Genomic DNA, 114350 nt, shown 5'->3' with positions numbered 1-114350 from the left:
GGTCACCGCGTCGACGTCCTCGAGGCGGGCAGCTCTCACACCCATTCGGCGGGCTCCTTTCTTAGCGTGTAACACCGTACTGGTCAGGAGGGCCTCGCCGTGCCGTCCGCCTGGCGTCGTGCCCGATATGCCCGGGTTTTTGTGCGGTTTCCGCAGACGCGCATGGAGCACCAGGAGCGAGACCGGTTTTTCGAGGAGTCGATGAACGCCCACTGGCACGTGCTCTCGGCGCAGACCTTGAGCCGTGACCAGGTGCCGTCGGCGTGGGCCGCCGGGATCTGCGCGGCGAGCCGCGCCAGGCCGCCCGCGACTCCGGACGCCACCGGCTCCAGCGTGGGTGCGCCCCCCGAGAGCGTCACGCGCACCGGAAGACCGGCCAGCGCCGCCTCCAGGCCCTCCGGCCCGTCGTACGGACCTCCGTCGTGGTTGCGGCGCAACGCGGCGCGCAGTCCTTCGCGCAGGTGGGCGGCGACCGCGAGATCCTCGTCGGAGGCCCGGTCGCCGTCGCCGGTCAGCCCGCGTTCGCGCAGCCAGACGGACAGGTCGGCCGGCGATGCCAGCTCGTCGGCGTCTCCCTCGACGTCGTAGGTGTTAACGAAGTCGCGGAGCAGCTCCGCCGGGCCCGTCATGATCGATCACCCCTCGTGACCACTGTACGACAGTCGGAGGTCGCGAAATACCAACACCCCCATAAGCGTTACACTGGTGTCTTCATTCCGGTCGAGGAGGATCCCATGCGCATCAGCTACCTGGCCTACCTGGCGCTGCGGAACAAGGAGCGCCGCGAGCGCCTGTCGCGTGACGCCCGCGAGCCCCGGCCGGACCGCCGGGGCCGGTGACGTCGGTGTCGCCCGTGTCACCGTGTCGCCCGTGTCACTGCGGGAGGACGGCGGCGAGGCGGCGCACGCCCTCGTCGAGTTCGGCCGGGCTGGCGGGGGCGGTGTGGGTCAGCCGCAGCCGCGGGCCGGGAGGCTCGGCGGGGTAGTAGATCCGTCCCGGGCTCACCAGCACGCCGTTCGCCTGCGCCGCCTCGGTCGTCGCGGCCTCGTCCGTGCCGGGCGGGAGCCGTACCCACACGTGCAGGCCGCCGGGGGGCACCAGATGCACCTCGGCGGCGGGCGCGTGCCGGGCGAGCCCGGCGAGCAGCGCGGCCTGCCGTACGCCGATCTCCTGGTGGACCGTGCCGAGGTGGCGGCGCCAGGCGGGGGAGGCGAGGAACTCCAGCGCCGTCTCCTGCAGCGGCCGGGCGACGAAGAACGACTCCACCACCTGCGAGGCCCGCAGCCGGTGCGCGGCGGGTCCCCGCGCGACCAGCGCCGCCACCCGCAGGCTCGGTGAGGTGATCTTGCTCAGCGACAGGACGTGCACCACCGTCCCGTGCGCGTCCATGGCCGCCATGGGCGGCGGGACGGGACCGGTCGCCAGATAACGCGCGTAGTCGTCCTCGACGACGAAGGCGCCCGCGGCCCGGGCCACGGCCAAGACCTGTTCCCTGCGCTCGTGGCCGAGGGTCGCGCCGGTGGGGTTGTGCAGCGACGGCTGGCAGTAGAACACTCGCGCCCCGGTCATGGCGAAGGCCTCCGCCAGCAGGTCGGGCCGTACTCCCTCGCCGTCGAGCGGCACGGCCGTGGCCCGCAGCCCGGCCGCCCGCGCCGCCGCGAGCGCGCCCGGGTAGGTGGGGGTCTCCACCAGGACCGGCGAGCCCGGCGCGGCGAGCGCCCGGAACGCGTGCGTGAGCGCCGACTGGCCGCCGCTGACGACGAGCACGTCGTTCGGGGTGACCGTGCCGCCGACCTCCGCGGCGAACCATCGCCGCAGCTCCGGCAGGCCGTTCACGGGCGGCATCGCCCACGTCTCCGGACGGCGTACGGCTCTCGCCGCGGCGGCGGCCAGGGCCCGCGCCGGGCGCAGCCCGGGGTTCAGGTAGCCGCCGGTGAGCGGCACGACGCCCTCGGCCGGCTGGGCCAGCAGGCCGGCCACCGCCGAATCGTCGACGACCCGGTCGCCGAGCGCCACCGTCTGCCAGGACGAGTCGGGCGCCTCCGCGACGGGGTGCCGGGCCGGGGCGACGAACACCCCCGCACCGGGCCGGGTGACCACCCGTCCCTCCGCCGCGAGCTGGGCGATGGCCCGGGAGACGGTCACCGGGCCGACGCCGTGGCGGCGCATGATCTCCCTGCTCGGCGGCAGCCGCTCGCCCGGCCGCGACCGTTCCGTCTCCGTACGGAGAATCGCGGCGAGACGGACGATACTGCTATCGTCATTCATGAAATATAACGATAGCGCTATCGTTGTCCGGCCGATAGCGGCCAGCCGGCAGGGAGCTCGGCAGGGGGACTGGCGGGGCAGTCTGCTCGCGGGGTTGGGTGTCCTGTCGTTCTCGGGGTCGTTGCCGGCGACCGTGTTCGCGATGCGGGGGTTCGACCCGTACCTCGTCGCGGTCGGGCGGGCCGTGGTCGCGGCGGTCGCCGCGGTGATCTGCCTCAAGGCGGCCGGTGCGCCTCTTCTGCCGCCCCGCGCGCACCTTCGGCCGTACGCGCTGATCGTGCTGGGCGTCGTGCTGGGCTTCCCGCTGTTCAGCGGCCTGGCGCTGAACAGCGGGGCGAGCACGGCCCACTCGGCGGTGGTCATCGGCCTGCTCCCGGCGGCCACGGCCGTGTTCGCGGTGCTGCGGGCCGGGGAGCGGCCGAGGCCGCTCTTCTGGGCCGCCTGCGCGGCCGGCGCGCTGTCGATCACCGTGTTCACCCTGACGCGGGGGACCGGCCGCCTCGCCGGGGCCGACGTGCTGCTCGTGCTCGCCCTGCTGTCGGCCGCCGTCGGCTACACCGAGGGCGGCAGGCTGGCGCGGGAGACGCCCGGCTGGCGGGTCATCTCGTACGCCCTCGTGCTCGCGGCCCCGGTCACCGTCCCCGTGACGGTCGTGCTGGCGGTGACCACGCCGGCGGCGCCCTCGGCCGAGTCGCTGGCCGGGTTCGCGTACGTCGCGCTGGTGTCGATGTTCCTCGGGTTCATCCCCTGGTACGCCGGGCTCGCGAGGGGAGGGATCGCCCGCGCCGGGCAGATCCAGCTCGCGCAGCCGCTGCTCAACCTGGTGTGGGCCTGGCTGCTGCTGAACGAGGAGATCGGTCCCGCGACCGTCGCGGCGGCCCTGGCCGTGCTCGTGTGCGTCGCCGCCACACAGGCCGGCCGCCGCGCCTCGTGAGCCGGGCCCACGGCGCTGTGTTCACGGCGCTGTGTTCACGGCGCTGTGTTCACGGCGCGCTGTTCACGGCGCTGTTTTTCACGGTGCTGTGTTCACGGCACGAGGACGACCTTGCCCACGGCGGTCCTCGCCTCGATGCGCCGGTGGGCCTCGGCGGCGTCGGCCAGCGGCAGCACCGAGTCGACCTGGGGGCGCAGCCCGCCCCGAGCCGCCAGGTCCAGCACCTCCGCGCGGGCGGCCAGCACGCGGGGGAGCCACGCCTCCGGTCCGCCGCAGCCGACGAGGGTCAGGCCGCGCTGCAGCAGGTCCATCGGTGTGAAGGCCGGCGGGCCGCCGAGTAGGCCGTAGAGCAGCATGCGCCCGGTGCCCGGGGTCATCGCGTCGAGTACCCGCCCGGCGGACGCGCCGCCGAGCGACTCGAAGACGACGTCGACCGTGCCGCCCGCCTCCCGCAGCCGCTCGGTCCAGCCGGAGTCGGTGTGGTCGAAGACGTCGTCGGCGCCGAGCTCCCTGGCACGCTCACCTTTGGCCGGGCCGCCCGCGGTGGCCAGGACGCGGGCGGCGCCCATGGGCCGGGCAAGCTGCGCGAGGTAGCCGCCGACGCCCCCGCCCGCCACCTCAGCCAGGACCGTTTCCGTTCCGGTGAGGCCGGCCGTACGCAGGAGGGTCGTCGCCAGGGCGCCCTGGACGGCGACCGCCACCGCGTCCGCCGAGGTCAGGGAGTCCGGCACGGGAACGAGGGCGTCGGCGGCGGCAGTGACGTACTCCGCGTACGTGCCTTCGCCGGCCGCATTCATGATCGCGACCCGGCGGCCGACGAGGCCGCCGTCCACCCCTGCGCCGGACTCGACGACGACGCCCGCCGCTTCGAAGCCGAAGGTCGAGGGGAGCGGCCGGGGCATGGGGAAGAGCCCCGAACGCATGGCGGTCTCGTAGTAGGTCACGCCCACGGCCTCCGTGCGGACGAGCACCTGTCCCGGACCCGGCGCCGGAGTGGGCACCTCCTCCAGCGTGAGGACCTCGGGGCCCCCGGTCTTGTGCATCACGATCGCGCGCATGAGCGCTCCTAACTGGACCAGCGGTCAAGTTCTGTCGCCGCTACTATACGGACCACAGGTCCAGTTGTCACCAGGGGGTCCCGGATGGGCGAGCAGCGCGCGGAACGCGCCGACGCGGCGCGGAACCGGCGTGCGATCCTCAGGGCCGCGGAGGAACTGCTGCGCCGTCATGCTCCGGACGAGGTGTCGATCGAGCGGATCGCCGCCGCGGCGGGCGTCGGCAAGGGCACCGTCTTCCACCGCTTCGGCAGCAGGGTCGGCCTTATGCGCGCGTTGATGGAGGAGCGGGTGCGAACCTTCGGGGAGGCTGTCGCCGGAGGTCCTCCTCCACTGGGTCCGGGTGCGCCGTCCCGCGACCGTCTGGTCGCCTTCCTCGACGCGGTGGTCGTGCTCGCCGCCCGCAACGGGAGGCTGATCACGGCCCACGACCACGCGCTGGCGACCCGGCGGCACGCCGAGGGGCGCCTCACGGAGAACCCCGTCTACCTGTCCTGGCACGCGCACGTCATGTCGCTGGTCGCCGAGGCCCGGCCCGATCTCGACGCCGATCTCGTCGCCCACGTCCTCGTCGGCTCGCTGCACAACGAGGGGGTCGCGCGACTGCTCCTGGCCGGGGAGACCGAGCGGGTCGCCGCCGGGATGCGGGCGATGGCGGAGTCCCTCCTGCGGTGACGCCGCCCTCCTGGATCGCTTGGAGATAATCCCGAACCGGACGAATTGGTAGCCTGGGTGCATGACCGCACTGGCGCCCTCCCGCACCGAACCCGATCTGTCCTTCCTGCTCGACCACACGGGCCACGTGCTGAGGACGCGGATGGCGGCGGCGCTGGCGGAGATCGGGCTGACCGCGCGCATGCACTGCGTGCTCGTCCACGCGTTGCAGGAGGAGCGCACGCAGATCCAGCTCGCCGAGATCGGCGACATGGACAAGACCACGATGGTGGTCACCATCGACGCCCTGGAGAAGGCCGGCCTCGCCGAACGCCGCCCTTCGAGCGCGGACCGGCGGGCCAGAATCGTCGCGGTCACGGACAAGGGCGCGCAGGTGGCGAAGCGGAGTCAGGAGATCGTCGACGAAGTGCACCGGGCCGCCATCGAGTCGTTGCCGAAGGAGGAGGCGGAGGTGCTCGTCCGGGCGTTGAACCACCTGGCCACGGGGCACCTGGCCACTCCGGCGGAGGCGCCCCAGGCCGTGCGCCGGGCGCGCCAGCGAGGATGATCGGTCGTCGGTAGATAGTCTGCAACAAAACTATCTGCTACGGTCCTTCCTGTTCCCTCATGAACAGGAGGCGACCGATGTCGCGCATATCCCCCTCCCGCCGGCTGGCGCTCGGTGTGCTGTCCACCGCGATGCTGATGACGATCCTCGACGGCAGCATCGTCACCGTGGCCCTGCCCGCGATCCAGCGCGATCTCGGTTTCGCGCCCGCCGAGCTGAGCTGGACGGTCAACGCCTACCTCATCGCGTACGGCGGGCTGCTCCTGCTGGCCGGACGCCTGGGCGACCTCCTCGGCCGCAGGGCCGTGTTCCTGGCCGGCAACGTGGTCTTCACCGTCGCGTCCCTGCTCGCCGGAGTGGCGGGAAGCCCGGCGACGCTTATCGGCGCCCGGTTCCTGCAGGGCGTCGGCAGCGCCATGGCCACCGCGGTCGTGCTCGGCATTCTGGTGACGACCTTCACGGACCCGGGGGAGCGGGCCAAGGCCTTCGGGGTGTTCGGCTTCACCGGCGCCGTCGGAGCGTCACTGGGCGCGGTGCTCGGCGGCGTCCTCACGGACGCCCTCGGCTGGCATTACATCTTCTTGATCAATATTCCGATCGGCGTGGTCACCGTCGTGCTGGCCGTCCGGGCGCTGCCGGCGGAACGGGGGTCCGGCCTGTCGGGCGGAGCCGACGCCCTCGGCGCCCTGCTGGTCACGGCCGGGCTCATGCTGGGCATCTACGCCGTGGTCCAGATCGAGCGGTACGGCGTGCGCGTCCTGTGGTTCGGCGTGGCGTCCCTCGTGTCGCTGGCCGCCTTCCTCGTCCGTCAGGCGACCGCCCGCACTCCGCTCATGCCGCTGCGGGTCCTCCGCTCTCGTGCCGTCGCCGGGGCGAACCTGGTGCAGGTCCTGGCACTGGGCGCCATGTTCGCCTTCCAGGTCGTGGTCGCGCTGTTCATGCAGCAGGTGCTGCGGTACGGCGCGCTCGGCACCGGCCTGGCCATGCTTCCCGCGGCGGTGTCCATCGCGGTGGTGTCCCTGTTCGTCTACCCCCGGCTGACCATGCGCTTCGGCGCGCGTAGCGTCTTGCTGGCCGGTCTGGCGCTGCTGATCGGCGCGATGGGCTGGCTCACCCGCGTCCCTCTCGACGCCCACTACGTGACGGACCTGCTCCCGGTGATGGTGCTCATCATGGGCGGCGGCCTCGTGCTCCCGGCGCTGACCGCGCTCGGCATGTCCGGGGCCCGCGCCGACGACGCGGGTCTGGTCTCGGGACTGTTCAACACGACTCAGCAGATCGGGATGGCGACCGGCGTCGCGGTGCTTTCCACGCTGGCCGCGTCGCGGACGGAGAGCCTGCTCGCCGACGGGGCGAGCGGGGCGGTGGCGCTGACCGGGGGTTACCGGCTGGCCTTCACCGTGTCCTTCGGCCTGCTGATCGCCGCCTTCGCGGTCGGGCTCCTCGTCCTGCGGCGGCCTCGGGCGGACGTCGGGCACGAGGCGGCGCTCCAGCCCGAGCGGGCGTAAACGCCGTTTCGACCGGCTGATCCAGGAACGTCTTGTCAGGCGACTCCTGACGGCATAGTCTCACGATCACTCGTCAGGGACTGCCTGACAACGAATGCTGGGAGGACGACGTGCCGGCACCTTCTCCGTCGGAACAGGACATTCGCTGCTCGTTCTGCTCGAAGTCGAAGACCGAGGTGAACAAGATGGTCGCCGGTCCCGGCGTGTACATCTGCGACGAGTGCGTGGGGCTCTGCGGCGAGATCATCGCGGCCGAGTTCGCCAAGTCAGCCCAGTCCGCCGAGGCGGCCCAGTCGGCCGAGGGGGCTCAGTCGGCTGAGGCGGCCCCGGAGATCCCGTACGCCGAGAGCATGACCGACGAGCAGATCCTGGAGTTCCTCCCGCGCATCGCGGCCGTGGGCGCGCAGGTGGAGGACAACCTGCGGGTCTGGGTCCAGCGACTGCGCGACCGGGGCGTCACCTGGGCCAGGATCGGCGCCGCCCTCGGCATCACCCGCCAGTCCGCCTGGGAGAGGTTCTCCGGGGAGGAGTGACACGCCGCCGGACCGAATGTCGCCCTCGTGCCGGTTGTCTTCACAAGGAATCGCGCCAAATAATGCGCTTTGCTTCGTAAAGGGGCCTGACCCGCAATTGTCGCGTTTCGTCATGTCGAACCCTGGTTTGATCGCATTCTCGGCAGTCGAGGCATTCGCCGGATTTCAGGGGCACGCCCGGCATGCCGCAGTTGGTCCATGACAGTCGGTAGGTGCGCGGCAGGGGAAATCGCAGCGGTGGTCCCGCCAGAACGGCAGGGCCGCCGCCAGAACGGCAGGGCCGCAGTTCCTCGGCCGAGAGGCATGCGGGTCGCGCCCCCTTTGGGGGGCGGTATTTCTGCGTGCCTGTGACTCCAGCAAATCGCTGTGCGGAGGTGCTCACGGTGTAGTGATGTGAAACGATTCATACAGGCTTTCGAATCGGCGGGGGAGGTGTCATGGACTTGTTTGATGATGATCCTGCACACCTCCCTCGTTCGAACGATACTGGCGATGGCGACTGGTGGGAGCGGCTCATTTCCGGCTCGTCCCTCTGGTCCGCCGAGGATTCACTGGCCCGCGAATATGTGCCGATTGTCGATCTCGATGCGCGAAAGCACGATGCTCCTCCGGGTGGTGCGTCGGACAGTGCCTCTGGCGCTGACCAGGGTGATGCGGACCGCGATCGGGATGCCGACGGTGCGCCTGGTGGCGCGTCGGACGATGCCTTCGGCGGTGTCTTTGGTGGTGCTTGTGGCGGTGGGTCGTCGTCGTGGGTGGCGGTGGCGGCGGTTGGTGAGGCGGCCCGGGCAGTCGCGCTGGTGGCGGTGCCTGAGTCGGTGGAGGTGTGTCTGGCCGAGGCGGAGGAGTTGCTGGCGGCACGGGACCGGATCACTTCGGCGCTTGCCGCCCGGGTGGGCCGGGTGCATCGGTCCGGGGAGGCGAAGAACCATGGGCATGCCTCCACCCGGTTGTGGCTGCGATCCGCTGGCGGAATGACCATCCCCGGTGCGGGCCGGTTGGTGACGATGGGCGTGGAGCTGGGTCGTCTGTCGCGGGTGCGTGAGCGGTTCGCCGAGGGCAGCCTGGCGGAGGGGATCGTGGAGGCGATCTGTACCGCCACTGCGGGGTTGACCGATGAGCAGGCGATCACCGCTGAGGGGATTTTGCTGGAGTTGGCAGGTTCGGCGGGGGCGGCGGAGGTGGCCAAGGCGGGGCGGTATCTGCGGGCGGTGCTGGACCCCGACGGCCACGAGCAGGACGAGCAGGCCGACTTCGACCGCCGGTTCTTCCGGGTGCGCCGGCGCAGGAACGGCGGGCTGGAGGGAGAGTTCTACCTCCCGGTCGAGGCCGCCGCGAGGTTGCAGCACCTGCTGGACGTCTACGCCAAGCCCAAAGCCGAGGGCGACGACCGCACCCCGAGCGTGCGGAACGCCGATGCGTTCATCGCGTTCCTGGAGAACAAGATCGCGACCGAGCTCCTGGTGCTGGTCAACGCCGAATCCCTCCCCGACGACCCCCCAGCCGACAACCCCGGAGCCGACAACCCCGGAGCCGACAACCCCGGAGCCGACAACCCCGGAGCCGACAACCCCTCAGCTGACCACCCCACCAACGGCCCTTCAGGCACCGGCCCCTCAGCTGGCCACCCCACCACCGACTCGGTAGACACCGACCCAGGCCCTGGTCCCGACCCTGGTCCCGACCCTTCGGGCACCGGCCCCTCAGACCCAGACCTCTCAGACCCAGACCCGAGCGATGACCCTGGCCCCGGGCCTGACGCCTGGACCGCTGAGGACTTCGACATCGACTCCTGCGCGACCTGCGCCGACGCCACCGACGCCGACGCAACGGACGCCGACGCAGCGGACGCCGACGCAACGGACGCCGACAGTAAGCGCTCCGCTGCCGACCCTGATGAGCAGTGGAGTGATTGCCCGGCCCGTGACTGCCCGGCGGAGGGCTACCGGCATGCCTCCTGGACAGGCGAGGCGCAGCGTGGGATGCCGAGGGCGGCTTGCAGCGGCGCGTCGGAGGCGGAGGCCGATGCCCCGCCGTGGGCGGAAGGCAGCGCCCGGCTGGGAGGCAGCGCCCGGCCGGGAGGAGGCGCCCGGGCGGGACGCGAGTCCTGGCCAGGGGGCGCGGCCTGGGCGGGGGTGGGGGTCAATAGTCCGCCGCCGGGGGTGTGGTTGCGGGGGTTGCCGGGGCTGATCCTGGCGACCGGGTATCTGCTGCCTGTCGCCGGTGTGCATCGGCTGGCCCGTACCAGCACTTTGGTGCGGATCGTGATGGACGCCGGTGGGCAGGTGCTGGACATGGGCCGCAAGGTCCGTCTGGCGACTCCGGCCCAGCGGCGGGCGGTCTTCGCCCGGTATGCGACCTGCTGGGTGGACGGCTGCCCGCTGCCCGCGACGATGTGCCAGATCGACCACGCCGAGGACTGGTGCAGCGGCGGGCTGACCGACCTCAAGCTGCTGGGGCCGGCGTGCCAGTTCCACAACCGCGACCGCTACCGCCACCCGAGTCGCTACACCCGCCGCAAGATCGGAGACGACCGCTGGGCCTTCACCTACCGCAACCCCCGCACCACCCGGAGACGCCTATGACGTCGGACCTCATCAACGCTGACATGCGGCAACGGGAGAGCCGCTCGCCGACCGCGATCGCGCGCAGTTCCGGGTGCGTGAACCTCCAGACCGTCGGCGGCATCAAATAACCGAGGGATGGGGGATGCGCGTATGGCGTTGGCGGCGCCTCTGCTGCCGGAGGATCCGGAGCGGCTGGGCGGATACTGGCTGGCGGGCCGGCTCGGGGCGGGCGGCCAGGGGGTGGTGTACGAGGCGTACGACTCCGGGGGAAGCCGCGTCGCGGTGAAGGTGCTGCACGGCGAGGCGGCTCGCGACCAGGAGTTACGCGGCCGGTTCGGGCGGGAGGCGACGGCGGCCCGGAGGGTGGCGTCCTTCTGCACCGCCCGGGTGCTCGACGCACAGCTGGACGGTGGTCAGCCGTACATCGTGAGCGAGTACGTGGAGGGGCCGAGCCTGCGCCGGGCCGTGCGTCAGGAGGGCCGCCGGTTCGCCGGGGACGACCTGCACCGGCTGGCCACCGGAGTGGCCACCGCCCTGGCCGCGATCCACGACGCGGGTGTGATCCACCGCGATCTGAAACCCGACAACGTGCTCCTAGGGCCGGACGGGCCGCGAGTGATCGACTTCGGCGTGGCCCGGACGCTGGAGATGTCGCTGACAGCGAGCGGCCTGGTGGCCGGAACGCCTACTTACATGGCGCCGGAGGTGTTCACGGGACGGCGGGCCGGCACTCCCGCCGACGTGTTCGCCTGGGGCGGCGTCGTCGTGTTCGCCGCCACCGGGGCCGACCCGTTCGAGGCGGAGAGCCTCGGTGGTGTCATGCACCGCGTCCTGTCCGTCGACCCCGATCTGACCCTGCTCCCCGAGCCGCTGCGCCCGCTGGTGGCCGCCGCGCTGCGCAAGGACCCGGCAGAGCGGCCGACGGCCCGCGACCTGCTGATCGCCCTGGTCAGCGGGTTCCGCGGCTTCCAGGGTGACCTGCTGGCCCTGGGCAGCGCCGAGGCGGGGCTGCTGGGCCGGGACGGCGATCGCGAGCCCGGCCTGGGCGTGCTCGCCGAGGAGGTGTACGCCGGGCTTGGGCCGGCCGCACAGGCCATCGTCCCGGACATGCTGCTGCGGATGATCGCCGTGGACGAGCACGGAGACGAGAGCACGCGCCGGGTGAACCGTGCGGAACTGCTGGAGGGCCATCCGGCGGAGGAGAGGGCCGCCGTCGAACAGGTGCTCGCGGCCCTGGCCCAGGCCGGGCTGCTGGCCGGGGCGGGCGGCTTGGTCACGCTGGCCAGCCCGGCACTGCCGAAGGCCTGGCCCCGCCTGCGCGCGTGGGTCGACGAGGAACGCGACGGCCTGCGCGGCCACGTGGAACTCGCCGCGGCGGCCCATCGCTGGCGCGGGGACGGCCGGAAGGACGCCGACCTGCTCCAGGGCGCCCGGCTCGACGCGGCCCTCGCCTGGGCGGCGGGCGGGCGCCGCCTCCTCGTCCTGAACGCTCTGGAGCGCGAGTATCTCGCCGCCGGGTCGGCCCTGGTCAGGAGGCGTGCCAACCAGCGCAGGCTGCTCACGCTGGTCCTGGCCGTGCTGCTCGTGCTGTCGGTCGCGGGCGGCGGGCTGTCGGTGTACCAGGGCCGCCGGATCGCCGGGCAGCGCGATCAGGCGACCGGTCGGCAGGTCGCCTCCCTGGCGGGGACGCTGCGCACGACCGATCCGGGCATCGCGATGCTGCTGACGGTCGCCGGCTGGCGCCTGGCCCCCGGCGCCGACACCCGCTCGGCCCTGACGACGTCCCTCTACCAGCCCGAGACCGCCGTCTTCCAGGACCCTCAGGCGACCGGCACCACGCTCCGCGCACTCAGCGGCGACGGCCGCGTCCTGGCGAGCGTCAGCGCCGACGGCGTGCGCCTCTACGACGTACGCACTGGCCGGAGGACCGGCGGCTTGGCTGCCACCGGCATAGGCGCCGGTGAGCTGTTGCAGAGTGTCGCGCTGAGCCCGACCGGCCGTTATCTCGCAGCGGCGCTCGGCGCGAAGGTGGTCGTGTGGGACGCCCGCACCGGAAAGCGGATACGCGAGTACGACCCGCAGGCCGGCGACCCCGCCAAGCCTGAGGACCGCCGGTCGATCGTGGACTTCCTTCTGGAGTTCGGCGACGACGACGCGACCCTCGTCGTGCATGAGGGCCAGGGCCTGTTCCTCTGGAACATCGGCAGCGGCCGCGTCCTTCCCCACTGGGAACTCGGCCACGCGGCCGTCGCGTCCTCGGGGCGGCTCGCGGCGTACGCCGTGGAGGGGGGCGAGCCCGGCATCCACCTCCGGCGGCTGCCCGCAGGGACCGAGGACGCCCGGTTCCGCGCGGCCTGCCCCGGCGCCCCGGTTTCCCTGGCCTTCAGCCCGGACGGCCGCATGCTGGCCTGCCAGAGCGGCAGGTCGATCACCCTCGTCGACACGGCGACGGCGCGGCGCCTGCCCGGGGAGCTGACGGCGGCAGGACCGGTGAACCTGGACCTCGTGAGCATGCCCGTGCTGCGGTACGGCCCCGACGGCCGGCTGCTGGCCTCGTTCGCCGACAACCGGATCCAGGTGTGGCGGGTCGCCGACCGCCACCTGCTGCTGGACTACCGGCTCGACGGAGCGGCCTTGGACGTCCGGTTCGACTCCGACGGGCGTTCGCTCAGGTATCTGGTCGACCAGTCGGTCGTCACCGTGGACCTCGGGCAGCGCTTGGCGGGCGGCGGGCTTCCCGAACAGCCGGACGCCGCGACGCTCAGCCCGGACGGGCGCCTGCTGGCCGTCCGGATGAGCGAGACCGGTCCGGTGCGACTGTGGGACGTCCGCGGGCGGCGTTTTCTCGGGGAACCCTTCCGGGAGCCGGAGCCCGGCCTCGACCCCGCCGGCTCCGATCCGCCGCGGTTCAGCCGCGACGCCCGTCTCCTACTCACTGGCGACGGCACGCGGGCGTACACGGTGTGGGACGTCGCCGCCCGTAGGGTGCTGCGCACCATCACGGCGACGAAGGACCTGCGACTGGAGTCGGCGGCGCTGAGCCCGGACGGCCGCACGCTCGTGGCCGAGATGACCCCCCGGGTGATCCGGTCGGCGAGTCAGGAGGACGAGCGCTGGATGCGGTTGTGGGACGTTCTCACCGGCGCGGTGCGCACTACCGTGCGCCTCGCAGCGCCCGCCGGGCCGTACGTCTTCTCCCCGGACGGGCGCTACATGGCGCCTACGGGCGCCGGGCTCGGCCGGTTCGTCGACGCCGCCTCGGCCAGGCCGTTCGGCGGGAACTACGATCTGTCCTCCCAGGGCGGCTCCACCTTCGGCGAGCTCGCGTTCGCGCCCGATGGGCGGCTGATGGCGCTGGGCGACGGTATGGGCAGGATCGCGCTGTGGAGCACCCGGGGCCCGGCGCCGCGGCCGCCGGTGCTGCACGGCGTTCTGGAGCCGGTCGGCGCGATGGCCTTCGCGCCGGACGGGCGGGTCCTCGCCACCGGCGGCGAGGAGGGCACCGTGCAGCTCTGGGATGTCGCCGCCGGGCGCCGTCTCGGCCCCGCGGTCGACCTGTACGGGAGCGAGATTCTGAGCCTCGCGTTCAGCCCCGACGGCACCACCCTGTACGCCGCCGACCGATCCGGGGGCGTGCACGACTATCCGGTGGCCCCGGAGCGGATCGCTGCTCGGGTGTGCGCCCGGGTGGGGCACACCCTCCCGGAGCGGGACTGGCGGACGTATCTTCCCGACGTGCCCTACCGCGACGTCTGCCGAGCAGCCTCACAGTTCGAGGACGAGGCGGGGTGAGCGGGCCCGCGACACGCAGATGAACATGACGTCGCCGGCCGCGCGCTCCTCCTCGGTGAGGAGGCTGTCGCGGTGGTCGGGCACGCCGTCCAGCACCACCGTCTCGCAGGTGCCGCAGGTCCCCTCGCGGCAGGAGGACAGCACGGCGACGCCCGCCTCCTCGACCACCTCCAGGACCGAGCGGTCCTCCGGCACGGTCAGCGTCGTGCCGGACAGGGCCAGTTCGACCTCGAACGCCGTGGCTTCGCCGCCGTCCGTGGTCGCGGGAGTGAACCGCTCGACGCGCAACGCGCCCTTCGGCCAGGACGCGCAGCGCTCCTCGGCCGCCCTCAGCAGTGGTTCCGGCCCGCAGCAGTAGACCAGGGCACCGGGAAGGGGGACGCCGAGCAGCCCGTCCAGGTCGAGCAGGCCCGTCTCGTCCTGCGGGCACAGTTCGACCCGGTCCGGATGGTCCCGTACGAGCCGGTCGGCGAAGGCCATCGAGGCCCGGGTGCGCCCGCCGTACACCAGCCGCCAGTCCGTACGGCGACGCGTGGCCTCGGCGATCATCGGGAGGAGCGGGGTGATGCCGATCCCGCCGGCCACGAACAGGTAGCGGGGTGACTCGGCGAGGCCGAAGTGGTTGCGCGGGCCGCGCACCCGGACCGTGTCGCCTTCGGCGAGCCGGTCGTGCACATGGGCGGAGCCGCCGCGCCCGACCGGCTCCCGCAGCACCGCCACCTCGAAGGCGCGGTCGTCGCCGGGGTCGCCGCACAGCGAGTACTGCCTGACCAGGCCCGGAGCGAGCAGCAGGTCGACGTGCGCGCCCGGCGTCCAGGAGGGCAGCGGGCCGCCGTCGGGCCGGGCGAGGCGCAGGAGGACGACCCCCTCGGCGACGGGCGTCTTGCCCGTCACCTTCAGGTCGAGCTCCGGTTCCGTCAGGGGCATGGCGCGCGGGTCCTCCTGTGGGTGAACGCGATGTGTGAATGAACGCGGTGTGTGAATGAACGCGGTGTGTGAATGAACGCGGGGGGTGAGTGGGCGTGAGGTGGACGCACGCGGAGGGCGGCCCCCGAAGGCGCCCTCCGCCGTTAGCCCGACACGCGCTCAGACGAGCGCGGCGGCCGGGGCGGGGGAGTTCTCCGCTCCGGCCGGCCGGGCCCGGTGTCCTTCCGGATGGCCGAGCAGCCAGTCCCACAGGACCACGGGATCGTCGAACTCCCGTTCCGCGCCGCAGAAGCAGGTGGCCTGCAGCCGGTCGGTCCCCGGCACCCAGCGGATGCGGTGGACGGTGCGGCCGGTACTGCCGGTGCGGCCCGTCCGCGCGCCGGGTTCGCCCGGGCTCATCGGGCGGCGGTCCGCGAGGAGGCGGAGCCGGCCATCCGGGCGAGCAGGCGCCGGGCGGCCAGGCCGCCGGTGTCGATGTTCACCGACAGCTCCTGGTAGCGGTCCGGCTCGGCGGCGATGACCTGCTCCAGCGTGTTCAGCGCGGTCACGTCCTGCAGGACCACCGTCCGGTTGCTCTCCCGGAGGAAGTCCGAGACCTTCTCGTCGTCGAGGGCGAAGTCCCGCGCGACGGCCCAGAAGTCGTAGGTGCTGCCGTCCGTCGACGGGGTGATCGCGTAGACGACCTCGACGTGGAAGGCGTGCGGGTCCGTGCCGTCGGCGGCGGGCGGCGGCGACCCGACGGGGGCGACCCGGCTGTGCAGGAGGTAGAGGCACGGCGGGTGATACTCGATGTCCTGCCACCGGGTGATCCGGCCCTTGATGCCGGTCGACTCGGCGTAGAACGGCGGGCAGGCCGCGTCGTCCATGTGCCGGCTGACGTAGACGACGCCCTCGTCCTCGTCGACCTCGGTCGTGATCGGGGTCTCGGCCACCTCGGGCGTGCCGATGTACCCGCCGTGCAGGTAGGTCTCGTGGGACAGGTCCAGGAGGTTGTCCACGAGCAGGCCGTACCGCGCGTTCAGCGGCTCCATGCCGCACACCGTGGCGTACTCGGGCGAGACCAGCCAGGGCGCCCGCGGCGGCAGGGTGTCGCCCGGCTCGCGGTCGCCGATCCATACCCAGACGAACGAGTCCTGCTCCACCACGGGGTAGGTGCGAAGCCGGGCCGTACGCGGGATGCGCTGCTGCGCGGGCACGGCGACGCAGACGCCGTCAGGGCCGTAGGTGAATCCGTGGTAGCCGCAGACCACCCGGTCGCCGACGAGGTGACTGGGCGCCTCGGACAGCGGGAACCTGCGGTGCACGCAGCGGTCGGCCATCGCCACCGCCCGCCCGTCCTCGGTGCGCCAGAGCAGGATCGGCTCGTTCAGGATGGTACGGCCGAGCTGCCGCCTGCCCACCTCGTGGCCGTAGGCGGCGACGTACCACTGGTCGCGCGCGAATTCCGTGACGATCACTGGTCACTCCTCTGTGCCTGCCTCGGTGCCGGCGGCGAGGGGCCGCCCGCGCAGGTCGGGTTTGCGGATCTTTCCGGAGCCGGTCTTCGGCAGGGCGCCGACGATGTCGAAGTAGACGGGGATCTTGTACTTGGCGAGCCGGGAGAGGAGGAACTCCCGCAGGTCGCCGGGGGTGACGGCGGCCCCGGCGCGGGGGACGACGAAGGCCCGGCCGACCTCCCCCCACCGCTGGTCGGGCACGCCGACCACGGCGGCCTCCGCCACGGCGGGATGCTCGAACAGCACGTTCTCGACCTCGGCCGGGTAGACGTTCTCCCCGCCGGAGATGTACATGTCCTTCACGCGGTCGACGATGTGGAGGTGGCCCTCGTCGTCCAGGACGCCGATGTCGCCCGAGTGGAACCACCCGCCCTCGGTGAGCGCGGCGGCGGTCGCCTCCGGGTTCCGCCAGTAGCCCGGGGTGACGTTCGGCCCCTGGACGAGCACCTCGCCGGGCTCGCCCACCGCCGCGGGCGTCAGGTCGGGCCGCACCACCCGCACGTTGGCGAAGAACACCGGCACTCCGGCGGAGCCCACCTTGCGCTCGCTCTCGCCCGCCTCCAGGAAGGTCGCGCCCGGTGAGGTCTCGGTCAGCCCGTAGCCCTGGCAGAAGGTCAGGCCCCGCTCCTGGTAGGCGCGGATCAGCGCGACCGGGATCGCCGCTCCGCCCGACATCAGCGTACGCAGCGAGGACAGGTCGGCGTGGGCCCACCGTGGCGACCTGGCGAACGCGGCGAACATCGCGGTGACGCCGAACATCCAGGTGACGCGGTGCTTCTCGATGAGGTCGTAGCACTGGTCGACGTCCCACGACGGCATGATCACGGAGGTGCCGCCCTTGAGGAAGGTCGGCAGCAGCGTCTGGTTCAGCGCCGCCACGTGGAAGAGCGGCGCGCTGACCAGGGTCACCTCGGTGCTCGCCACGTCGACGCCGATCAGCATGTGGAAGCAGTTCCACACGAGGTTGGCGTGGCTGAGCATGGCGCCCTTGGGCCGTCCCGTGGTGCCGGAGGTGTAGAGGATCAGGGCGACGTCGTCCAGCGCCACCGGGATGTCGATCGGGGTGGGGTCGCCCTGCGACAGCCAGCTTTCGAACTCCGTCTCGCCGGGTGCGGGCGACCCCAGCGCCACGACCGTACGGAGGCCCGGCAGGGCGGGCAGGGCGCGGACGACCGCCGAGCACTCCGGGGCGTAGACGAGGAGGGAGGCGCCCGAGTCGGTCAGCATGTAGGCGATCTCGGGCGCCGTCAGGCGGAAGTTCAGCGGGACGAAGATCCCGCCGAGCAGGTGCGTCGCGAACAGGGTCTCGGCGAAGGCGACGTGGTTGTGGCCGAGGTAGGCGACCCGGTCCCCGGCCCGCACCCCGGCGTCGCGCAGCCGGGACGCGAGCCGCGTCGTCCGTTCGTGCACCTCCGAGTAGCTGACCGACCGGTCCGCGAAGACGAACGCGGTGCGGTTCGGGCTCATCTGGGCCCGGCGGGCGGGCCAGCCTCCCAGTCCGGCGTTCCGCATCGGTGACAACCCCTTCGCGTCTCGGGGACGGTGTAGGAGGGACGGCGTCAGGCCGAGGACGGCTTGGCCGCGCCGGGCACGTCGCCGGAGGCGGGCGCGACCACCGCGACCGAGGTCAGGTCCTGACCTCTGGTCTCGCGCAGGGCCAGTACGCAGAGCACGGTCAGGAGGCAGGACGCGGCGATGATCATGGAGGTCGTCGTGGTCCCGCCGCCACCGGACGACGCGTCGAGCTGGGCGAACAGCAACGGAGCCAGACCGGCGCCGAGCCCGGCGATCTGGTAGCCGAGGGAGGCTCCGGTGTAGCGGCTCCTGGTGGCGAACAGCTCCGTGTACAGGGCCGCGAGCGGGCCGAACATCAGCGGGTGCAGGATCGACTGGCCCAGCACGAGCGCGAGGGTGAGCACGGCCGTGCTGCCGCTGTTCACCATCGGGAAGAGGACGAAGCCGAACACCGCCATCAGCAGCGCTCCCGTCAGCACGACCGGACGGCGCCCGACGCGGTCCGACAACGCCGCGCATCCCACGATACCCACGACGGCCAGCGCGGACGAGAGCGTGAGCCCGTTGAGCACCGCCTGCCGGGGGAAGCCGGCCCGCACGCCGTACGCGATGAGATAGGTGGTGAGCGTGCCCTGGGCCACGAAGGCGGACAGCCCGACGCCCACCGCGAGCAGCAGCGTCTTCGGATGGTTGCGGAGCACGTCGAACAGTGGTGCCTTCCGGCGCCGTGCGGCCGGGGTCCAGGCGGCCTCGTTCCTGGCGGCCGCGTCTCTTGCGGCCTCGAAGACCGGGGTCTCGGTGACCCGCAGCCGGACGAACAGGCCGACCGCCAGCAGGACGATGCTGAGCAGGAACGGCACCCGCCAGCCCCAGCTCAGGAACGCCTGCTCGCTCATGACCGCGCCGGTGCCGGTGAGCACGGCGGTGGACAGCACCATGCCGGACGGGGCGCCGGCGTTGGTGAAACTCGCCCACAGGCCGCGGCGGCTGGTCGCGTGCTCGGCGGACATGAGCACCGCGCCACCCCATTCGCCGCCGACGGCGATGCCCTGCAGGATCCGCAGCAGGACGAGCGTGATGGGCGCGAGGGAGCCGATCTGGTCGTAGGTCGGCAGCAGGCCGATCAGGAAGCTGGCGACACCCATGAGCGTCATGGTCAGCACCAGCATGCGCTTGCGGCCGAGGCGGTCGCCGAAGTGGCCGAAGAGCACGCCGCCGAGCGGCCTGGCGAGGTAGCCGGTGGCGAACGTGCCGAAGCTGGCGACCGTCGCGGCGAGCGGGTCGAGGGAGGAGAAGAAGACCTTGTTGAAGATCACTGCCGAGGCCGTGGCGTACAGCAGGAAGTCGTAGTACTCGATGACGCTCCCGATGAAGCTGGAGCTCACCGCGCGTCGGAGTTGGGTCTGGCTGGGCTGGGTCTGGCTGGGGGGTGTCTCTGGCATGACCGAGCTCCTCGTCCGGGGAGCGAGCTGTGTCGCTTTCTTGTCCGGAGGTTAGGCAGATCGATAACGGAGGTCAATACTTTGCCAAATATTGGCCAGGGGGCCGGGGAGGGGTGTCTCTCCGGCCTGCCGGAACGCTCGCGGCGCCCTCCCGCGGCTGTCTTTCGGCACGCCGAAACACGCCGTACGGGTATCAAGGGCCGCGGGCAGCGTGATCAGGCGTAGTGCCGGTAGACGGCGCGGGCGACGCAGGCGGGCTTGGCCGATCCCTCCACCTCCACGGTGAAGTCGAGCAGCATCTGGACGCCGTTGCCGGGAACCTCATCCACCGACACCACGGTGGCGGCGAGGCGGATCCTGGCGCCCACCCTGACCGGGCTGGGGAATCGGACCTTCTCCAGGCCGTAGTTGACGCTCATCGTCACGCCACGGATGTCGAGCAGTTCGTTGAACAGCGGGATGACCAGCGACAGGGTCAGATACCCGTGCGCGATCGGGGCGCCGAACGGGCCCTTCGCCGCCCGCTCGGGATCGACGTGGATCCACTGGTGGTCGCCCGTGGCGTCGGCGAAGGTGTTCACCCGGTCCTGGGTGATCTCCATCCACCCGCTGTGGCCGAGATCCTTGCCGGCGAGCGCGGTGATCTCGTCGAGCCCGTGGGCCGTTGTCGTCATGGCTGTCGCGTCCCTTTCTGCCCGCCGAGCCCGAGCAGGCGTGCGGCGTTGTCCTTGAGGATCTTCGGGCGGACCTCCGGCTTGATCTCCAGCTTGTCGAAGTCGGCGAGCCAGCGGTCCGGGGTGATCACCGGGTAGTCGGACCCGAACAGCACCTTGTCCTTCAGCAGCGTGTTCGCGTACCGCACGAGCTGTGGCGGGAAGTACTTGGGCGACCATCCGGACAGGTCGATGTGGACGTACGGCTTGTGCGTGGCGACCGCGAGCGCCTCGTCCTGCCACGGGAACGACGGGTGGGCGAGGATGATCCGCAGCTCGGGGAAGTCCACGGCGACGTCGTCCACCAGCATGGGGTTGGAGTGCTTCAGCCGGATGCCGCCCCCGCCCGGGACGCCCGCGCCGATGCCGGTCTGCCCGGTGTGGAACAGCGCGATCGCGCCGAGCTCCTCGATCACCTCGTAGAGGGGATAGGCCATGCGGTCGTCGGGGGAGAAGCCCTGGATGCTGGGATGGAACTTGAACCCGCGCACGCCGTACTCCTCCACGAGGCGGCGCGCCTCGCGGACGCCGGCCCGGCCCTTCCACGGATCCACGCTGGCGAAGGGGATCAGCACGTCGGGGTGCGCGGCGCAGCTCTCGGCGACCTCCTCGTTGGAGATGCGGGGGTGCCCGGTCGCGTGCTCGGCGTCGACGGTGAACACCACCGCCGCCATCTTCCGCTCGCGGTAGTAGGCGGCCATCTCCGGGATCGTCGGCCGCGGATGTTCCTTGAAGTATTTCTGGGACGCGCCGAACAGCTCCGCGCTCAGCGAGGCGTGCCCGCCGGCCGACACCTCGGCGTGCGTGTGCACGTCGATCGCGACCAGCTCCTCGACGTTCACGAGCCTCCCTTCGGCGCGGGCGGCGCGTCCGGCACGTTCGGCGCGGGAATGCCGTACGTCTCGGGTTCGGCGCCGACGCCCTCCGGCCACGCGGCGGCGATGGCGTCGGCCGACCAGCCGCCGTAGGTGTACGCCACGGACTTCTCGCCCGGGTGCGACCAGAGCGCGAGCCGGTCGCCGCCGATGCCGATGGCCTGGCCCGTCACGTCCGCGGAGGCGTCCGAGGCGAGGAAGACGACCAGCGGGGCGACGTCCTCGACCGTGCCCATGCCCTCGCCCTGGCGCAGCCATGCGGGGAACGGCCGGCCGGTCCGCTCCGCCTCCTCGATGATCGGGGCGAACGCCGGGATCGTCCGGGTCATCTCGGTGGCCGCGACCGGCACGATCGCGTTGACGGTGATGTTCGCCCTGGCCAGCTCCATCGCCCAGGTGCGGGCCATGGCGACGATGCCGGCCTTGGCCGCGGCGTAGTTCGTCTGGCCGAAGTTGCCCCGCTGGCCCGCGGGGGAGGAGACGAGGATGAGGCGGCCGCCGGTCCCCTGCTCCCGCATCCGGACCGCCGCCGCACGGGCGCAGGTGAATGTGCCGCGCAGGTGCACGCCGATCACCGCGTCGAAGTCGTCGTCCGACATCTTCCACAGCACCCGGTCGCGCAGGATGCCGGCGTTGGTGACCATCACGTCGAGCCGGCCGAACTCCTTGACGGCCGTGTCGACCAGCCGGTCGGCGACCTCCGCGGAGCCGACCGGGGCGGCGACCAGGGCCGCCCTGCCTCCCTTCGCGGTGATCCCGTCCACGACGCGTGCCGCGGAGTCGCCGTCCACGTCGTTCACGACGACCGCCGCGCCGGCCGCCGCCAGCGCCTCGGCGTACGCGCGCCCGAGGCCCCGGCCCGCGCCGGTGACGACGGCCACCTTGCCCGACAGATCCATGTGCTCCACCTCTCGATTGGGGGCAGCGTGACGCCGTCTCGAATCTATGGCAGTTATGTGACCATCGTCAAAGATTTGCCTTCTATGGGGAACCGTCTACGCTTTCTGCTGTGAGCACCGGCGACCACGACCAGACGGCGGGTTCCATGCGCCCCCAGTCGTTGATGTTCAGCTTTCTCGGGATCTACGCGCTCGACCGCCGCACCGCCATCTACTCGGGCAGCGTCATCGACGTGTTCGCCCGTCTCGGCGTCTCCGAGGAGGCCGTACGGTCGACACTCGCGCGCATGGTGAAGCGGAACCTGCTGGAACGGCACCGGCGGGGACGCAAGATGTACTTCGCGCTCACCCCGCACGCCGCGGAGGTGCTGGAGGACGGGCGCAGGCGGGTGTGGGAGACCGGGGCGGTGAACCGCGACTGGGACGGCACCTGGACCGTGGTCGGGTTCTCGCTGCCGGACAGCCGGCGCAGCACCCGGCACGACCTGCGGTCCCGGCTCGTCTGGGGTGGGTTCGGCCTGCTGCAGAGCGGGCTGTGGATCGCGCCGGGCACCAAGGACGTCACCGAGCTCCTCGCCTCCCTGGACCACGCCTCCCCTGACAACGCCTCCCTCGACCTGGCCGACCACGTCACCGTGCTGACCGCCCGGGCCTTCAAGCCGACCGAGGCGGCCGACCTCGTCCGGAAGGCCTTCGACATCGAGCAGATCGCCGCCCGCTACCGGGCGTTCCTCACCCGGTGGGACGCCTCCCCGCCCCTGCCGGAGGAGCCGGACGACCTCGCCCGGCAGTTGCTGCTGCACACCGACTGGCTGCAGCTCGTCCGGCAGGATCCGCACCTGCCGGCCGAGCACCTGCCCGGGGACTGGCCCGCGATCCGGGCCGAGCAGGTCTTCCAGACGCTCGCCCGCGACTACCAGCAGCGGGCCGCCGAGACGGCCGCCGCCGTGCTGGACACCCTCGCCCTCTGACGTACGGGTGGTGCGTGCCCGGGACGGGCACGCACCAGGAGTCCGATCGTCATCCGTTGGCGCAGGCCGTGCCGTTGAGCGTGAAGCGGGCCGGCGCGGTGTTGGTCCCGCTGTAGGTGCCCTGGAAGCCGAAGCTGGTGCTGCCTCCGGCGGGGATCGCGGCGTTGTAGGAGACGTTGCGCGCGGTCACCTGCGTGCCGGACTGGGTCACCGTGGCGTTCCAGGCGTTGGTGACCTGCTGGTTGCCCGGCCAGCTCCAGGTGACCGTCCAGCCGTTGATCGCGGCGCCCGTGTTGGTGACCGTGACGTCCGCGGTGAACCCGTTGTTCCAGGTGTTGGGCCGGTAGCTGACCCGGCACGCGCCGGTCTGCGGGTCCGACGGAGTCACGGAGGGGGTGACAGACGGCGTCACGGACGGGGTCGAGCTCGGGGTCGAGCTGGGCGTCCTGCTGGGGCTCTGGCTGGGACTCTGGCTCGGGCTCTGACTGGGGCTCTGGCTGGTGCCCGTGAGGCCGAAGAACTGGATGGCGACGGCGGCCATCCCGCCCGCAGGAAGGCTGTGACCCGCGCCCTGGATGGTGTAGGCCTCGACCCGCACCGTGCCGGAGGAGTCGGCGTAGCGGCGGCGGCTCCAGCCCGACTGCGGGGTGTCCGTGCTGGTCGGCGTCTGGCTAAGGCCGTTGACGTTGGTCCACTGCTTGATCTCCTCCTCCAGCTCCGAGTAGGCGACCACGGTGTCGTTGGTGCCATGCCAGAGCTGCATCCGCGGCCACGGCCCCCGGTAGGTCGGGTTCGCGTTGCGCACGGCGTCGCCCCACTGCTGCGCGGTCTTGCCGACGCACGGTGCGGAGTTGCCGCCCGGGCTGTACGCCGCCTCGTTCGGGAAGCAGGTGAACGGCACGCCCATGAACGCCGCGCCCGCCTTGAAGACCTCCGGGTAGAGGCCGAGCATGGCGTTGGTCATCATGGCGCCCGAGGAGCTGCCGGTCGCGAACACCCGGTTCGGGTCGCCGTGGTACTGCTGCTCGACGTAGGTGATCATCGACATGAGCGACACCGGGTCGGTCTGGCCGCCGCGCACCTTCGACGCGTCGGACCAGTTGTCGAAGCAGTTGCTCTTCTTCGAGGCCGACGGGTAGATGACGATGTAGCCGTACCGGTCGGCCAGTGACGCGAACTCGCTCGACGAGTAGAAGCCCGGCCCGGAGCCCCCGCATGGATGCATGGCCAGCACGATCGCCGGGTTCGACTGCACCGTGTTCGGCACGTACACGTGCATCCGCAGGTTGCCGGGGTTGGCGCCGAAGTTGGTCACCTCGGTCAGCGTGGCCGCGGCGGCCGACTGCGCGGACACCAGGGTCACGGCGGCGTACAGCACCGCGGCACAGACACCGGCGAGTACCGCGAGTAATCGCTTCATTCGCTCCTCCTCTGCTGGACGTGCGGAGGTCCCGCTTTCCGGCGCGCCTTTTCCGGAAGCGCCGTGCGTCGGCAAGAACATGACGTCAGCCGGTATATGAGGAGGTCCGGCCGATGGTCAAGACGTGGCCGGAACGGCCATGATCGCCCTTTCCCGGGGAAAGCCGGTTTGCGCTGCATGTCAAGCACTTTGCTATCAAGTCACTTGATATGGGGACGCGAAACTTACATCCGCAAGGCCGCGAGGTATCGTCGTCCGGTGATCGCCTCCCGCATCCCTCCGGCCGCCCCGCAGAGCGCTCCGGCGCCCCGTCTGAGCTACCTGGTGTTCCGACTGGAGCGTCGCATCCGGGCCCACCTGGACGACTCGCTCGCCCGGCACGGCGTCACCACGACGGAGTACATGGCGCTCAGCGAGCTTCGTACGCGTGACGGACTGTCGTCGGCGGAGCTGGCCCGCATCGCCTTCGTCACACCGCAGGCGATGAACCTGGTCATCCGCGACCTCGAACGGCGCGGGCTGATCCGCCGCGACCCGCACCCGGCCGGCGGACGGGTGCTGTGCGCCCGCCTCACCTCCGAGGGCGTGTCGGTGCTGCAGCGGTGCGACGGATCGCTCGACGAGATCGAGACGGTCATGCTCGCCAAGGTCGACGCCGCGATGCGCGGCACTCTCAGGGAGGGCCTGACCCTGTGCGCCCGGGCGCTGCGCCCCGACGCCCACCTGGACGCCCACCTGGACGCCCACCTGGACGCTCACCTTGACAATCACTGAGGCCTACCGGCTTCCGCCCGGTGCCGGGAGCGGGTCGGCCCGATGGCGTAATGTGCAATATCCGTGTCGTTGACGCCATGACGCCCTGCCCGGAAGCATCGAGGGCATGCAGCGACAAGCGGTCCGACGTGTGGTCACAGTGGTCTTCGACGGCTTCCAGATGTTCGATCTGGCCGGGCCGGCGGACGTCTTCGCGACCGCGAACCTGCTCGCCCGCGAGGGGGGTTACCGCGTCGAGGTGACGGCCGTGCGCGCCGGGGCCGTACCGGCCCAGAACGGGATCGCGACGCTCGCGGAGACCGCGATCAGCGAGGTCGCGGGCCCGATCGACACGCTGCTCGTCGTCGGCGGGCTGTCGGTGCCGGAGCACCTGGACGACCGGGAGCTGATCGGCGGCGTCGCCCGGCTGGCCGCCGGGGCACGCCGGGTCGCCTCCGTCTGCAACGGGAGCTTCCTCCTCGCGGAGGCCGGGCTGCTGGGCGGCAGGCGCGCGACCACCCACTGGCTGGTGGCCGGCGAGCTGGCCGACCGCTATCCGGACGTCGAGGTGGACGCCGACCCGATCTACATCCGCGACGGGCACGTGTGGACCTCGGCCGGGGTCAGCTCGGGCGTCGACCTCGCCCTCGCGCTCGTCGCCGACGACCACGGCCACAGGCTCGCCCGGAACGTGGCCCGGGGGCTCGTCGTCTACCTGCACCGGCCGGGCGGGCAGAGCCAGTTCAGCGCCCCCATGCGGGCCGCCGTCCCACGCGCCGAGCCGCTGCGCGAGATCCAGGCGTTCATCGACGCCCACCCCGCCGAGGACCTCAGTGTGCCCGCGCTCGCCCGGCGGGCGGGGATGAGCGAACGTCACTTCTCCCGCGTCTTCACCGAGCAGACCGGGGTCTCACCCGGCAGATACGTCGAACGCAGCAGGGCCGACGCGGCCCGGCGGCTGCTGGAGACGACCGCCCACCCCCTGGACAGGGTCGCCAGGGAGACGGGACTCGGCGCTCCGGAGACCCTCTACCGCGTCTTCCGCCGCCACTGGCGCGTCTCACCCGGCGACTACCGCCGCCGGTTCCGATCGAAGGAGACCAGCAGATCATGAACATCGCGATCCCCCTCTACCCGAGGTTCACCGCGCTCGACGCCGTCGGGCCGTACACGGTGCTGGCCTTCGCGCCCGGCTGCACGGTCACGTTCGTCGCGGCCGAGCCGGGGCCGGTGCTCGACGACCGGGGGAGCCTGAGCCTCGCGGCCACCGCATCGTACGCCGACCTTCCCGCGCCGGACGTTATCGTCGTGCCCGGAGGGCCCGGGACGATCGAGGCGCTGTCCGACTCCGCGCTGCTGGGCTGGATCGCGCGGGCGCACGAGCGGACGCGGTGGACCACCTCGGTGTGCAGCGGCTCGTTCCTGCTGGGCGCGGCCGGACTGCTGACGGGCCGGAAGGCCACCTCCCACTGGGGGTGGCTCGACCAGCTCGCCGGGTTCGGCGCCGAGCCGGTAAGCGAGCGCGTGGTGATCGACGGGAAGATCGTGACGGCGGCCGGCGTCTCGTCGGGCATCGACATGGCCCTCACCCTGCTGGCCGCGATGAGCGACGAGGAGACGGCGCAGTCCGTGCAGCTCGCCATCGAGTACGACCCGCGGCCCCCGTTCGCCGCGGGCAGCCCGAAGACCGCCCCGGCCGGCCTGGCCGAGAAGGCCATGGCTCTCATCTGACGTCATCCGCCGGTTCGACGGGGAAGTTGGCGCGGAACACGTTGTCCGGGTCGTAGGCGCGTTTGACCTGCCGCAGCCGGGCGAGGCCGGCCTCGCCGAACGCGTCGAGCAGCCGTTCGGGCCGGGTGTCGGTGTCGAAGGACAGGTAGAGGCCGTCGGTGTACGGCGCGACCTCGGCGTCCCACGCCGCGTCAAGGGCCGGCTGCGCGGCGCCCATGGCGGTGAGCAGGAAGTTCTGGTGCCGGTGCGGGTAGGCGGTCGCGTCGGGGGCCAGGTCGTGCGCGGCCCCACCGGTGGCGCGTATCTGCAGGAAGTAGGACGACAGGGAGCTCGCGACCCGCTCGAAGGCGCGGCTCACGCCACCGTCGAGGTGGGTGACCAGGCCGGAGCGTACGGCGGGGTCCCCGCCGCCCGTGTGGTGCCTGCCGGCCGGCCGCACCACCCCGGAGTAGGGCAGCAGGTAACCCTGGTGCCCCAGCAGCGGGCCGGCCTCGGCGAGCCGCTCGAGTTCGCTCACCGCGGCCGTGGTGTCCGCGCCGGCGTAGACGGTCATGAGCTGGGCGACGGCGTTCTGGCCACGGCGCGCCGGTGAGAGGACGAGGAAGCTCGTCAGCTCACGCGGCGCCTTCTCCATGGCCGCGCCCCAGCGCTCGAGGAGCCCAACCGTGTCGCGGGCGTCCAGGGTCATCTGGGAGAAGACGACGTCGCCGAGCTCCATCGCCTCGATCTCGACCCAGGTGACCACGCCGAGGTTGCCCCCGGCGCCGCGCAGGCCCCAGAACAGGTCGGGGTTCTCCTCCCGCGAGGCGTGCAGCACCCGCCCGTCGGCGGTCACGACCTCCGCGGCGACGACGTGGTCGATCGTCAGGCCGAAGCGGCGCCCCAGTAGGCCGATGCCGCCCGTGGTGGCGAGGCCGCCCACGCCGACGCCGCCGAAGTCGCCCGAGCTGATCGCCCATCCGTGCGGCACCAGGGCCTCGGCCACCTCGCCCCAGGTGGCGCCCGCGCCCAGCCGCACCCGGCGCGTGGCCGGGTCGACGACCTCGACGGTGTCGAGCGCGCCGAGGTCGAGGACGATGCCGCCGTCGTTCGTGGAACGGCCGCTGATCCCGTGTCCGCCCGAGCGTACGCCGAGCGGCACGTCCTGGGACCTGGCGTACGCGAGCCCTTCGACGACCTGGCCGGCCGTCCGGGGACGCAGCACCAGGCCGGGTGACCCCGTGCGCAGGTAGTTGTGCCGCACCGACTCGTAGGCGCGGTCGCCGGGCTCCACGGCGTCGGCCGCGAGGCTCGACGGGACCTTGTCGTAGTCGATCCCGTCGCGGCGCAGCGCGATCGCGGCGGCTCCGCGGCGGGCGGCCGCGGGGACCGTGCCGGTGGCGGCTCGCTCGCGAGCCACCGCGTCCCGTACGGCGGGGGCGATCTCCTGGCCGTAGACCTGGATGAGCCGAGGGTCGTCGGAGCCGAGGACGAACGTGCCGATGCCGTCCTCAAGCGCCAGAGCGGTCAGCTCCTCCACCCACTGCTCGACCGGCCCCTGCAGGAAGCCCTGCCGGGTCTCGGTGACCTCGCCGCCGATGTTCAGCAGGCGGCGCACCCGCGCCGGGTCGCGCCCGGCCTCTTCGGCGGCCGCGTCGATGATCTCGTTGCCGCGCCGCAGGTCGCCGTCCTTGAGGTAGGCGAGCGAGGGCAGCCATCCGTCGGCCTTCCGCGCCACCAGGCGCAGCATCCGCGGCTTGTAGGCGCCGACCCAGATCGGGATGTCGTGTGCGGGCGCCGGGCCGCGCTTGGCCCCCGCGATACGGTGGTGTTCGCCGTCGACGCGCAGGATGCGGCGCTCGCGTACGTCCCAGATGCCGCGAATGATCTCGATGCCCTCCTCCAGCGCGGTCACGGACTCGGCCGGCGTCAGGCGGGTGCCGCCCATCGACTCGATCGCGTCCCAGAAGCCGCCCGCGCCGATGCCGAGTGCGAACCGGCCGCCGGAGAGCAGGTCGAGCGACGCCGCGGCGCGGGCCAGCACCGCCGGCGGTCGCAGCGGCAGGTTGAGCACGTTGCCCGAGACCTTGATCCGCTCGGTCCGCGCGGCCACCCAGGACAGCAACGTCCAGGTGTCCAGGAACCCCGGCTGGTACGGGTGGTCCTGGAACGTCACGAGATCCAGCCCGGCGGCCTCGGAGATCTGTGCCAGCCGGACCGGCCCCTGCGGGTCGTGGTTCTGCGGGGTGAGAAACGTGCCGAAGGCCGGCTCGTGGCCGTAGTCCGTCATCGCCGGGACCTCTCTGTGTCGCAAATAATCTGTAGAACAGACGATATGCGACGCAACTTGTCGAGGTGGCGGCGTATTCCAGGTCGGGGTGGACCTCACCGTGCTACAGGATCCAGGCGGGCTTCGGGTTCGCGAGTACGTCGCCTGATGACGGCTTCGACCACGACGAGGTTGACGATCCAGCCCAGCGTCTGCCCGATCGGAATCATCGAGGTCGCGAGTTCTCCCACCGCCCCGGCCCCGCGGAAGGGGATCTGGGTCACCAGGAGCAGGGGAACGAGGACGCGCGACGTCACCGCGAGGAACGTCAGCGCGTAGTTGCGCATCATCCAGTTCCGATGGCTCACGAAGTCGCGCCGGCGGGCCGCCCGGTACGCGAGGCCGCCGGTGACCAGCCACAGGACGGCCGCGGTGGTGAGGCCGATCTGCGTCACGACGCGGCCCGACCACAGCGCGACCGGGATCGTGGCCACCGCGGACGGCAGCACCCCGGCGAGGAGATAGGCCCGGCCGATCGTCCGGTGGATCCGCCGGCGGGCCCGCACCTGCGGCATGAACTGCAGGGGGCCGAGCACCAGCGCGACGGCGGCGGTCGCGATGTGCCCCACCAGGACGTGGTAGTGCAGGCTGTCGCCCACGTCGAGGCGGCTGTCGTCGATGTCGAGACCCAGGTACGGGTAGACGAGCACCGAGGCGGCGACAACCGCGACGATCAACATCAGCCATGCCGTTCGTCTCCGCATGGCCGCAGCCTCGCAGGCGCGTCCCTGCCCCGGCATCCGCCCGCGGATGGTCTCGCGCGTACGCAAATCGGCGTACGGGAACTGGGGTCAGGCGGCTTTCCATGCCCGAGGAAGCGCGGAGGGGTTCGGAGAGCCGCCCGACGTTCGCGGTTACGCTTCCACGCCCTCGCTCTTGGCGATCACACGAGCGAGCTTGTCGGAGAACTCCTCCCGCCACGCCTTCTGGAGCCGGATCTCGTCCATGACGAAGGCGAACAGGCCGCGGAAATCCTCCAGCGTCTCGCGGATCGCGGCGGTGTCGCCGCGCAGTTCCTCCTGTCCTTTGCGGAGCTCGTCCTGACCGGCGCGGAGCTGGTCCTGGCCGGTTCGGAGGTCGTCCGTGATGGCACGCAACTCCTCCTGCCCGACGCGTAGCTCGGCCGTGGTGGCACGGAGCTCTTCCTGCCCCTTCTGTAGCTCATGCTGACCCATGCGCAGGTCGCTCAACTGCTCACCGCACTTGGTCAGCATGGCGTTCTGCAGCCGGACGTGGTTCTTGAAATCGGCGACGTCGCGTTCTATGACGTCGATGCGCTCCTCAACTTGTGGCATGCGCGACAGGATAGGGATGCCAGGGCGATCACGCACCGTGAAATCGCGATCTCGTAGCGTCGTGTCCTCGTCGCCCGGCCCTGCATCTCGGCGCGGCGCGCCGGAAGTGAAGCGGTGCGCGTGACGCGCGGTCAGTCCTGCGGCCAGTCCTCCTGTGGAGACACGTACGTCCCGCGATGCGGGACGGTGAACACCCATCCCTGCTTCCGGAGGTGGTTCACGGCGTTGCGGGCGGTGGCCTTGGCGACGCCGTACTGCTTCATCAGTGCCTTCTCGGTCGGGATGCGCCGGTTGGGGAGGAGATCTCCGCTGCGGATCTGCTCGACGACGTCCATGGCCATACGCTGATAGACCGGCGTCCGTTCGGCCGACCTCGGAGTGCCCGGCCGGCCGACGAAGGACCCCTCGCCCTGCACCGTGTAGACGAGCCCCTGCTCGCGGAGCTCCCGTGTGACGCGCCGTGCCGTGAGGCGGGCGATGCCGTATTCGGCTTCCATCTCCGTCTCGCTCGGGACGGCGTCACCGGGCTCAAGCGCGCCCTGATCGATCTGCTCCCGGATGATCTCGGCGATCTGTTTGTAGATCGGCACCGGTCCATCGCGATCAATCATGAAGCGATGATAGACGAAATCGGACGTCTACCTACAATCTACACAGATGCTATTCCACTGTATATGAGTAGTAGACCGCTGTGGTTAATATGAACTACGGATGGTGGTCGTACGGGATCCGGCGCCAGGCGGTGTCGGTGACGATCACGTGGTCGAGGAAGCGGAGGCCGACGGTGTCGGCGGCCTCGTGGAGGCGGGCGGTGACCTCGACGTCGGCAGGACTGGGATCGAGCGATCCGCTCGGGTGGTTGTGGGCGAGGCCGAAGGCGGCCCCGCCGGAGAGGAGGACGGTGGTGACGATGTCCCGGACCGGTGCCGGTGTGTGGTCGCTGCCGCCCTCGCTGAGCACCGCGCGCCGCAGCACCGCGCCGCGGCCGTCGCAGACGATCACGACCAGCCGCTCGCGCGGGTGCCCCTGCAGCAGGGGAGCGGCGGCCGAGGCGATGTCGGCCGAGCAGGTGATCCTGCTCCGCTCCGGCTCCGCCTGGGCCCGCCGTACGAGGTGGAATGCGGCGGCCACCCGGGCCGCCTTGGCCGGGCCCACTCCCGGCACGGCGAGCAGCCGGTGTGCCTCGGAGCGGGCCAGCTCGCCGAGGTCGCCACAGTGGGCGATGACCTGGGAGGCGAGTTCCACGGCGCTCACGCCCCTGCTGCCCGAGCCGAGCAGCAGGGCGAGCAGCTCCCTGTCGGCGAGCGCCGCCGCTCCGGACGCCAGCAACCTCTCACGGGGCTGGTCGGCCAGGGGCAGGTCCTTGACACGCATCGGCACCTCCGGACGGGGGATCCGGATCGGTTGTACCAGCGGGCACCGACAGTCAGAGGGGGCTGGGAATGCCGTAGACCAGGCGGAAGCGATCACCGGGCACCACGGCGTCGCTGGTCTCGACCGGCCGGTCTCCCGACCAGTACGTGCGCTCGATCTGGAGCACCTGCACGCCGGCGGGCAGCTCCAGCAGATCGCTCTCGGTCGGCTGGGGCACGCGGACGTGCACGGCCTCGCTGATCTCGGTGATCGGCGTGCCGCTCGCCGCGAGGCGGAAGGCCGCACTCCTGCGTTCGTAGGTGCCCTCCTCCGCGCCCTGGCCCTGCCCCGGCTCGATCGGCTCGTACGTGGTGAGCAGCTGGAGGGGCCTGCCGTCGCCGCGGAAGATGTGGCGGGTCCGCATCACCGGGCCGGATTCGCCCAGGCGCAGCCGGTGGACGATGTCGGGCGGGGCGTCCGCGAGCTCGCTGCGCCAGCTCCAGCTCGGATGCCGCCCGCCCGCGTGCATGTCGCTGGCGAAGGCGGCGTGGGGTTCGGGGGAACGGCCGCGGTGCAGCGGGAGCAGGATCGGTTTCTCCCGCACCCGGTGCCCGGAGCCCACCCGGCTGATGATGAGGCCCTCCTGGGCGAGCACGCGCAGCGCGTGGCGCGCGGCCGTCTCTCCAACGCTGTACTTCCGGGTTATCTGGTGCCGCGACGGGATCGGTGCGCCCGGAGGGAGCGTGCCGTCGATGATCTGGCGGCGGATGTCTTCGACTACTCGCAGGTAGACCGGATCAGAGTTTGCCATCAATCCATCCCTGAGGGGGTGACGGGTCCTCCAAATCTTGACGTATCCGCCGGGCGACACAGAGTGACGGAAGTGTCCTGTGACCCCAACTTTGCCTGGTGAAAGGTCCGCCAATGGGCGATTGTGCCGCTAAGGGGTCGGGTGTTGATATTCCGCTCCCGCCCCCTTATCACGGCATCCATGTGGGTCCCGCCTGGGACGGGCACGAGTGCATCACATGGCTGGTACCGACTCCCCGCAGCGACCGTGTCCGGGTGCGGCGTCACACCTGCGAGTGCAGGCCCACGATCTACGAGCTTTGCCAGGCGGGCGGGCTGCTGTTCGTCCGCCGCACCGAACGGGAGGGCGAGGTGAAGGTCCACGAGACCGAGCGTCTCGTCTCCGCCAGGATCGAGCCCCTGTGGACCAAGCTGCTGACGGGGGAGGCCCGCTGAGCACGCTCGGAGCCTGAACTCCCTGAACCACGACGTTCCTGGTCGTAGGGGGTATGGCACGCCGTTCGCGGCCTCCGGGAAAAAATTCGCGCGATGGTGTGTAACGTCCGCGTAAGGAACGCCGATTCTCCGGTAGAGGTCGCCGATGTGTGTACCCCCGAGCACATATCGGCGGCCTCTTTCTCTGTCCCCGGCTCTGTCCCCGGCAGGCGTCACGGGACGGGACATATCGGGGTGGCGACGTCCATGACCCGCGCGGATCCGGGTACCGTTCGGTCTATGGCATCGCCAACTGGAACCTCCGACGCCCCCTTCGGCCGCGCTTTGACCGCGATGGTGACACCGTTCACCTCTGACGGCGCCGTCGACTACGAGGGCGTCCAGCGGATCGCCGCCTATCTCGTCGACGATCAGCGCAACGACGGCCTGATCGTGAGCGGCACCACCGGTGAGTCCCCCACCACCTCGGACGAGGAGAAAGACCGGATCCTGCGGGCGGTGGTCGAGGCCGTGGGCGACCGGGCCACGATCGTCGCGGGCGCGGGCACCAACGACACCCGGCACAGCGTCGAACTGGCCCGGGCCGCCGAGCGCGCGGGGGCGCACGGACTGCTGGTGGTGACTCCGTACTACAGCAGGCCGCCGCAGGAGGGCCTCGTCCGCCACTTCACCGCCGTCGCCGACGCGACCGGCCTTCCAGTGATGCTCTACGACATTCCCGGGCGTGCGGCCACGCCCATCACGACGGAGAGCCTGTTCCGGCTCGCCGAGCACCCCCGCATCACGGCGGTGAAGGACGCCAAGGGCGACCTGTTCGCCGGCTCGCAGGTGATGGCGGGCACCGACCTCGTCTTCTACTCCGGTGACGACCTGCTGAACCTGCCCTGGCTGTCGGTGGGGGCGGTCGGCTACGTCAGCGTGGTGGGCCACGTCGCGGGCCCCGACCTCGCCGCCATGTGCGACATGTACCGCACCGGTGACGTGGCGGGTGCCCTGGAGACCCATCGGCGGCTCCTGCCGGTGGTCTCGGCGATCATGACGCGGACCCAGGGCGCGATCATGGTGAAGGCGGCGCTGACGCTGCTGGGCCAGGACGGCGGTCACGTCCGGCCTCCGCTGGTGGACGCCACCCGGGAGCAGATCGCGGCGCTGCGGGAGGACCTCATCACGGGAGGTCTCAAGCTTGTGGATTAGATCAACAGATGGAGCCGAATGAGCGACTTGACCAGGAAAAGAGAGAACGGAAGAACCGGGGGTGGCGGCGTGACCGAACGGCGCCGTGCTGAGGGGGTGTCATGAGTCATCCGCATCCCGAACTCGGGCCGCCGCCCCCGCCGCCGGAGAACGGCCTGCGCATCGTCGCGCTGGGCGGTCTCGGCGAGATCGGCCGGAACATGGCGGTGTTCGAGTACGACGGCCGTCTGCTCGTGGTGGACTGCGGGGTGCTGTTCCCCGAGCCGGACCAGCCGGGCGTCGACCTCATCCTTCCGGACTTCGACTACATCAGGGGGCGTCTCGACGACATCGAGGCGCTCGTGCTGACGCACGCCCACGAGGACCACATCGGGGCGGTGCCGTACCTGCTGAGGGAGCGGCGCGACATCCCGCTCGTCGGCTCGCGGCTGACGCTCGGGCTCATCGAGAGCAAGCTGGCCGAGCACCGCATACAGCCGGTGAAGGTCGAGGTGATCGAGGGCGAGCGGCGCTCGTTCGGGCCGTTCGAGTGCGAGTTCGTCGCGGTCAACCACTCGATCCCCGACGCGCTCGCGGTGGCGGTCAGGACCCCCGCGGGTCTCGTCCTGCACACGGGCGACTTCAAGATGGACCAGCTTCCGCTGGACGGACGGCTGACCGACCTCGGGGCGTTCGCGCGGCTCGGGGCCGAGGGCGTCGACCTGCTGATGTCCGACTCCACCAACTCGGAGGTGCCGGGCTTCGTCACCAGCGAGCGGGACATCGCGCCGGTCATCGACGACGTCTTCCGCACCGCCGCGAAGCGGATCATCGTGGCCAGCTTCGCCTCGCACATCCACCGCGTGCAGCAGATCATGGACGCGGCCGAGAAGCACGGCCGCAAGGTCGCGCTCATCGGCAGGTCGATGGTCCGCAACATGGGCGTGGCGCGCGAGCTCGGCTACCTGAAGGTGCCGGCGGGCCTGCTCGTCGACTCACGGGAGATCGAGGAGTGGCCGCCGGAGGACGTGGTGCTGATCTGCACCGGCTCCCAGGGCGAGCCGATGGCGGCGCTGTCGCGCATGGCCAACCGCGACCACCCGATCAGGATCGCCGAGGGCGACACGGTCCTGCTGGCCTCGTCGCTGGTGCCCGGCAACGAGACGGCGGTCAGCAAGGTCATCAACGGCCTCAACCGCTGGGGCGCCCGGGTGGTCCACAAGGGCAACGCGCGGGTGCACGTCTCGGGTCACGCGGCGGCGGGTGAGCTGCTGTACGTGCTCAACCTCACCAAGCCGTCGAACTTCATGCCGGTGCACGGGGAGTGGCGGCACCTGCGGGCGCACGCCCGGCTGGCCGAGCTGACCGGCGTGCCCCGCGAGAACATCGTGATCGCCGAGGACGGCGTGGTCGTGGACCTGGTCGACGGCCGGGCGAGGATCGCCGGCGCGGTCCCCTGCGGGTACGTGTTCGTGGACGGCACCTCCGTGGGCGACATCACCGACGTGGCGCTCAAGGACCGGCGCATCCTCGGCGACGAGGGGTTCATCTCCATCGTCGTCGTCGTGGACTCCACCACCGGCAAGCTCACCGGCGGGCCGGAGATCACCGCCCGCGGCTCGGGCATCGACCCCGACGCCTTCGACGCGGTCGTGCCGCAGATCGAGTCCGCGCTGCAGGAGGTCGCCGCGGCGGGCGTCGCCGACGAGATGCAGATCCGGCGCACGATCCGCCGTACGGTGGGGCGCTGGGTGAGCGACACCTACCGCCGCCGGCCGATGATCATCCCGGTGGTCGTCGAGGTGTAATCCCGTTGAACTCGGAGACGGGCGTGGCGTAACGTCCCGCCCGTGTCCGAGGTGAGGATCGTCTACCGCAAGTACGGCGGAGCGCTGCACTGGCACCACTTCGCCCGGCTGCTCGGCGAGGACGAGCACGGCGTCTGGGCGGGCTTCCCCGCCAGGACCGTCGCCCAGCGGGGGCACGAGCCCGAGACGGTCTTCGAGATCCCGTCCGTCATGCTGTTCCCGCGCGACTCGTGGTGGACGGCGTCGTTCAACGCCCCGCCGCACAAGGCGGAGATCTACTGCGACATCACCACGGTGCCGGTGCGGCGTGACGGCCGGATCACCATGGCCGACCTCGACCTCGACGTCCTGCGGGTGCGCGACGGCCGGGTGCTGCTGGACGACGAGGACGAGTTCGCCGAGCACCAGGTGCGGTACGCGTACCCGCAGGAGATCATCAGCCAGGCGGAGCGGTCGGCCGCCTGGCTGATGGAGGCGGTGACCGAACGGACCGGTCCGTTCGACGGCGCCCACGACCGCTGGCTGTCCCTCGTGACGTGAGCGAACCTCGGCGGGCCAGTCTTCGCCGGCCTGCGGGATCGCCTTGGGCACTCGTCAGGACACTAGTCGCCGAACTCGTTCGGTACGTCGGACGGGGTCACGGCGGAGATGTAGTGCTGCGGCAGGTGGTCCTCGAAGGAGTACACCATCGGCAGCGAGCGGGTCAGCGTGAACTTGTTCCCCAAGAAGGCCAAGTTGGCGAGTACAAGCCCCAGGAGGCCGGGCATCTGCGTCGTAGGCAGCGGCGCATACTTCGGGTCGCCGCTGCGCGGACGGTAGGCGCAGCCGTCGCGGTCGAGTAGCCCGAACAGGCTGCTCGAAACGCGCTGCACCGTAGAGCGGTACTCCTTCCCGAAATGCTGGTAACGACCGGAAGAAGCCGGGGGGAGATGGGGCACCGGATCTTTGTCGTAGACGTACCGGATCACCTTCTCGCGCAGGAAGTCGTCCCGCTCCGCGGCGGCGGCGAACTGCGGTGTGCCGACCATGGGCTGGCCGAAGGTGTAGATCGCCTTCAGCCGGCCGGTCAACTCCCGGAACTTGTCCTCGTGCCGGAGCATGACGCCCATCAACGCGGCCATCGCCCCGCCGAGGCTGTGGCCGGTGATGTACAGCGCATCGAGTCCGCCGTCCATCACGCGGTCACCGCCGTCGGCCTCCGAGCCGTCGTGCGGCGACACGCGGACCGGGCCGGGGCGGCAGGCTCGCATCAGCGCCCCCAGCACCTCGTATCGGGTGGCCCGCACGTTCCGGTAGAAGCCGGCGTGGACGGCGGAGCAGGGTTCGCCGTACCTGTAGATGATCTGTTCCGGCTCCACTTCGAGGTTCAGCAGCCAGTCGATGCCGTTCAACGGCGGGGTGCCGCGGTAGGCCAGGATCGCCACCCGCCCGCTCCGGCTCTGCACGAGATGGGCGGTGGAGTCGATGAGCATGCCGTCGACGGACATCGAGATCGTGCGGCAGTGGTTGTCCTCGAGGCCCAACCTGGCCATGATCATCGCAACCGTCTCGGCATCCGAATAGGCATAGCCGGCGCAGGTGGCCATGACGTGTGCGACGACCGGGTCGGGATGCTCGTGGGTCGTCAGCAGGTGCTCTTCGAGATCTTTGTAGACCGGAAACCTGTTGGCGTCACCTGCGGAACGACCATAGGGCCGGAGCACCTCGTAGCTGGGTGCCTCGGCGTCGCTCACATGCAGGCCGTCGGCCTTCGGCACGTCCGTCGCGCGTCCAGCCTGCTGCCGCCGCTCCGTGGTCTCCGCCACGCCGTCCACCTTTCGGTCACCCGACACGAGTGATCCCGGTCCGGGGTGGTCGCCGCGGGACCGGAACGTGGGGACGATTTCCGATACGGCCGGAGAGAAAACTCCCGGCTGAGCAAACATCCCGCGCCGTCGAGCAGGCCGCCCTCGCGCTTCGCGCCGGCCGGCAGCAAGGGCACCACCTCACCGAGGAGCTGGTGCCCTTGCACTGTCGTAGAGGTTGTCGCGTCTTTCGAAGCTACAGATCAGGACGAAGAAGCCTCGGCCGTCGGGCCACTCCCGTCGCGTCGCCGATGCTGTCCGATCGCCTCGGCGATGGCATCGAGGCGGGTCGTGGAGGCGAGGCCGCCGTGGTACCAGTGGATCTCGGAGGCGCCGGCCGCGGTGTACGCCTCGGCCAGGAACGTCAGCGCCCCGCCGTCGGCCGGGCGCGGCGGCAGGGCCAGCACGTACGCCCCCACCCGCGGCCCGAGCCGGCCGAGGGCCCGCAGCCCGGCCTCGTCCGCCTCGGGGGAGTTCCAGCAGTTGCCGACGAGCAGGTCGGCGTCCACGCCCTCGGGGACGGTCGCGAACGGGCCGGTCGCCCACGGGTCGGCGCTGGCGTGCAGGGCGACCTCCAGGCCGGGCCGTGCCGCCCTGGCCTCCGCCAGCAGCAGCGCGCGCAGTTCGCCCGCGAGCCCGGTGCGCACGCCGCGCAGAGGATCCGCCAGGTCGCCCAGCGCCTCCTCGACCGAGCCCGGCCGGCCGTCCACGCCCGCGCGCACCCGCGCCCGCGCCTCGGCCACGTCCAGCCCCGCCGCCTCGTACCGCAGGACGCAGTTCGCGCAGAAGCACAGGGACAGCAGGGCGACCTGCGCGGGCGACCAGTCGGCGCCGTCGGTCTTCTCGTGGTGGCCGCCGTGCCGGAAGCCGAGCGGGCCGCACGCCTCCAGGATCAGCGCGTCCGGGTCTCCGGTCTCGACGATCTCGCGGATCAGCGTGCGGCAGTAGTCGCGCACGTCGGCCGCCGCCGGGCACAGCGCGTAGGGGTAGCTCTCCCCGAACGCGTTGGCGACGACCATGTCGGGGTTGGCCGAGCCGAGCAGCGTGTTGTGGGTCAGCACGGTCCACGCCCGCACCGGCAGGCCCGCCGCGCGCAGGGCGTCCCTGGCCTCCCCGAACGGGTCGGCCGAGTCCATCCACGACGGCGTGCCCGGCACCAGGCGGGCGCCCTTCCACGCCTCCTCGCGTACGGGCACGTAGCAGGCGGAGTGCCGGGCGTCGACCAGCCGGTGGGCCGGGTGGTGGGGGGTCGCGGCGCGGGTGGTGTGGTAGGACGCGGCGAGCGCGACGGCGTCGACGCCGAGGCCCGCCAGGCGGGCGGCGGCCCCGGGGTCGCCGACGATGTCCCAGGGGTAGGCGTAGATGACGTTCACCAGCGTGGCCTCCGGGCCGAGAAGGACGGGTCGACGGACCTCATGTACGTCGTGTCGTCACGGGAGCGGACCCCGCACTTCTCATACTGCTCGTTCATGATTGCGAGGGCGTCGCGGTCGAGTTCCACCCCGAGTCCCGGGCCGTCCGGCACCGGGACCGCGCCGTCCACGAACCGCAGCGCGCCCGGGGCGACCACGTCCTGCCCGTCCTGCCAGGGGGTGTGGGTGTCGCAGGCGTGGGTGACCGCCGGGGTGGCGGCGGCGAGATGCGTCATGGCGGCCAGGCTGATGCCGAGATGCGAGTTGGAGTGCATGGACAGCGCGATGCCGAAGGTCGCGCACAGTGTGGCGATGTGCGCCGAACGCACCAGGCCGCCCCAGTAGTGGTGGTCGGTCAGCAGCACCCCGATGGCACCGGCGCGCAGCGCCGGAGGCAGGTGCTCGGGGGTGACGACGCACATGTTGGTCGCGAGCGGCATCGGCACCTCGGCGGCGACCCGCGCCATGCCCTCGATGCCCTCGGTGGGGTCCTCCAGGTATTCCAGCAGGCCGTCGAGTTCGCGCCCCACCCGGATCGAGGTCTCCACGCTCCACACGGCGTTGGGGTCGAGGCGCAGCGGATGCCCGGGGAACGCCTCCCGCAGCGCCCGGATCGCCTCGACCTCCTGCTCGGGCGGGAACACCCCGCCCTTGAGTTTGATCGAGCCGAAGCCGTACCGGCCGATCAGGAGGCGGGCCTGCTCGACCACGCCCTCGGGGTCCAGAGCGGCGCCGAAGCCGTCCTCCGGCGCGCCGGGATGGCCGCCCCACTTGTAGAAGAGGTACGCGCTGTAGGGCACGGCGTCGCGCACCCGGCCGCCGAGCAGGTCCACGACGGGCCGGCCCGCCGCCTTGCCGCGGATGTCCAGGCAGGCGACCTCGAAGGGGGAGAAGATCCGGTCGACGGTCTTGGCCCGGGAGGACGTGCCGGTCAGGCCGTGCAGGTCGGTGACCACGTCGGCGCCGACGAGGCCGGCCACCGTGGCGTACATGGCGTTGTCGCCGTAGACGTCGTGACCGCGCAGCGCCTCGGCCGCGGCCCGCACCCGTACGAGGTGGTCGAGGTCGCCGTAGGTCTCCCCGAGGCCGGTCAGCCCCTCGTCGGTGACGACCTCGACGACTGTGCGCAGCGCCCAGGGTTCGTGGACGCCGGCGGCGTTGAGCAGCGGCGGGTCGCGGAAGGCGACCGGTGTGACGTGGATCTCCCGAATCCTCATCCCGCCGCTCATCCGACGACGTCCAGCCCGGCCGCGATCAGCTTCTCCAGCCGGGCGACGTGCTCGGGGGCCGCGTCCACGAGCGGTGGCCGCACTCCGCCCGCGTCGAGCCCGCGCAGGGCGACGCCCGCCTTGATCAGCGAGACGGCGTAACCGGGCACGAGGTCGCGCAACTCGACCAGCGGCCGGTAGAAACGGCTCAGCAGGCGGTGCACCAGGTCGTCGTCTCCGGCGTTCACGGCCTTGTGGAAGGCCAGGGCGACCTCGGGGAGGAAGCAGAACACGGCGGAGGAGTACAGGTTCACGCCGATCCCCCGGTAGGCCGGCACGGTCATCTCGGCCGTCGGCAGCCCGTTGAAGAACGTGAACTCCCGGCCGGCGGCCTCCCGTACGGCGAGCACGATGCGCTGCATGAGGTCGACGTCGCCGAGGCCGTCCTTGAACCCGACGACGTTCGCGATTTCGGTCAGCGCCACCGCGGCGGCCGGCGTGAAACGGGCGTTGGCCCGCTGGTAGACGATGATCGGCAGATCGGTGGCCGCCGCGACCTCACGGACGTAGCGCACCAGGCCCTCGGCGGGGGCGCTCACCAGGTAGGGCGGCAGCAGCAGCAGGCCGTCCGCGCCGGCCGCCGCGGCCCTGCGCGCGCACTCGCGGGCGTAGGGGAGCGGCCCGCCCGCGCCGGACAGGACGGGGACCCGCCCGCCCGCCGACTCGGCGGAGATCCGCACCACTCGCTCGTACTCGTCGATGCCCAGCGCGTTGAACTCGCCGGTGCCGCAGGCCGCGAACACCCCGCCCGCGCCGTCCGCGACTCCGCGCGCGACGTGCCGGGCCAGTACGTCCCCGGCCAGTTCGCCGCCGGAGTCGAACGGTGTCACGGGAAAGAAGAGAACGCCGTCGAGACGCATCCGCCAACCCTCCCGTCCACATACGTGGACAGTGTCCTTGATCCTGTTCTCGACGCTAGTCGGGCTCCATTTGTGAAGTCAACGCAGGATGGAGACGGCATGCGAGAGGAATCGTCGGTCATATATGTGAACAACGCCCGTTGTTGTGAACACGCTGGCGTTGCTGCGAAACTGCGAAGCGATATCAGGGCCAGAAGCAGGACAGATTCCGACAGGAGGGCACATGCGTATTCTCATCACCGGCGCGGCGGGCGGCGTCGGCACGCTGCTGCGACCCCGGCTGGCCAAGGAGGGGCGCGTTTTGCGTCTGCTCGACGTCGCGCCCCTGAAGGCGGGGCCCGGCGAGGAGGGGGTGGCCGCCAGCATCACCGACGAGGAGGCCGTGGCGGCGGCCATGGACGGCGTGGACGCCGTGCTCCACCTGGGCGGGCACAGCCTCGAACGGCCCTGGGAGCAGATCCTGGACGTCAACGTCAACGGCACCTACGTGGTGCTGGAGGCCGCGCGGCGGGCCGGGGTCCGCCACGTCGTGCTGGCCAGCAGCAACCACGCCGTCGGGTTCGCCCCGCGCGGTGAGGGAGAGGCCCCCGACTACCTGTTCCCGCGCCCGGACACCTTCTACGGCGTCAGCAAGGTCGCCAAGGAGGCGCTCGGCTCCCTCTACCACGACCGTTACGGCCTCGCGGTCACGTGCCTGCGCATCGGCTCCTGCTTCGAGCGGCCGAGGGACGTGCGCATGCTGTCGACGTGGCTGTCGCCCGACGACTGCGCGCGGCTGGTCGAGGCGGCGCTGGCGGCCGACGGCTTCCACGTGGTCTGGGGCGTCTCGGCCAACACACGCCGCTGGTGGTCGCTGGAGGAGGGCAGGGCCATCGGCTACGAGCCGAAGGACGACGCCGAGGTCTTCGCCGATACGCTCGTCGGCGAGTACGGCGAGCCGGACCTCGGCGAACTGCCGCACTCCGTGGTCGGCGGGGCGTTCTGCGGTCCCCGCTACGACGTCGACAATCTCACGGCGGAGGGATGAGATGACCGGCCCCGCAACTGGAACGACAGACGAAGCGACGAACGAGGCGGTGGACGAGGCGGTCGCGCGGGCCGCGGCGGCGGGCGAGGCCTGGCGTGCGACCCCCGCGGCCGAGCGCGCCGCCGTGCTCGAAGCCGTCGCCGACGCCCTGCTCAAGCACGCCGAGGAGCTGTGGCCGGTCGCCGCGGAGGAGACGCGCCTGCCCGAGGCGCGGCTGCGCGGGGAGGTCGCGCGTACGGCCGCGCAGTTCCGGCTGTTCGCGGACGTCCTGCGCGACGGCGGGTGGGCCGAGGCGGTCATCGACCACCCCGACCCCGGCGCCACGCCGCCGCGTCCCGACGTGCGCCGGATGAACCATCCGCTCGGCGTCGTCGCCGTCTTCGCGGCGAGCAACTTCCCCTTCGCGTTCTCCGTGGCGGGCGGCGACACGGTGTCGGCCCTCGCGGCCGGCTGCCCGGTCGTGGTCAAGGCGCACGAGGGTCACTCGCGCACCTCCGACCTCACCGCGTCCGTCGTACGGCGGGCCCTGCCCGACCCGGACCTGCTCGGGCTCGTGCACGGATTCGAGGCGGGAGCCCCGCTGGTGCGGCATCCGCTCGTCACGGCGGCCGGCTTCACCGGCTCGCTCGCGGGCGGGAAGGCGATCCAGAAGCTGATCGACGAGCGGCCCGACCCCATCCCGTTCTACGGCGAGCTGGGCAGCGTCAACCCGGTCGTCGTGCTGCCCTCGGCCGATCCCGCCGCCGTGGCCTCCGGGTTCGCGGCTTCGCTGACGCTCGGGGTGGGCCAGTTCTGCACCAACCCCGGCCTGGTGTTCGTCCCGGCGGAGGGAGGGTTCGAGCGGGCGATCGCCGAAGCGGTGGCCGGGACCAGCGGCGGGCCCATGCTGACCGCCAAGATCCGTGAGGGCTACCTGAGGGCGTCGGGCAGGCTCGCCGAGCGGCTCACCGTGCTGGCCGGCGGAGGCGAGGTGGACGGCATCACCCCGCGGGTGTTCGCCGCCGGCCTGGAGGCCTTCGCGGACGGGCTGCCCGAGCTGGGGGAGGAGTGCTTCGGCCCTTCGGCGATCGTGGTCCGCTACCGCGACCCCGCCGACCTGCCCGCCGTGCTGCGGCGGCTGCCCGGGTCGCTGACCGCGACCGTGCACGCCGCCGGGCCCGAGGAGGCCCGCGACCTGCTGCCGGTGCTGCGCCGGCTGGCCGGGCGGCTCATCTGGAACGGCTGGCCCACCGGGGTCGCCGTCTCCTGGGCGATGCACCACGGCGGCCCCTGGCCCGCCTCCACCACCCCGGCGCACACCTCCGTCGGCGCGGCCGCCATCAGGCGCTGGACGACCCCGGTGGCGTACCAGGACTGGCCGGAGGACCTGCTCCCGCCGGAGCTGCGCGACGGCAACCCCCTCGGCGTGCCCCAGCGGGTGGACGGCCGCCCGCGCCTCTCCTGACGGCCGTACGCCCGCGTAACCTGGACTCCGGATGTGCGGGAAACGGGGGTCTCGCCGTGCTCCACGTGGTTGAGCGGTATTTCAGCGCCTACAACGCCCACGACCTCGGGGAGGTCATGGCCTGTTACGGCCGGGAGCCCAGGGCGGTGGGGCCCGGCGGGCCCGCGGAGGGCCGCTCGGAGGTCGCGTCGTACCACACGCTGGTCTGGCAGGCGTTCCCCGACGTGCGCGTCACGGTGTGGCAGAAGATCGTCACAGACGCGGCCGTGGCCGCGGCCGCCGTGGGCACCGGTACGCACGCCGGCCCGTTCCCGCTCACCACGGGGGAGGTGGTCGAGGCCACCGGGCGGCGGGTCAGCGTGCGTTCCTGCTGGATGTTCGACATCGACGTCACGTGCGGCCTGATCGGCTGCAGCGAGGTCTTCTACGACCAGCTTGAACTGTGCGTCCAGCTCGGGCTCCGCATGCCCGCCTGAGGCGGGCCAGGGGAGACCGTGCGGACGTCAGCGGATCTTCCCGGCTCCCGCGTGCCGGGAGACCTCCCTGGGCACCGCCCCGGCGGGGTCGATCGCGGTGTGCAGGGCCGGGGTCCAGCCTGCGTCCGCGCCGAGATCGGGGTCGTGCTTCGCGTTGTACGTCGCGACCAGGTCGATCGGCCGTTCGGTGCCGCCGACGCGCAGCAGGTTGCCCCTGGCGGTGAGGGCGGTGCCGCCCCAGTCGTACAGCAGCGCGGCGGGGTCCACGGCGCGCCCGAGCCGGAAGTAGTTGTTCTCCGCGTAGATCTGGGACTCCACGCCCACGCCCAGCGCGTACACGAAGGTCGCGGCGTCGGGCGCCTGGTAGTAGTTGTTGTAGACGTGCACCTTGCCGAACCGCACCCGCGGCAGGCGCTGCAGGTTGTCGTAGAACTCGTTGTGGTGCACGGTGACGCTGAGCCTGCCCCGGTCGTTCGCGGGATTGTTGGTCGAGCCGATCAGCATCGTCTTGTCGTGGTCGCGGAAGCTGTTCCAGGAGACGGTCACGAGGTCGGACGCGCTGGTGATGTCCGCCTGGCCGTCGTGCACCTGGTACGGCCGGCCGAAGTAGACCGGCTGGTCCGCGTCCGGGTTGTCTCCGTCGGTGAACGTGTTGTGGTCGATCCACACGTGGGTCGAACCGGTCACCGAGATGTTGTCGTAGAGGGAGTTCCAGTTGCCCTCGTCGCCGTCCGTGGGGTCCCACTGGGGGAAGCAGTCGGCCGCGTCCTCGAAGCGGATGTTGCGGATGATGACGTTGTCGGCCTTGTCCACGTGCAGGTTGATGTGCCGGATGGTCGCTCCGGGCAGGCCGACGATCGTGGTGTCCGACGGCACCTTGAGCTTGACGTACTTCGTCTGCGCCGCCGCGGAGGCGGCCCGGGCGTCCTCCAGCGGCCCGGACGGCTCGGTGTCGCGGCCCCACACGGCCGGGTCGTACGCCGCGAGGTAACCGGCGAGGGTGTATCCGCCGGTGGCGAAGTCCGCGCAGGTCCTGTCGACGTCGACGACGCCCTTCACGTAGACGACCCGGGGGCCGGGGGAGGCGAGGGCCGCGACCAGGCCCGCGCGGTCGGTGACCACCCGGACGTTGGCGGCGGGCGCCGCCGCGCCGCCGGTGGTGCCGGCGCCGGCCGAGGCCCAGCCGTCCCCCGCCGGCAGCGTCTGCCGCCCGAGCTCGACTCCGGCGGGATCACTTCCGGCGGCGTTCGCCGCCGAAACCGGGACGGCCGCCGTGAGCGCCGTGAGCGCCAGGACGGCGGACACGAGCAGGGATCGTGCGGGCATGACTGTCTCCGTTCCTCGGTCGTGCCGTCATCCTTCTGAACTCGATTCATATTCATGAACAACCGGACCGTACGGCCAGTCGTGACGGCGGTCAAGGCGTGCTGGCGTGCCAAGAGTGAATGTCTCGAATAGGACACGAGTCCTTGACAGGACGAGTGCGGAATATCACCGTTGATCCGTCGTCCACGTTTGTGAACGGCGTTCAGGAATATGTCTCGGAGGGACCGGGACGACGTCCGCGGAGGAGATGGGCCGGTGACGACGATGCGCCGCAGGGCCGTGCCGTACCTGCTGATCTCGCCGACGGTCGCGCTGATCGCCGCGTTCCTCGTCTATCCGATCGGGAGCGTCGCGTACTACAGCCTGCAGCACCGCAACCTCACCCGGCCATGGGCGGACGGCTTCGCCGGGCTGGACAATTTCCGGCGCATGCTGACCGAGGACGAGGTTTTCTGGCACAGCCTGGGGTTCACCGCCAAATGGGTGATCGCCGAGATCGGTCTCCAGCTGATCCTCGGACTTGCCCTCGCGTTGATAGTCAATGAAACCTTCATCGGGCGGGGGCTCGCCCGGTCGCTGGTGTTCTCCCCGTGGGCCGTCTCCGGAGTGCTGACGACGGGCATCTGGATCCTGCTCTACACGCCGGGCACCGGCGTCCTGCGTTTCCTCGGGCAGCCCGAGGCGGCGGTCCTCGGCAATCCGGACACGGTCTTCCCCGCCGTGGTCGTGGCGGAACTGTGGCGCGGCGTGCCGTTCTTCGCGATCCTCCTGCTCGCCGGGTTGCAGGGCATCCCGGGCGAGCTGTACGAGGCCGCTGCGGTGGACGGCGCCGGGCGTCTCAGGCGCTTCCGCCACGTCACGCTGCCGCATCTGCGCGACGCGATCGTGCTGGCCACGCTGCTGCGCGGGGTCTGGGAGTTCAACAACGTCGACCTGCTCTACACGCTCACCGGCGGCGGTCCCGCGCAGGTCACGACCACGCTGCCGCTGTACGTCGCGCAGCGCGCCGTCGACTCCAAGGACTTCGGGTACGGCTCGGCGCTGACGATGGCGGGCTTCGTGATCCTGCTGTTCTGCTCCGTCCTCTACCTCCGGCTCAGCCGGTTCGGCGAGGACCGATGAGGAGGGCTCCGGCGATGAGCGCCGACGTCATGACCCGCCCGCGTCCGCGAGCGGTGCCCGAGGCCCGTCCCGGGCGGCCGAGACGGGATCCCGGCCGGGTGCTGCGGCTCTACGTCCCTCTCGGGATGTATCTGATCTTCACGCTCGTGCCGTTCTACTGGATGCTGGTCTTCGCCCTGCGGCCGGCGGGATCGGCCGACCCGGTGCCGTGGCCGATCACGTTCGAGCACTTCGAGACCGTCTGGAACGACATCGGCTACGCGGTGTTCTTCCGGAACAGCGTCGTCGTCGGGGTGTGGTCGCTGCTGGTCACCACGGTGATCGCGGTCATGGGCGGGTACGCGCTGGCGCGGTACCGGTTCCGCGGCCGGAGCCTGTTCATGGTCGTGCTGCTGTGCACCCAGTTCGTCCCCGGCGCGATGATGCTGATCCCGCTGTTCTCGATCTTCAAGACGCTCGGCCTCATCAACAGCCTCGGCAGCCTGATCGTCGCCGACACCGTCTTCAACCTGCCCCTGTCGATCATCCTCATGAGCGGGTTCGTCTCGGCCGTGCCGTTCACGGTGGAGGAGGCCGCGATGGTCGACGGCTGCGGCCGGCTGCGCGGCTTCCTCGCGATCGTGCTGCCGCAGCTGCGGCCCGGCCTGATCGCGGTCGGGTCGTTCGCGTTCATCCACACGTGGAACAACTTCCTGTTCGCGCTGATGTTCGTCAGCAGGCAGGACAGCTTCACGATCCCCGTCGGGCTCAGCTACACGATCGGGGAGTACAGCGCCGACTTCGGGGCTCTGGCGGCCGGTGGCGTCGTCGCCGCTCTGCCGGTGGTCTGCGTGTTCGCAGTGGTCCAGCGCTATCTCGTGCACGGCATCAGCGCCGGCGCGGTCAAGGGATAGCGGTCCCCCCAGCTCTACACAGCCTCTCCTGACCAGGAGGAACCATGAAGATGAAGGTGGCCTGGGCGGCGCTCGCCGTTCTCGCCGTCACCGCCACCGGGTGCGGGTCGGACTCCGGCTCCGGCGAGGGCTCCGGCAAGACGACCATCACGTTCTGGGACAACAACGGCGGCGCCCGCACCCCGGTCTACCAAGAGCTGATCAAGCGGTTCGAGGCGGCCAACCCCAAGATCCACGTCGAGTACGTCGGCGTCCCGATCGCCTCCGTCCAGCAGAAGTACGACACGGCCGTCGCGGGCGGCGACACCCCCGACGTCGGCGGCGTCACCACGTCGTACCTGGCCAACCTGACCGGCCAGCAGGCGCTGGAGCCGGCGGACGAGTGGCTGGCCAAGAGTTCGGTGAACGGCAGGCTGGCCACGCCGATGCTCGACTCGGTCCGCAAGACCGTGCCCGACGGCAAGCTCTACCTCGTGCCGAACACCTCCAACATGGACGTGGTCTGGTACCTGAAGGACAGGCTTCAGCAGGCCCCGCAGACCTGGGACGAGTTCTTCAAGGACGCCGACGGGCTGACCAGGAAGCCCGACCAGTACGGCTACACCATCCGCGGCGGCGCCGGGTCGATCTTCCAGATCCTGGCCGAGATGTACTCCTACTCGGGGATCGGCCAGTTCTTCGACGCCTCGGGCAGGAGCACGGTCAACGACCCGAAGAACGCCGAGTTCCTCACCAGGATGGCCGGGCTGTACAAGAAGGACACCCCCGAGGCCGACGTCACCAACGACTTCCCGAAGATGGTCGCCGCCTTCGGCACCGGGAAGATCGCGATGATGCACCACAACCTGGGCTCCTACAACGACCACGTCAAGGCGCACGGCAAGGACAAGATCGGCGCGTTCGCGCTGCCGACCGGCCCCGGGGGCAGGCGGACCGTCGTCGCCAACCCCGTGGACGGGTTCGCGGTGTTCAAGAACAGCGAGCACAAGGACGCCGCCTGGAAGTTCGTGGAGTTCCTCGTCTCCCACGACGGCAACAGCTACTGGAACCAGCAGACGGGCCAGATCCCGGCCAACACCGACGCGCAGGGCGACTCCTGGGTGCAGGGCCTGGACCACCTCAAGACGGCCGTCGACACGCTGAACGACCCGAACACGCAGGTCGTGTCGCCGCCCTACTATCTGCCCCAGTTCTCCTCCATCACCAAGGCCGACACCGAGCCCCTCTTCCAGAAGGTGCTGCTCGGCCAGATGAAGCCCCAGGAGTTCCTCGACACCCTGGCGCAGAAGCTGACCGACGCCCAGGCCGAATGGAAGAAGGCCAACGGCGGCTGAGCGGCGGTCACCCCCGGACCGGGCCGGTGCGTCCCTGACCGCGCACCGGCCCTCTCAACCACTGAGGCCAGCCCACTGAGGAGGCGAGGTTCCATGGCGGTCGTCGAACGGGTCGTCGTCACGGTCTTCACCACGGTCACCAGGTCCGTGGTCGACGGGCACGGCCACCGGCACCCCGGCCCGCCCCGCGAGGTGCGGGAGGCGCTGCTCACGATCACCGACAGCGACGGCGCCACCGGAGGCTGCCTCGCCGCGCCGGACACCGTACGGGAGGCGGTGATCGCGGGTCACATCGGCCCGGCGCTGATCGGCCAGGACAGCCTCGACCGGGAGCGGCTGTGGCACCGCGTCGCCCGCCGCCAGCGCGGCGCCCAGGGCAACCTCTCCGACCGGGCGCTCAGCGCCGCCGACCAGGCGCTGTGGGACCTCGCCGGGCGCAGGCTCGGCCTGCCCGTCTGGAAGCTTCTCGGCGGCGCCCGCGCCGAGGTGCCGGCGTACGCGAGCACCATGTGCGGCGACGACGTCCCCGGCGGCCTCGCCACCCCCGAGGACTACGCCGCCTTCGCCAAGGACCTGGTCTCCCGCGGCTACCGCGGGATCAAGCTGCACACCTGGATGCCGCCCATGCCGTACGGCGTGGACCGCGACATCGAGGCGTGCGCGGCGGTCCGCGACGCGGTCGGCCCGGACGTCGCGCTCATGCTCGACAGCAACCACTGGTACTCCCGCTCCGAGGCCCTGACTCTCGGCCGGGCCCTCGACGAGCTGGACTTCGCCTGGTACGAGGAGCCGATGGAGGAGGCGTCGGTGCAGTCGTACCGGTGGCTCGCCGACCAGATCAGGACGCCGATCCTCGGGCCGGAGACCTCCTGGGGCAAGCACATGGCCCGGGCCGAGTGGGTGGCCGCCGGGGCGTGCGACATCCTCAGAGTGGGCGTGGTCGGCTCCGGCGGGATCATCCCGGCGGTCAAGGCCGTGCACCTCGCCGAGTCGTTCGGCATGGACTGCGAGATCCACGGCAACGGGTCCGGCGCCCTGGCCGTGATCGGCGCCACGCTGTGCGGGCGGTGGTACGAGCGGGGCCTGCTGCACCCGCACTCGGACTACGACACCCCCGCCCCGCACCTGCGGTCGATCGTCGACCCGCTCATGGACGGGAAGGTGCGGATGCCGGATGCCCCCGGACTGGGGGATGATCTGGATGTGGACTACATCGCCTCCCGTACGGTCGCCTCCTGGGGAACCGGCTCACAATAGGAGGCGGACAGGCGGGTCAGGGAGGTACCAAATGGCGGAACCCGTGCCGCACGTGAAGTCGGCGCTCCGGACGGTCGAGCTGCTCGACTTCTTCGCGCAGTATCCCGGGCTGCACAGCCTCACCGACCTGCAGGGCAAGCTGGGCTACCCCAAGAGCAGCCTGCACGCTCTGCTGCGCACGCTGGTCGACCTCGGCTGGATCGAGACCGACGTCACCGGCACGCTGTACCGGATCGGCATGCGCGCCCTGCTGGTCGGGGCGACGTACATCGACGGCGACCCGGTGGTCCAGCTCGCGCACGACGCCCTGGACTGGCTGGCGGAGGTGACGGGGGAGACCGTGCACCTCGCCCGGCTCGACCACTTCGACGTCGTCTACCTCGCCACCCGCGCCTCACGCCACTACCTGCGGCCGTTCTCCCGGGTCGGGCGCCGGCTGCCCGCGAGCACCACCTCCCTCGGCAAGGCGATCCTGGCGAGCCGGGACGACGAGGAGGTGCGCGCGCTGCTGCCGGCCGAGCTGCCCTCACTGACGGCCCACACCATCGTGGACGCCGAGGAGTTGCTGGTCGACCTGCGCCGGGTGCGCAAGCAGGGATACTCGGTCGACCGTGAGGAGAACACCGAGGGGCTGCGGTGCTTCGGCGTGGCGCTGCGGATCAGCGACCCGCCGAGGGACGCCATCAGCTGCTCGGTGCCGATCCCGCGCCTCACCCCGGAGCGGGAGAAGGAGATCGCCTCCTGCCTGCTGGAGGCGCGCGAGCGCATCGAGCGCTCCGCCCTGCGCCAGCGCCGCGCCTACTGACAGGTGAGGGCCCGTCCGGCGCGTCGTGCCGGTAATCGCCCGCCTCCGGGGTAACTTCGGCATCATGGCCACCCGTACGTCCGGACAGGGGTCCGGCAAGCGCTCCACGCCCCGCTCCGGGCCGCGCTCCGGGTCCCGTACGGCAGCACCGAAACGGTCCCCGGCCGGCTCGCGAGGCAGGGCTGCGCCCCGGCCCGCGCCCAGGAAACGCCCGCCCGCCGCCGGACACGACCCGATCAGCTGGGTCTTCCTGGTGATCGGCAAGGTCGTCATCGGCCTGTGGATGGTGGTGGCGAACAGCCTGGGCATGGCCGCGCGGGCGCTCGGGCAGAACGCCCGCGACCTCGACCCCGTGCACCGGCGCGACGGCCAGGGCCTGTCGGTGCTGGCGGGCGCGATCGTGCTCGCCGCGCTGACCTGGCGCGACACCAAGACGGGCTTCGCCGCGTTCGTAGACGCCGTGCTGCGCGGCACGGTCGGCTCGCTCACCTGGGCCGTCCCCGTGCTCCTCGCGCTGCTCGCCTGGCGGCTGCTGCGCCACCCCGACCAGAACTCCGAGACCGGCAGGATGGGCATCGGCTGGACCGCGCTGCTGGCCGGGATCCTAGGGATCGTGCACGTCGCCCATGGCACGCCGTACCCCTCGGGCGGGCCGACCGACGGCATGGACAACGTGTCGGCGGCGGGCGGCATGGTCGGCTTCATCGTCTCGGCGCCGCCGTCGAGCATCCTGCCGGCGTTCATCACGATCCCGCTGCTGGTGATGCTGTCGGGCTTCGGCCTGCTGGTGATCACCGCGACCCCGGTGCACCGCGTCCCCGAGCGCCTCGCCGAGATCCGGCACATGCTCTTCGAGCGGCCGGAGGGCGCCGGGGCGCCGCGCAGGTCGCCGGCCGGGCCGAAGAAGCGCACCCGCAGGTCGCAGGGCGACGCCGGTGAGCCCGGCGACACGGTCAAGCCGTACGACACGCCCGTGCTGTCGGAGAAGGAGCACTCGCCGGAGATCGTCCCCGGCCTGACGGACGACGTCGCCGACCCGGCCGAGCCCGGCGAGCCCACCGAGCCGGAGATTCAGCTCCCCAAGCCCGTGCCGCAGCCGCCGCTGCCGACCCCGGCGCCGCGGAAGGTCGAGCAGCTCGTCCTGTCCAGCCAGGAAGGGCCCTACACGCTGCCCGATCTCGCGATGCTGCGGCCGGGCAGCGCGCCCAAGCAGGAGACCAAGGCCAACCGGACGGTCGTCAACGCGCTGACCAGCGTGCTGGAGCAGTTCGCCATCGACGCGCAGGTCATCGGGTTCACCCGCGGCCCGACGGTCACGCGGTACGAGATCGAGCTGGGCCCGGCGGTCAAGGTCGAGAAGGTCACCGCGCTCACCAAGAACATCGCGTACGCCGTGAAGTCGGCCGACGTGCGGATCCTGTCCCCGATCCCGGGCAAGTCGGCGATCGGCGTGGAGATCCCCAACGTCGACAAGGACCTCGTGTCGCTCGGCGACGTGCTGCGCTCGCAGGTGGCCCAGGCCGACCACCACCCGATGATCGTCGGCCTCGGCAAGGACGTCGAGGGCCGCACCATCGTGGCCAACCTGGCCAAGATGCCGCACATCCTCATCGCGGGCGCCACCGGCGCGGGCAAGTCGACCTGCATCAACGGGCTGATCTCCTCGATCCTGATGCGGGCCACCCCCGACGAGGTCCGCATGGTGCTGGTCGACCCCAAGCGGGTCGAGCTCAGCGCGTACGAGGGCATCCCCCACCTCATCACGCCGATCATCACCAACCCGAAGAAGGCCGCCGAGGCCCTCGAATGGGTGGTCGGCGAGATGGACCGCCGGTACGACGACCTCGCGGCGAGCGGCTTCCGGCACGTGGACGACTTCAACAAGGCCGTCCGGGCGGGCAAGCTGGTGCCTCCGCCGGGCAGCGAGCGGGTCTACCAGCCGTACCCGTACCTGCTGGTGATCGTGGACGAGCTGGCCGACCTGATGATGGTCGCCCCGCGCGACGTGGAGGACTCGATCGTCCGCATCACCCAGCTCGCCCGCGCCGCCGGCATCCACCTGGTCATCGCCACCCAGCGGCCGTCCGTGGACGTGGTCACCGGTCTGATCAAGGCGAACGTGCCGTCGCGGCTGGCGTTCGCGACCTCGTCCCTCGCCGACTCCCGGGTCATCCTCGACCAGCCGGGCGCCGAGAAGCTGGTCGGGCAGGGCGACGCGCTGTTCCTGCCGATGGGCGCGAGCAAGCCGATGCGGCTGCAGAACGCGTTCATCTCCGAGAAGGAGATCGCGGAGGTCGTCGGCCACTGCAAGGTCCAGATGCAGGCCGAGTACCGGGAGGACGTGGCCGCTCCGGCCGCCGCCAAGCGGGAGATCGACGAGGAGATCGGCGACGACCTCGACCTGCTGGTCCAGGCCGCCGAGCTGATCGTGTCGACCCAGTTCGGCTCCACGTCGATGCTCCAGCGCAAGCTCCGGGTCGGCTTCGCCAAGGCCGGACGGCTGATGGACCTGCTGGAGAGCCGCAACGTGGTCGGCCCGAGCGAGGGATCGAAGGCCCGCGAGGTGCTGGTCAAGCCCGACGACCTGCCCGGCCTGCTCGCCGACCTGCGCGGGGAGACCGGCTGACAGCCGGCTCCGGCGCGGGAGGCTGAGCCGCGCTCCTCTCACCAGGCCCTGAAACCGGTGCGAAGGTGACAGAGCGGTTGCTCTGTGTCCACTCTTGGGTACCGTTCGTAGTCAGTAGCTGATTGAATGTGGCTAACTACGCATTGTGGGCGGTCTGGAAGACAGGGGGCTTAACGATGAGCGTAGGTGCTGCGTTGGCCGAGGCCCGTGAGCGCGCCGGACTGTCCGTGCGTCAGCTCAGCGAGCGCACGCGGATCCGCGAGACCGTCATCGAGCGCTTCGAGGGGGACGACTTCTCGGTGGGCGACTTCTACGCGCGCGGCCACCTCCGTACCATCGCGTCGGATCTCGGCCTGGACCCGGACGAGCTCGTGCGGCAGTACGAGCAGGAGCACCCGGGCGGCGACTCCCCGATCAGGACGTCGGCGCTGTTCGGAGGGGCCGCCGTGCTACGCGAGCGGGGCCGCCGGGGCTCCGGCTGGACGATGGCCGTCGCGGTCGCCCTGGCCATCGTCGTGATCGTCGTCGTCGCGCGGATGCTCGGAGGCTCCGGAGACAGGACAGGCCCGACGGCCGTCCGGCTCCCGGCGCCCGCTCAGCACGGGCAGGCGCGTCACGAGGGGGACCGGGAGGGCCGGAGCCTGGAGGAGGCCTTCGCGCCCGGCCTCGTGGTGGTCAAGGTCACCACGCGCAAGCCGTCCTGGATCGCCGTGAAGGACGCCAAGGGCAAGGCCATCTTCGAGGGCACGCTGCCGGAGGGGAGGACCACGACGTACTCGGCCAGGGACCGGGTGAAGATGGTCATCGGCGACGCCGGGGCGGTGCGGCTCGTGGTCAACGGCAGGGACCTCGGCGCGCCCGGCAGGGACGGCCAGATGGTGCGGCGGACCTTCGCCGCGGGCGGCCCGAGTCCCCGTTAATCGCCGACTGCCGATACCGTAGTTCGCATCATGTCTTCTCGCCGAACCGTATCGCTGATCACGCTGGGCTGCGCCCGCAACGAGGTCGACTCAGAGGAGCTCGCCGCGCGGCTCGAGGCCGCCGGGTGGCAGACCGGTGACGACGACCCGGACGTCGTCGTCGTCAACACCTGCGGCTTCATCGACTCGGCGAAGAAGGACTCCATCGACACCCTGCTCGCCGCGGCCGACTCGGGCGCGAAGGTGGTCGCGGCGGGCTGCATGGCCGAACGGTACGGCGCGCAGCTCGCCGACGCCCTGCCCGAGGCGTCCGTCATCTCCTTCGACGACTACGCGGAGATCGGGGAGCGTCTCGACGACGTCCTCGCGGGCAGGCCGCTGGTCCCGCACACCCCCCGGGACCGCCGCACGCTGCTGCCGATCAGCCCGGTGGAGCGCTCGGCGGCCCGGGCGCACATCCCCGGCCACGCCCAGGAGGACCCGCTGCCGCGGGGCGTCGCCCCCGCGAGCGGCCCGCGCACGCTGCGCAAGCGGCTCGGCTCCGGGCCGGTCGCCTCGCTCAAGCTCGCCTCGGGCTGCGACCGGCGCTGCACCTTCTGCGCCATCCCGGCCTTCCGCGGCTCGTACGTCTCGCGCGGTCCGGAGGACCTGCTCGCCGAGGCCGCGTGGCTGGCCGGCCAGGGCGTCAAGGAGCTGGTGCTGGTCAGCGAGAACTCCACGTCGTACGGCAAGGACCTGGGCGACCTGCGGGCGCTGGAGAAGCTGCTGCCGCGGCTGGCCGAGACCGACGGCGTCGAGCGGGTGCGGGTCAGCTACCTGCAGCCCGCCGAGCTGCGGCCGGGGCTGCTCGACGTGATCGCCTCGTCCGAGGGGATCGCGCCCTACTTCGACCTGTCCTTCCAGCACGCCAGCGGGCCGGTGCTGCGGCGGATGCGGCGTTTCGGCGACCCCCGGCGCTTCCTGGACCTCCTCGACCAGATCCGCGAGCGCGCGCCGGAGGCGGGCGTCAGGTCGAACTTCATCGTGGGCTTCCCGGGGGAGACCCAGGAGCAGTTCGAGGAGCTGGTGGGCTTCCTGGAGGAGGCCAGGCTCGACGTCATCGGCGTCTTCGGCTACTCCGACGAGGAGGGCACCGAGGCGTACGGCTTCGACGGCAAACTCGACCAGGACGTGATCGACGAACGCGTGGCGACGCTCACCGAGCTCGCCGAGGAGCTGACCGCCCAGCGGGCCGAGGAGCGCATCGGCACCGAACTGGAGGTGCTCATCGAGGAGGACCTCGGCGACGGGGGGTACGAGGGCCGCGCGGCGCACCAGGGCCCCGAGGTCGACGGAGCGGTCACGGTCCAGGGCATCGGCCTGGTCCCCGGGCAGATCGTGCAGGCGGTCGCGGTCGACTCCGAGGGGGTCGACCTGATCGCCCGGATCAAGGCAGGCACATGACGGAGCGCGGCGAGCCGCCGGTGGAGGTGGCGGGCCCGGTAGAGGCCGCGGTAGAGGCCACCGTGGAGGCGCCGGTGGAGGCGACCGCGGAGATCGGCCCGTCGCCGGCCGCCGCCGTCCCCGTCGCGCCTCCCGCGCCCGTGACACCAGAGCCTCTGACACCCGTGCCCGCCGCCGGCGAGGAGGGGACGGCCCGCCGCGTCAGCACCTGGAACATCGCGAACGCCCTGACCATCGCCCGCCTGGCGATCGTGCCCGTCTTCGTCGTCTTCCTGTTCGCCGAGGGCGAGGCCTGGCGGCTGGCGGCGCTGGGGGTGTTCCTGCTCGCGTCCGTCACGGACCAGCTCGACGGCTGGCTGGCCAGGAAGTACGCGCTGATCACGGACTTCGGGAAGATCGCCGACCCGATCGCGGACAAGGCGCTGATCGGCGCGGCGCTGCTGTGCCTGTCGTACCTCGGCGAGCTCGCCTGGTGGGTCACCCTGGTGATCATCGCTCGTGAGGCGGGAGTGACGCTGCTGCGTTTCCTCGTGATCAGGCACGGGGTTATCCCGGCCAGTTACGGGGGCAAGGTGAAGACCGTGCTGCAGATCGTGGCCATCGCGCTCTACATCGTGCCCGTCGTGCCCGACCTGGCCAGGTGGGCGGCGATGGGTCTCGCCCTGGTGGTCACGGTAGGGACCGGCGCCGACTACGTGGTGCGGGCGGTGCGGCTGCGGCAGGTGGCGAAGAGGGCGCGGACCGTATGACGGGCATGGCGGCGCACGTGCTGTCCCTGCTGGTCCGCCGGGGCGCGACGGCCGCCGTGGCCGAGTCGCTGACGGGCGGTCTGATCGGGGCCGCGATGACCGAGCCCATGGGGGCCTCGGCGGCCTTCCGCGGCGGGGTGGTCGCCTACGCCACCGACCTCAAGGCGAGCATCCTCGGCGTGCCGCCCGGCCTGCTGCAGCGGGAGGGGGCGGTGCACCCGGACGTGGCGGCGGCCATGGCGACCGGGGTGCGTAAGCTGACGGATTCGGACTACGGTCTGGCGGTGACGGGGGTCGCCGGTCCCGAGCCGCAGGACGGCAGACCGGTCGGCACGGTCCACATCGCCCTGGCCGGCCCGGGGGAGCGGCTCTGGCACCGTGACCTGCTCTTGACCGGGACCAGGGACGAGATCAGAAAGGCGACCCTCCGGGAGGCTTTGGACCTGTTGGAAGGTGTGCTACAGGCAAATTCGGGGGAACATCTCGGGTGATTACCGCGTTACGTCCCCAGCGAACATGCTCACCACGGTCTGCCGCGGTGTTGCCCTCTACAGGTACGGTGGAGCTGTGAGTGAGGTCCGTGAGCCATCGGCGAGGAGCAAGACAGGCGCACGCCCGGCAAAGGGGCCGAGCGAACCAATGATGACGGCGAGGCGTATGTACGAAGGGCAGATGAAGAAGGGGCGCCATGAGCCCACCGTGCGAGGCGTCGTGAAGGCGCCCCCCTTGGGGAGGGAGCGACAGATGATCCTGCTGCGTCAGCTGCTCGGTGACGTACTGCGGCGGCTGAGGGTGCGGCAGAATCGCACCCTTCGCGAGGTCTCCACCGTGGCCCGTGTCTCACTCGGCTATCTGTCCGAGGTGGAACGCGGCCAGAAGGAAGCCTCTTCTGAGCTGCTCGCCTCGATCTGCGGCGCACTGGGCGTCCCGCTGTCCCAGGTGCTGCGTGAGGTGTCCGACCAGTTCGCGCTCGCCGAACTGCAGGCCGCCCCCATGCTCGCGGAACTGCCCGAGCACGAGCGGCTGCCGATTCCCGAGACCGTGCCCGCCGGCCCCGAGTTCGACGGCTTCCCCGAGGTCAAGGACATGGTCGCCGCCTAGAGACGGCGCTTCCGCCGCCCCGGGTCTCCGCCCGTGGCGAGGTCGTGCCGCCGTGCCTGACGCCGGACGCCCGGCCCCCGGGTGTGCGACCGGTGTCGCCCTCGCACGCAGGATCGCCGCGGCACAGTGTCCGGGCATGTTGCCGGGCCTGTCGCACGACTGTTCCCCGTGCTCGTTGCCCCGTGCTCGATCCCTCGCGCTTGTTCCCCAGCGCCTGGTCCCCTGTGGTTGTTCCCCTCGCGCCGCTATGGGCGCTGGCAGGCGGGACACCAGTAGACGAGCCGTTCGGACGGCTGCGGACCCATCTCCCCCCTGCTGATCGGACTGCCGCACCGCCGGCACGGACGGCGTGCCCTGCCGTACACGAGCAGTGACCGGCCGGGACGCGGATCGCCGCTCGTCACCGGAAACGGCGCGTCCTTGCTCGCGTCCATCAGCCGGTGCGCGATCGAGACCAGCGACTCCAGCTCCTCCGGCGGGATCGACCCGATGACGCGCCACGGCGACAGGCGCGCGGCCCACAGCGTCTCCGCCCGCCAGATCGTGCCGATTCCGGCCAGCACGCGCTGGTCGAGCAGCGCCTCTCCGATGGTCCGCCCGGGCTCCCGCAGCAGATTGCCCACGGCCCGCCCGGGGTCCCAGTCGGGCCCGAGCAGATCCGGGCCGAGATGCCCGACGACCCGGTCCTCCCGGCCGGTGGGGACGAGGTCGACCATCCCCAGCCGGGTTCCGACCGCCTGCCACTCGGCGTTGGCGAGGACCAGCCGCACCACGTCGCCCCTGGGCACCGGCCGGCCCGCCGGGCCGACCCGCCAGCTGCCCTCCATGCGCAGGTGCGTGTGGACGGTGAGCCCGCCCTCCACCCGGGTCAGGAGATGCTTGCCGCGCGAGATCGTGGTGAGCACGGCCCGGCCCCGCAGATCGGCGGTGGCGTGGCGGGGCACCCGGAAGTCGCTGCGGGTCAGCGTCCGGCCGTCGAGGGCCTCCCGCAGGCGTTTCGCGGCCCGGTAGACCGAGTCACCCTCCGGCACGCCATCCTCCCGCGAGGATCAGGGACGGGCGGCTCACACTGGTGTGTGCGAGTCCCAGGCCGCCGGGTCGGCGGCCAGTTCGGTCACCCGGGGAGGCAGCTCGCCCTTGGCGATCTGCTCCAGGTTGACCTCCTCCAGGATGGCCCGCTCGCTCGCCCGCAGCGCGATCCACACCTGCTGCAACGCCTGGGCGGCGCCCTGGTAGCCGACGTGCTCGGGCCGCTCGCCCCTGACGTTGGCCAGGGGGCCGTCCACCGCGCGGATCACGTCGGCGAGGGAGATCTCGGCGGCCGGACGGGCCAGCACGTAGCCGCCCTCCGGGCCGCGCTGACCGCGTACGAGGCCGGCGCGGCGCATCTGGAGCAGGATGTTCTCCAGGTATTTGGGGGGCATCTCCTGCCCCTTGGCCAGCTCGCCCACCGTTGTGGGTCCCTCGCCCGCCGCGGCGAGCTCGGCGGCGGCACGGAGGGCGTAGTCGACACGGGCAGAAAGTCGCATGTAGCCGATTATCCCGCCTGGTTGGCCTCGGTACGACGCGCGGTCCCCTCTCACCTCCCGGCCTCACCCCACCCGCAGGCGTACGACGACCGGGAGGTGGTCGGAGAACGGCACCCTGGGGACGTCGGCGGCCACCGCCGTGAGCCCCTTCGAGATCAGCACGTGGTCGATGCGCCGGACGGGAGCGTCGGCGGGCGAGGTCGGCGGGTCGCCGAGCGCTCGCAGCGGATCGGTCAGGCCCGCGGCCTCCAGCACCCGCATCTGCGGGTCGGACGGCGTGGTGTTGAGGTCGCCCGCCACGATCACCGGTCGCGGCTCGGCCACGCCGACGCCGGGCGGGAGGGCGCCCGCCGCGAGCCGCCGGGCGATCGCCGCGACCTCGGGCGCCTGCCCCCGCGGCTCCTGCAGGTGGGTGTTGACGATCCCCACCTCGTGGTCGCCGACCTCCAGCACGATCGACTGGGCCTGGGCGCCGGTCGGATAGCCGTGCCGGTTCAGCCGGGTGGAGCCGATCTCGGTGACGGGCAGGTTCGTGAGCAGCGCGTCGCCCCAGAGACGGTCGGCGGCGGGGGCGAAGTGGTAGCGCATCCCCAGGCCCCGGGCGATCCGCGCCAGGTCGTCGTGCCCCCCGTTGAGCAGCCAGCCCCGGTCCACCTCGCTGAGCAGCACGACGTCCGCGGCGGGGCGTGCGGCTCCCGGGCCGTCTCGGTCATGGCGCTCCCTCGTCAAGGCCGGCTGGGCGGTCATATGAGCCGTCCTCATAAGCCATCCTCATGCGGGCTGGGAGCGTTACCGGGAGCGGCGACCGGCGCGTTCTCCGCGCTCCCCGGCTCGCTAAGCTTTGCTGAAAACTTTGTTGCTCGTTCACGGGTGCCGGTCGTTCACGTGCGCGCGTGGGGGGAGCGCCGACGGGGGCCCGGCGAAATCGGAGGGGTGTGCGGGTGCGCGCCGACGGTGAGCGGGAGACTCAGACGATGGGAAGCGGGAGTATGGAGCGACGTCCTGGCGTGCCCCGGCTGCTCCGGGAGATCAACGACCGGGCCGCCCTGGAACTGCTGCTCGCCTCGGGTCCCCTGACGCGTGGCCAGATCGGCCAGCTCACCGGACTGTCCAAGGTCACGGCCTCGCAGACGCTCGCGCGCCTGGAGGAGCGCGGCCTGGTGGAGGTCGTGGGGGAGCAGGCGGGCAACCGCGGCCCCAACGCCGCGCTGTACGGCGTGATCCCCTCCTGCGCGTACGTCGCGGGGCTCGACGTGGGGCCCGACCGGGTGTCGGCGGCGATCGCCGACATCAACGGGCACATCGTCGCCGAGGTGACGGCGTCTCCCGACGGCGCGGACGACCCGGTGTCGCTGGTGCACTCCGCCGTCGTCAAGGCCTGCCGCGGCGGCAAGGTCGCGCTGTCGCGGCTGCGGGGGGTCGTGATCGGCACGCCCGGCGTCGTGGACCCCCGCACCGGGGACGTGCGTTTCTCCTTCGACCTCCCGCAGTGGCACGAGGGCATCCACGAGGCGCTGGCGAGAGACCTGCGCCGGGACGTCACGATCGAGAACGACGTGAACCTCGCGGCGATCGCCGAACGCGCGCGGGGCGCCGCCCGCGAGGCCGACGACTTCGTGCTCGTCTGGGTCGGCCGGGGCATCGGCCTGGCCGTCGTGCTGGGCGGACGCCTGCACCGCGGCAGATCGGGCAGCGCGGGAGAGATCGGCTATCTCCCGGTGCCCGGGGTGCCCCTCGCCGACGACGTGCGGGCGATCCCCGGACGGCTGCCGTCGCTGCGGGGCGGACTGCAGTCACTGGTCAGCTCGGAGGCGGTCGGCGAACTCGCCCGCGAGCACGGCTTCGCCGGAGCCACCGCGGCCGACTGCGTGACCGCCGCGGTGGCCGCGGGGGCGGCGGGCGAGCCCCTGCTCGACGAGGTCGCCGCGCGACTGGCGCTCGGCGTCGCCTCGGTGTGCGTGGTGCTCGACCCCGGCCTCGTGGTCCTGGCCGGGGAGGTCTGCCGGGCCGGTGGGGAGGGCCTGGCCACCCGGGTGGAGGAGGCCGTGGCGCGCATCTGCCCCATACCGCCTCAGGTGATCCCCAGTAAGGTGGACGGCAACCCCGTGCTGCGCGGCGCCGTCCTCGCCGCGCTCGACCAGGCCCGCGAGGAGATCTTCACGGCATAGGGAGTGCGTCCGGCCGAGCCCGGTCCGGACGTACCGTTACATGCCCTCCATGGAGTGGCCCGGCATGGCGCTCGTCGAAGGGCTCGGCATGTCGTCCATCGAGTGGCCCGGCACGTTCCCGTTCGCGTCGGTCACGGTGAACATACCGGCCATCCCCATGTCGGAGTGGCTCTGTACGTGGCAGTGGTACATCCACATTCCGGGGCCGACGCGTTCGCCGGCGATCACCTGGAAGCCGAAGGACTCGGCGGGTCCGGTGGTCTTGGTGTCGATGACGCGGCTGTGGTCCTGCGGGCCTCTCAGCATGCCGGTGCGGTTGTCGGCCCAGCGGTGTCCGTGGATGTGGAAGGTGTGGAACAGGTTGCCGTGGGCGATGACGATGAACTCCACGCGTTCGCCCAGCTTGGCGGTGAAGTTCGGCGCCTGGGTGAGGTTGTTGGTCTTCATGTCGTTGAAGACGACGGTGAGGGTCTTGTCGGGGAGGATGTCGCCGGTTCGGCGTACCACGAGCGGTCCGTAGAGTCCGCGCAGGATGCCGCCGGTGCCGTGGTCGGTTCCCACGACGTGGTCGTGATAGTGCCAGTAGCCCGCGCTGCCGGGCTCGATGGTGCCGTCGGTGCGGGTGCCCGGGGTGTGGGTGCGCCAGGTGTAGACGTACCGGCCTCCCGGCTGCACCACGCTGTCGTTCATCCGCGTGCCGTCGCTGGAGGTTTCGTAGTCCACTCCGTGGGCGTGCAGGCTGGCGGTCACGTCGGTGTTGTTGACCAGCTCGATTTCCAGGGTCTCGCCCTCGATCATCTCGATGAGGGGGCCGGGGATCGTGGGCTTGCCGGCCTCCAGGCCGTAGCCCAGCTGACCGTCGGGCAGCTTTTCCGCATAGAGCGTGATGCGGCGGACGTCGCCCGGCGTGCCCGCGGTCCTGGCCGTGGTCCCGGCCGTGGTCTTGTCCGCAGGCGCCGCGGTGACCTGGCTCGCCACGGCGAACGGCGCGACCGCGGCGGCTGTCGCCGCGGTGGTGGCGAAGGCGCGCCGGGAGAACAGGCGTCGCGTCACATCAGTGTTTTTCTCGGTCATGGGTTCCCAATCGGTGACGGCACTCGCCCGGGTACGGCGAGCTGGGGGTGGTCCGAGCTGGAGGATGGTCTGTGCCGGCGCTGCCAGGTCAGCCGCAGCTGATCGCGCTGTAGTCGGTCTCGTAGGTCGAGGTGACCTTCTTGCCGCCGATCGTCGCTGTCCCGGTCACGGTGACCTTGCCCGCGCCGATCTGCCTGGCCCGCGTTTTGAAGGACTGGTACGCCTGCTTGCCCGGAGCCACGTTGGTCACGGTCGTGGAGCCGTACGGGGTGGTCAGCGTCACGGTCGCCGGCACGTCGCCGTGGTTGACGGCCGTGACCGCGACGTACACCGACGTGCCCACGCAGCGGGACGCGGCGGTGACGGTCAGCGGCACCTTCTCGCTCGCGCCGGTCACCGTGAACGTCCCGGACATCCCCGCGTCGGAATAGCCCTGCACGTGGCAGTGGTACATCCACTTCCCGGGGCCGACGCGTTCGCCGGCGATCACCTGGAAGCCGAACGACTCGGCGGGTCCGGTGGTCTTGGTGTCGATGATGCGGCTCTGGTCCTCCAGGTCTTCCAGCATGCCGGTGCGGTTGTCGGCCCAGCGGTGTCCGTGGATGTGGAAGGTGTGGAAGAAGTTGCCGTGGGCGATGACGATGAACTCCACGCGTTCGCCGAGCTCGGCGGTGAAGTCGGGCGCCTGGGCGAGGTTGTTGGTCTTCATGTCGTTGAAGACCACGGTGAAGGTCTTGTCGGGGAGCACGTCGCCCGTGCGGCGTACGACCAGTGGCCCGTAGAGTCCGCGCAGGATGCCGCCGGTGCCGTGGTCGGTTCCCACGACGTGGTCGTGATAGTGCCAGTAGCCCGCGCTGCCGGGTGCGAAGGTGCCGTCGGGGCGGTCGCCCTGGGCGTGGGTGCGCCAGGTGTAGACGTACCGGCCTCCCGGCTCCACCACGCTGTCGTTCATCCGCGTGCCGTCGCTGTTCCATTCGTAGTCCACTCCGTGGACATGCAGGCTGGCGGTCACGCCCGTGTTGTTGACCAGCTCGATTTCGAGGGTCTCGCCCTCGATCATCTCGATGAGGGGGCCGGGGATCGTGGGCTTGCCGGCCTCCAGGCCGTAGCCCAGCTGACCGTCGGGCAGCTTCTCCGCATACAGGGTGATGCGGCGGACGTCGCCCGGCGTACCCGCCGTCTTGTCCGCGGCCTTGTCCGTGGGAGCGGCGGTGACCTGGCTCGCCACGGCGAACGGCGCGACCGCGGCGGCTGTCGCCGCGGTGGTGGCGAAGGCGCGCCGGGAGAACAGGCGTCGCGTCGCATCGGTGCTTTTCTCGGTCATGGTTCCCAATCGGTTGACGGCGCTCGCCCGGGTGCGGCGAGCCGGGGGGTGGTCCGAGCTGAGGGGGTCGAGGTGCCGGCGGCTAACCGGCGCATATGACGTGGGGCTGGGGGCTGGGGGTGGGGCTCGGAGGCCGGCCTATGGGGCGCAGGGCATCCCGGTCCGGAGATATTCGCGCAGGTAGAAGGGCAGTTCCATGGGTGCGTAGCAGGTCTTTCGCCGATTCTTCGATAAGAATGGTAACGAACTAGTGAACTTTGTCATCAATGTGGACTAAGTGCTGCCAGACTGTTACGTTTTCCGCCGTAGCGCCTGAGGATTCGGCCATCGGTCTCCGCAGGGATGGAGGACGTCACGGCACCGGTATCGGCGAGGCCGGTGAGCACCGCGGCTGATCAGACAGTTCTTCCGAAGGTTGCTGTCGCACCCCCCAACCAAAGGAGTGGACGATGGGCCGAAGAGACCTCTTCGCACACCCCGATCACCCGCCTGGCGCCGCGCCGTGATCATAATGTCAAACGTCCCCCTGACCGTGGGAGCGGCGACGCTGCCCGTCATGGCCGAGTTCCGCAACGCCCGTGTGCGTGAGCTCTCCCGCCCGGCACGCCCTCCGAGCGACGCCGGCCGCAGCGCGATGTCCGCCGGCCGACGCATCGGATCATGAGAGGTACAACGGTATGCGCATCAGATCTTCTTCGGGCTTCCTCAGTGGTTTGCGGAGGGCGCTCAGAACCCCTGCCACGCTCGGACGCATCGTCCTGGTGATGCTGGCGGTGGCACTGCCGACGGTGTGGCTGTCGGGAGTCGGGGCCGCCGCACAGGACCAGAGCCAGCAGGCCGGCCAGGCGGCGGAGCAGACGCTCGTCTGGACCGCCGACAACAGCTACACCGAGTACAAGTCCGTGCCGATCACGGCGACGGCCGGCCCCGCGACGATCGTCTTCGAGACCAACGAGTCGACCGGCAACACCTTCGGGATGACGCACACGCTGACGTTCGACGTCTCCAGCCCCGGCTACAACCACGACGTCAACGTCAACATCCTCGCCAGCCCCTTCGACACGAGCGGGGGCAGGCACGAGGTTCAGGTGAACCTCACCCCCGGAACGTACCGCTACTACTGCATGATCCCCGGTCACGCGGGCATGGTCGGCGAGCTCGTGGTCACCAGCGCGGGCCCCACCGACACGACGCCGCCGCAGGTGTCGGCGTCGGTGTCGGGCGAGAAGGACGCCGATGGCAACTACGTGGGCTCCGCCGCGGTGACCGTCTCGGCCACCGACGACGAGTCCGGGGTGGACACGGTGGAGTACGCCCTGGACGGCGGCGCGTTCCAGGCCTACACGGCCCCGGTGCCGGTGAGCCAGGTCGGCGAGCACACCCTGCGGTACCGGGCCGCCGACAAGGCCGGCAACACCTCCGAGGTGCGGTCGGTGACGTTCACGGTGGTGGCCCCGCAGCCGAAGGACACCACCCCGCCGACGGTGTCGGCGGCCGTGGCCGGCACGAAGAACGCCGACGGCGACTACGTGGACTCCGCCACGGTGACCATCACCGCGACCGACGCCGAGTCCGGTGTGGACACGGTGGAGTACTCGGTCGACGGTCAGCCGTTCGCGTCGTACACGAAGGCGCTCGTGGTCGACCAGCTGGGGGCGCACACGGTGCGCTACCGGGCGACCGACAAGGCCGGCAACACCTCCGCGGTCGCCACGACCACGTTCACGGTCGTCATGGCGCCGCCGCCCGCCAGGACGCCGCTGACCGTCACCGCCTCGGCCCGCTGCGTGGGCACGTCGGCGTACGTCGCGGTCACGGCCGTCAACGACGGCGACGTGCCGGCGACCGTGACGCTCACGACCTCGTACGGCTCCACGACCGTGGCCGACGTGGCCCCGGGCAAGCGGGCGTACCAGTCCTTCAACGCGCGGGCCAAGCAGGTCGCCGCGGGTGAGGTCACCGTCACGGGGACGTCGATCATCGACGGCGAGAAGGTCACCACGCCCTACGAGGCCGCCCACAACGCGATCAGCTGCGGCTGACCGGGCCGGCGTACCGGGGACGCCACCGTGGTGAACAGGGGCCGGCCGGCCGATTGACCGGCCGGCCCCGCCCTTACAGCCCCGCCACCAAGGGGCCACCGCTCAGCAGCTCCACCGCGGCCTGGGCGTTGGCGCGGGCCGCGCCGTACGTCGCGAGGTAGGCGCCCGCCCCGGGCCGCCAGATCGGCAGGCCCATCTCCATGACGACCGCGTCCGGGCGGGCGGCGAGCAGCGCGGAGATCAGGTCCCGGCTGCGCGGGTGCCGGTGCGCGTCCTTCACGACCACGAGCAGTGAACGGCCCTGTGCCCGGCCGAGCAGCGCGTCGGCGTCGGCGTCCTCGGGCCTGACCCGGACGATCTCCGCGTGCGGCAGCCACGGCCCGACCCCCCATGGCACCTCGCCCACCGCGATCGTCGGCGGGGTGTCCAGTTCGACCACGAACGGGTCGACCAGCGGCGCCGCCGAGCCCGTCAGCGACACGGCGCGGCGGGCCGCGTCCAGCCCCACGACCTGGCTCTCGTCCCCGGCGGACGCATCCGGCCGGGCGAACCAGTCACGCAGCCGGTCCACCCGACCGGCCGCCTCCTCCAGGCGCCCGGCGGGGAGCCTGCCCTCGGTGACGGCCCCCGCGATGTGCGCCACCATCCGCCGTACGTCCTCCGGCGTGGGCAGCGGCCCGAGGCACAGCAGGTCGGCGCCCGCGGCCAGGGACAGCACGGCGCCCTCGGCGAGCCCCACGCTCTCGCTGATCGCGTGCATGTCGAGGGCGTCGCTGATCACCACGCCGTCGTAGCCCAGCTCGCGGCGCAGCAGCCGGGTCAGCGCCTCGCGGCTGAGAGTGGCCGGCAGGTCGCCGGTCAGCTCGGGCACCGCCACGTGCGCCGTCATGATCGACTTCGTGCCCGCCCGGATCGCCGCGAGGAACGGGACCAGCTCACGCTCCCTCAGCAGGTCGAGGGAGGCGTCGACCAGCGGGATCTCCAGGTGGGAGTCCTGGTGCGTGGCGCCGTGGCCGGGGAAGTGCTTGACGCAGGCGGCGATCCCGGCCGACTGCAGGCCGCGTACGGCGGCGACCGTGTGCCGCGCCACGAGGTCCGGCGAGGGGCCGAACGACCGGGTGCCGATGATCGGGTTGTCGTCGGCGGTGTTGACGTCGGCCACGGGCCCCATGTCGAGGTTCACCCCGCACCGGGCGAGGTCGGCGGCCATGGCGTGGTAGACGCGCTCGGTCAGGTCCACGTCGTCCACCCGGCCGAGCGCCGCGTTGCCCGGATAGGCGCTCCCGGTGTGGTAGGCCAGCCGGGTGACGTCCCCGCCCTCCTCGTCCAGGGAGACCACGGGCCGCGCGGCCTCGTTCAGCCGGGCCGTGAGCGCGCCGACCTGCTCGCCGGAGGCCACGTTGAAGCCGAACAGGCACACGCCGCCGAGGCCGTCCTCCAGGCCGCGCAGGACCCAGTCCGGCGCGGTCGTGCCCCGGAACGAGATGAGCAGCGCGCCCGCCGCGAGCCGGTGCAGGCCCGGGTCGCCGGTACGCGTGGACAGGTCTGCGGCCCCCGGCTGGGAGTCGCGGGTGGCGGACATGGTGTCTCGGCTCCTTCGTGGAGAGTTTCGTGAGAGTGAGAGCGGAGGGCGCGCGGGCAGGGCCCGTACGGCCACCGGGTGCGGCGGCCGTACGAAGCGGGGGTGCCCGTAGCGGTGTGGTTAACCCTTGACCGCGCCCGCGACGAGGCCGGAGACCATCCGCCGCTGGACCAGCAGGAAGAAGACGAGGACCGGGATGGTCATCAGGGTCGAGGCGGCCATGATGCCGCCCCAGTCGGTCGACCGCTGGCCGACGAAGAACTGCAATGCGACCGGCATCGTGTACTTGCCCTGGTCGCCGATCAGGGTCAGGGCGTAGACGAACTCGTTCCAGGTGGTGATGAAGGCGAAGATGCTGGTGGCGACGAGGCCGGGCGCGACCAGCGGGAACAGCACCCGCCAGAAGGTGGTGAACCGGCCGGCGCCGTCGATCCAGGCAGCCTCCTCCAGTTCCTTGGGCACGGCGGCGACGAACGTGCGCAGCATCCAGACGGAGAACGGCAGCGTCAGACCGACGTTGATGACGATCAGGCCGAGCAGCTGGTCGTACAGGCCGAGCCGCTTGACCATGGTGAACAGCGGGATCAGCAGCGCCTCGGCCGGCACCATCTGCACGATCAGCAGCAGGATCAGGAACGACGTGCGGAACCGGAACCGGAACCTCGCCACGGCGGTCGCCGCGAGCAGCGCGAACACGGCGCCGAGCACGACGGCGCTGAGCGCAACGAGGGTGCTGTTGACCAGGTACTGCCAGATCGAGTGCCCCGCGACGCCCCTGGTGAAGACGCGTTCGACGTGATCGAGTGAGGGCGGGCTCGGGAACGGGATGAAGCTCGTGGTGAAGATCTGGTCGTTCGGCTTGAACGCCGTGGCGACCATCCAGTAGACGGGGAAGACCGCGAAGAGGAACACCGCGACCCCGGCCGTGTTCAGCGCGGCCCGTCCGAGCCTCCTGCGGGTCAGCGGGCTCATCGGATGTCGTCCTCCGTCTTCACGATCTGCCGGACGTACACGAAGGTGATCAGCAGCAGGATCACGGTCAGCACGACCGCGATGGCGGCGCCGAGGCCCATCTTCGGCGGGCTGCTGAACGCCTCGGCGTAGCTCCACAGCGACAGGTTGAACGCGTCGCGGTTCACCGTGCCGCCGGCCAGCAGGTAGAGCTGGGTGAAGACCTTGAAGTCCCAGATGACAGACAGCACCACCAGCACCGAGAACACCGGTTTGAGCAGTGGAAGCGTGATCCTCCGGAACGTGTGGACCGCGCCCGAGCCGTCCATCTTCGCCGCCTCGTACAGCTCGCCAGGGATGCTCTTGAGCCCGGCCAGCACCGAAACCGCGATGAACGGGAACGACGCCCACACCACGGCCATGACCAGCACGAAGTAGAGCGTGAGCGTGTCGTTGAACCACGGGTGCCCGCTCCAGTCGGCCTGCCCGAACAGCAGGTTCGACAGCCCGTCCGGCAGCAGGTTCAGGGTCCAGTTGACCACCCCGGCGTCGGAGTCGAACAGCCACTTCCAGACGATGGCCTGCGCGGTGGGCGGGGTGGCCCACGCGGCCATGATGCCGACGACGACGAAGGTCGACATCTTCGGGCCCAGCCGGTGGAGCAGCAGGCCGACGAGGGTGCCGAGGGCGAGGGTCAGCGCGACGGTCACGACGGCGAAGAGCACGGTGTTGCGGAGCGACGACCAGAACAGGTCGGAGCCGAAGATCTGCGTGTAGTTGTCCACGCCGACGAACTCGGCGGGCGCGGGGTTGACCGCCTTGATCTGCCGGAGCCCGACCTTGTGGAAGGACATCACGACCATCTGGTACAGCGGGTAGAGCAGGAGCGCGGCGATGACCAGGAGGCCGGGCAGGATCAGGACGTACGGGACGGCTCTGGGGGAGAGGGCCGGGCGGCCGGGCCGTCTGCGCGGGCGCCGCGCCGGGGCGGAGGTGTCGGCTCCGCCCCGGGCGAGGGTTGACGTGTGGGTCATGAGTCCTACTGGTTGAGGATCGTCTCAAGCTCGGAGTTGGCGTCCGTCAGAGCCTGGTCGACGCTCTTCTTGCCCTCGATCACCGAGCGTGCCGCGTTCTGCAGCACGGCCTTGGTGTCGTTGGCCTCGGCCCAGTTGGGGCTGGCCGGGAAGCCCTTGGCGACCTTGAAGGTGTCCGTGAAGGGCTTCTGGGCGGGGTCGCCGCCCATCTCGGCGAGCGCGTCGGGGTAGAGCGGGAGCAGGCCGCCCTCCTTGGCGTACCGGACGCCGAACTCCTTGCCGGCCGCGAGCTTGAGATACTCGGCGGCGAGCTCGGGGTTCTTGGCGTCCTTCCAGATGGCGATGTCGTTGCCGCCCTGGAAGGCGGGCGCCGGGCCGGAGCCGTCCTTGGCCGGGAGCGAGAAGAAGCCCATCTTCGACTCGTCGACCTTGCCCTTGCTCTGCTCCTTGATGGCGGCGATGTCCCAGCCGCCGGTGACGTACATGCCGACCTTGCCGGCGGCGAAACGCTGGGCGATGTCCACCGAGTTCTGCGTCAGGCGGCCCTTGCCGGACACGCCGTCCTTGGCGACCAGGTCCGTGTAGAACTGGAAGCCCTCCTTGAAGCCCGGCTGGGTGAGCTGGCCCACCCACTTGCCGCCCTCGAACTTGGCGAAGTCGCCCCCGGCGGACCAGACGAACGGCGACAGCGACATGTTCGCGTCCGAGCCGCCGTTGAAGGCGAAGCCGTCGACGTCCTTGCCCTGCTTGTCGACGATCTTCTTGCCCGCGGCGATCAGCTCGTCCCAGGTCTTCGGGACCTCGATGCCGAGCTTGTCGAACCAGTCCTTGCGGTAGAGCACGGCCCGGGTGCCGCCGCCCCACGGAACGGCGTAGATCTTGTCGTCGATCGTCTCGTAGCTCCACAGGTTCTGCGGGATCTCCTGGAGCTCGGTGTCGCCCTTGACGATGCCGGTGATGTCGGCCAGGGCGTCCTGCGCCACCCAGGCGGCGACCTGGTCGTTGCCGAACTCGGTGACGTCCGGGCCCTCGCCGCCGGCGAGCGCGGCGGTCCACTTCTTCTGCGCGTCGGGCCAGGGGATCCACTGGACCTTCGCCTCGGCGCCCGTCTGCTCCTTGAACTTGGCGCCCAGGTCGTCCATGTATTTGGTGAAGACGTCGGTGGGGGCACCGAGTCGCCACACGGTAAGAGTCTGGCCCGCGAACTTGGGACCGCCGGCTGCCGCGGAGGCCGCCGGCGCGGCCGCGTCCTTGGAGTCGTCGCTTCCGCAAGCGGCGAGTCCCAGGGCCAGGACGGCGGTCGCGGTGGTCGCGACCGCGATCTTCACAATCTTCACGATGGTTCTCTCCCTTCCCGGCTTCGCGTCGGGGGTGCGCCTCGTGGGGGTGTCGGCGGGCCGCTCACCTGCTGGAAGGCGCTCTCCTTTCGGTCGGCGCTCATGGCGTCCCGAGGCTGATCGGTTGCCTCCGGGCTGGCTGGCGCTAAACTAACAAGAAACTTTCTTATAAAAAAGCCCGCGTTAGCGGATCGTGACGAGAGGGGAACCAGCCGGTGGCACAACGACCGGGTACGCCTCGGCTGCTACGGCAGATCAACGACCGCGCGGCACTGGAACTCCTCATCACCAGAGGCCCTCTGACCAGGGCCGAGTTGGGTGAGCTTACCGGGCTGTCGAAGGTGACCTCGGGGCAGCTCCTCGCCCGCCTGGAGACGCGCGGGCTGGTCACGGCCGCCGGCGAGCGCCCCGGGGGCCGCGGCCCGAACGCCGCGTTGTACGGCGTCAACCCCTCCAGCGCGTACGTCGCGGGCCTGGAGGTGCTGCCGGACAGCGTCACGGCCGCCGTCGCCGACATCACCGGAACGGTCATCGCCCAGGTCACGGTGGACCCGAGCGAGGCGGGCGATCCCGTACGGGTGGTCCACGAGGCCGTCCAGCGGGCCTGCGGGACGGCCGGGATCGAACTCGCCCGGCTGCGCTGCTTCGTCATCGGCACCCGCGGCGTGGTCGACCCCGCCACCGGCGACGTGCGGTACTCCGTCGACCTGCCCTCCTGGCACGTCGGCATCCTCGCCGGGCTGCGCACGCTGCTGGGCGAGTGCGTGATCATCGAGAACGACGTGAACCTCGCGGCGCTGGCCGAGCAGGCGTACGGCGCGGCGCGGGGCGCCGACGACTTCGCGATCCTGTGGACCGGCGTCGGCCAGGGCCTCGGCGTCATGCTGGGCGGCAGGCTGCACCGCGGGATCACCGGCGGCGCGGGGGAGATCGGCTGGCTCCCGGTCCCCGGCGAACCGCTCCCGAGCCAGGTCACCGCGCCCCAGACCGGGTCCTTCCAGCGCCTCGTCGGAGGAGAGGCGCTGTGGAACCTGGCCCGCGCGCACGGTGTGACCACCGTCGACCTGGGGGCGCGCGACGTGGCCGGGCTGGTCCGCGCGGCCGTCGCCGCGGGGAACGAGGGGTTCGTCGACAGCCTGGCCGGGCGGCTCGCGGTCGGCGTCGCGGCGGTCTCGGTGGTGCTCGACCCGGGGCTGGTCGTGCTCAGCGGAGACGTCGGCAGGGCCGGGGGACACCTGCTCGCCCGGCGGGTGGAGGAGGCGGTGGCCCGCGTGTGCCCGAGCCGCCCCACGGTGGCGGCGACCGGCGTGGATGGCAATCCCGTACTTATGGGGGCTATCGTCGCAGCACTGGACCGAGCGCGTGAAGAGGTCTTCTCGGACACCGTGTGACGGTAGGTTGATCCTCATGTCCGTTTCCTCTCGTGACCGCTCCGCGCTGCCCGACCCTGCCGCCGGTCTGGTCCTGATCTCGGATCTCCGGGTGACCTCGATCGGCGTGGAGGAGTGCGGCGAGAAGCTGAGCGACGTCCGGGGACGGCTGCGGGTCGACGAACGGCTCGCCGATCCGGCCGGGGCCTACGCCCACCTGCGGGAGGGCCTGCTGGCCCGCCTGGAGGAGGCCCAGGACCGCCTGCCGGCGGGCTGCAACCTGGTGGTCGTCGAGGGCTACCGCCCGCCCTCGCTGCAGCGGCGCTACTTCGAGGAGTACAAGGCCGAACTGCGCACCGCCTTCCCGGACATGCCGGCCGGCGACCTGCACGTCGCCGCGAGCCGGTACGTCTCCCCGATAGAGGTCGCCCCGCACACGGCGGGCGCGGCCGTCGACCTGACGCTCTGCGACGACTACGGGGTGGAGCTCGACATGGGGACGGCCGTCAACGCCACTCCCGAGCAGAGCCGCGGCGCCTGCTACACGGCCGCCGAGGTGGGCGCCGGGGCACGGCGCAACCGCGACGTCCTGAGCGCGGCCCTGGAGGCCTGCGGCCTGGTCAACTACCCGACCGAGTGGTGGCACTGGTCGTACGGCGACCGCTACTGGGCCATGACCCGCCGCGCCCCCGCCGCCCTCTACGGCCCCGTGGAGTTGTAGGGCGATGCGTCGTGAGTGAGGCCACCCACCAGGGCCGGATGACCTTCGGCCACGGCACGGCGATGTACGTGGGAGCCGTCCTCGGGACCGGGGTCATCGCGCTGCCCGCCCTGGCGGCGGAGGCGGCGGGACCGGCCTCGCTGCTCGCCTGGCTGGCGCTCGTCCTGCTGTCGGCGCCGCTGGCCGGGACCTTCGCCGCGCTCGGCGCGCGCTATCCCGACGCGGGCGGGGTGTCCACCTACGCCCGGCTGGCCTTCGGCGAACACGCGGCGGCGGTGGTCGGCTGGTGGTTCTACCTGGCGGTGCCCCTGGGCGCCGTCCCCGCCGCGCTGTTCGGCGCGGCGTACGTCTCCGCCGCGGCCGGGGGCGGGGCGGTGACCACCACCGTGACCGCGGCGGTGCTGATGGCCGTGGTCACCGCGGCCAACGCCGTCGGACTCCAGGTCAGCAGCAGGTTGCAGCTCGTCCTGGCGGGCCTGCTCGTCCTGCTGCTGGTGGTGTCGGTCGGGCTGTCGCTGCCGCACGCCGACCTGGACAATCTCCGGCCGTTCGCCCCGCACGGCTGGACGGCCGTCGGCTCGGCGGGGGCGCTGCTCGTCTGGAGCTTCGCGGGCTGGGAGGCGATCACCCATCTCGCCGGCGAGTTCCGCCGCCCGCGACGCGACCTGCCGAGGGCGACCGGGGCGGCGGTCGTCATCGTCGGGACGCTGTACCTGCTGGTGGCCTTCGCCACCGTCACCGTCCTCGGGCCCGGCGCGGCCCGGACCGAAGCGCCGCTGGGCGAACTCATGGCACTCGGCCTGGGCGGCAACGCCCGCTGGCTGGCCGCCGGAGCCGCCGTGCTGCTGACGCTCGGCGCCATGAACGCCTACTACGCCGGGGCGGCCAAACTGGGGGCCGCCCTCGGCCGGGACGGGGCGCTGCCCCGGGCGCTCGCCGGAGGCAGCATGGCGGGCGAGGTGCCCCGCCGTAGCCTGGCCGTCCACTCGGCGTTGTCGTTCGTCGCGCTGGCCGTCGTGGTGGCCGCGGGGGTGGGCGCCCAGCCCGTCGTGCTGCTCACCACCGGCTCCTTCGTGGCGGTGTACGCGCTCGGCGTGGCCGCCGCGCTCAAGCTGCTGCCGAGACGCGGCGTGGGCCGGGCCGCGGCCATGACGGCCATGGTCGCGGTGGCCGCGCTGCTTCTCATGTCCGGCCCCTACCTTCTGTGGCCGCTGGCGGTCGCCGGCGCCGCCCTGCTGTACCTGCGGCTCAACCGGAGGCGCCGGGCGGCTCGGGTGGAGGAGGACCGGCCGGCGAGCGTGGCGGAGCCGGGCTAGGACGGCGGTCAGCCGCGGATGCGCAGACCACGCGGGGTGGGGTGGAACCCGGCGGCCTCCAGGGCATCCGCCAGGGGGGAGCCGGTGATCGAGGTGCCGTCGGCCCGTTCGACGGTGAGCTTGCCCAGCGCGCCCCGCCGTACGGAGACGGCCAGGGCCTGCACGGCCGGGCGCAGGTCCTCCTCAGAGCCGTAGGAGAGCAGGGTCTTGCCGCCACGCTCGACGTACAGGACGAGGGAGCCCTCCACCAGCACCACCAGCGCGCCCGCCTTGCGGCCCGGCCTGTGGGTCACGTCGTCCGCGCGCTCGGGCCAGGGCAGCGCGGCGCCGTACGGGTTGGCCGGGTCGGCCGCGGCCAGCACGACCACCGGCCGGGGCGGCGGCGGGGCCGGGACCGACCACAGGTCCTCCTCTGGCGAAAGCCCCGGCAAGGGGGATGACGGGGAGGACGACGGAGAGGACATGGCACGCATCCGGTCCACCGCGCCAGGAAGGGCGAACTGGGCGCCCCCCAGCCCTTCGACGAAGTAGCCGCGGCGGCACCGCCCGCTCTCCTCGAAGGCGCGCAGCACCTGGTAGACGGCGGAGAACCCGCCGGGCAGGCGTTCGGCCGTGACGCCGCCCCTGGTTAACACCCCGTGCCGTTCGAGCAGCACCTCCGCCTGGGCGTGGGCCCGCTGGGTGCCGTCGCCCGCCGGCGCGGGAAGCGGCCACCATCGGCCGCTCACGGTCGGCGGGCCGCTCCTGGTGGGCAGGACGGCCCGGCGGCGCCTGGTCGCGGCCGGACGGTGGGCAGGCCTTCCGGTGCCCAGCGCCGAGCGGAGCGGAGCCAGCGTGTCCCCGGTGACGCGGCCCGCCCAGACGAGGTCCCACAGCGCGGCGGACAGCGTCAGGTCGTCCGGCGGCCCGTTCGCGGTGAGGCCCTCGCCGGGCGCCGGGGTGTCCGCGGCCGACCGGCCGAGTATGCGGGCCCGGCGGGACGCCGCGGCGTCCGGACCGGTGCCGGCCGCGCCGCCCGCCCCGCACGCGGCCGCCCCTATCCGGTTGGACAGCTCGCGGAAGAACAGCGCCCCGCCGCCGCCGAGGATCTCCAGGATCCCCTCGTGCAGGGGGGTCATGGTGATCTCCGCAGGCGCGGGCAGCAGCAGCGGTGCGGTGTCGGCGAAGTAGAGCGAGACCCAGCCGTCCCCGCCGGGCAGGGAGCCCTGGCCGGCCCACACGACCTCACCGGACGAGGTCAGCTCGTCGAGCAGGGCCGGGGAGTATCCGGGCACCCGAGCGGGCAGCACCAGCGACTCCAGGGCCGAGGCGGGGACCGCCGCTCCCTGCAGCCGTTCGATCGCGCTGATCAGCGTGTCCATCGCCCGCGCGGCTCCGTGGACCTCCGGCCGCCCCTGCCGTGGTGGGCCGGGAGGTCCGCCGGGGCCCGGGTGGCCGGTGCCGCCGTCGTACCCGACGGGACGGCCGCCGGTCGTCGCGATGCTCTGCGGTGCGATCCCGTGCCAGGCGGGCAGGAAGGCGGCCAGAACCTCGGACGGAACCGGCTCCACCTCCTTGCGGAGCCGGGCGAGCGACCGGCGCCGCAGGAGCCGCAGCACGTCCGCGTCGCACCACTCCTCGCCCCGGCCGCCGGGCCGGAACTCGCCCGAGACGATCCTTCCCGACCCGGCGAGGCGGCGCAGCGCCTCGTCCGCCACCGCGACGCCGACCCCGAAGCGGGCGGCGGCGGTCCCGGACGAGAACGGGCCGCGGGTGCGGGCGTGCCGGGCCACCAGGTCGCCCAGCGGGTCGGCGGCGGGCCTGCCGGGACCGCCGGAGCCGTGCGCACCGCCGGTCGGCGGCTCCAGGAACTCGTGCGGCACGCCCACGGGCAGCGGCACGCCCAGGGCGTCACGCAGCCGCCAGGCGTCCTCGACGGCGGCCCACTGCTCGTGACCCGCCACGCGCACCCGGATGGCCCTGCGCGCCCGCTCCAGGTCCGCCAGCCACGCCGGGTCGCCCTCGCGGATCGAGACGTCCTGGGCGAGCAGCGGGCCGTGCGAACGCAGCAGGTCCGCGAGGTCCTCGGCGTCCCGCAACGGCCTGTCGAGCCGGGCCAGTTCCCGCTCGGTCTCCGCGAGGACGTCGGGGTCGAGCAACTCCCGAAGATCGGCCTGCCCCAGCAGCTCGGCCAGGAGCGCGGTGTCGAGGGCCAGCGCCTGGGCCCGCCGCTCCGCCAGCGGCGCGTCGCCCTCGTACATGAAGGCGCCGATGTAGTTGAACAGCAGCGACGCGGCGAACGGGGACGCCTGGGAGGTCTCCACCTCGACCACCCGCACCCGGCGGGCGGCGACGTCACGCAGGAGCCCCACCAGGCCGGGAACGTCGAAGACGTCCTGCAGGCACTCGCGCATCGTCTCCAGGACCACCGGGAAACCGGCGTACTTGCTCGCCACGCCCAGCAGGTGGGCGGCCCGCTGGCGCTGCTGCCACAGCGGGGTGCGCCTGCCCGGAGAGCGCCGGGGGAGCAGGAGGGCACGCCCGGCGCACTCCCGGAAGCGGGAGGCGAACAGCGCGGAGCCGCCCAGCTCCTCCACCACGATCTGCTCGATCTCGTCGGCGTCGAAGACCGCCACGTCGGTCGGCCCGTCCTCGAAGGTGTCCGGGACGCGCAGCACGATGCCGTCGTCGGAGTGGACGGCCTGGACGTCCGCGCCGTACCGCTCCCGCAGGCGGCGCCCGATCGCGAGCGCCCACGGCGCGTGCACCCGCGCGCCGTAGGGGGAGTGGAGCACCACCCGCCAGTCGCCCAGCTCGTCGCGGAACCGCTCCACCACCAGCGTGCGGTCGTCGGGCACGTATCCCGTCGCCTCCCGCTGCTCTGTCAGGTAGGAGAGGAGGTTCCCGGCGGCGTACTCGTCGAGGCCGGCCGCGCGGACGCGTTCGAGCGCCGCCCGGGCGTCGCCCCGGCCGCCCGCCCCGGCCGCCGACAGCTCCCGGAGGAACGCGCCGATGGCCCGGCCCAGCTCCGCGGGGCGGCCCGGCGCGTCGCCGTGCCAGAACGGCAGCTTGCCCGGCCGGCCGGGAGCGGGGGAGACCAGCACGCGGTCGGCCGTGATGTCCTCGATCCGCCAGGAGGTCGCGCCCAGCACGAACACGTCGCCGACGCGGGACTCGTAGACCATCTCCTCGTCCAGCTCACCCACCCGCGAGGCCTTGTCGCCGACCAGGAACACGCCGAACAGCCCCCGGTCGGGAATCGTGCCCCCGTTGGTCACCGCCAGGCGCTGCGCCCCCGGACGGCCGTGGAGGGTCCCGGTCACCCGGTCCCACACGACGCGCGGCCGCAACTCGGCGAACTCCTCGCTCGGATAACGCCCGGCCAGCATGTCGAGCGTCGCCTCCAGCGCGGTGCGCGGCAGCGTGGCGTACGGCGCGGCCCGGCGCACCAGCGCCTCCAGCGAGTCGACGGTCCACTCGTCGAGCGCGGTCATCGCGACGATCTGCTGCGCCAGCACGTCGAGGGGGTTGCGCGGGTAGCGGAGCTCCTCGATCCGCCCGGCGCGCATGCGCTCCGCCACCACCGCTGTCTGGACCAGGTCGCCCCGGTACTTGGGGAAGATCACACCCCTGGACACCGCGCCGACCTGGTGCCCGGCGCGGCCGATGCGCTGCAGCCCGCTGGCCACGCTGGGCGGCGCCTCCACGCAGGCCACCAGATCGACCGAGCCCATGTCGATGCCGAGCTCCAGGCTGGAGGTGGCGACCACCGCGGGCAGCCGGCCCGACTTCAGCGCCTCCTCGATCTGGGCGCGCTCCTCCTTGGAGACGGAGCCGTGGTGCGCCCGCACCACCTCGGGGATCGCGCCGCCCGACACGCCCGCCTGCGCCATGAACTCCGACGGCATGACCCCGGGGCTCGCCAGCCCAGGCCCCGTGAGCCCTGGTCCCGGCAGCGCAGGTCCCGTGACGCCCGGTCCCGCAGGTCCGATTCCCGTGAGTCCCGGTGCCGAAGGTCCGGCTTCCCCGGCCGGAGGAGCGGCCTGTCCGTGGTCTGGTCCGTCGCGGTGGCCGGACCACTGCGCGTGCAACCGCTCGAAGGCCTCCGACCAGTGGGCCGGATCCACCCCGTCTGTGCCCCCGTCTGTGCCCTGCCCTGTGTCTCCACCTGTGCCTCCACCGGAGGCGGAGGAGGCCTGCCGTTCCCAGGCGAGCTCGTTGAGCCGGGTGCACAGCCGCTCGGACAACCGTCGTGAGTTGGCGAAGACGATCGTGGACCGATGGGCCTGGATCAGGTCGAGCAGGTGCTCCTCGACATGCGGCCAGATGCTCCGCCGGTGCTCCGCCGGCTCGCCCTCGGCGCCGGGAGGGGGCGGCGCGAGCTCGGTCATGTCCTCGACCGGCACCACGACGTCGACCTCGATGACCTTCTCGGCGGGCGGCTGCACGACGGTGGCCGGACGCGTCCCGCCGAGGAAGGCCGCCACCTCCTCGACCGGGCGCACGGTCGCCGACAGGCCGATGCGCTGGGCCGGCGCGGGCAGCAGGGCGTCGAGCCGCTCCAGCGTGAGCGCCAGGTGGGCCCCGCGCTTGGTCGACGCGACGGCGTGGACCTCGTCCACGATCACGGTCTGCACACCGCGCAGCGCCTCGCGCGCCTGCGAGGTGAGGAGCAGGAACAGCGATTCGGGCGTCGTGATCAGGATGTCCGACGGCCGGGCCGCGAAACGGCGCCGCTCCTCGGCCGCGGTGTCGCCGGAGCGGATCGCCACCGATATGTCGGGGGCCGGCAGCCCCATCCGCAGCGCCGTCTGCCGGATGCCGGTGAGAGGGGCGCGCAGGTTCCGCTCCACGTCCACCGCCAGGGCCTTCAGCGGTGAGACGTACACGACACGACAGGGACGCGCCGGTTCCCCGGCCTTCGCCCGGCCGCCCGCGCCCCCGGAGCGCCGGCCGGGCGATCCGCCGTGCCGGTCCCGCGGGCCCGCCGTCTCGCCCCGCCCGGTCGCGTGCTCGACGGCCAGCCGGTCGATCGCCCACAGGAAGGCCGCGAGAGTCTTGCCCGACCCCGTGGGGGCGACCACGAGTGTGTTCTCACCGCGGGCGATCGACGACCACGCGCCCTCCTGCGCCGAGGTCGGCGTCGCGAACGCCCCGGTGAACCACTCCCTGGTCACCGGGCTGAAGCCGTCGAGCGCACCCACCCGCCCATCATGCATCGCCCCACCGACAGAAAACGCCACGCCGCCTGGTCGCGGTGGCCGCCCGCCCGCGGCACGGGTGGAACAGGACGTGCCCATCGGGCGACCGGGGGCATGACGAGGGCAAAACAGGACAATCTTCTTGAGTATGGAAATCGACTACGCGGCCGTCGAGGTGGCGCGCACCCGCATCCGGGAGCGCTACCTCGGCGAGCGCCGTGCCGCAAGCAGCGCGAGGGGCCTGCACCACTTCGCGTTGATCTCATCCGACGTCGAGCGGACCATCCGCTTCTATCACGAACTCCTCGAGTTCCCGCTGACCGAGATCTTCGAGAACCGCGACTACCGAGGGTCGAACCACTTCTTCTTCGACATCGGCAACGGGAACCTGCTGGCCTTCTTCGACCTCCCCGGACTCGACCTGGAGCCGTACAAGGAGGTCCTCGGCGGCCTCCACCACATCGCGATCTCCGTGGAGCGGGCGACGTGGGAGCGCCTGCGCGGCAAGCTCGACGCGGCCGGCGTGCCGTACCAGGAGGAGAGCGGCAGCTCGATCTACTTCCGGGACCCGGACGGCGCTCGCCTGGAACTCCTCGCCGACCCCCTCGGCGAGATGTACGGCGCCCGCGTGATGTGACGGGATGGGCGCGGCGTCACGGTCGCCGAGGGCGGTGAGGCCATTCCGCCTAGGGGGCCATACTGAACGCATGCGCCTCACCGACTTCTGGAACAGGATGCGCCGCCACTTCGGCGAGGCGTACGCGGAGTCGTGGGCCAAGGACTACGTCCTCGCCGGTCTCGGCGGGCGCACCGTCGAGCAGGCCCTCGCCGAAGGCGTGGCGGCGAAGCAGGTCTGGCAGGCCGTCTGCCAGGCGGTCGACGTCGATCCCAAACTGCGCTGACGCACTGCCGCGTGGCATCGGCGTCGCACCGCTGAACAGGCCGCGGGCCCGCACCAACGCCGGCCGCCACCTCCTCCTCCGCCTCGCGATCACGCCACTCTCCCGGGCGGTTTCCGTCTCCGACGGTCAGTCGCCCATGGCAAGTACTTGAACGCCGGTTGAGCGTTTGCTATCGTGTTGATCGGATGAATGGGGAGGAAGCGCATGAGTGGAGATCACTTCACTCCCGACGAGGCTCTCCGGGAGATCGGGCGGGTGGACCGGCAGGTCAGGCGGTCCGCTCGCGGCCCCGGGCGGGCGTACCTGCTCGTGGGGCTGGCCACGATGGTCTACTGGCCGGTGATGTTCCTCGGCGGCGGCGTGTGGCCGTTGATCGGCGGGCTCGGGTGGATCGCGCTGACGGTGGCACTCTGCGTGTACTGGGCCAGGCTGCGGGTCCACGACCGGCTGCTGAAGCGGGTCAGGAAGCCCGTCGAGGCGGCGTACGTGGTGACGATGGCGCTGCCGTTCGTCTACGGCGTCTGGCTGATGCCGCCCACCCTCACGGTGGGATCGACAGTGGTGCTGCTCGCGCTGGCGGTGCTCGCCGGACTGCCCCTGGTGTACGGCGGGCTCCTCCTGATGAGGGACTCGCCCGCGGGGGCCCCGCTGACGAGGGACCGATGACCGCGCACCCGCGTCACGAGCTCGACGAGATCATCCACGCCCCGGTGCGGCTGTCGATCGTGGCGGCGCTGGCCGCCGCCGAGAAGGCCGATTTCCGTTTCCTCCGCGACACGATCGAGGTCAGCGACTCACTGCTCAGCAAGCACGTCCTCACACTCGAAGAGGCCGGCTACGTCCGTGTGGAGAAGACCTTCGTCGGCAAGCGGGGGCGCACCTGGCTCTCGCTGACCGAGCGGGGACGGGCGGCGTTCGAGAACTACATGGACGTGCTCCGGCGAATCATGGAGGCAACCCCCCGTGCTTGAGATCGACGGACTGCGCAAACGCTACGGAGACAAGACCGCCCTCGACGGGGTGGGCTTCACCGTACGGCCCGGCGAGATGTTCGGCTTCGTCGGCGCCAACGGCGCGGGCAAGACGACGACGATGCGCATCGTGATGGGCGTGCTCGGCGCCGACTCCGGGGAGGTGCGGCTCGACGGGCGTCCGCTGGGTTACGACGACCGGCGCGCGTTCGGCTACATGCCGGAGGAACGCGGCCTCTACCAGAAGATGAAGGTCGCCGAGCAGATCGAGTACTTCGGCCGGCTCCACGGCCTCGCCCCGGCCGCCGCCCGCACCGCCACGGACGCCCTGCTCGAACGGCTCGGCCTGGTCGAGCGGCGCGACGACGCGGTCGAGGCGCTGTCGCTCGGCAACCAGCAGCGCGTGCAACTCGCGGTCGCGCTCGTCCACGAGCCGACGGTGCTGATCCTCGACGAGCCGTTCTCCGGCCTCGACCCGCTGGCGGTCGACGCGCTGGCGGAGGTGCTCAAGGACCGCGCCGCCGAGGGCGTGCCGGTCATCTTCTCCAGCCACCAGCTGGACCTGGTCGAACGGCTCTGCGACTCGGTCGGCATCATCTCCGCGGGCCGGATGGTCGCGTACGGCCCGGTCGCCGAGCTACGGGAGCGGGAGGGCCGCGGGGTGCTGCGCGTCGTGGTCCGGGACGCCGCGCCCGGGTGGGCCGACGGCCTGCCCGGCAGGATCGCCCGCGAGGGCGACCGCGACGTCCTGCTCTGCGAGGAGGGAGACGACCAGGCCGTCCTCCGTACGGCGATGGGCGCGGGGACGGTCGAGCACTTCGGGCGGCGGCAGCCGACCCTCACCGAGATCTTCAGGGAGGCGGTGGCATGAACGGGCTGTTGCTGGTGGCCCAGCGGGAGGTCCGCACGCGGATCCGGACGAAGTCCTTCCTGATCAGCCTGGCGATCAGTGCGATCCTGGTGGCCGCGCTGGCGTTCCTGCCGAAGGCGCTCGGCGGCGACGGCACCTTCGACGTCGGTGTGGTGGGCCCGGCCCCCGCGCCCGTCACCCAGCTCTCCTACTCGCGGTATCCGGACGAGGCGGCCGCGCGGAAGGCGGTGATCGGCGGAGACGTCGACGCGGCCCTGATCGGCGGTGACAGGGTCATCGCGAACGGCGAGCTCGACCAGCGGCTGGGGCTGATCCTCGAAAGCGTCCACCGGGACGAGCAGATCAGGGCGGCCGGGGTCACGGTCACGCCGCTGCGGGTGGAGTCGGTCGGCGCCGACGCGCGGTACCAGGGCGTGCGCACCGGCATCGCCACGCTGCTCGTGATGGTGCTGTTCTTCCTGTTCATCTACTCCTCGATGTACGTCGCGATGGGCGTGGTGGAGGAGAAGGGCAGCCGGATCGTGGAGATCCTGCTGACCTCGGTGCGCCCGTGGCAGCTGCTGGGCGGAAAGATCGTCGGGCTGGGCGTCCTGGGGCTGGTCAACCTCGCCGTGGTCGTCGCCGCCGGGCTGGCCGCGTCGGCCGCGACCGGCTTCGCGGCCGACCTGCCGCCGGGAATGGGCGGGATCGTCGTCAGCGCGCTGGTCTGGTTCGTGCTGGGCTACGCGTTCTTCGCCGTGCTCGCCGCCACCTTCGGCTCGCTGGTGTCGAGGCAGGAGGAGCTGAACACGGTGCTGACGCCGATGACCACGCTCATGATGCTGACCTACGTGACGGCCTACTTCGCCGCCGTCCAGCCCACCGGCACGGTCGCGCGCGTCCTGTCGCTCGTGCCGCCGTTCTCCTCCATGGTCATGCCCGTGCGGACGGCGGCCACCGGCGTTCCCCTGGGAGAGATTCTCATCGCCGTGGCGCTCATGATCGTGGCGGTCGTGGGCGTGCTGCTGTTCGCCTCCCGGGTGTACCAGCGCGCGGTGCTCCGTACGGGCGCCCGGGTCAGGCTGGGCGAAGTCCTGCGCTGACCGCGTACGGGACCGGGCTCGGCGGGTTCTAGCGAGGTCCCGGCGGGTCAGAGCGGCCGGGTGAGCGTCGAGTGGATCGTCTCGGCCGCGCGGCCGGGATCGTCGGCGCTCTCCTGTCCGCCCGGGGCCCACAGGAACACCCAGCCCTCCCCGGAGGGGATCGCGAAGACGATCGTCTGCCTGCCGGTCTCCGGGTGCCAGACGGAGAGGACGGGGGTGTCTCCGCCGATCAGCCGGGCGGCGAGGCCGTAGCCGGGGAGCCGGGCGGCGAGTGCCTCCAGGTAGGCGAGGCGCTGCCTGCCAAAGTCGCCGGTGCCCGTCACGAGGCCCCCTTCGCGGGAGATCCAGCTTTGTTACAAGGATCGTCGCAGGTCAACGGGACGACAACCATGAACGGGTAACGCCCGGGAATGTAACGCCGCCGGGAACTCCGGCCGGTTTCCCGACACCGGCGGCGGTTCCTCATGTGATCGAACAGTCGTTCGGCTATATTGGTCTGGTCGCCCATGGGGTGCGCGCCGCGCGCGGCGCCCGGACGCGGCGGACCGCCGTACCCGCCCTCCGGGCGGTGTGCGGGAAGCTCAGGAAAATGTCGGTCGCACCCCGTAGCTTTTCGGTGACCGAGCAGACGACCACCCTCCAGGGGGCACCCAATGGCAATCAACGACCGCGAGAAGGCCCTTGAGACCGCCCTCGCGCAAATCGAGCGGCAGTTCGGCAAGGGCAGCGTCATGCGTCTCGGAGACGACGCGCGTGCCCCGATCGAGGTCATCCCCACCGGCGCCATCGCTCTCGACGTGGCTCTCGGCATCGGCGGCTTCCCCCGGGGCCGGATCGTGGAGGTGTACGGTCCGGAGTCCTCCGGTAAGACGACGGTCGCCCTGCACGCCGTGGCCAACGCCCAGAAGGGCGGCGGCATCGCCGCCTTCATCGACGCCGAGCACGCCCTCGACCCCGAGTACGCGAAGAAGCTGGGAGTCGACGTCGACGCGCTGCTCGTCTCCCAACCGGACACCGGTGAGCAGGCCCTCGAGATCGCCGACATGCTGATCCGCTCCGGCGCCGTCGACATCATCGTGATCGACTCCGTGGCGGCCCTCGTGCCCAAGGCGGAGATCGAGGGCGAGATGGGCGACAGCCACGTCGGTCTCCAGGCCCGCCTCATGTCACAGGCGCTGCGCAAGATCGCCGGCGCCCTGAACCAGACCCGGACGACCGCCATCTTCATCAACCAGCTCCGCGAGAAGATCGGCGTGATGTTCGGAAGCCCCGAGACCACCACGGGTGGCAAGGCGCTGAAGTTCTACGCGTCGGTGCGGCTGGACGTGCGCCGGATCGAGACGCTCAAGGACGGCACCGAGCCGGTCGGCAACCGGACCCGGGTGAAGGTCGTCAAGAACAAGATGGCCCCGCCGTTCCGCCAGGCCGACTTCGACATCCTCTACGGCATGGGCATCTCCCGCGAGGGTGGTCTGATCGACATGGGCGTCGAGCACGGGTTCGTGCGGAAGGCGGGCGCCTGGTACACGTACGAGGGCGACCAGCTCGGGCAGGGCAAGGAGAACGCCCGCAACTTCCTGAAGAACAACCCCGACATCGCCAACGAGATCGAGAAGAAGATCAAGGAGAAGCTGGGGGTCGGGCCGCGGCTCGACACGCCGAGCGAGACTCCCGCCGCTCCGGCCGCCACGGCGCCCGCGCCCACGTCGGGCCGAGCGACCGCGTCCGCGTCCGCGTCCGGCCGGGGCAGCAAGGCGGCCGCCGCGCCCAAGCCGGGTGACGTCTGAGCGCAGGCATGAGGCGCGACGAGCCCTCCGGCCCGGACGACGAGTTCGGGCCGGGGGACTGGAACTCGGGACCCTGGGGGCCGGTCCAGGAGTCGGCCGGTCCGGCCGACGACGCGTCCGCGACGATCGCCGCCCTGCGGGCGCAGATCCGCAGGAGTGAACGGCGAGCCCCGGACGGCCAGGAAGCACAGGCGGACCAGGGAGCCCGGGAAGCGCCGGCAGCACCGGACCGGGAAGGGCTCGGGGACCGGGAGGCGCTGGGAAACCGGGGCGGGCTCGGGGATCGGGAAGCGCCGGGAGGGCTGGGAGGCCGAGGAGGCCAGGGAACTCGCCGAGGCCGGAGGGCGCGGGGCGAGCGGCGTGAGCGGTCCGGCGGGTGGCTGCCGGACGGGCCGCGGGAGGGCGGCGCGGCGAGCGAGGGGCCGCCGGCCGATCCCGAGGCGGTGGCCAGGGCCATCTGCCTGCGGCTGCTGACGATGGCGCCCAGGACCCGGGCCCAGCTCGCGGACGCCCTGCGCAAGCGGGACGTGCCCGAGGAGGCGGCGAACGCCGTGCTGGAGCGGTTCTCCGAGGTCGGGCTCATCGACGACGAGGCGTTCGCCGCCGAGTGGGTGACCTCCCGGCACGCCGGACGCGGCCTGGCCCGGCGCGCGCTGGCGCAGGAACTGCGGCGGCGCGGCGTCGCCGAGGAGACGGTCGAGGACGCCCTGGAGCGGCTCGATCCCGACGAGGAGACCGAGACCGCGCGCAGGCTGGTGGAACGCAAACTGGCCGGTACGCGCGGGGTGGAGCCGCAGGCGCGCATGCGGCGGCTGGTCGGCATGCTGGCCCGCAAGGGATACTCACCCGGCCTGGCGTTCCGCATCGTCCGGGAGGCGATCGAGGCCGAGGGCATACCCTCCGATGGGCTTCCCGACAGCTTCGAGTGAGCTATAGCACCATGCAAAAGTCGCTTGACAGGGCATCTTTGCTTGCTCGTTACCTCTCTGACGCTTAATCTCGACCGCAGTGAGGAGTTACTCCGCGCAGCGCGGATTGCCATAACGGTGAACCACGACGGACGAGGACTTTGGCCGGCCTTCGGGCCATATCGGCCACCCTTCGGGGTGTCCGGGCGATGTGACGATATTTGTCCTGGTGACGCCACCGGGCTCTGCCGTGCTGCGCGTGTGACCCCTGCCATGAGGTTGTCGTGAGGCGATAGGGGTGAGCGCGCATGGACACGATCGTGATCGTTCTTGCGGTTGCGGTGGTGCTGCTGGCTCTCGTGATGATCGCCGCCCTTTTCATAGTCGTACGCCGCACCGCCGGAGTCGCCGCGCCGTCCGGTCCCTCACCCGAGCAGCTCGCCGAGGTCAAGGCCGAGGTCAACGAGGAGCTCGAACGGGCCCGGCGGGAGGCCGAGGAGATCCGTACGAAGGCGGAGCGGGACGCGGGGGAGATCCTCCAGAAGTCCGAGTCGCTCGCCGAGAGCGCGGCGCTCACGCGCAAGGAGGTCGAGGAGGAGGCGCGCCTCCTCAAGACCGAGCTCAAGGAGCTGCGCTCCGACCTGGAGCGGCGGGAGAACCGGCTGGCCGAGCGTGAGCAGCGGCTCGACGAGGAGGCGCGCAGGCAGGCCGAGCGGGCCCGCAAGCTGGCCGAGACAGAGACGGAGCTGGCCGACCGCCGCGAGGATCTGGAGCGGGTGGCCGAGCGGCGCAAGGAGATCCTGGAGCGGGTCGCGGGCCTGACGGCCGACCAGGCCAAGGCCGAGCTGGTCAAGGAGATCGAGAACCAGGCCAAGCGGGAAGCGGCCCTGATCGTCCGGGAGATCGAGAGCGAGGCCCGCAAGGAGGGCGAGAAGCGCGCCTGCAAGATCGTGACCCTCGCCGTGCAGCGGGTCGCCACCGAGCAGACGGCCGAGTCGGTCGTGAGCGTCCTCCACCTCCCCGGCGACGAGATGAAGGGCCGGATCATTGGCCGCGAGGGCCGCAACATCCGGGCCTTCGAGTCCACCACCGGCGTCAATCTGATCATCGACGACACGCCCGAAGCGGTGCTTCTGTCGTGCTTCGACCCGGTTCGCCGGGAAACGGCCAGGCTGACGTTGGAGAAGCTCGTGCTCGACGGGCGCATTCATCCCCAGCGCATCGAGGAGGCCCACGAGCGCAGCAAGGCCGAGGTGCGGGACCTGTGCGTACGCGCGGGGGAGGACGCCCTGGTCGAGCTGGGCATCACCGAGATGCACCCCGAGCTGATCACCTTGCTCGGGCAGTTGCGCTACCGCACCTCCTACGGCCAGAACGTGCTCAAGCACCTGATCGAGTCGGCGCACATCGCCGGGATCATGGCCGCCGAGCTGCGGCTCGACCGCGACCTCGTCAAGCGGTGCGCTCTCCTGCACGACATCGGCAAGGCGCTCACGCACGAGGTCGAGGGCAGCCACGCGATGATCGGCGCGGAGATCGCCCGCCGGTACGGCGAGCACGAGGACGTCGTCCACGCCATCGAGGCGCACCACAACGAGGTGGAGGTCAGGACCGTCGAGGCCGTCCTCACCCAGGCCGCCGACGCGATCAGCGGCAGCCGGCCGGGCGCCCGGCGCGAGTCCCTTGAGGCTTACGTGAAGCGGCTGGAGCGCCTGGAGGAGATCGCCCAGTCGTACGACGGGGTGGACAAGGTGTTCGCCATGCAGGCGGGCCGGGAGATCCGCGTCATGGTCCGGCCCGACAACGTCGACGACATCCAGGCCCAGGTGATCGCCCGGGACGTCGCCAAGCAGGTCGAGGAGGAGCTGACCTACCCCGGTCAGATCCGCATCACCGTGGTCCGCGAGTCCCGCGCCACCGAGTTCGCCCGATAACCCCGGCCGCCGCGGCGGGGAAGCACCGTCGGCGCGGCCTTTGGTGGGCACTAACCGGATATGGGGCGAATGTGCTATACCCCTACGTATCCTCCGGTTTCGCCGGTGTTCCCCCAGCCCTCGAAGCAAGCGAGCGTACGGTCATGATCTCCTCCACCCCGTACCGGGGGCTCCTCGTGCTCGCGCTGGCGGCCACCGCGATCAGTGCCTGTACGGCGGAGACGGAGGCCCCCAGGGCCTCCCGGACTCCCGCGGTGAACATCGTGCAGCCGGGCGCGCCGGGCCAGGGCAGCAAGGTCCTGCCGGCCGGCGAGGTGCCGCGCTCCGAGGACCAGAAGTACACCGACGCCGACGTGCGGTTCATGCAGGGGATGATCCGGCATCACTCCCAGGCCCTGCGCATGACCGCGCTCGTCGCCGGCCGCAGCGAGAGCAAGGACCTTCCCCGGTTCGCGAAGCGGATCGAGATCTCCCAGCAGGACGAGATCGACCAGATGGTGCGCTGGCTCAGGGCCCGGCTCCAGCAGGTGCCCAGCGTGGGCTCCGGCGCCGGGCACGACCACGGCGGCGGGGAGCCCATGCCGGGCATGCTCACCGACGCGCAGTTCGCCGAGCTGGAGCAGGCCAAGGGGGCGCGGTTCGACCGGCTCTTCTACGAGGACATGATCCAGCACCACATGGGCGCGCTGACGATGGTCGAGCGGCTCTTCGGCGACGGGGGAGGCGGCGAATCGGAGATCAACCAGTTCGTCACCCACGTTGACGGGGACCAGCGCATCGAGGTCGACCGCATGCGCACCCTCCTCGCGCAGCTGAAGGGATAGCCGGCGGCGTACGGCCACCGATCGCACCGTCACCGGTCCAGGGACGGGGGCGTGGTGTAGCGGGTGGCGAGGACGCCGAGCTGGTCGATGACGGCCCGGTTCCAGCTGCCGTCCTCGAACATCCGGCGCAGCGCGTCGTTCACCTGGTCGCGCAGGGCGGCCGTGCTGGTGGCGATGCCGTACTTCTCGGTGGACAGCGGCCTGCCGCTGAACCGGAACCTGCCGGGATACCGCGCCGACAGCCCGGCGAGCACGGGCGCGTCGGCCACGATGGCGTCGGTGCCACCACGGGCGAGCAGCGGCGCGCAGGCGGCGGGCAGGTTCGCCTCGGCGAGGAAGAACCGCCGCCAGCGGGCGCCGAACCTCGCCACGAGCGGCGCGGCGGACTCCCGGGTGGCGCAGACCCGCTTGCGGGCCAGGTCGCGGGGCCGTCTGATCGACAGATCGTCGGCCCGGACGAGGACGTCGGTGCTGGTGACGAGGTACGGTCCGGCGATCGGCCGGGAGCCCGCCGGGCCGGTGACACCGACGACGAGGTCCGCGTCTGCCGTGCCGGCCGTGTAGACGATCTGGTCGTCGCGGTAGCCCAGGGCCCGGGCCACGTAGTGCGCGACCTCGACGTCGAAGCCGCCGAAGTGCCCGTCGGGCATCCGGGTGACCAGCCCCGGCTGCCCCGGGCGCACACCGATCACCAGCCTGCCGTCGCCCCCGCACCCCGCGAGGCATCCGGCCGCCAGGACGCCGATCACGGCGAGGCCACGCCACACGCGCTCAATATCGAGGTCGCGTACGCGCCGCCGCCAGCAGCGACACGGCAAAACTCCCTTGACCCGGGAGCGCGGGCTCAGCGGACGAAGGCGACCTCGCCGCCCGCCCGCTCGGCGGCGGCCGGATCGGCCGTGACCTTCCTGCTGCGCCGGCTGCGCCGTTCCAGCCAGGCGGCGAGATAGCCGAGCGCCAGGTTGATCGCGATGTAGACCGCCGCGATGACGATGACCGACGGGATCAGGTTGGCGTAGTTGGCCGGCACGACGCGGGCGCCCGCGTTGAGCAGGTCGGCGTACGCCACGACGAACCCGAGCGCGGTGTCCTTGAGCAGCACCACGAGCTGGCTCACGATGGCGGGCATCATCGCGGTGACCGCCTGCGGCAGCAGGATCAGTCGCATCACCTGGTTCTTGCGCAGGCCGATCGCGTAGCCCGCCTCGGCCTGGCCGCGCGGCACCGCCAGGATGCCCGCGCGGACGATCTCAGCCAGGACCGACCCGTTGTAGACCGTGAGACCGAAGACCACGGCCGTGAACTCGGTCACGACCAGCCCGGCCAGGCTCCCGCCGTACTGCGCGAAGAAGATCAGCATGAGCACCGGGACCGCGCGGAAGGCCTCGACGACCACCGCGGCCGGGATCCGCACCCAGCGGTGGTCCGACAGGCGGGCGATGCCGAACACGGCCCCGAACAGCAGCGCGAGCACCGCGGCGAGCGCGGCAGCGACCAGCGTGTTCAGCAGTCCGGGCAGGATCAGCTCGGTCCAGGTGTCGGCCCGGAGGAACGGCTGCCACAGCTCGCCCTTCCACTGGCCCTTCTCGTCGAACTTCGTCCAGACGAAGTACGCGACCAGCAGCAGGACGACGCCGAACGCGAGGGTCAGCGCGTTGTTGCGCAGGCGGGCGCGCGGGCCCGGGACGTCGTAGAGGACGGTGGCGCCGCGCTCGGTCATCGGACCACCGCCAGGCGCCGCGCCAGCCGGCCGGACAGCAGGTTCAGGGGGAGGGTCAGCACGACGAACCCGGCGGCGAAGCCGAGGAAGATGGGGATGATCGCGTCTCCGTGGGCGTCGAACAGGTTCTTCATCCGCAGCGCGGCCTCCATGACGCCGATCGCCGCGGCGACCGTCGTGTTCTTGACCAGCGCGTTCAGCAGGCTCCCGAGGGGCGCGATGACCGTGCGCACCGCCTGGGGGAGGATCACCAGGCGGAGCGTCTGCAGGAACGTCAGGCCGATCGCTCGGGCCGCCTCCGCCTGGCCGAGGGGCACGGTGTTGATCCCGGCCCGCACGACCTCGCAGACGAAGGCGGAGGTGTACGCCGACAACCCGATGATCGACAGCCAGAAGCTGTTGAGCGACAGGTCGTCGGAGAACTGGACGTCCATCACCGTGCCCAGGCCGAGGCCGCAGAACACGATGATCAGTGTGAGGGGCGTGTTGCGCAGCACGTTGACGTACAGCGCGCCCGCCCCCCGCAGCACCGGCAGCGGGCTCACCCGCATGGCGGCCAGCGCGATCCCCCAGACCAGCGAGATCAGCCCGCTGACCACCGTGAGCTTCACCGTCAGCCAGAACGCGCCGAGGATGACGGGAAGCTCGTCGACCACGGCCTCCACCGCCGGCCTCCTTCCAGTGCCCCTGTCGGTGTCCTAGTACCGGTCGACGGACGGCGGCGTCGTGAAGTACTTGCCGAACTCGCCGAGGTTCGTGTCGATGGCCTTGCGCCAGCTTCCGTCCTTGAAGAACTTCTCGATGGCGTTGTTGATCGCGTCGCGGCCGGCCTTGTCGTCCAGCTTGAGGCCGATGCCGTACCTCTCCTCGCTGAACGGCTGGCCGATCAGCTTGAACTTGCCGGGGAACTGGGCGGCGAACCCGGCGAGGATCGTGGCGTCGGTGGAGATGGCGTCGACCTGCTTGTTCTCCAGCAGCGGCAGGCAGGCGCCGTAGCCCTGCTGCTGGGTGAGGTTCTTGGACTCCCAGTCGGGGCCGAACTTCTCCGCGAGCCGCTTGGGCGACGACGATCCCTGCGCGCCGCAGACCTTCTTGTCCTTGAGTGACTCGACCCCGGTGATCGAGGTGTCGTCGGCGCGGACGAGGATGTCCTGCCCGGTGACGAGGTACGGCCCAGCGAAGGAGATCTTCTTCTTCCGCTCGTCGGTGATCGAGTAGGTCGCGATGACCATGTCGACCTGGCCCTGCTGGATGAACGGCTCGCGGTTGGCCGACTGGGCCTCCTTGAACGTGATGCCGCTCTCCGGCACGCCGAGCTCCTTGGCGACGTACTTCGCCACGTCGACGTCGAACCCGGCGTAGCCGCCGTCGGGCTTCTTCAGTCCCCAGCCCGGCTGGTCGATCTTGACGCCGATCACGAGCTTCTTGTCGTCCTTCGCCTTGTCGACGATCGAGCTCGCCCCCGAACCGCCGCAGGCCGTCAGGCCGGTGGCCAGGGCGGCGAGCGCGAGCAAGCCGGCTGCGAATCGCATCCGCATCACCTTTCGCTTCTTGTGGAGCATGTCGTGAGCTGGGATCAGTGCGTGAGGATCTTGGAGAGGAAGTCGCGGGCGCGCTCGGTGCTCGGCTTGGTGAAGAACTCCGAGGGCGACCCCTCCTCGACGATCTGGCCGTCGGCCATGAACACGATGCGGTTGGCCGCCCGGCGGGCGAAGCCCATCTCGTGGGTGACGACCATCATCGTCATGCCGTCCTTGGCCAGGCCGACCATCACGTCGAGCACCTCCTGGACCATCTCCGGGTCGAGGGCCGAGGTGGGCTCGTCGAAAAGAATCATCTTGGGGTCCATGGCCAGCGCGCGGGCGATGGCCGTCCGCTGCTGCTGGCCGCCGGACAGCTGGGCGGGATACTTCGCCGCCTGCGAGGCGATGCCGACCCGTTCGAGCAGTTCCATGCCCCGCTGCTCGGCCTGCTGCCGGGGGATCTTCCGCACCCTGGTCGGGCCGAGCGTGACGTTCTCCAGGATCGTCTTGTGGGCGAAGAGGTTGAAGGACTGGAACACCATCCCGACCTCGGAGCGCAGCCGGGCCAGCGCCCTGCCCTCCGCGGGCAATTCCCGCCCGTCGAACACGATGCTTCCGGAGTCGATGGTCTCCAGCCGGTTGAGCACCCGGCACAGCGTGGACTTGCCGCTGCCGGACGGGCCGATGACGACGACCACCTCGCCCCGGGCCACGCTCAGGCCGATGTCCTTGAGCACGTGCAGGGGACCGAAGTGCTTGTTGACTCCCTCCAGCCTGACAAGCGGATCGGAACCACTGATCTCCGTCATGGTCAACAACGTAGGGGCGTCAACGTCGCGCCGTCACTAACGGGCCGGTACCGAATAGATCACATCCCGGCTGCTCAGGACATCACTCCCGGTTTGTCCGGACGGTCCGCCCCATGCGGCCCGGGACGCGGTCCCGGTTGGCTCCTGCCGATCCCCTTGTCGCATAGGAGCGCAGATGCTGAAAAATCCGGATCTGTTCAGGAAGACCGTCGCGGCCGCGGCCATGCTGGCGTGGCCCGTCCTGCTCGGGCTGGCCTTCGTGACCTCGCCGCCGGGCACCGAGCACGATCCCGCCGTGTTCCGCGCGAGCCCCGTACAGGTGCAGACCAGCGCGCTGCTGTTCCAGTGGGCGACCGTCTGCCTGGTCCCGGTGGTCCTCGGGCTCGCCCATCTGCTGCGCCACCGCGCGCCGCGCACCGGCAACATCGGCGCGGCGGTCGGCCTGACCGGCGCGGTCACCGCCGCCTGCCTGTTCATGACCGACTTCTACGACCTGGCGCTGGCGCTCAGCCTCCCGGACGCCCCGGCCGCCCGGGTGACCGAGGTGGCGGGCGCGCTCGGCGGCTTCGTGTACGGCGTCCTCCTGCCGGGTTTCCTCACCCACGTGGGCCTGCTGGTGCTCCTGACGGGCCTGGCGGCGGTGCGGCGCGCGCCCTGGTGGGTCCCGGTGGCGGCGCTCGTGGGGATCTGCGGGCCGTTCCTCACGCTCGGGCAGCCGCCGGCCGTCCAGGCCATCGGGTCCCTGTTCCACCTCGCCGCCTTCGGCACGGTCGCCCTGAAGGTCCTGCGCATGCCCGTCGAGGACTGGCGGGCCGCCTGAGCGCCCGCCTCCGAGGGGCGCTCCGGAGAGCCCGTCAGAGGCCCGACTCCCTGGCCCGCATGATCGCCTCGGCCCGGTCGGCCACGCGCAGCTTCGCGAAGACGCTGGACACGTGGTTGCGCACGGTCTTCTGGCTCAGCCCGAGCCGGGCCGCGATCTGGACGTTCGTCAGGTGGCCGGCGACCAGGCCCAGGATCTCCCGCTCACGCGGGGTGAGCTCGGGGAAGCTGGGCTCGGGCGTCCTGCCGAGGCCGGAGAAGTAGCCCATGAGCCGTCCGGCGAGGGCGGGGCCGAAGATCGCCTCGCCCTCGGCCACGGCCCGGATCGCCCGTACGAGCTCGGCCCGCCGCGCGCCCTTGAGCACGTACCCGCGCGCGCCCGCGCGCACCGCCGCGAAGACCGCGTCGTCGTCGTCCGCCATGCTGAGCACGAGGACCCGCACGTGCGGGTGGTCCCTGGTGATCCGCTCGGTCGCGGCCACCCCGCCCATGCCGGGCATGGCGAGGTCCATCAGCACGACGTCGGGCTGCACGCGGGGAAGGAGGGCGAGGGCCTGCTCGCCGCTGGCCGCCTCGTCGGCGACCTCCGTCTCCTCCACCGGCCGCAGGAGCGCGCGGAGCCCCGCCCGGAAGGCCGCGTGGTCGTCAACCAGCAGCACGCGGATCGGCTCCATCGCCCGCCTCCCATCCTGACTCCCGGACCGTGTCCGGCATCGTGTCCCGCGCCGTGTCCGGCACTGTGCCCCCCGCCGTGCCCGGCGCGATGTCCCGGGTCGTGTTCCCGGCTCTGTTCCCGGCTCTGTTCCCGGCCGTGTCCCGCGCCGTGCCGGGGGCGGTGTCACGGGTGACGTTCTGGACCGGGAGGCGGGCCAGCACCCGTGTCCCGCCCCCAGGCCGCGGGCCGATGTCGCAGGTGCCGCCCAACTCGGCCGCCCGCTCGCGCATCGACGCCGTGCCGACCCCGGGCCGGGTGGACGCCGGGTCACCGGCGTCCACCGCGTACGGCTCACCGCCCTCGTCGGCCACCTCCACTTCGAGCACGCCCGGGTGGCCCCCGCCCGCCATGCCGAGCCGTACGCGCACCCGCCCGGCCCCGGCGTGGCGGCGCGCGTTCGCCAGCGCCTCGGCCGCGATCCGGTACGCCGCCACCTCCACGGCGGCGGGCAGCGCCGGGAGGGTCCCGTCGATCTCGACGCCGACCTCGGCGCCGGGCAGCCGGGCCGCGTGCGACCTGATCGCCCCGGCCAGGCCCAGCGTGTCGAGGGCCGGCGGCCGCAGTCCCTCCACCAGCGTCCGTACGTCGGCCATCGCCGTGCGGGCGTCCGTCATGATCTCTTCGAGCATCGCCAGGGCGTCCGGATCGTCCACCATGTCCTGCACGGCCTCCGCCCGCATGGTCAGCGCGGCCAGGGTCGGCCCGAGGCCGTCGTGCAGGTCGCGCCGCAGCCGCCGCCGTTCCTCCTCACGCGCCGCCACGAGCCGTTCGCGTGAGCGCTGCAGGTCGGCCGACAGCCGCACGGCGTGCACGGCGATCCCGGTCTGCCGGGCGAGGTCGGCGAGGACCCGGCGGTCCCTCGCGCCGAGTCCGCTCTCGCCCGGGCGCGGAGAGAGGACCAGGTCGCCCACCGGCTCGCCCCGGTGCGCGAGCGGCAGCCGTACGGTTCCGGGGGAGGGCACTCCGTAGGCGTGGGTCGGCCCGCCGGCGACCTCGACCGCGACGTGCGGCAGGCGCAGCGCCTCCGCCACCGACCGCGCCGCCGCGGCGAGCACCGCACCCGGCTCCGCCGCCTCCTCCAGGCGCCTGCCCAGCAGGGCCAGAGCCGCGTACGGATCGTCCCGCCTGCCGTACATCACGAGGTTGACGGCGCGTTGCAGCCGCTCGCGCAGCGGCGCGAAGACGACGGCGACCACCCCGGCGGCGGCCACCGACACCGGCAGCCCGCCGGCCGCGCGGAACACCGCGCCGAGATAGGTGACCACGAGCACGTAGCCGCCGAAGACACACGCCGACAGGAGCACGTAGACAAGCGTGCGGTTGATCACGAGGTCGATGTCGAACAGGCCGTGCCGCAGCACCGCGACCGCGGCGGCGGCCGGCAGCAGGCAGGCCGCGAACGTCCCCGTGACCTCCCAGAACGCGCTGGTGACGGGCCAGATGGAGCGCGGGTCGCCGTCGGTGAGCCCCGCGGCCAGCCGGCCCGCGACGATCAGCCCGGCGAGCCCGGCGGCGTACGCGAGCCACTTGAGCTGGGCCCTTTCGCCGGCGTCGCCGCGCCTGGCCCGCCGTACGAGATCGCCCGCGCCCGCGAGGAACAGCGCGCCCATGAGCGCGGTCGTCAGCGGCTCGACGAACGGGGCGACGGCGGCGAGCGCGGGCACCGCGAGGGGGTTGGGCAGCGGCGTGCCCCAGCCGATCTGGTGGCTCGGGCCGGGCAGGAGGGCGCTGACCGCGGTCATCACGGCGGCGACCGCGGCGAGCGCCCACAGGGCCGCCCGCCACCCGGGCGACGACGGCCGTCCCGACGGGAAGAACGCCGGCACGGCGGCGACCGACAAGTTGGCCGGGACCCAAAGCCACGTCTGCGGCCAGGCCATCGGGCCCGCGAGCGGCAGCCCGGCCAGCGCGTAGTGCCCGGTCGCGTCCAGCAGCGCGAAGCACAGCCCGCAGGCCGCCATCAGCCACCCGACGGCGTTGCCCGGACGGGCTGCGGTGATCAGGCCGCCGACCACCGCGCAGACGGCGACGGAGAGGAGGTGGTTCTGGGGGAACAGCCCGGCGCCGTTCCGGTGGCCCAGCACCAGGGCCGCGGCGACCAGGAGCAGGCTCAGCGCGCAGACCGCCCACGCCGTACGCCGCACCGCCCGCCTCCTTCGCGCGCCTCCGGCGCGCGCCCCGCCTCCTTCGCGCGCCTCCGGCGCGACCACTGGATCGGGCTCAGGCTAGCGACCGATATGCCCAGATGAATAGGACAATGTCCCAGGACGTCCTACGACGCCGGAAGCCGTTCGCCGGACGGCGTCGCCGTCCGGCTCACCGCGGGACCGGGAGACCGAGAAAATCGCTGTGGCCGGCGTGATGCTCGCTGCGGCCTGCGATCTGTGGCGCTTTCCGGACGGGGAGGCGCAGGACGAACCGGGCTCCCCGTTCGCTGTCCTGGATGGTCAAGGTGCCCTGATGCGCCTCCGCGATCTCCCGTGCGATCGCCAGTCCCAGCCCGGTCCCCCCTGCGTCCCGGTGGCGTGAGGCCTCCAGCCGGGTGAAGCGGTCGAAGACCCTTTCCCGGTCCTCCGGTGCGATTCCGGCGCCGTCGTCGAGGACCTCCAGCGTCGCCGTCGGCCCGTCGGCCCGCACGCTGACGGTGATCTGCGAGGCGGCGTGCCGTGCGGCGTTGTCGAGCAGGTTCACCAGGAGCCGGGTGATCCGCAGCCGGTCGCAGTCGACGATGACGTTCCGCTGAAGGTCCCTCACGATCTCCACTCGGTAGGTGCGGCGGTCGAGTTCGCTGTTGACCAGCCGGCCGAGGTCGGTCGGACGGAGGTCGAGGGGGGCGCGCGCGTCCAGCTTGGCCAGGGTCAGCAGGTCGGTCACGATCGCCTGAAGCCGGTCCACTCCGGCGAGCACCGCCGTGGCCGTCCTCGGCCAGTCGATGTCGTGCGGATGCATGAGGGCCTCTTCGAGCTGGGCCCGCATGGCCGTGAGGGGGCTGCGCAGGTCGTGGGAGGCGTCCGAGGTGAACTGCCGCAGTTGCTTGTAGGCGCCTTCGAGCCGGTCCAGGGTGTCGTTCACCGTTCCGGCCAGGAGCTTGATCTCCTCCTGGTGGTTGTGCGCCACAGGGACCCGGCGGTGGAGATGGGTGGCGGTGATCTCCGCGAGTTCCGTGCGGATGACGTCCACCGCACTCATGTCCCTCCTGGTGACGTAGAACGTCCCGGCGGCCGTCATCGCGGTCGCCAGCAGGGACATGCCGATCGCGAAGGAGAGCGCCTCGGTGCTCCCGTACCAGGGGACCGTGGGCACCGCCACATAGAGGATCCAGGGCCCGTCCGGCTGATAGACCTTGTACGAGAAGACGGTCATGCAGCCCTTCAGCCCGGCCGGAGGGCACAGCACCCGTTCGGCGTGCACGCTCGCGCTGGTCGCGTGGAAGGTGGCCATCGGGGGCCTGCCCGCGAGTTGCGGCGTCGCCGAGACGACCTGGTGCCGGGTGTCCAGGACCTGGATCGCGATGTCCCTGCCCGCCGGCAGCTCGGCGGGGAGGTACCCCTGTCTGATGAGGGGCACCGCTCGGTCCCACGCCCCGGTGACGCGATCCCGGGCCGCGTCGGCGTCCTTGCCGCCCACGAAGACGAGGAAGAGCACGCTGACCCCGGTGCAGAGCAGTGCCGCGGCGGCGGAGTAACCGACCGTCCTGCGGAGGAGAACGGATGATCGGTTCCAGTTCGACATCGGGTCAAGGCCAATCCGTGGGAAGCGTGGTCTATGCCTACAAAAGGGCACCACACAGCCATGAATCACTCAATAAAAGGACATTTGCACTTTTCACAAGCCTGGGTAATGGCGGATGCGAGCCCTGGTCATGTCAGGCGGGTCCGCACCCGCCCGAGCGCGCGATGTTCGGGTTCGGCGGGGGCGGGGAAGCGCCTACCCTTGTAGTGCGATGAGTGCGACCACACAGACTGTGACCACACCGGACGCCGAGGGCGCGACCCGGACCTACGAGGTGCGGACCTACGGCTGCCAGATGAACGTGCACGACTCCGAGCGGCTCTCGGGGCTGCTGGAGGACGCGGGATACGTCCGGGCCGCCGAGGGGCAGACGCCGGACGTCGTGGTGTTCAACACCTGCGCCGTACGCGAGAACGCCGACAACCGGCTCTACGGCAACCTGGGGCACCTGCGGCCGATCAAGATGGCCCGCGAGGGCATGCAGATCGCGGTCGGCGGGTGCCTGGCGCAGAAGGACCAGGGCGAGATCGTCCGCCGCGCCCCCTGGGTGGACGTCGTCTTCGGCACCCACAACATCGGCTCGCTGCCGGTGCTGCTGGAGCGGGCCCGGATCGCCGAAGAGGCCCAGGTCGAGATCAGGGAGTCGCTGGAGACGTTCCCCTCCACGCTGCCGAGCCGCCGTGAGTCGGCGTACGCGGCCTGGGTGGCGATCTCGGTCGGGTGCAACAACACCTGCACGTTCTGCATCGTGCCGTCGCTGCGCGGCAAGGAGAGGGACCGCCGTCCCGGCGACGTCCTCAACGAGGTGCGCACCCTCGTGGACCAGGGCGTCCTGGAGATCACGCTGCTGGGACAGAACGTCAACACCTACGGCGTGGAGTTCGGCGACCGGCTGGCGTTCGGCAAGCTGCTGCGGGCCTGCGGGGACGTCGAGGGCCTGGAGCGGGTCCGCTTCACCTCGCCGCATCCGGCCGCCTTCACCGACGACGTGATCGCCGCGATGGCCGAGACGCCGAACGTGATGCACCAGCTGCACATGCCGCTGCAGTCCGGCTCCGACCGGGTTCTCAAGGCCATGCGCCGGTCGTACCGGTCCGAGCGCTACCTCGGGATCATCGAGCGGGTGCGCGCCGCGATGCCGGACGCCGCGATCTCGACCGACATCATCGTGGGCTTCCCCGGCGAGACCGAGGAGGACTTCCAGCAGACCCTCGACGTCGTGCGGCAGTCGCGCTTCGCCAACGCCTTCACGTTCCAGTACTCCATCCGCCCCGGCACCCCCGCCGCGACGATGGAGGACCAGGTGCCCAAGGCCGTCGTGCAGGAGAGGTACGAACGCCTGGTGGCGCTCCAGGAGGAGATCTCCTGGGCGGAGAACAGGACACAGGTCGGGCGCACCCTCGAAGTGCTGGTCGCCGAGGGCGAGGGCCGCAAGGACGACGCCACGCACCGCCTGTCCGGCCGTGCGGCCGACAACCGTCTCGTCCACCTCGCCGCCACCGACGCCGCCACCGGTGCCGCCGTCGACGCGCGCCCCGGCGACATGGTCACCGTCGAGGTGACCTACGCCGCGCCGCACCACCTGGTCGCCGACAAGGTGCTGTCGGTACGGCGGACCCGCGCGGGCGACGCCTGGGAGGCCCGGCAGGCGGCGCCGCCGCAGGGCGGCGCGGTCAGTCTGGGCATGCCGACCATCGGCCGCCCGGCCCCGCTGCCCGCGCAGCCGTCCGCCTGCTCGGCCGTCTGAACCACGACCGACCCGGTTGATCTGATCCGCGAGGGCGGCCCGCGTAGGCGGGCCGCACGCGGTCATCGGGCGAGGCGGCGCAGGACCTCGTAGCAATAGGCGCGTCGCAGATCGTGGAACCGCAGGCAGGGGTCCTGGATCCGGGTGCGCGCCACGCCGGCCGCCTCGGCTCGGGACGCGGCAGAGGTCCCCGTGCCCGTGTCCCGGCCCGCCGTGCCCGCCGCGTTCCCGGCGGGTGTGGCGGCTCCGGTCGCCGGGTTCCGGGGCGTCGCGTCGCCCGCGCCAGAGCCAGTCGCGGTGTCCGCGCCAGAGCTACGAGCGGCGGTATCCCGGCCGGTCGAGCCCTGGGCGTCCGGCTTGTGCGTGACCGGCTTCGCGCTTCCGGGCGAAGCGGTCCGCGCGGATCGCCGCCGCTCCGGGTCTCTCGTCCCGGTACGGCCTGCCGTGCCGCTGGAGCCGCTCCCGCCGGGACGTGCGGCGGACAGAGGCGGGCCGGAGGGGCCGTCCGCCCGGACGACCCGCCCGAACGATCCCGGCGAGCCGGTCTCGTGGCCAGGGGGCAGTAGGGGCAGCAGGGGCGGTAGCCCCCGCTCAGCCGCCGCCGGCTGTCGCTCCGCCGTGCCGTCTCCGGTCGCCCCGCCTCCCTCTTCTTCGGCGGACTCGCCGGAAACTCCCGGCGCGCTTTCCGGAGCCGTTTCCGGCCGCTGCGATGCGGCATCCGATGAAAGGTCCGCGGAGACGGATGACGGCGTATTCCAGGACTGCGAGAAGAAGGGGCCGGCGGCGGGGAGGCCCGGTGCCGCGGAGCCGAGAGGTCCTTCTCGTCCGAAGCGCTGGCCTGCGGCGGCCGAACGGGCGGCGGAGGACGCCACCGGGTCCTGACCGGGCAGGACGGCCAGGACGACGCCGAGTCCGGCGATCGCGGTCACACCGATCGCGCCCGTCAGAGCGAGAACGGTGTTACCGCCACGCCGATGCCGTGGGGTGGGGGAGTTTTCCGGCAAGGTCGTTTTCTTCCATGTGGCGGTGTGTCGGTTTCGACTCCCCAGTCTGCCCACGCGGTACGGAATTCAGCGCCGATTCCCCCGATTTCCGGGAACTCCAGATGTGCCATTTCCAGCGCAATTCGGCAAATATCCAAGATATGCGGTGGGCTCGGGCGGTGCACTTCGCCCTCCGGAACGATCTCCGGAGGTGTCCTCCGGGGGCCAGCTCCCGGCCTAGCATCGGCGGTGTGTCCGTACGTGAACTCGTCGTCCTCGGCACCTCCAGCGCCGTGCCCACGCGCCACCGCAACCACAACGGCTACCTGCTGCGCTGGGACGGCGAGGGGTTCCTGTTCGACCCGGGAGAGGGCACGCAGCGGCAGATGCTGCACGCCGGGGTGAGCGCCCACGACGTCACCTGGATCTGCGTCACCCACTTCCACGGAGACCACTGCCTGGGCGTTCCCGGCGTCGTCCAGCGGATCGCCAGGGACAAGGTGGCCCACGAGGTGCGGGCGGCCTACCCCGCGAGCGGCGAGACGTACTGGCGCAGGCTGCGCAACGCGTCGGCCTTCGCGGACACGGACGTGATCACTCCCCGGCCGGTCTCCGGCGAGCTGACGCGGTGGCCGTCGGGGCCGGTGACGCTGACCGCGCGCCCGCTGTCGCACCCCGTCCAGTCGTACGGCTACCGCGTGGACGAGCCGGCCGGGCGGCGCATGCTCCCCGGCGAGCTGGCCAGGCGTGGCGTGCGCGGGCCGATGATCGGTGAGCTTCAGCGGCGCGGCTCGCTGACCCTCCCCGACGGGTCGGTGGTCACGATGGAGGACTGCAGCGCGCCCCGGCCGGGCCAGAGCGCCGCCTTCGTGATGGACACCCGCCTCTGCGACGGCGCGTTCGCCCTGGCCGAGGGCGTCGACCTGCTGGTGATCGAGTCGACGTTCCTGTCCGGTGAGAGCGCGCTGGCCGCGCAGTACGGACACCTGACGGCGGAGCAGGCCGGGCGGATCGCGGCGGCGGGCGGGGTGCGCCGCCTGGTGCTCACCCACTTCTCCGAGCGGTACACGACGGCCGACGAGCCCAGGTTCGTGGACGAGGTGCGCAAGACCTACTCGGGCGAGGTGGTCACGGCCCGCGACCTCATGCGGGTGCCGGTGCCCAGGCGGAGCGCCGAGGCGGGCGGCTGACCACTCACCAGAGCCAGCGGGCCACGAAGTAGCCCACGCCGTACGGCGCGTCCTCGCGCAGCAGTTCGGCGGCGGGCGGCGGCGCGCCGTGCGCCGCACCGGCCAGGACCTGGAAGGCGGCCCGGCCGGCCACCCACAACTCCGCGGCCCGGGCCGGGTCCAGCGCCAGGAGCGCGCCGGAGTCGCCGGACCCGAGCGCCGCGGCGAGCAGGTCGTCGTACGGCACGGCGTCCGGATGCACGTAGCCGGGCGACTTCTCCACGCGCCGGGCCGAGCCGTCGCCCATGACCAGCAGCGCGACCCGTTCCGCCGAGCCGGCCAGGCGGCGGCCCAGCGCGGCGCACTCGGCCGTCGGCGCGTCGGCGGCGACCGCCTCGAACCGCAGAGGCAACCGCCCCTCGGGAGCGCCGGCGGAGTGTTCCAGCAGCCAGCGGCCGATCGTGAGCGACAGCGGCAGCACCGGTTCCCCGCCCGCCGGGCCGACCCTGACGTCGGGCCCCCAGGGGCGCAGCGACCCGGCGGCGTCGCCGGGAAAGGACGCCGGGGAGCCGTCGCCGCCGATCACCACGAGCACGTCCGGACCGGCTTCGACGAGGGACCGGACCGCCTCGGCGCAGGCGGCGCGCAACCGGTCGAGTTCGGCCGCGGCGGCCCCGGCGACCTGCGGGACGAGCAGCGGAGGATGCGGGCAGACGGCCGCGGCGACCAGCACCCGATCACCCTACCCGGCTCGCCTGCCCCACAGATTGGACGTATGGGCAGAATGGACGTATGGACAGCAGCACGGTCGCGTTCGCCACCGTCCCGACCCGGCTGGGCGACGTGCTCGCCGCCGTCACCGCGGACGGGGTCGCCGCCACGCACTTCCGGGACGGCGGCAGGGTGAGGGCGCGCATCTCCGCCCGCCTCGGCATGCCGGCCGCCGACGACCCGGCCCGTACGGCCGCGGTCCGCGAGGAGCTGGCGGCGTACTTCCGGGGCGAGCTGAAGGAGTTCCGGGCCCCGGTCGACTGGCGGCTCATGTCGCCCCTCCAGCGGCAGGTCCTCGGCACGCTGCACGCCACCGTCCCGTACGGCGAGGTGGTGACGTACGGCGAACTGGCGGCGCGCAGCGGCACGGGGGTGCCGGCCCGGGCCATCGGCTCGATCATGGGCGGCAACGCGATCCCGATCATCGTGCCGTGTCACCGGGTCGTGGCGAGCAACGGCCTCGGCGGGTTCAGCGGCGGCGACGGCGTGGAGTCCAAGCGGTGGCTGCTGACCCTCGAAGGCCATCTGCCGCCCACCCTCGACTGGGACCTGTGACCTCCCCGTTCCTGGGACACTGGAGGGTGTGGGGCAGCTACCTGTGATCGCCGTCGTGGGCGCCACCGCGGCGGGCAAGTCCGACCTGGCCGTCGAGCTCGCGCTCCGCCTGGGCGGCGAAGTGATCAACACCGACTCCATGCAGCTCTACGAGGGCATGGACATCGGCACCGCGAAGCTGTCGCTCCAGGAACGGCGTGGGGTGCCGCACCATCTGCTGGACATCTGGCCGGTGACCCGGACGGCCAGCGTGGCCGAATACCAGCGGCTCGCCCGGCCGCTGGTCGAGGACCTGCGCTCGCGCGGCAGGGTGCCCGTCCTGGCCGGCGGGTCGGGGCTCTACGTGCGGGCCGTCCTCGACGACCTGGAGTTCCCCGGCACGGACCCGGACGCGCGGGACCGGCTGGAGAAGGAACTCGCCGAGACCGGCCCGGCGCCCCTCTACGACCGGCTGAAGAGCCTCGATCCGGTGGCCGCCGAGAACATCCTGCCGAGCAACGGCCGCAGGATCGTCCGCGCGCTGGAGGTCATCGAGCTGTCCGGGCGGCCGTTCTCCGCGACCATGCCGTCGTACGACGCGGTCTACGACAGCGTGCAGATAGGCGTCGAGGTGCCGCGGCCGGTCCTGGACGAGCGGATCGAGCTCCGGGTCGCCCGCATGTGGGAGGCCGGGCTGGTGGACGAGGTGCGCGAGCTCGCCGGGCGCGGCCTGGCGGAGGGCAGGACGGCCGGGCGGGCGCTCGGATACGCGCAGGTGCTGCGGTACCTCGCCGGGGAGTGGACCGAGGAGCAGGCGCGGGCGGAGACGGTGCGCGCCACCCGCAGGTTCGCCCGGCGGCAGGAGTCGTGGTTCCGGCGGGACCCGCGGGTGGTCTGGCTGCCGTTCGACGCGCCCGGCCTGGCCGACCGCGCGATCGGCGCGATCACCGGAGCCTCGTAGACTCACCGCATGCGGTTTGTGAAGGGACACGGCACCGAGAACGACTTCGTCATCCTGCCGGACCCGGACGCCCGGCTCGACCTGACCGCCCCGCAGGTCGCGGCGCTGTGCCACCGGCGTACGGGCATCGGGGCGGACGGCGTGCTGCGTGTCGTCCGCGCCAAGCTGTGCCCGGAGGCGGCCGAGCAGTCCGATGAGGCCGAGTGGTTCATGGACTACCGCAACGCCGACGGCAGCATCGCCGAGATGTGCGGCAACGGCCTCCGGGTCTTCGCCCGCTACCTGGTGGACGCGGGCCTCGCGGCGCCCGGCGAGTTCGCCGTCGCGACCCGCGGAGGGGTCAAGCGCGTACGGCTCGGCGTGTCGGGCGACGTCTCCACCGACATGGGCAGGCCCCGGGTGCTGGGGGAGAGCCGCGCGGTCGTCGGCGGGCGCGAGTATCGCGGCGTCAACGTGAACATGGGCAACCCCCACCTCGCGTGCCTGGTCGAGGAGCCGGTGTCGGGGCTCGACCTCGGCCGGGAGCCCGAGTTCGACCGGGAGGTCTACCCGGAGGGCGTCAACGTCGAGCTCTTCAACGCCGTGGGCGGCCGTACGGTGTCCATGCGCGTGCACGAGCGGGGGTCGGGGGAGACGCGCTCGTGCGGCACCGGCGCCGTCGCGACGGCCGTCGCGGCCGCCCGCGCGGCCGGCGAGACGACCGGGACCTGGGAGGTCCGGGTGCTCGGCGGCACGGTGACCGTCACGCTCACCGAGGACACGAGCCACCTGGCCGGCCCCGCCGTCCTCGTCGCCTCGGGCGAGTGGCCGGCCGCCCTCTGATCGTTCCGGACGCTTGCGGAAGGTTGTTCTGATCCTTCACTCTGAGTCTCAGATCCGAACCTGGGAGGGTGGATGGATCCGCGTGACGCGGTGGTGCGGACGAAGGCGGCGATCGGGCGTCTCGGCGGGGGCTTCATGCTCTCGCGAGAGGTCAAGGCGCTGTGCGAGCGGCACGGCCTCGGCGGCCGTGAGATGTACTTCCGGGGCAGGTGCGGGGTCCTCGGCGAGGTGGACGCGGACGTCGTGGTCGCCGCGGTCGTCTTCTTCCACGCCGGACACGTCCGCGAGTCGTGGGAGGGCGGGCGCAAGCTCCCGGCCGAGGAGGCCGCCGCGCTCTACGCCTCCGCCTGCCACGACTGGGGGCGGCGCAGGCTCGCCGGGCTGCGGGACGCCGACCGGCTGTCGGAGCTCCTCGCCGTCGTCGCGGACCGCTCCGACCCCTTCTGCGCCCCGCTGTTCGCCGGGTGGCGGGCCATGCCCCGCCCGGACGGCGGGCCGGCGCTGACGGCCCACCTGCTCCACGTCGTACGGGAACTGCGCGGCGCCCTGCACGCGGTGGCCGTGGTGACCTGCGGTGTGGGCCCGCTGGACGCCACGCTCGTCGGCGGGGACGGTGTCGGGGCGCCCGTCTCGTACGACAGCACGGCCGGCTTCGCCCGGTTCCTCGGGTGGCCCGGGCCGTACCCGGAGCCCTCGCCGGAGGCGGCCGAGCGCAGGGCCAGGGCGGAGGAGCTCACCGACGACCTGCTCGCCCGCGCCTTCTCCGTGCTCGGCCCCGCGGAGCTGGCCGAGCTCACCGGGCTGCTCGGGGAGGCCTCCCAGGTGGCTCTCACCCGCTGAGGCGGAAGCCGAGCCCGGCGGCGTGCTGCTCGGGTCGCCGCGTTGTTCGGGTCGGCGTGCTGTTCGGGTCGGCGCGCTGTTTGGGTCATGGTCGGCGACCTGGCAGACTGGCTGCCCATGGACGTGGACATCTGGGCCTGGGTCGGCGGCACCCAGCGTGAACTGCACGAGGCGGGCAACACGGGGCTCGCCATGGCGCTGGGCGACGTGCCCGCGCAGGCGCTCGAGGGCCGATTCGCCCAGTTGGACGTCGTGGCGCCGGCCATCACGCAGCACGCCGAGTCCCTTGAGAAGCCGTGGCTGGAGCTCTTCGCCCGCTACTGGCACCTGCTGGGGCGGGTGGGCGACCGCGCCATGGGCGGGGTCGCGCTCGACGACGCCGCCTCGCTGGCGGAGTTCGCGGAGCGGGGCGACGTCAGCGACTGCCCCGCCGCCCCCGGCGGAGTGGAGGTCCTGGCCATCACCCAGGCCAACACCGACGGTCCCGGCTACGCCGCCACCCGGCTGAGCTCGCTCGGCGCCGCCCTCGACGGCGTGGGCCCCGACTCGCTCGCCTTCTCCGGCCTGGTCACGCAGTACGTCGCGGCGCTCGTCGACGCCGGTCAGGCGGCCGAGGGCGTCACGTACGCGGAGGCGGCCGTCGAGCGGCTGCGCGGGGCCGGGCGCGAGGCGAGCTGGGAGCTGGGCGCCGCCTCCGTGCGCGCGCTGCTCGCCGCCGGACGTCCCGACGACGCCCTGACCGCGCTGGACGCCTCGACCGGCTTCAAGCCCGACGACCCGGTCGCGAAGGGCCGCCGTGAGGCCCTGCTCCGGTCGCTGGTGCTGGCCACGCTCGGCCGTACGCAGGAGGCTGTGGAGGCCCTGCCCGACCTCGACGTGGTGGGGGACCACCCGCGGGAGTGGGTCGAGTGGGCGCACACCGTCCGCATGCTGGTCACGGGCGGCGGCTCGATCGCCAACAGCTGGCAGCTCGGCCGCATCCTGCGCCAGTGGATGACGTACTTCGAGACGATGGGCGGCCACCGCGCCCGCTTCGAGCTCGCTCTCACCGCCGGGCACCTGGCCGTCGCGCGGCAGGGCCTGTGGCAGGCCCGCCTGCTCGCGGACGAGGCGGAGGCGGCCCTCGCCGGCCTCCGCGCGACCGAGGGCCTGGCGGATCGGGTGGCCGAGCTGCGCGCGGCGGCCGGCGCCGCCGCGGAGGCCCCGGCCCCCGGCCCCCGCGACGAGCTGGTGGCCTACTTCGACGCCGCCGACGGCAGCACGGCCGACCCCGAGCGGTGGGTGGGCTGGCTGTGGCCGCTGTCGGGCACCGACCTGGAGGCCACCCGTCGGCACACCACCACCCTCGGGTTCCTCGGCTACCCAGGGGTGGGCGCCGACATCTACTGGAAGGCGGTCGCCGAGGACGGCGACCCGGCCGCCGCGGGCGAGGAGGACCTCGCCTACCTCACCGGCCTGCTGATCGAGGCCCATCAGGACGAGCGGGTGGAGAGCCTCGCGGCCCGGCTCCCGGAGACCGCCTCCCACCTCGCGCTCGCCCGGCTCCACCGCGCGCGGGAGCGGTGGGAGGAGACGGCGGCCGAGGCGGAGCTGGCCGTCGCCAACGGCGGCGGGCTGGAGGCGCGCCGCCTGTGGTCGGGCGCCGTCCAGCAGCTCGGCGACAACGCCAAGGCGGCCGAGATCCTCAAGCCGCTGCTGGAGACGGGCGAGGCCGAGGAGGAGGACGTCTGGCGGGTCATCGTCATGTCCACCGCCGTGGAGGACTGGGCGACCGTACGGGCCGCCGCGACCGGACTCGGCATGCCGATCGAGCCGGGCGAGGGCCCGATCGAGGAGGAGTGGCACCTCGTCCGGGTGATCCTCCCGGCCCCCGACGGCAGCCAGCGGGAGGTCCTCGCCGTACGGACCGGCCCGGCCACCGCCCGCCTCGCGATCCCGCAGCCGCGGGGCATGGAGTACAACGCGGGCGACGTGGTCGTGATCGACCCCCGGCCGCTGGAGCCGATCCCGGAGGGCGAGGAGGAGCGGGAGAGCTTCGTGATCCCCTTCGCCGGGGTGACGATGCTGCGTCCCGGCGGCTACACGAGCTGGTTCTTCGACGGCGCCGCGCCGACGGAGGACGAGTGGACCGAGTTCAACGAGGTCCTGGCCGAGCGCGGCTGGCCGATGTGGGTCTACAGCGACGAGAACTACCGCGTCACCCACCCGGCCAGCGGCGAGCAGCTTCCCGGCGTGTTCGGCTGGATCGCGATCCCGCCCGCCGTACGGCCGGCGGATCTGGACGCCGTCCTGGACGACGTCACCGAGCAGTGGTCCCACCCGCTGGCCTGGCTCGACCTCGCCCGCGAGGTCGGCATCGAGGCCGAGCGGCACGAGCGGATCTCCAAGGAGTACGGCCTCTGACATCCCGCTCACCGGCACGGCCGCGCCCTCGTGGGCGCGGCCGTGCCGTGCGTCCGGGCACTTCCACCCGCGCCGCCTGGTTCTCCTCCGTGCCGCCGCGTTCTCACCGCGCGCTGCTATGTCTTCACCGCCCGGAACGTCCGGTGATTGTAAAGATCACCGGACGGTCACGATATGGCGAGCAGAAGGCATTTTTCCCCATAAGTGGGGCGATTGGGGCCTAGCCTCAGTCCTGTTGTCAAACAGGATCCGTGTTGCGAGTTGCGCAACGCCTGTGCGTGTGCCCTGAGGAGTCGTTGGCCCCCCGCTCTTCATCCACGGCGTGCGAGCGGCAGCCTCCGCGCCGTGCTGTGGCGTTTCCGGGCGTCCACGCCGCCTCGCGGGCGACCGCGAAGTGAGGGGAAGTCACAGTGGGCACAGCCGCGATCGAGGTTCGCGGGCTCTGGAAGATCTTCGGTCCCAAGGCCGGCAGGATCATCGGCAGCCCCGACGCCGATCTCGAACCCGCGCAGCTGCGGGCGAAGACGGGCTGCACCGCCGCCGTCAGGGACGTCAGCTTCCAGGTGCGGCCGGGTGAGGTCTTCGTCGTCATGGGCCTGTCGGGCAGCGGCAAGTCGACGCTCGTACGCTGTCTCACCCGGCTGATCGAGCCGACGGCGGGCGAGCTGCGGATCGACGGCCAGGACGTGTGCGCCATGTCGGCCAGGCAACTGCGGGATCTGCGCCGCCACCGGGTGAGCATGGTCTTCCAGCACTTCGGGCTCCTGCCGCACCGCAGGGTCGTGGACAACGTCGCGTACGGCCTGGAGATCCAGGGCATGGGGAAGGCCGAGCGGCACGAGAAGGCCGGCCGGATCCTGTCGCTGGTCGGGCTGGAGGGGCACGAGGACTCCTATCCCGAGCAGCTCTCCGGCGGCATGCAGCAGCGCGTCGGCCTGGCCCGCGCGCTGGCCGTCGATCCGGAGGTGCTGCTGTTCGACGAGCCGTTCAGCGCGCTCGACCCGCTGATCCGGCGCGACATGCAGGCCGAGGTCGTCCGGCTGCACCGCGAGGTCGGCAAGACCATGGTCTTCATCACCCACGACCTGTCCGAGGCCCTGAAGCTGGGCGAGCGCATCGCCATCATGCGGGCCGGCGCGATCGTGCAGGTCGGCACTCCCGAGGAACTGGTGGGGGCGCCCGCGGACGACTACGTGGCCGACTTCGTGCGGGACGTCCCCCGGGCCCAGGTGCTGTCGCTGCGCTGGATCTGCCGCGACCCCGAGCCGGGCGAGCCGCTCGACGGTCCCGAGCTTCCCGCCGGCACCGTCATCCACGACGCGGTTCCGGCCGCGATGGGGTCGGACCGGCCGATCCGCGTCGTCGACGGCGGCGAGCTGGTCGGCGTGGTGAGCCGGGTCGACATCCTCGGCGCGGTGCGGCCCAGGACCGAGGCCCCGCAGGTCTCCGCGGGCGTGAGCGGGGAGGCGTAGTGGTGAGCGCACCTGTGCGGACGGCGGCGCCCCCCGCGCCGCCCGTGCCCGGTCCGGCGCGGGTCCGGCGCCTCGTGCGATGGGCCGCGCCCGCCGCGGGAGTGGTCGCGGTGGTGGCGCTCTACGCGGCCTTCCGCGGCACGGCCGTGCTGCCGCACGACGACGACGCCGCCCTGTTCCACTGGCTCAACGACGCCCGTGACTGGGTGGACGCCAACCGCAACAGCAGCCCGATCTTCCTGTATCTCGTCAACTACATCCGGCTGGGCGTGGCGGAGCTGTACACGCTGGTCCAGGGCGGGCTGGTCGCGCTGGGCTGGCCCGGGCTCATCGGTCTCGCCGCCGGTCTCGGCTGGCTGGCCGGCGGGTGGCGGATCGCGCTCGTCGCGGCGGCGGGCTTCGCCGGCGTCGGCGTGCTCGGCTTCTGGGAGGCGAGCGTCGACACGCTCGCGCTGACGCTGTCGGCGGTGGCGCTGTCGCTGCTGATCGGCATCCCCCTGGGGATCTGGGCCGGCCGCTCGGGTCGCGTCCGCCGGATCGTCACCCCGGTGCTCGACGTGATGCAGATCATGCCGACCTTCTCCTACCTGTCCCCGATCCTGCTGCTGTTCCTGATCGGGCCGGCGTCCGCGACGATCGCCACGATGATCTACGCGATGCCGCCGGCGATCAGGATCACCGCGCTGGCCGTCCAGCGGGTGCCCGGTGTCACGGTGGAGGCGTCGGAGTCGCTCGGCGCCACCGGCAGGCAGACGCTCATGAAGGTGCGCCTGCCGCTGGCGCTGAACACGATCATGCTGGGCGTCAACCAGACGATCGCCGCCGCGCTGTCGATGGTGCCGCTCGTCGCGCTGATCGCGGCGCCCGGGCTCGGCGTCGACCTGATCCGGGCGCTCGCGCGGGTCAACGTGGGCGCCGCGCTGGTGCCTGGTGTCGCGATCGTGCTGATCGCCATCGTGCTCGACCGGGTGACCAGGGCGGCGGCGCGGCGGCGCGAGGGCGGGCGCCGGGCGAGGGCGGTCCGCTGGGGTGGCCTCGCCGTCCTGACCGCCGCCGGGATCGCCCTGACCCCGGTGCTCGCGCCGGAGTTCCCCGAGCAGTGGCAGGTGCAGGTCGTCCGGCCCATCAACGACGTGGTCGGCTGGATCGAGGCGCACTGGTACGTCTTCACCGGCTTCCTCAACGACACGGTGGCGTACGGACTGCTCAACCCGCTGCAGGACGTGCTGACCAGCGCTCCCTGGTGGCTGGTGACGGTGGCGGTGCTGGCGTTCGCCTGGCGGGTGAGCGGTCCCGCGGCCGGTCTGGTCGCCGCGGCCTGCCTGGTGGGCGTCGCCGCGCTGCACCTGTGGGAGCACGGCATGGAGACGCTGACGATCGTGCTGGTCGCCTCGCTGATCACGATCGCGGTGGGGCTCGCGCTCGGCGTGGCGGCGGCGAGGTCCCGGTGGTTCGCCGCCGGGCTGCGGCCCGTCCTGGACGCCGCGCAGACGATGCCGTCGTTCTCCTACCTGCTGCCGGCCGTGGCGCTGTTCGGCAACGGCCGCTTCACCGCGATCGTGGCCTCGCTCATCTACGCGGTGCCGGTGGTCGCCCGCCTCGTCGAGGACGGCCTGCGGGCGGTGCCCGCCACCGTGATCGAGGCGGCCAGGTCGGCGGGCTCCACCGACCGGCAGCTGCTGTGGAAGGTCCAGCTGCCGATGGCGCGCAGCTCGCTGCTGCTCGCGGCGAACCAGGGAATCGTCATGACGCTGGCGATGGTGGTGATCGGTGCGCTCGTCGGCGCGGGCGCCCTCGGATACGACGTCGTGGCCGGAATCGCCCAGCAGGAGGACTACGGCAAAGGCTTCGCCGCCGGCGTCGCCCTGGTCCTCCTCGGCGTGATGCTCGACCGGATCACGCAAGGCGCCAACGGGCGCCGCTCTCCCCACAAGAAGAGGAACGCATGAAGAAGCTACGCCTGATCGCAGGGGTCATCGCTCTCGGCCTCGCCGCGACCGCCTGCGGAGGCGCCAAGGTAGAGGACGACTCGAAAGCCGCCCCGAGCGCGAGCGCGGCGGGCTCGGCGGCCGCGTCCGCGGCGGGCACCGTCAAGATCGCCGTGAACCCCTGGGTGGGCTACGAGGCCGACGCCGCCGTGGTGTCGTACCTGCTGGAGCACGAGCTCGGCTACAAGGTCGAGAAGGTGACGCTCGCCGAGGAGCCGTCCTGGCAGGGCATGGAGTCGGGTGACGTCGACGTCGTCCTCGAGAACTGGGGTCACGACGACCTCAAGAAGAAGTACATCGAGGAGAAGAAGATCGCCGTCGAGGCGGGCAGCACCGGCAACAAGGGCGTCATCGGCTGGTACGTGCCCGAGTGGATGGCGCAGAAGTACCCCGACATCACCGACTACAAGAACCTGAACAAGTACGCCGACCTGTTCAAGACCTCGGAGTCGGGCGGCAAGGGCCAGCTTCTCGACGGCGACCCCTCCTACGTCACCAACGACGAGGCGCTGGTCAAGAACCTCAAGCTCGACTACAAGGTCGTGTACGCCGGCAGCGAGGCCGCGCTGATCAAGGCCGCCAAGCAGGCGACCGACCAGAAGAAGCCCCTGCTCATGTACTTCTACGAGCCGCAGTGGCTGTTCAACCAGGTCAAGCTGGTCAAGATCAACCTCCCGGCCTGGGAGGAGGGCTGCGACAGCGACCCCAAGAAGGTCGCCTGCGACTACCCGCCGTACGACCTGGACAAGATCGTGAGCAAGAAGTTCGCCGACACCGGCGGCAAGGCGTACGACCTCGTCAAGAACTTCCAGTGGACGAACGACGACCAGAACGCGGTCGCCGACGACATGACCAACAACGGCATGTCCGCCGAGGACGCCGCCAAGAAGTGGGTCGAGGCCAACACGGCCAAGTGGCAGGCCTGGATGCCCAAGTGACCTGAGCACCTGAGGGTCGCCTCCCGCGCCCCGTCCGTACGGGGCGCGGGGAGCCCTTCCCGGCCGCGATCCGCGGAGATCGCGGCCCATCCGGCCCGTTGTGGAATACTCTCCCGGTGTCGCCGCGGCCTCACCGCTCGCGGTCGCCGCCCGTACGACATCAGATGAGGTCAGATATGAGGATCCGTCTCCTTACCGGTGTGCTGTCGCTCGCGCTGGTCATGACCGCCTGCAGCGGCGGGAGCCCGAGTGGGAGTTCGGACGCCGCCGGAGCGGGAGCGGCGGGCGGCACGAAGACGGTGAAGTTGGCGATCAACCCCTGGATCGGCTACGAGGCCAGCGCGGCGGTGGTCGCCTACCTGCTGGAGCACGAGCTCGGTTACAAGGTGGAGAAGATCGAGAGCGGCGAGGCGGACTCCTGGAAGGGCTTCGAGAAGGGCACGGTCGACGTGGTCCTGGAGAACTGGGCCCACCCGGAGCTGAAGAAGGAGTTCATCGAGCAGAAGAAGGTCGCCGTCACCGCGGGGGAGAACGGCAACAAGGGCGTCCTCGGGTGGTATGTCCCCGAGTGGATGGTCAAGAAGTACCCGGACATCACCGACTGGCACAACCTGGTCAAGTACAAGGACCTGTTCAAGACCGACAAGAGCGGCGGCCTGGGGCAGTACCTGGCCGGTGACAAGTCCTTCGTGACCAACGACGAGGCGCTGATCAGGAACCTGCACCTGCCGTACAAGGTGGTCTACTCCGGCAGCGAGGACGCCCTGATCGCGGCGGCCCGCAAGGCCACCGAGAACGAGACCCCGCTGCTCATGTACTTCTACGAGCCCCAGTGGCTGTTCAACCAGCTCAAGCTCGTCAAGATCAGCCTTCCTCCGTACGCGATCGGGTGCGACGCCGACCCCAAGACGGTCAAGTGCGACTACCCGCCGTACCTGCTGGACAAGATCGTCAGCGTGAAGTTCGCCAGGAACGGCGGCAAGGCGTACGAACTGATCAAGAACTTCGTCTGGACCAACGACGACCAGAACTCCGTCGCGTTCGACATGGCCGAGAACAAGATGAGCGCCGAGAACGCCGCCCGGAAGTGGGTCGAGGCCAACAAGATCGTCTGGCAGGACTGGATCCCCGTCTGATTCCCGGAACCTGAGCGAAGGGCGTGGCACTGTGCCACGCCCTTCGTCGTTCCGTCTCCGGCGTGCCGGACTCGCCGCGGCGACCCCTACCCGCCCTTCCAGGCGGCCGTGAGCGGCCCACCGTGGCCGCCCCTTGTAGATCTCCGGGCGCGCCTCCTTTGCCAACTTTTTACGCTTTGCTATATCTGAGGGGGATATTCCAGATATTTCTCTACCTAGGGGTAGCTTTGAGCGGGCGAGGTACCCGATTGGTCGCCGCTGCCGCAGCGGCTGTGATGTTGCTGACGGGATGCGGGCGGATAGGCGATCTCGCCGCGGAGCCCGCCGGTCAGAGCGGTGGCGGGAGCAGTGGCTCTGGCGAGGATCACGGCGTCAACCCGCTCGACAACCCCGACGGCACCGGGCCCGGGCTGAAGGCCCTCACCGAGGACAAGGACCGGGCGAAGGCCCGTGACCTCATCGGCAAGGTGGCGACGAAGGGCCGCGGCGCGAAGACCGGCTACGACCGGGACAAGTTCGGCTACGCCTGGGCCGACAACGTGGACGGCATCCCCTGGGGGCGCAACGGCTGCGACACCCGCAACGACATGCTCAAGCGGGACGGCGACGGCGTCGAGTACCGCGGCGGGTCGAACTGCGTCATCGTCACCA

At 71.7% G+C, this 114350-nt stretch carries 101 protein-coding genes and 1 pseudogene (2 of these 102 only partly in view); 57 read left to right on the top strand and 45 right to left on the bottom strand.

The window, feature by feature from the left end; genetic code table 11:
* From FED44_RS18770 to FED44_RS18760, 3 genes are all read right to left on the bottom strand, one after another.
* Positions 1-45: the start of a GNAT family N-acetyltransferase gene (locus tag FED44_RS18770; protein ID WP_111699755.1), read on the bottom strand. Its footprint begins 558 nt before the window's first position; the window shows 45 of its 603 coding nt (coding positions 1-45); the start codon lies at positions 43-45; its stop codon lies off the left edge, out of view.
* 38 nt (positions 46-83) lie between these two features.
* Positions 84-629, bottom strand: coding sequence for a CGNR zinc finger domain-containing protein (locus FED44_RS18765; protein ID WP_111699754.1), 546 nt, complete (start codon positions 627-629; stop codon positions 84-86).
* Between the two features lie 244 nt (positions 630-873).
* Positions 874-2268, bottom strand: coding sequence for an aminotransferase-like domain-containing protein (locus FED44_RS18760; protein WP_111699753.1), 1395 nt, complete (start codon positions 2266-2268; stop codon positions 874-876).
* Between FED44_RS18760 and FED44_RS18755 the strand changes: the two genes are divergently transcribed.
* Positions 2267-3202, top strand: a complete 936-nt coding sequence (locus FED44_RS18755; protein WP_138461446.1) for a DMT family transporter — start codon at positions 2267-2269, stop codon at positions 3200-3202. The genes FED44_RS18760 and FED44_RS18755 overlap by 2 nt on opposite strands.
* 92 nt (positions 3203-3294) lie before the next feature.
* Here the strand turns inward: FED44_RS18755 and FED44_RS18750 are convergent, their stop codons facing one another.
* Positions 3295-4260, bottom strand: coding sequence for a quinone oxidoreductase family protein (locus FED44_RS18750; protein WP_138461445.1), 966 nt, complete (start codon positions 4258-4260; stop codon positions 3295-3297).
* A gap of 84 nt (positions 4261-4344) precedes the next feature.
* Here FED44_RS18750 and FED44_RS18745 point away from each other — a divergent pair, with 84 nt between their 5' ends.
* From FED44_RS18745 to FED44_RS38480, 5 genes and pseudogenes are all read left to right on the top strand, one after another.
* Positions 4345-4932, top strand: a complete 588-nt coding sequence (locus FED44_RS18745; RefSeq protein ID WP_138461444.1) for a TetR/AcrR family transcriptional regulator — start codon at positions 4345-4347, stop codon at positions 4930-4932.
* A gap of 61 nt (positions 4933-4993) precedes the next feature.
* A complete protein-coding gene (locus FED44_RS18740) occupies positions 4994-5479 on the top strand; it encodes a MarR family winged helix-turn-helix transcriptional regulator (RefSeq protein ID WP_111699749.1) in 486 nt (161 codons plus the stop codon).
* A 77-nt stretch (positions 5480-5556) separates the two neighbouring features.
* Positions 5557-6987 carry an MFS transporter gene (locus FED44_RS18735; RefSeq protein WP_138461443.1) on the top strand — a complete coding sequence of 477 codons (1431 nt, stop codon included), beginning with the start codon at positions 5557-5559 and terminating at the stop codon, positions 6985-6987.
* A 110-nt stretch (positions 6988-7097) separates the two neighbouring features.
* Entirely contained in the window at positions 7098-7520 is a 423-nt protein-coding gene (locus FED44_RS38485) for a ClpX C4-type zinc finger protein (protein WP_138461442.1), read from the top strand.
* A gap of 437 nt (positions 7521-7957) precedes the next feature.
* Positions 7958-8965 (top strand): annotated as a pseudogene (locus tag FED44_RS38480) (DUF222 domain-containing protein); the annotation flags it as partial.
* Between the two features lie 25 nt (positions 8966-8990).
* Here the strand turns inward: FED44_RS38480 and FED44_RS38475 are convergent.
* Positions 8991-9350 (bottom strand): pentapeptide repeat-containing protein, encoded by a 360-nt coding sequence (locus FED44_RS38475; RefSeq protein ID WP_416360970.1) that lies wholly within the window; start codon positions 9348-9350, stop codon positions 8991-8993.
* Positions 9351-10237: 887 nt separating this feature from the next.
* Here FED44_RS38475 and FED44_RS38115 point away from each other — a divergent pair.
* The gene (locus FED44_RS38115; RefSeq protein WP_167521512.1) at positions 10238-13879 is read left to right on the top strand and encodes a serine/threonine-protein kinase; all 3642 of its coding nucleotides are present in this window, start codon (positions 10238-10240) and stop codon (positions 13877-13879) included.
* On the opposite strand, the gene FED44_RS18715 is transcribed toward FED44_RS38115, so the two are convergent.
* From FED44_RS18715 to FED44_RS18680, 8 genes are all read right to left on the bottom strand, one after another.
* A complete protein-coding gene (locus FED44_RS18715; protein ID WP_138461439.1) occupies positions 13853-14806 on the bottom strand; it encodes a PDR/VanB family oxidoreductase in 954 nt (317 codons plus the stop codon). The genes FED44_RS38115 and FED44_RS18715 overlap by 27 nt on opposite strands.
* A gap of 159 nt (positions 14807-14965) precedes the next feature.
* On the bottom strand, positions 14966-15205 hold the full coding sequence (locus FED44_RS18710; protein WP_111699743.1) for a hypothetical protein: 240 nt from the start codon (positions 15203-15205) through the stop codon (positions 14966-14968).
* Positions 15202-16263 (bottom strand): aromatic ring-hydroxylating dioxygenase subunit alpha, encoded by a 1062-nt coding sequence (locus FED44_RS18705; protein WP_208759045.1) that lies wholly within the window; start codon positions 16261-16263, stop codon positions 15202-15204. Before FED44_RS18705 ends, FED44_RS18710 begins: the two co-directional genes overlap by 4 nt.
* A 3-nt stretch (positions 16264-16266) precedes the next feature.
* Complete coding sequence (locus FED44_RS18700; RefSeq protein WP_111699742.1) at positions 16267-17814, bottom strand: acyl-CoA synthetase; 1548 nt, start codon at positions 17812-17814, stop codon at positions 16267-16269.
* A gap of 47 nt (positions 17815-17861) precedes the next feature.
* Complete coding sequence (locus FED44_RS18695) at positions 17862-19259, bottom strand: MFS transporter (RefSeq protein ID WP_111699741.1); 1398 nt, start codon at positions 19257-19259, stop codon at positions 17862-17864.
* Positions 19260-19474: 215 nt separating this feature from the next.
* Positions 19475-19933: a MaoC family dehydratase gene (locus FED44_RS18690; RefSeq protein ID WP_111699740.1), complete on the bottom strand. Its 459-nt coding sequence runs from the start codon at positions 19931-19933 to the stop codon at positions 19475-19477.
* The gene (locus FED44_RS18685; RefSeq protein WP_138461438.1) at positions 19930-20814 is read right to left on the bottom strand and encodes an amidohydrolase family protein; all 885 of its coding nucleotides are present in this window, start codon (positions 20812-20814) and stop codon (positions 19930-19932) included. The genes FED44_RS18690 and FED44_RS18685 overlap by 4 nt, the downstream gene beginning before the upstream one ends.
* On the bottom strand, positions 20811-21746 hold the full coding sequence (locus FED44_RS18680; RefSeq protein WP_187406067.1) for an SDR family oxidoreductase: 936 nt from the start codon (positions 21744-21746) through the stop codon (positions 20811-20813). The genes FED44_RS18685 and FED44_RS18680 overlap by 4 nt, the downstream gene beginning before the upstream one ends.
* 110 nt (positions 21747-21856) lie before the next feature.
* On the opposite strand from FED44_RS18680, the gene FED44_RS18675 reads away from it, so the two are divergent.
* Positions 21857-22717, top strand: coding sequence for a PaaX family transcriptional regulator (locus FED44_RS18675; RefSeq protein ID WP_244302052.1), 861 nt, complete (start codon positions 21857-21859; stop codon positions 22715-22717).
* 49 nt (positions 22718-22766) lie between these two features.
* Here FED44_RS18675 and FED44_RS38110 read toward each other — a convergent pair whose 3' ends face one another.
* Complete coding sequence (locus FED44_RS38110) at positions 22767-24137, bottom strand: extracellular catalytic domain type 1 short-chain-length polyhydroxyalkanoate depolymerase (RefSeq protein ID WP_111699737.1); 1371 nt, start codon at positions 24135-24137, stop codon at positions 22767-22769.
* A gap of 258 nt (positions 24138-24395) precedes the next feature.
* Between FED44_RS38110 and FED44_RS18665 the strand changes: the two genes are divergently transcribed.
* The 3 genes from FED44_RS18665 (at position 24396) to FED44_RS18655 (ending at position 26621) form a co-directional block, all read left to right on the top strand.
* Positions 24396-24911: a MarR family winged helix-turn-helix transcriptional regulator gene (locus FED44_RS18665; RefSeq protein ID WP_244302050.1), complete on the top strand. Its 516-nt coding sequence runs from the start codon at positions 24396-24398 to the stop codon at positions 24909-24911.
* 106 nt (positions 24912-25017) lie between these two features.
* Positions 25018-26004: a GlxA family transcriptional regulator gene (locus tag FED44_RS18660; protein WP_138461437.1), complete on the top strand. Its 987-nt coding sequence runs from the start codon at positions 25018-25020 to the stop codon at positions 26002-26004.
* Entirely contained in the window at positions 26001-26621 is a 621-nt protein-coding gene (locus tag FED44_RS18655) for a DJ-1/PfpI family protein (protein WP_138461436.1), read from the top strand. The genes FED44_RS18660 and FED44_RS18655 overlap by 4 nt, the downstream gene beginning before the upstream one ends.
* Here FED44_RS18655 and FED44_RS18650 read toward each other — a convergent pair.
* The 6 genes from FED44_RS18650 to FED44_RS18625 all read right to left on the bottom strand — a co-directional run bounded on the left by FED44_RS18650 (position 26614) and on the right by FED44_RS18625 (position 32388).
* Positions 26614-28890: an LLM class flavin-dependent oxidoreductase gene (locus FED44_RS18650; protein WP_138461435.1), complete on the bottom strand. Its 2277-nt coding sequence runs from the start codon at positions 28888-28890 to the stop codon at positions 26614-26616. The two genes, FED44_RS18655 and FED44_RS18650, sit on opposite strands and share 8 nt — an antisense overlap.
* Positions 28891-28985: 95 nt before the next feature.
* Positions 28986-29633 carry a DUF2306 domain-containing protein gene (locus tag FED44_RS18645; RefSeq protein WP_138461434.1) on the bottom strand — a complete coding sequence of 216 codons (648 nt, stop codon included), beginning with the start codon at positions 29631-29633 and terminating at the stop codon, positions 28986-28988.
* Positions 29634-29783: 150 nt separating this feature from the next.
* On the bottom strand, positions 29784-30224 hold the full coding sequence (locus FED44_RS18640; protein ID WP_138461433.1) for a hypothetical protein: 441 nt from the start codon (positions 30222-30224) through the stop codon (positions 29784-29786).
* Between the two features lie 131 nt (positions 30225-30355).
* Positions 30356-30835 carry a GntR family transcriptional regulator gene (locus FED44_RS18635; protein WP_165900583.1) on the bottom strand — a complete coding sequence of 160 codons (480 nt, stop codon included), beginning with the start codon at positions 30833-30835 and terminating at the stop codon, positions 30356-30358.
* Positions 30836-30929: 94 nt separating this feature from the next.
* Entirely contained in the window at positions 30930-31598 is a 669-nt protein-coding gene (locus FED44_RS18630) for a JAB domain-containing protein (protein WP_111699729.1), read from the bottom strand.
* 52 nt (positions 31599-31650) lie between these two features.
* Positions 31651-32388 (bottom strand): GntR family transcriptional regulator, encoded by a 738-nt coding sequence (locus FED44_RS18625; protein WP_111699728.1) that lies wholly within the window; start codon positions 32386-32388, stop codon positions 31651-31653.
* 254 nt (positions 32389-32642) lie between these two features.
* Between FED44_RS18625 and FED44_RS37410 the strand changes: the two genes are divergently transcribed.
* The 4 genes from FED44_RS37410 to FED44_RS18605 all read left to right on the top strand — a co-directional run bounded on the left by FED44_RS37410 (position 32643) and on the right by FED44_RS18605 (position 36343).
* A complete protein-coding gene (locus FED44_RS37410; RefSeq protein ID WP_244302048.1) occupies positions 32643-32822 on the top strand; it encodes a hypothetical protein in 180 nt (59 codons plus the stop codon).
* Positions 32823-33101: 279 nt separating this feature from the next.
* Positions 33102-34016: a 4-hydroxy-tetrahydrodipicolinate synthase gene (dapA, locus tag FED44_RS18615; RefSeq protein ID WP_111699726.1), complete on the top strand. Its 915-nt coding sequence runs from the start codon at positions 33102-33104 to the stop codon at positions 34014-34016.
* 101 nt (positions 34017-34117) lie between these two features.
* Entirely contained in the window at positions 34118-35803 is a 1686-nt protein-coding gene (locus FED44_RS18610) for a ribonuclease J (protein ID WP_111699725.1), read from the top strand.
* 42 nt (positions 35804-35845) lie between these two features.
* Positions 35846-36343 carry a ribonuclease FAU-1 family protein gene (locus tag FED44_RS18605; protein WP_138461432.1) on the top strand — a complete coding sequence of 166 codons (498 nt, stop codon included), beginning with the start codon at positions 35846-35848 and terminating at the stop codon, positions 36341-36343.
* Between the two features lie 62 nt (positions 36344-36405).
* Here FED44_RS18605 and FED44_RS18600 read toward each other — a convergent pair whose 3' ends face one another.
* The 4 genes from FED44_RS18600 to FED44_RS18585 form a co-directional block, all read right to left on the bottom strand.
* Positions 36406-37608 carry a lipase family protein gene (locus FED44_RS18600; protein WP_167521511.1) on the bottom strand — a complete coding sequence of 401 codons (1203 nt, stop codon included), beginning with the start codon at positions 37606-37608 and terminating at the stop codon, positions 36406-36408.
* A gap of 242 nt (positions 37609-37850) precedes the next feature.
* Positions 37851-39020: a hypothetical protein gene (locus FED44_RS18595; protein ID WP_138461430.1), complete on the bottom strand. Its 1170-nt coding sequence runs from the start codon at positions 39018-39020 to the stop codon at positions 37851-37853.
* Complete coding sequence (locus FED44_RS18590) at positions 39017-40276, bottom strand: glucarate dehydratase family protein (protein ID WP_111699767.1); 1260 nt, start codon at positions 40274-40276, stop codon at positions 39017-39019. The genes FED44_RS18595 and FED44_RS18590 overlap by 4 nt, the downstream gene beginning before the upstream one ends.
* Positions 40277-40284: 8 nt before the next feature.
* Entirely contained in the window at positions 40285-41187 is a 903-nt protein-coding gene (locus FED44_RS18585) for a 5-dehydro-4-deoxyglucarate dehydratase (protein ID WP_138461429.1), read from the bottom strand.
* A 223-nt stretch (positions 41188-41410) separates the two neighbouring features.
* Between FED44_RS18585 and FED44_RS18580 the strand changes: the two genes are divergently transcribed.
* Genes FED44_RS18580 through FED44_RS35840 form a run of 3 tightly spaced genes read left to right on the top strand, consistent with a single transcriptional unit; the run spans position 41411 to position 44134 of the window.
* On the top strand, positions 41411-42214 hold the full coding sequence (locus tag FED44_RS18580) for an NAD-dependent epimerase/dehydratase family protein (RefSeq protein ID WP_111699720.1): 804 nt from the start codon (positions 41411-41413) through the stop codon (positions 42212-42214).
* A 1-nt stretch (position 42215) separates the two neighbouring features.
* A complete protein-coding gene (locus FED44_RS18575; RefSeq protein WP_138461428.1) occupies positions 42216-43658 on the top strand; it encodes an aldehyde dehydrogenase (NADP(+)) in 1443 nt (480 codons plus the stop codon).
* A 56-nt stretch (positions 43659-43714) separates the two neighbouring features.
* Positions 43715-44134 (top strand): nuclear transport factor 2 family protein, encoded by a 420-nt coding sequence (locus FED44_RS35840; protein ID WP_165900580.1) that lies wholly within the window; start codon positions 43715-43717, stop codon positions 44132-44134.
* A gap of 27 nt (positions 44135-44161) precedes the next feature.
* Here the strand turns inward: FED44_RS35840 and FED44_RS18565 are convergent, their stop codons facing one another.
* Positions 44162-45460, bottom strand: a complete 1299-nt coding sequence (locus FED44_RS18565) for a pectate lyase family protein (RefSeq protein ID WP_138461427.1) — start codon at positions 45458-45460, stop codon at positions 44162-44164.
* Between the two features lie 264 nt (positions 45461-45724).
* Between FED44_RS18565 and FED44_RS18560 the strand changes: the two genes are divergently transcribed.
* The 11 genes from FED44_RS18560 to FED44_RS18510 all read left to right on the top strand — a co-directional run bounded on the left by FED44_RS18560 (position 45725) and on the right by FED44_RS18510 (position 57710).
* Complete coding sequence (locus FED44_RS18560) at positions 45725-46582, top strand: carbohydrate ABC transporter permease (RefSeq protein WP_187406068.1); 858 nt, start codon at positions 45725-45727, stop codon at positions 46580-46582.
* Positions 46583-46596: 14 nt separating this feature from the next.
* Entirely contained in the window at positions 46597-47475 is an 879-nt protein-coding gene (locus tag FED44_RS18555) for a carbohydrate ABC transporter permease (protein WP_138461426.1), read from the top strand.
* A gap of 44 nt (positions 47476-47519) precedes the next feature.
* Positions 47520-48809 (top strand): ABC transporter substrate-binding protein, encoded by a 1290-nt coding sequence (locus FED44_RS18550; protein WP_138461425.1) that lies wholly within the window; start codon positions 47520-47522, stop codon positions 48807-48809.
* Between the two features lie 93 nt (positions 48810-48902).
* Positions 48903-50066 carry an enolase C-terminal domain-like protein gene (locus tag FED44_RS18545; RefSeq protein ID WP_138461424.1) on the top strand — a complete coding sequence of 388 codons (1164 nt, stop codon included), beginning with the start codon at positions 48903-48905 and terminating at the stop codon, positions 50064-50066.
* A 31-nt stretch (positions 50067-50097) separates the two neighbouring features.
* A complete protein-coding gene (locus tag FED44_RS18540) occupies positions 50098-50871 on the top strand; it encodes an IclR family transcriptional regulator (protein WP_111699713.1) in 774 nt (257 codons plus the stop codon).
* 64 nt (positions 50872-50935) lie between these two features.
* On the top strand, positions 50936-53497 hold the full coding sequence (locus FED44_RS18535; protein WP_138461423.1) for a DNA translocase FtsK: 2562 nt from the start codon (positions 50936-50938) through the stop codon (positions 53495-53497).
* A gap of 176 nt (positions 53498-53673) precedes the next feature.
* A complete protein-coding gene (locus FED44_RS18530) occupies positions 53674-54417 on the top strand; it encodes a helix-turn-helix domain-containing protein (protein WP_111699712.1) in 744 nt (247 codons plus the stop codon).
* Positions 54418-54447: 30 nt separating this feature from the next.
* Positions 54448-55860, top strand: a complete 1413-nt coding sequence (gene rimO / locus FED44_RS18525) for a 30S ribosomal protein S12 methylthiotransferase RimO (protein WP_111699711.1) — start codon at positions 54448-54450, stop codon at positions 55858-55860.
* A 140-nt stretch (positions 55861-56000) separates the two neighbouring features.
* The gene (gene pgsA, locus FED44_RS18520) at positions 56001-56609 is read left to right on the top strand and encodes a CDP-diacylglycerol--glycerol-3-phosphate 3-phosphatidyltransferase (RefSeq protein WP_396700034.1); all 609 of its coding nucleotides are present in this window, start codon (positions 56001-56003) and stop codon (positions 56607-56609) included.
* Positions 56606-57100, top strand: coding sequence for a CinA family protein (locus FED44_RS18515; RefSeq protein ID WP_111699709.1), 495 nt, complete (start codon positions 56606-56608; stop codon positions 57098-57100). Before pgsA ends, FED44_RS18515 begins: the two co-directional genes overlap by 4 nt.
* A 253-nt stretch (positions 57101-57353) precedes the next feature.
* A complete protein-coding gene (locus tag FED44_RS18510; RefSeq protein ID WP_111699708.1) occupies positions 57354-57710 on the top strand; it encodes a helix-turn-helix domain-containing protein in 357 nt (118 codons plus the stop codon).
* 245 nt (positions 57711-57955) lie between these two features.
* Here the strand turns inward: FED44_RS18510 and FED44_RS18505 are convergent, their stop codons facing one another.
* The 3 genes from FED44_RS18505 to FED44_RS18495 form a co-directional block, all read right to left on the bottom strand.
* Complete coding sequence (locus FED44_RS18505) at positions 57956-58741, bottom strand: DNA-formamidopyrimidine glycosylase family protein (RefSeq protein WP_111699707.1); 786 nt, start codon at positions 58739-58741, stop codon at positions 57956-57958.
* A gap of 33 nt (positions 58742-58774) precedes the next feature.
* Positions 58775-59239 (bottom strand): RrF2 family transcriptional regulator, encoded by a 465-nt coding sequence (locus FED44_RS18500; protein ID WP_111699706.1) that lies wholly within the window; start codon positions 59237-59239, stop codon positions 58775-58777.
* Positions 59240-59302: 63 nt separating this feature from the next.
* The gene (locus FED44_RS18495; protein WP_167521510.1) at positions 59303-59986 is read right to left on the bottom strand and encodes an endonuclease/exonuclease/phosphatase family protein; all 684 of its coding nucleotides are present in this window, start codon (positions 59984-59986) and stop codon (positions 59303-59305) included.
* A gap of 242 nt (positions 59987-60228) precedes the next feature.
* Between FED44_RS18495 and FED44_RS18490 the strand changes: the two genes are divergently transcribed.
* The gene (locus FED44_RS18490) at positions 60229-61407 is read left to right on the top strand and encodes an ROK family transcriptional regulator (RefSeq protein ID WP_138461421.1); all 1179 of its coding nucleotides are present in this window, start codon (positions 60229-60231) and stop codon (positions 61405-61407) included.
* 36 nt (positions 61408-61443) lie between these two features.
* Here FED44_RS18490 and FED44_RS18485 read toward each other — a convergent pair whose 3' ends face one another.
* Both FED44_RS18485 and FED44_RS18480 read right to left on the bottom strand, forming a co-directional pair.
* Positions 61444-62460, bottom strand: coding sequence for a multicopper oxidase domain-containing protein (locus FED44_RS18485; protein ID WP_208759044.1), 1017 nt, complete (start codon positions 62458-62460; stop codon positions 61444-61446).
* A 109-nt stretch (positions 62461-62569) separates the two neighbouring features.
* Positions 62570-63805, bottom strand: a complete 1236-nt coding sequence (locus FED44_RS18480) for a multicopper oxidase domain-containing protein (protein WP_138461419.1) — start codon at positions 63803-63805, stop codon at positions 62570-62572.
* Between the two features lie 764 nt (positions 63806-64569).
* On the opposite strand from FED44_RS18480, the gene FED44_RS18475 reads away from it, so the two are divergent.
* Positions 64570-65847, top strand: a complete 1278-nt coding sequence (locus FED44_RS18475) for an OmpL47-type beta-barrel domain-containing protein (protein ID WP_138461418.1) — start codon at positions 64570-64572, stop codon at positions 65845-65847.
* 73 nt (positions 65848-65920) lie between these two features.
* Here the strand turns inward: FED44_RS18475 and FED44_RS18470 are convergent, their stop codons facing one another.
* The 4 genes from FED44_RS18470 to FED44_RS18455 all read right to left on the bottom strand — a co-directional run bounded on the left by FED44_RS18470 (position 65921) and on the right by FED44_RS18455 (position 70751).
* Positions 65921-67429, bottom strand: a complete 1509-nt coding sequence (locus FED44_RS18470; RefSeq protein ID WP_138461417.1) for a glycoside hydrolase family 3 protein — start codon at positions 67427-67429, stop codon at positions 65921-65923.
* A 120-nt stretch (positions 67430-67549) separates the two neighbouring features.
* Positions 67550-68401, bottom strand: coding sequence for a carbohydrate ABC transporter permease (locus FED44_RS18465; RefSeq protein WP_138461416.1), 852 nt, complete (start codon positions 68399-68401; stop codon positions 67550-67552).
* Complete coding sequence (locus FED44_RS18460; RefSeq protein ID WP_111699698.1) at positions 68398-69414, bottom strand: carbohydrate ABC transporter permease; 1017 nt, start codon at positions 69412-69414, stop codon at positions 68398-68400. The genes FED44_RS18465 and FED44_RS18460 overlap by 4 nt, the downstream gene beginning before the upstream one ends.
* 5 nt (positions 69415-69419) lie before the next feature.
* Entirely contained in the window at positions 69420-70751 is a 1332-nt protein-coding gene (locus tag FED44_RS18455; protein ID WP_111699697.1) for a sugar ABC transporter substrate-binding protein, read from the bottom strand.
* Positions 70752-70966: 215 nt separating this feature from the next.
* Here FED44_RS18455 and FED44_RS18450 point away from each other — a divergent pair, with 215 nt between their 5' ends.
* Genes FED44_RS18450 through FED44_RS18440 form a run of 3 tightly spaced genes read left to right on the top strand, consistent with a single transcriptional unit; the run spans position 70967 to position 74158 of the window.
* Positions 70967-72142, top strand: a complete 1176-nt coding sequence (locus FED44_RS18450; RefSeq protein WP_111699696.1) for an ROK family transcriptional regulator — start codon at positions 70967-70969, stop codon at positions 72140-72142.
* A 16-nt stretch (positions 72143-72158) separates the two neighbouring features.
* Positions 72159-72842: a M15 family metallopeptidase gene (locus FED44_RS18445; RefSeq protein ID WP_138461415.1), complete on the top strand. Its 684-nt coding sequence runs from the start codon at positions 72159-72161 to the stop codon at positions 72840-72842.
* An 11-nt stretch (positions 72843-72853) separates the two neighbouring features.
* Positions 72854-74158: an APC family permease gene (locus tag FED44_RS18440; RefSeq protein WP_208759043.1), complete on the top strand. Its 1305-nt coding sequence runs from the start codon at positions 72854-72856 to the stop codon at positions 74156-74158.
* Positions 74159-74166: 8 nt separating this feature from the next.
* Here the strand turns inward: FED44_RS18440 and FED44_RS18435 are convergent, their stop codons facing one another.
* Positions 74167-79356 carry an Lhr family helicase gene (locus FED44_RS18435; RefSeq protein ID WP_187406108.1) on the bottom strand — a complete coding sequence of 1730 codons (5190 nt, stop codon included), beginning with the start codon at positions 79354-79356 and terminating at the stop codon, positions 74167-74169.
* 130 nt (positions 79357-79486) lie between these two features.
* Between FED44_RS18435 and FED44_RS18430 the strand changes: the two genes are divergently transcribed.
* The 6 genes from FED44_RS18430 (at position 79487) to FED44_RS18405 (ending at position 83164) form a co-directional block, all read left to right on the top strand.
* Positions 79487-79975: a VOC family protein gene (locus FED44_RS18430; RefSeq protein ID WP_138461413.1), complete on the top strand. Its 489-nt coding sequence runs from the start codon at positions 79487-79489 to the stop codon at positions 79973-79975.
* A gap of 70 nt (positions 79976-80045) precedes the next feature.
* Positions 80046-80240, top strand: a complete 195-nt coding sequence (locus FED44_RS18425; protein ID WP_117409364.1) for a DUF3046 domain-containing protein — start codon at positions 80046-80048, stop codon at positions 80238-80240.
* 204 nt (positions 80241-80444) lie between these two features.
* On the top strand, positions 80445-80906 hold the full coding sequence (locus tag FED44_RS18420) for a hypothetical protein (protein ID WP_138461412.1): 462 nt from the start codon (positions 80445-80447) through the stop codon (positions 80904-80906).
* Positions 80903-81211, top strand: coding sequence for a winged helix-turn-helix domain-containing protein (locus FED44_RS18415; RefSeq protein ID WP_117409362.1), 309 nt, complete (start codon positions 80903-80905; stop codon positions 81209-81211). Before FED44_RS18420 ends, FED44_RS18415 begins: the two co-directional genes overlap by 4 nt.
* Entirely contained in the window at positions 81204-82082 is an 879-nt protein-coding gene (locus tag FED44_RS18410; protein WP_117409361.1) for an ABC transporter ATP-binding protein, read from the top strand. The genes FED44_RS18415 and FED44_RS18410 overlap by 8 nt, the downstream gene beginning before the upstream one ends.
* Positions 82079-83164, top strand: a complete 1086-nt coding sequence (locus FED44_RS18405; protein WP_117409360.1) for an ABC transporter permease — start codon at positions 82079-82081, stop codon at positions 83162-83164. Before FED44_RS18410 ends, FED44_RS18405 begins: the two co-directional genes overlap by 4 nt.
* A gap of 47 nt (positions 83165-83211) precedes the next feature.
* On the opposite strand, the gene FED44_RS18400 is transcribed toward FED44_RS18405, so the two are convergent.
* Positions 83212-83487: a hypothetical protein gene (locus FED44_RS18400; RefSeq protein WP_117409359.1), complete on the bottom strand. Its 276-nt coding sequence runs from the start codon at positions 83485-83487 to the stop codon at positions 83212-83214.
* A gap of 330 nt (positions 83488-83817) precedes the next feature.
* Here FED44_RS18400 and recA point away from each other — a divergent pair, with 330 nt between their 5' ends.
* The 4 genes from recA to FED44_RS18380 all read left to right on the top strand — a co-directional run bounded on the left by recA (position 83818) and on the right by FED44_RS18380 (position 88617).
* Entirely contained in the window at positions 83818-84951 is a 1134-nt protein-coding gene (gene recA / locus FED44_RS18395; RefSeq protein WP_117409358.1) for a recombinase RecA, read from the top strand.
* An 8-nt stretch (positions 84952-84959) separates the two neighbouring features.
* Complete coding sequence (locus tag FED44_RS38470; protein ID WP_138461411.1) at positions 84960-85880, top strand: regulatory protein RecX; 921 nt, start codon at positions 84960-84962, stop codon at positions 85878-85880.
* Between the two features lie 287 nt (positions 85881-86167).
* Positions 86168-87793, top strand: coding sequence for a ribonuclease Y (rny, locus tag FED44_RS18385; RefSeq protein WP_138461410.1), 1626 nt, complete (start codon positions 86168-86170; stop codon positions 87791-87793).
* A 143-nt stretch (positions 87794-87936) separates the two neighbouring features.
* Positions 87937-88617: a DUF305 domain-containing protein gene (locus FED44_RS18380; RefSeq protein ID WP_138461409.1), complete on the top strand. Its 681-nt coding sequence runs from the start codon at positions 87937-87939 to the stop codon at positions 88615-88617.
* 29 nt (positions 88618-88646) lie between these two features.
* Here FED44_RS18380 and FED44_RS18375 read toward each other — a convergent pair whose 3' ends face one another.
* The 5 genes from FED44_RS18375 to FED44_RS18355 form a co-directional block, all read right to left on the bottom strand.
* Complete coding sequence (locus FED44_RS18375; protein ID WP_138461408.1) at positions 88647-89384, bottom strand: type 2 periplasmic-binding domain-containing protein; 738 nt, start codon at positions 89382-89384, stop codon at positions 88647-88649.
* A 77-nt stretch (positions 89385-89461) separates the two neighbouring features.
* Positions 89462-90337 carry an amino acid ABC transporter permease gene (locus FED44_RS18370; protein ID WP_117409353.1) on the bottom strand — a complete coding sequence of 292 codons (876 nt, stop codon included), beginning with the start codon at positions 90335-90337 and terminating at the stop codon, positions 89462-89464.
* Positions 90334-91002, bottom strand: a complete 669-nt coding sequence (locus FED44_RS18365) for an amino acid ABC transporter permease (protein ID WP_117409352.1) — start codon at positions 91000-91002, stop codon at positions 90334-90336. Before FED44_RS18365 ends, FED44_RS18370 begins: the two co-directional genes overlap by 4 nt.
* A gap of 33 nt (positions 91003-91035) precedes the next feature.
* Entirely contained in the window at positions 91036-91875 is an 840-nt protein-coding gene (locus tag FED44_RS18360; RefSeq protein ID WP_117409366.1) for a glutamate ABC transporter substrate-binding protein, read from the bottom strand.
* 38 nt (positions 91876-91913) lie between these two features.
* Positions 91914-92669, bottom strand: coding sequence for an amino acid ABC transporter ATP-binding protein (locus FED44_RS18355; RefSeq protein WP_117409351.1), 756 nt, complete (start codon positions 92667-92669; stop codon positions 91914-91916).
* 175 nt (positions 92670-92844) lie between these two features.
* Between FED44_RS18355 and FED44_RS18350 the strand changes: the two genes are divergently transcribed.
* Positions 92845-93489, top strand: a complete 645-nt coding sequence (locus tag FED44_RS18350; RefSeq protein WP_138461407.1) for a hypothetical protein — start codon at positions 92845-92847, stop codon at positions 93487-93489.
* Positions 93490-93523: 34 nt separating this feature from the next.
* Here the strand turns inward: FED44_RS18350 and FED44_RS18345 are convergent, their stop codons facing one another.
* The 3 genes from FED44_RS18345 to FED44_RS18335 form a co-directional block, all read right to left on the bottom strand.
* Positions 93524-94162 carry a response regulator transcription factor gene (locus FED44_RS18345; RefSeq protein WP_117409349.1) on the bottom strand — a complete coding sequence of 213 codons (639 nt, stop codon included), beginning with the start codon at positions 94160-94162 and terminating at the stop codon, positions 93524-93526.
* Positions 94134-96347, bottom strand: coding sequence for a sensor histidine kinase (locus FED44_RS18340; RefSeq protein WP_138461406.1), 2214 nt, complete (start codon positions 96345-96347; stop codon positions 94134-94136). The genes FED44_RS18345 and FED44_RS18340 overlap by 29 nt, the downstream gene beginning before the upstream one ends.
* 172 nt (positions 96348-96519) lie before the next feature.
* A complete protein-coding gene (locus FED44_RS18335; protein WP_138461405.1) occupies positions 96520-97935 on the bottom strand; it encodes a sensor histidine kinase in 1416 nt (471 codons plus the stop codon).
* A gap of 211 nt (positions 97936-98146) precedes the next feature.
* On the opposite strand from FED44_RS18335, the gene miaB reads away from it, so the two are divergent.
* Positions 98147-99682 carry a tRNA (N6-isopentenyl adenosine(37)-C2)-methylthiotransferase MiaB gene (miaB, locus tag FED44_RS18330; RefSeq protein WP_117409346.1) on the top strand — a complete coding sequence of 512 codons (1536 nt, stop codon included), beginning with the start codon at positions 98147-98149 and terminating at the stop codon, positions 99680-99682.
* A 1234-nt stretch (positions 99683-100916) separates the two neighbouring features.
* Positions 100917-101855, top strand: coding sequence for a ribonuclease Z (locus FED44_RS18325; protein WP_138461404.1), 939 nt, complete (start codon positions 100917-100919; stop codon positions 101853-101855).
* A 4-nt stretch (positions 101856-101859) separates the two neighbouring features.
* On the opposite strand, the gene FED44_RS18320 is transcribed toward FED44_RS18325, so the two are convergent.
* Positions 101860-102567, bottom strand: a complete 708-nt coding sequence (locus FED44_RS18320) for a class III extradiol dioxygenase subunit B-like domain-containing protein (RefSeq protein ID WP_138461403.1) — start codon at positions 102565-102567, stop codon at positions 101860-101862.
* A 59-nt stretch (positions 102568-102626) separates the two neighbouring features.
* Between FED44_RS18320 and FED44_RS18315 the strand changes: the two genes are divergently transcribed.
* From FED44_RS18315 to FED44_RS18270, 10 genes are all read left to right on the top strand, one after another.
* Positions 102627-103160, top strand: coding sequence for a methylated-DNA--[protein]-cysteine S-methyltransferase (locus FED44_RS18315; protein ID WP_117409343.1), 534 nt, complete (start codon positions 102627-102629; stop codon positions 103158-103160).
* Between the two features lie 28 nt (positions 103161-103188).
* Positions 103189-104100, top strand: coding sequence for a tRNA (adenosine(37)-N6)-dimethylallyltransferase MiaA (miaA, locus tag FED44_RS18310; protein WP_117409342.1), 912 nt, complete (start codon positions 103189-103191; stop codon positions 104098-104100).
* Positions 104101-104109: 9 nt separating this feature from the next.
* The gene (gene dapF, locus FED44_RS18305; protein WP_138461402.1) at positions 104110-104922 is read left to right on the top strand and encodes a diaminopimelate epimerase; all 813 of its coding nucleotides are present in this window, start codon (positions 104110-104112) and stop codon (positions 104920-104922) included.
* Between the two features lie 72 nt (positions 104923-104994).
* Positions 104995-105762, top strand: coding sequence for an SCO6745 family protein (locus FED44_RS18300; protein ID WP_138461401.1), 768 nt, complete (start codon positions 104995-104997; stop codon positions 105760-105762).
* A gap of 87 nt (positions 105763-105849) precedes the next feature.
* Positions 105850-108165 carry a tetratricopeptide repeat protein gene (locus FED44_RS18295; protein WP_244302043.1) on the top strand — a complete coding sequence of 772 codons (2316 nt, stop codon included), beginning with the start codon at positions 105850-105852 and terminating at the stop codon, positions 108163-108165.
* Between the two features lie 410 nt (positions 108166-108575).
* The gene (locus tag FED44_RS18290; RefSeq protein ID WP_111699315.1) at positions 108576-109637 is read left to right on the top strand and encodes a quaternary amine ABC transporter ATP-binding protein; all 1062 of its coding nucleotides are present in this window, start codon (positions 108576-108578) and stop codon (positions 109635-109637) included.
* 2 nt (positions 109638-109639) lie between these two features.
* Complete coding sequence (locus FED44_RS18285) at positions 109640-111586, top strand: ABC transporter permease (protein ID WP_138461400.1); 1947 nt, start codon at positions 109640-109642, stop codon at positions 111584-111586.
* A complete protein-coding gene (locus FED44_RS18280; RefSeq protein ID WP_111699314.1) occupies positions 111583-112563 on the top strand; it encodes an ABC transporter substrate-binding protein in 981 nt (326 codons plus the stop codon). Before FED44_RS18285 ends, FED44_RS18280 begins: the two co-directional genes overlap by 4 nt.
* 176 nt (positions 112564-112739) lie before the next feature.
* Complete coding sequence (locus FED44_RS18275; protein ID WP_208759042.1) at positions 112740-113699, top strand: ABC transporter substrate-binding protein; 960 nt, start codon at positions 112740-112742, stop codon at positions 113697-113699.
* Positions 113700-113974: 275 nt separating this feature from the next.
* Positions 113975-114350 carry the 5' portion of an HNH endonuclease family protein gene (locus FED44_RS18270; protein ID WP_111699312.1) on the top strand. 344 nt of this gene lie beyond the right edge of the window, so 376 of the gene's 720 nt are visible here — the first part of the coding sequence; the start codon lies at positions 113975-113977; its stop codon lies off the right edge, out of view.

It is taken from the genome of Microbispora triticiradicis, assembly GCF_005864065.1.
GTDB lineage: Bacteria > Actinomycetota > Actinomycetes > Streptosporangiales > Streptosporangiaceae > Microbispora > Microbispora triticiradicis.
Note: the sequence above shows the minus strand (reverse complement) of the source record. Positions and strands in the feature narration are given on the sequence as shown.

What these genes read in the sequence shown, in the direction of transcription:
- FED44_RS18765 (WP_111699754.1), bottom strand. Translation starts at nt 629, where the DNA reads ATGACGGGCCCGGCGGAGCTGCTCCGCGACTTCGTTAACACCTACGAC.
- FED44_RS18755 (WP_138461446.1), top strand. Translation starts at nt 2,267, where the DNA reads ATGAAATATAACGATAGCGCTATCGTTGTCCGGCCGATAGCGGCCAGC.
- FED44_RS18760 (WP_111699753.1), bottom strand. Translation starts at nt 2,268, where the DNA reads ATGAATGACGATAGCAGTATCGTCCGTCTCGCCGCGATTCTCCGTACG.
- FED44_RS18750 (WP_138461445.1), bottom strand. Translation starts at nt 4,260, where the DNA reads ATGCGCGCGATCGTGATGCACAAGACCGGGGGCCCCGAGGTCCTCACG.
- FED44_RS18745 (WP_138461444.1), top strand. Translation starts at nt 4,345, where the DNA reads ATGGGCGAGCAGCGCGCGGAACGCGCCGACGCGGCGCGGAACCGGCGT.
- FED44_RS18740 (WP_111699749.1), top strand. Translation starts at nt 4,994, where the DNA reads ATGACCGCACTGGCGCCCTCCCGCACCGAACCCGATCTGTCCTTCCTG.
- FED44_RS18735 (WP_138461443.1), top strand. Translation starts at nt 5,557, where the DNA reads ATGTCGCGCATATCCCCCTCCCGCCGGCTGGCGCTCGGTGTGCTGTCC.
- FED44_RS38115 (WP_167521512.1), top strand. Translation starts at nt 10,238, where the DNA reads ATGGCGTTGGCGGCGCCTCTGCTGCCGGAGGATCCGGAGCGGCTGGGC.
- FED44_RS18715 (WP_138461439.1), bottom strand. Translation starts at nt 14,806, where the DNA reads ATGCCCCTGACGGAACCGGAGCTCGACCTGAAGGTGACGGGCAAGACG.
- FED44_RS18710 (WP_111699743.1), bottom strand. Translation starts at nt 15,205, where the DNA reads ATGAGCCCGGGCGAACCCGGCGCGCGGACGGGCCGCACCGGCAGTACC.
- FED44_RS18700 (WP_111699742.1), bottom strand. Translation starts at nt 17,814, where the DNA reads ATGCGGAACGCCGGACTGGGAGGCTGGCCCGCCCGCCGGGCCCAGATG.
- FED44_RS18695 (WP_111699741.1), bottom strand. Translation starts at nt 19,259, where the DNA reads ATGCCAGAGACACCCCCCAGCCAGACCCAGCCCAGCCAGACCCAACTC.
- FED44_RS18690 (WP_111699740.1), bottom strand. Translation starts at nt 19,933, where the DNA reads ATGACGACAACGGCCCACGGGCTCGACGAGATCACCGCGCTCGCCGGC.
- FED44_RS18680 (WP_187406067.1), bottom strand. Translation starts at nt 21,746, where the DNA reads ATGGATCTGTCGGGCAAGGTGGCCGTCGTCACCGGCGCGGGCCGGGGC.
- FED44_RS38110 (WP_111699737.1), bottom strand. Translation starts at nt 24,137, where the DNA reads ATGAAGCGATTACTCGCGGTACTCGCCGGTGTCTGTGCCGCGGTGCTG.
- FED44_RS18660 (WP_138461437.1), top strand. Translation starts at nt 25,018, where the DNA reads ATGCAGCGACAAGCGGTCCGACGTGTGGTCACAGTGGTCTTCGACGGC.
- FED44_RS18655 (WP_138461436.1), top strand. Translation starts at nt 26,001, where the DNA reads ATGAACATCGCGATCCCCCTCTACCCGAGGTTCACCGCGCTCGACGCC.
- FED44_RS18650 (WP_138461435.1), bottom strand. Translation starts at nt 28,890, where the DNA reads ATGACGGACTACGGCCACGAGCCGGCCTTCGGCACGTTTCTCACCCCG.
- FED44_RS18645 (WP_138461434.1), bottom strand. Translation starts at nt 29,633, where the DNA reads ATGCGGAGACGAACGGCATGGCTGATGTTGATCGTCGCGGTTGTCGCC.
- FED44_RS18640 (WP_138461433.1), bottom strand. Translation starts at nt 30,224, where the DNA reads ATGCCACAAGTTGAGGAGCGCATCGACGTCATAGAACGCGACGTCGCC.
- FED44_RS18635 (WP_165900583.1), bottom strand. Translation starts at nt 30,835, where the DNA reads ATGATTGATCGCGATGGACCGGTGCCGATCTACAAACAGATCGCCGAG.
- FED44_RS18630 (WP_111699729.1), bottom strand. Translation starts at nt 31,598, where the DNA reads ATGCGTGTCAAGGACCTGCCCCTGGCCGACCAGCCCCGTGAGAGGTTG.
- FED44_RS18625 (WP_111699728.1), bottom strand. Translation starts at nt 32,388, where the DNA reads ATGGCAAACTCTGATCCGGTCTACCTGCGAGTAGTCGAAGACATCCGC.
- dapA (WP_111699726.1), top strand. Translation starts at nt 33,102, where the DNA reads ATGGCATCGCCAACTGGAACCTCCGACGCCCCCTTCGGCCGCGCTTTG.
- FED44_RS18610 (WP_111699725.1), top strand. Translation starts at nt 34,118, where the DNA reads ATGAGTCATCCGCATCCCGAACTCGGGCCGCCGCCCCCGCCGCCGGAG.
- FED44_RS18590 (WP_111699767.1), bottom strand. Translation starts at nt 40,276, where the DNA reads ATGAGGATTCGGGAGATCCACGTCACACCGGTCGCCTTCCGCGACCCG.
- FED44_RS18585 (WP_138461429.1), bottom strand. Translation starts at nt 41,187, where the DNA reads ATGCGTCTCGACGGCGTTCTCTTCTTTCCCGTGACACCGTTCGACTCC.
- FED44_RS18580 (WP_111699720.1), top strand. Translation starts at nt 41,411, where the DNA reads ATGCGTATTCTCATCACCGGCGCGGCGGGCGGCGTCGGCACGCTGCTG.
- FED44_RS18575 (WP_138461428.1), top strand. Translation starts at nt 42,216, where the DNA reads ATGACCGGCCCCGCAACTGGAACGACAGACGAAGCGACGAACGAGGCG.
- FED44_RS18565 (WP_138461427.1), bottom strand. Translation starts at nt 45,460, where the DNA reads ATGCCCGCACGATCCCTGCTCGTGTCCGCCGTCCTGGCGCTCACGGCG.
- FED44_RS18560 (WP_187406068.1), top strand. Translation starts at nt 45,725, where the DNA reads ATGCGCCGCAGGGCCGTGCCGTACCTGCTGATCTCGCCGACGGTCGCG.
- FED44_RS18555 (WP_138461426.1), top strand. Translation starts at nt 46,597, where the DNA reads ATGAGCGCCGACGTCATGACCCGCCCGCGTCCGCGAGCGGTGCCCGAG.
- FED44_RS18550 (WP_138461425.1), top strand. Translation starts at nt 47,520, where the DNA reads ATGAAGATGAAGGTGGCCTGGGCGGCGCTCGCCGTTCTCGCCGTCACC.
- FED44_RS18545 (WP_138461424.1), top strand. Translation starts at nt 48,903, where the DNA reads ATGGCGGTCGTCGAACGGGTCGTCGTCACGGTCTTCACCACGGTCACC.
- FED44_RS18540 (WP_111699713.1), top strand. Translation starts at nt 50,098, where the DNA reads ATGGCGGAACCCGTGCCGCACGTGAAGTCGGCGCTCCGGACGGTCGAG.
- FED44_RS18535 (WP_138461423.1), top strand. Translation starts at nt 50,936, where the DNA reads ATGGCCACCCGTACGTCCGGACAGGGGTCCGGCAAGCGCTCCACGCCC.
- FED44_RS18530 (WP_111699712.1), top strand. Translation starts at nt 53,674, where the DNA reads ATGAGCGTAGGTGCTGCGTTGGCCGAGGCCCGTGAGCGCGCCGGACTG.
- rimO (WP_111699711.1), top strand. Translation starts at nt 54,448, where the DNA reads ATGTCTTCTCGCCGAACCGTATCGCTGATCACGCTGGGCTGCGCCCGC.
- FED44_RS18515 (WP_111699709.1), top strand. Translation starts at nt 56,606, where the DNA reads ATGACGGGCATGGCGGCGCACGTGCTGTCCCTGCTGGTCCGCCGGGGC.
- FED44_RS18510 (WP_111699708.1), top strand. Translation starts at nt 57,354, where the DNA reads ATGATCCTGCTGCGTCAGCTGCTCGGTGACGTACTGCGGCGGCTGAGG.
- FED44_RS18500 (WP_111699706.1), bottom strand. Translation starts at nt 59,239, where the DNA reads ATGCGACTTTCTGCCCGTGTCGACTACGCCCTCCGTGCCGCCGCCGAG.
- FED44_RS18495 (WP_167521510.1), bottom strand. Translation starts at nt 59,986, where the DNA reads ATGACCGCCCAGCCGGCCTTGACGAGGGAGCGCCATGACCGAGACGGC.
- FED44_RS18490 (WP_138461421.1), top strand. Translation starts at nt 60,229, where the DNA reads ATGGAGCGACGTCCTGGCGTGCCCCGGCTGCTCCGGGAGATCAACGAC.
- FED44_RS18480 (WP_138461419.1), bottom strand. Translation starts at nt 63,805, where the DNA reads ATGACCGAGAAAAGCACCGATGCGACGCGACGCCTGTTCTCCCGGCGC.
- FED44_RS18475 (WP_138461418.1), top strand. Translation starts at nt 64,570, where the DNA reads ATGCTGGCGGTGGCACTGCCGACGGTGTGGCTGTCGGGAGTCGGGGCC.
- FED44_RS18470 (WP_138461417.1), bottom strand. Translation starts at nt 67,429, where the DNA reads ATGTCCGCCACCCGCGACTCCCAGCCGGGGGCCGCAGACCTGTCCACG.
- FED44_RS18465 (WP_138461416.1), bottom strand. Translation starts at nt 68,401, where the DNA reads ATGAGCCCGCTGACCCGCAGGAGGCTCGGACGGGCCGCGCTGAACACG.
- FED44_RS18460 (WP_111699698.1), bottom strand. Translation starts at nt 69,414, where the DNA reads ATGACCCACACGTCAACCCTCGCCCGGGGCGGAGCCGACACCTCCGCC.
- FED44_RS18445 (WP_138461415.1), top strand. Translation starts at nt 72,159, where the DNA reads ATGTCCGTTTCCTCTCGTGACCGCTCCGCGCTGCCCGACCCTGCCGCC.
- FED44_RS18435 (WP_187406108.1), bottom strand. Translation starts at nt 79,356, where the DNA reads ATGCATGATGGGCGGGTGGGTGCGCTCGACGGCTTCAGCCCGGTGACC.
- FED44_RS18430 (WP_138461413.1), top strand. Translation starts at nt 79,487, where the DNA reads ATGGAAATCGACTACGCGGCCGTCGAGGTGGCGCGCACCCGCATCCGG.
- FED44_RS18425 (WP_117409364.1), top strand. Translation starts at nt 80,046, where the DNA reads ATGCGCCTCACCGACTTCTGGAACAGGATGCGCCGCCACTTCGGCGAG.
- FED44_RS18420 (WP_138461412.1), top strand. Translation starts at nt 80,445, where the DNA reads ATGAGTGGAGATCACTTCACTCCCGACGAGGCTCTCCGGGAGATCGGG.
- FED44_RS18415 (WP_117409362.1), top strand. Translation starts at nt 80,903, where the DNA reads ATGACCGCGCACCCGCGTCACGAGCTCGACGAGATCATCCACGCCCCG.
- FED44_RS18405 (WP_117409360.1), top strand. Translation starts at nt 82,079, where the DNA reads ATGAACGGGCTGTTGCTGGTGGCCCAGCGGGAGGTCCGCACGCGGATC.
- recA (WP_117409358.1), top strand. Translation starts at nt 83,818, where the DNA reads ATGGCAATCAACGACCGCGAGAAGGCCCTTGAGACCGCCCTCGCGCAA.
- FED44_RS38470 (WP_138461411.1), top strand. Translation starts at nt 84,960, where the DNA reads ATGAGGCGCGACGAGCCCTCCGGCCCGGACGACGAGTTCGGGCCGGGG.
- rny (WP_138461410.1), top strand. Translation starts at nt 86,168, where the DNA reads ATGGACACGATCGTGATCGTTCTTGCGGTTGCGGTGGTGCTGCTGGCT.
- FED44_RS18380 (WP_138461409.1), top strand. Translation starts at nt 87,937, where the DNA reads ATGATCTCCTCCACCCCGTACCGGGGGCTCCTCGTGCTCGCGCTGGCG.
- FED44_RS18370 (WP_117409353.1), bottom strand. Translation starts at nt 90,337, where the DNA reads ATGACCGAGCGCGGCGCCACCGTCCTCTACGACGTCCCGGGCCCGCGC.
- FED44_RS18360 (WP_117409366.1), bottom strand. Translation starts at nt 91,875, where the DNA reads ATGCGGATGCGATTCGCAGCCGGCTTGCTCGCGCTCGCCGCCCTGGCC.
- FED44_RS18355 (WP_117409351.1), bottom strand. Translation starts at nt 92,669, where the DNA reads ATGACGGAGATCAGTGGTTCCGATCCGCTTGTCAGGCTGGAGGGAGTC.
- FED44_RS18350 (WP_138461407.1), top strand. Translation starts at nt 92,845, where the DNA reads ATGCTGAAAAATCCGGATCTGTTCAGGAAGACCGTCGCGGCCGCGGCC.
- FED44_RS18345 (WP_117409349.1), bottom strand. Translation starts at nt 94,162, where the DNA reads ATGGAGCCGATCCGCGTGCTGCTGGTTGACGACCACGCGGCCTTCCGG.
- FED44_RS18335 (WP_138461405.1), bottom strand. Translation starts at nt 97,935, where the DNA reads ATGTCGAACTGGAACCGATCATCCGTTCTCCTCCGCAGGACGGTCGGT.
- miaB (WP_117409346.1), top strand. Translation starts at nt 98,147, where the DNA reads ATGAGTGCGACCACACAGACTGTGACCACACCGGACGCCGAGGGCGCG.
- FED44_RS18315 (WP_117409343.1), top strand. Translation starts at nt 102,627, where the DNA reads ATGGACAGCAGCACGGTCGCGTTCGCCACCGTCCCGACCCGGCTGGGC.
- dapF (WP_138461402.1), top strand. Translation starts at nt 104,110, where the DNA reads ATGCGGTTTGTGAAGGGACACGGCACCGAGAACGACTTCGTCATCCTG.
- FED44_RS18300 (WP_138461401.1), top strand. Translation starts at nt 104,995, where the DNA reads ATGGATCCGCGTGACGCGGTGGTGCGGACGAAGGCGGCGATCGGGCGT.
- FED44_RS18295 (WP_244302043.1), top strand. Translation starts at nt 105,850, where the DNA reads ATGGTCGGCGACCTGGCAGACTGGCTGCCCATGGACGTGGACATCTGG.
- FED44_RS18280 (WP_111699314.1), top strand. Translation starts at nt 111,583, where the DNA reads ATGAAGAAGCTACGCCTGATCGCAGGGGTCATCGCTCTCGGCCTCGCC.
- FED44_RS18275 (WP_208759042.1), top strand. Translation starts at nt 112,740, where the DNA reads ATGAGGATCCGTCTCCTTACCGGTGTGCTGTCGCTCGCGCTGGTCATG.